The organism is Bradyrhizobium sp. AZCC 1693 (genome assembly GCF_036924745.1).
Classification (GTDB): Bacteria; Pseudomonadota; Alphaproteobacteria; order Rhizobiales; family Xanthobacteraceae; genus Bradyrhizobium.
Window position 1 is genome coordinate 4,145,852 of sequence record NZ_JAZHSD010000001.1, and the last position, 115,343, is coordinate 4,261,194.

Genomic DNA, 115,343 nt, shown 5'->3' on the forward strand with positions numbered 1-115,343 from the left:
AGGCGTTCGGCGAAGTGTGTCACCGTATGAGGAGGCCAAAGAGGACCGGGACCGCGCCATATTATCGACTTTCGCTGAATGCGGAAGGAGGAGGTGCCAATGGCCACGCAGGATTCGCCCAACCTTTACGAGCGGCTCGGCGGTGTCTACAGCATCGCGACCGTCGTGGACGACCTCATCGACCGCGTGATGACCGATCCGCGGCTCAATGCCAATCCCTTGGTCGACGACGCGCACCACAAGGTACCGCCGGCAGGCTTCAAATACCTGGTTACCGAGATGCTGTGCTGGGCCGCCGGAGGTCCGCAGAACTACACCGGCAAGGACATGGAGAGCTCCCACCGCGACCTGCGTATCACGCCGGGCGAGTGGGACGCGTTCATGGACGACGTGGCGCAGACGCTTGACAAGTTCGCAGTCCCGGCGGCCGAGCGGGCAGAGGTCGTGGCCATCGTCGAGAGCACCCGGCGCTCGATCGTCGCCGCCTAATAAGAGGCGGCTCGCCGGGCGTCATGCGAGGATAGACATGGAACAGATCGGCACCGTCGAGACTATCTGTCGCTACCCGTCAAGAGCATGGCGGGCGAGGACGTGGCGCAGGCCTTCGTCGGCTTTGTTGGGCTGATGGGCGACCGCGCTTTTGCTTTCGTCCGCACGCCGGGGCCGAAGGGCTTCCCCTGGCACACTGGGCGCGAGCAGGAGGATCTGGTCCTGTTCCGCCCGCATTTCCGTGAGGCCGAAGCCGCGACCTTGCCCCTGGATATCGAGAAAACCTTCAAGATGGCGCCCGGCGTCAATCCGATATTTCCCGCCGAGGACGCCTTCGAGATCGACGTCGCGACGCCGGATGGCCGGACCCTGCCGCTGCGCTCGGCCGAGCTCAAGGCTGTGATCGAGCGGCGCGCGGGGTATGCCGTGACGCTCCGGTTCAGCGAGCGCAGCCTCTACGACTGCCGGCCGGTCTCGTTGTTCGGCAACGCCACGGCCAGAGGGCTCGAGGACGAACTCGCCATGCCGATCGACCGTCGCCGTTTCCGGGCCAACCTTTATGCCAACTGGGCGGAGGACAGGCCGTACCGGGAGGACGAACTGGTCGGGCGGACGCTGCAGATCGGGGAGCGGCTGCGCCTCGCCGTCCTCGAGCGTGACCCGCGCTGCAAGATGATCACGATCGACCCTGAGACCGGCCAGACGGAGCCGCGCGTCCTGCTCCACGTGGCAAAGGCGCATGACGGAATGGCTGGGGTCTATGCCGCTGTGCTTGTCGAAGGCGTGGTCGGCCAGGGCGATCCGATCCATTTGATTTAGTGGTTTGAGCCCAGGCCGAGCCGGCGGAGAAAGGCCATAGTCGCCGGCACACGGGCTGACATCGTCTAAAGGTACCGCCGAGCGCGCTTTGCGTTCGGTTGTGGCACGTTTGAGACATCCCGAGCGGCTGCGAATTTGTCCGCTTGTCGGAGTAGACCGGACGTCACTGGCCCATCCACAGAACGACGTGAATGACCCACATAAGACTCAGGGCAGCCTGTGTGCTCAATGGCAACCCATCGGCGGTCTACATTGCGCGCGGATGGCGCCTCGTCGAGCACGCCATCCGCACCAGCAATTGGTCTCTTAGGAAGAAACGAGCCTTAAGCCTTCAGGTCCGTGATCCGCATGATTGCGACCACGTTCCCATCGTTGTACGCCTGCTCCTTCGTGTCCTTGTTGCAGGTCCAGACAAAATTTTTCTTGGCCGTAAAGGTCTTTCCCTCCTGCTCGATCCGCATCTCCCCTTCAGTGATATGGCAGACCATGGCATTCTCCATTGGGGGACCCATCGTCTTCGATCCTGGTTGCATAATGAGATCGCGCATCGAGACGGTCTTAAAACCGGGGATGATGGATGGTGTCTCGCCATCATAAGCACGCACCACGACACCTGGCCACGGCGTCGCATCCTTGTAGCCCGTGGTTTGAGCAGCGGCGGGCTTCATCATCGCCGCCGAAGCCGCTGCCAACCCGATTCCCAATGCTGACCTTCGATCGATCTTGTTCATTGCTTTTCTCCAGAGGTTACGAGCCGCCGCAGAAGCGGCGCGCGCATTTCGTGGAATGTGAATGGTGGTGCGAAACCGGAAAAAGGGTCGGTTCTTAAGAGAGCGCGCCTGCCGATGGCACCAGTGCTGCTTGTCCGCCCCGAACGATGATTTCGGCACGTCCCGCTTCAAGGGCAATTACATTCTGCGCGACTTAACGCGCCTGAGAAACAGGTGGTTCCGCCCGGAGATCCGATTGCCATCCCGTGACTGCGGCTCCGAGGAATGTCGGGAGTTGTGCAGGTTTGAGACATGCCGACTGGCAACTAGAACGTCCGGTGATAGAGGAATAGCGGAAGTGACTGGGCCGCGTTCAAAATGGCGCTCATGACCCCTATCGGACATTCGGCGTGACGCTCTCGTGCATCCACAGTCCGCGCCTGGGGGAGACTACGTGAACAAGCGGTCGGTCGCTTTATCGAGCCGCTTGTCCGAACCGCTCGCGTCATTTAGATGACCAATCAACTCTCTGGACAGCCGGTAGATGTTGATCCCTTTGAGGTCATACAGCTTCGTACCACTACGGTCGAAAATTTCTCGACCCACTATAACGCCGACGTGAATACCCTTGCTGTTTGAAATTATTGCCTTTCACAAGAGCCTCCTTGCTTCAGGTCGAGCCGTGCGAATCGCTGCGCTCTTTCGCCGTTGTGTCAGAGCCGCCTATGGGGCGGCTTCGGTCACCGCCGCGCGGCCTCTGCCGAGCACAAGGCTGGCATGGCTCATTGAGCTGGCTTCGTTGAGCCCACGCCGGGGGTCAGCAATCGTCACCCAGTTGTTGCCGCAAGCGGAACACCGCCATTCGTTGACAACCCCCGTGGGCAAATAGGTTGAACTGACCGGGGCAGTGACAAGTTGTCCGCAGCTGCAGGTATGGTCCCTCGTGATGGAGAGCGGCGCGGCTCGCTGACCATTCTAGAAGCCCAGCGGCGCTCGAACCTCCGCTGAAAATGCAATGGATAAATGATCGAACTCATGGGCTCCCTCCTGTTGGGCGGCGGGAGCACGGTACGGTCTCTCAGTCACTGAAACCTTTTCACGATCAGTGATACTAGTAAGATAGGGCTTGAGCCACCCTATGGCTAGTCCGAAGCTCTTAGAAACTTTCGCGTCCGTTGTGGGAAACGATGTAATGAACCGCGTCAAGCGGATCTGCCAGCGGGCGTTCGTTTGCGTGCTGCCGAGCACATAGGACGGTCGCTAACCCCGACAGCAGCACTTCCCGTGTGGCGCGGCGAGCCGCGCGCGGTCTTATCGCAGCTTTCGGAAATCGATGCTGCGCAGGACAATTCCGGGCGGCGTGCCCTCGAACTCGGTCGCCTGATATTTGCCGGCGGCGCACGCCTCGATGCGCTCGCGCAACCGCATGAATTGCTCCTCACGCTGGCCCGCTCTCGCGCGCACCACACCATCCAGCTCATCCATGGCGGAGGTGGAGACCGCGCAAGGGATCTCCTTGTTGCCGTCGAGCATCGAGAACAGGACCACCATCCTGTCGTACTCGTAACTGATGAAGCGTCCGTGCGTGAGCGTCATGTGACTCCTTAGACGCGGCGCCGCGATCGCAGCCCTCGTTTGCCTCAGCCCTGCTCAGTGAGCCGGGCAAAGTCATCGAGGATGAGGAAGAACTCGAGCTGCTAGGACGGTGCTGGGATCGCGCGCGGACGGGCACCGGCCAGGTAGTGCTGCTTGCCGGCGAAGCGGGGATCGGTAAGTCACGCCTTGTCGCGGCTCTCCAGGAGCATATCGAGGGCGAACCGCACACTCGCTTGCGCTATTTCTGCTCGCCACGTCATCAGGACAGCGCGCTCTATCCCTTCATTGCGCAGCTCCAGCGAACCGCTGGTTTCGAGCGTGAGGACACACCGGGGATCAGGCTCGACAAGCTGCGGGCGACGCTGTCCCCTGCATCGCCGCCCGACGAGGACGTGGCAACGTCATCTCGTCAGGCGTCAAGGTCATGGTGCTCGCCGTAATCGTTGGCATCGGCTCGACGCTATTTTCGCAGTTTACCGCCGGCTCGAGCAGTGCACAGATCGGCATTGAAGATGCCATGGCTCTGGTGCTCGCGGCATTGACGCTGCTGGCCCTGGGGATCTTTGGGCCCGGCATCGCCAATGGCATTGTGTCCGGCGGCCCGCAGCTTGGCGCCGGAGCCGCCGTCGGCACGGCGTTCGCTGCCGGCGGGGTCGTGGTGGCCGGAGCGGGTCTTGCTACAGGCGGCGCCGGTGCACTCGCGGGAGCCGCACGGGGAACTGCGGCGCTAGCAGGTAGTGCGAGCGGTGCGTTTCGGGCGGGTGGTTTGTCCGGCGTCGCGGATGCCCGCGTGTCCGCCGCGAGGAGTCCTGGAAGCGGATTGGCATCGACTGGCGGTGCTGCCGAGGCAACAGGAGCTTCCACGTCTTCGGACGCACAACCCGGTTGGACCAGACGCATGAAACGCATGCAGGCCATGAGCCACGGGACATCCACTGCCAGGATAGCGAGCAAACCTGTGCCAGCCGAAGGTTCGAGAACTACATCAGTAGGCGTGAGCTCAGCCGCTCGGCTTGCGACGAAAGCCAGCCCGATCGGCGTGGAGAATTGTTGGAGGGATTCACTTTCCAGGGATCGGCGTGTCTGAGTCGGAAGGAGACTGGTGATCCTCATCAGCATCGGCAGCATGGCGGCCGGCGACGTCGCTTTGGCGCGCATGGCGGCGCCATACCGCCTTAGGAACAGGACGGTTGCCGCCTCGCAGGCGTCGTAGGCTGTCTTCCAGTTCCAGGCGCCGGTCGCATCGGAGGCGCCGAAGGCAGCCCCCATGGCGCCGCGCAGGACAGCGGCATCGATCCGACGGCTGCGCTCGAGATCGGTCAAAAGCTGTCGCGCAGCCCTAACGACGGCAGAAGCGACAACAGCGGTGGCACGCATGGAGAGCGGCGTGCTGGCGGCGCCGCCGGCGAGAGATTCGGTCATGGCAGGATTTCTCGGGAGAGCGGGAACGGGTCGAACCGCCCGGCGCTCTCCTTCAGACCGCGGCGATTCAAACCCTTCCCGGCCCGCCTCTACCTCTCATCCGTCGCCAATAAAAAAGGGACCGGCGCTCTGCACCGGTCCCCAAAACTGCGGAACGGCCGGAGCCATCCCGCTCCGTGACGTCACTCAGCCGCGTCGAGCTGTTGCGGATCATCGTCGCTGGCGTTCTCCCGATCCTCGTCGTCGGCAAGAAATTCGGGCAATGGGCCCGCTTCACCTGCCTCTTCCGCTGGCGCCGCGGCGGCATCGACGAGACGTAGTGGCTCCGGCAACCAGCCCGAACCATCGAGAAGGCGCTCGGCCTCCTTGGCCATGTCGGCCTTCTTCAGGTGATCGATCAGTTGCGCGGAGGACTCGCCCTTGGCTTCCCGAACCGCCTCCAGGATGCGGGGCTTGGTGACCCGCCCGAGATAATTGTCGACCGTGGGTCTCCAGCCAGCCTGGACCATGTCGAGGCCGACAGCGCGGGCCAGCACGTCGCCCTGGTCGAGCCGCGTGCGGACGCCATGGGCGGACACGCGGCCCTGATTGTAGCGGTTGGCCGGCTCATAGAGGGCGTTGACCGCAAATGACGCACAGTGAGCGAATAGGGACGCCTGCGCACCGCCATCGAGCGAGGTAAGCACATCCCAGAGATCGTTCTCGCCCTTCGGCAATCGCGCTTTCCAGGATTCATGCCGCGCCTCGACGGCCTTCGCGGACGCGCTTTCCCTCAGCCCCGGAGCTTGAGCGGGAAAGGTCGGCGTGTGAAGTCCGATCTCAAGACAACTGCCAGACGACGCGAACCGGTAAAAGGCGGTCAGCACGAAGTTGTGCAACACCGCCTGGAACGCGATCGCAGGATTTTCAGCCAGCGCATCCCGCAATGCCAGCGTGCGATGCGCCGTCAACTCTGTGATGAGCCGATCCGGCAAAGGCTTGGCCGCGTCTTCGTCATCTTCTTCGGCTTCAACAGCGCTGCCTGCGACCGCGATCACCGTTCGCTGAACGGAGGCACCAGCCTGAACCCCTTCGATCGACGACGGATCGGCGCCTTGCCCGACATCAGGATCGGTTGCCGGCACGTTGTCCTCTGCCCGGACGTATCCCCGGTCCACCGAAAGGCGTCCCTCGGAATCGATGCTGACGAAGACACCAGCTCGAGCGATCTCCGTCGGATCGTAGAGCACCGGCCGGTCTTCGAACGCCGTCAATGCAACCTCGATTTCGCCGAGACGCTGATCGACCTCATCGGGCAATTCGTCGGCATCCTGGTAATCGGATTCAAGCTTGGCCTGCTCGGCGTTGAGGGCATCGATGGTGGCCTGTTCCTCAGGGGAGAGATCGACAGGTTTGCCCTCGATTTCTCGCAGGCCCCTGGTGTGATCGAAGGGGAAGTCTACGGCTACCGAGATCCATTTCCATCCCTCGCTAGCGATCGCCTCGGCTTCGGCCCTGAGCTTTTCCGTGACGAGACGATCAAGCAACGGCACATCCTGCAACCATCCGCCATCGTCGTGCGCGAACAGATCCCGCATCACGGCGCCGCCGGCCTGCTCGTAGGCATCCAGTCCGATGAACTGGGCGCGACGGTCGGAAGCGCGCACGGTGTTCTCCGTCAGCATCCTCCGGATCTGATATGGCTCGTCGTTGCCGGATCTGTTGACGTCCCAGACCTGCTCCTGACGTGCCTGGTCCGCCGTGACCGAGAAGGCCATCAACTGTTCGAGTGTCATACCATCGTCGGCATAGACGTCGTGCAACTTCGGCGACACTGACGCCAGACGAAGGCGCTGCTTGACGATCGCCGGCGAGACGAAGTGCCGCGCGGCGATATCCTCTTCGCTCATGCCACCGTCATGTAGCAGCTTGAACGCGCGGAACTGATCGAGCGGATGCAGTCCGACCCGCTCATCATTCTCGGCAAGCGAATCGTCCTCGGCGATACCTCCCTCGCGCACGACGCAGGGAACGGGCTGCGTCTTCGCCATGCGCTTTTGCTTCACGAGAAGTTCCAGCGCGCGATAGCGCCTGCCGCCCGCCGGGACCTCGAACATGCCGGTTTCGTTGCCTTCTCCATCGATGACGGCCCGAACATTCAGGCTCTGCAACAGGGTACGTTGGACGATGCTTTCGGCGAGTTGCTCGATCGAAACGCCGGCCTTGATGCGCCGGACGTTGGATTGGCTCAGCACCAGCTTATTGAAGGGAATATCGCGGGAGGGACTGAGTTTGATCTTCTGGACGGCGCTTGCCATGTCGGACTCTCCTTGACGGGCGGCCGTGAGACTCTCTCTCGGCCTCCAACCCGTCATGAAAATCCAGGCTCTCCTCGTGCTCTTGACGGCTCCGCAGGCAGCGTACCGCGCGTTTACACGACAGCTCCCCGAGAAATCCTTCGGCCGAAGCGCAGCGGAGGCAAGAGAGAAGGCAGCCGACGAAGGGGCAGTGATAGCGACGCGGGCATGATATGCCCGCAGGCACCGAGGCGACTGCAGTCGCGAGACCGGTTAACAAGGCACCCGCGTTCGGGGCAGTGATAGCGGCGCCGGCATGCAATGCCGGCGGCCCCTAACGCGAGTGCCTCCGGCGAGCGACACCATATCGCGCAAGGGATCGAAGCCGGACGGCCGAGACGCGTCAGCGGCTCGGTTCACGAGAGCCCGGTGCGGCGGAAGCCGCATGCGCACAAGCAGAAGAGTAGTTCGCCGCAACCTTGGACATCGTTCAGCGTCATTGCTCAATTGCGGAGGTTGAGGATCGCGGCTTGGTTCGTGGTGACGCTATAGAGATTGCACATGGTGATTGGTCAGGGCGCCCCTCCGAGGCCAACCTACTTATTCCACCCAGTCTAGCGTGGGGCGGGCATGCCGTGCGAGTGCGGTCTGCGCTGACGGGCTTGAGTACCCTGACATCAGCCAAATCCCGCCGCGGTTCAGGTGAGGACCCAGTAGGATACTCGCCATATACGTCGGAGCCATCGAATGGAGTGACGGTTGGCAACGCGCGTCTGTGTGGACGCCCGCAGCGGAGGAAGTGGCCCTTACCCTTCTTACGAGGTGAGGCCGCTTCTGGGAACCGAAACCATTTTAGCAGAGGTGAATTTACCGATGGGGTTGGCAACCGATGAGGCGCGCTATGACCCCGCTCCCGAAGGGCGACGTGTTCGTGACAGTCGCCATTATGAGCATCACGTTCCTGACCGAAGTCGGTGCTTTCATTCTGATTGGACTGCTCTGAATCAAAAACAAATTTCCGACGCAGACCAACGCTACTATTTTACCCAGTGCTCGGCCTTGGGAATGATTCAAGGTGAGCGCTCCTCTAATTCGCGGAGCCGGTCTAATTGCCTTCCAAGTCTCGCTGGTACTTCCGGCTATGGTTTCAGCGACGCCCGCAACCTCTCGCCGATCTCTTCAACAATGGCGCGGCTGTGCTTGTGATCTATCTCAACGCGGTTGAGCATACGGAACGCTCCGCTTGCGAGCGCGGCTAATAATTGCGGATGGAACCGAAGACCGCAACTTTGGCTATCGGTGCGAGCGCTGTCTCGATAACAGCGGGTCTTGGGTGACCTTTGGCTATCCGCGACCTGCGCCGTTTACCTGCCGGCGAGCGGCGGTCTCATGGAGTGTTAAACCAGTTCGTTGGAGCTTTCGTTGCCGACCCACTCGCGAACCCCCATGCACCCCAATTCGCCGAGGGGCGCAGTTCCTTTGCGATACATCAAGAATGCGCTTGCCTATCGCGCTAAACAAGCGCTGTAGCCGAACAGCCGCGTCGGCTGTTGAGACTATGGGGCTCGTGCTCCCAGACATCGCCGAGCCCGCCGCTTCGCGAAAGGGACGGTCCACCGACTAACTGCAATGCCTGTTGCAACGGATATGACGGAGCCCGCCGGTTCACTCTGGCGGGCCCCGAAGGCTCAGGTAACGTAGACGGAAAACGATACGCCGCCTTCATGCCAATTGCTGTCGCTGCGTGATGCGCCTTGGTGGGTCGCGCGCGAAACGGTTTGCGTTAGTGGTATTGTCAGCCACGCTGTTCGCTCCTTCTGCTCTTGTATATGGTGCAAAACTAAGCGTCGGCTTGCGCACGTCGTGGCTCTAAACACGCGGCCAAAGCTTGATCTGCCGCGAGTCTCGCGCCTCGGTCGTCATGCAATTCGTCCAGTTTCTTCAAGTAAGCGACTGCCGCGATTTGCAAGAGATTGAAATCGTATTCGCCGCTGTCACGAAGATTGGCGACGTAGCGATAGAGGGCGGAACGCCTGCTATCGTTCTCACTGATACTGCTGTGTCGCAGCAAGTAGTTCCGCCAAGCGAACGCACATGCACCTTCTATGGCCTGAGCAGTCATGGGCACCTCCCAAAGGCCGAGAAAGACTGACGAGCCGTTTCGTTCCGGTTTTTCTCACGGTGTAATGCTGTTCCCTAGCTGCGCCGCAAGGAGCTTGCGCGCGGGCGATGTCGGTGCTGCGGTCGGCGACGTCCATGACGCAATCGGTCACGCAGTGGCTGTTCCCTTAGGGAGCAGCGCCGTGCCGCGAACGGGGGCCAGTCGCCTTGAGACGCGGGCTTGCTCGAATGACCCTGCGTGTGTTCCCTTGGAAAATGAGACTGCAGAAAGTGCGCGGCTTCCGGTTCTGAAGTCCTCAACGGACCTCCTGAGCGGCCCGATCGATGTCCTTTGCTGGGGGACAAGGCGAAGTAGCCCGGTTGCCACCTGAGATCGCGTTGCTACCCAAAGGGGAAGTGGCTGTCACGCAGTGCGACGTCCACTGTTGAGGCAAAAGCGGAGTCTTAGTCGTCGTTTCGGCCATTGGCCTGCTTATGCCATAACATTTGACTTGCGAAATCCTTCGATCACGGCAGTGTCTAGACGCTTCGCGATGTCGGTAGTGACCCACATCGGACATTCGCCTTGGTGCGCATCCTGCAATACCTCCTTCTACAGGTGGTAACGCGGGGTGCCGGTCCAGCTCCAGCCCAATCGAGGCGCGGAACGTATTCTCTTCAGTTTGATCGGCATTGTTGTCGCGCGGAGTTCATTTATTCGTGCATCCCACTGGACCCGTCGATCGTGCCGAACGACGACGATCAGACGACTTACCTGGTGGCCGATGATTTCGGCAGAATAGGTCGCGCCTGCGCGAAGTCGACTACGAAGGGACCGACCGAGAAACGGCGATCCGAGACCTTCTGGGGGCAATACGGTAATCCAGTCCGTGTGGTCGCATCAACACCGCTGAACGTTGGTCGGAAATACGTTGCTCGCGAGCTGCGCCGACGATGCGATTTACAGATGTGCGAGGTACCGCCTTCGCTCTCTGATTTCGTCGAATGCCTTTCGGTTGGAAGGGGAAGCAATCGGAGCGCCAAAACTGCACCGGCAGCTTATCGCTCGGTCCCTGGTGAGTATGACCGCGGCATAGTGCTTGCTGCGGTGAGGAGTTCAACGGCCGCGATTGCAGACGAGATCAGATGCGCCCTGGAACCATTTCAGAGAGTGTCCGGTTAGTCCGCGGGGCCGATGGAGGACCATCGCCATGAGGATCAAATATCTTGCTGCAATTGCGATAGTTGCCGCTAGTGCTGCACTGGCGGTCCATTCTGTCGGCTCGCTGCCGTCCGAAAAGCAGTCCACGCCTGCGGTCGCCCAATTGACGACCCTGTTAGCTGGGTCCGTGGATCCATTCTTGCCTCGGTCCGGTGGCTAACACCCGCTGGAGGGTTCCCATCCCCTGTGCGCTCCGCAACCATTCGGGGACCAAACTTCAACAGCGCCACGCCGCGCGAGCGGAGCGGAGTGGCAGGACGGCAATGCGATATCCCAAGTTGGTAATCCTAGTTTTGGCATACGCGCTGATATCATCGCCGGCGTTTGCGCAAACCTGTTGTCCCGCCGGCTGCAGGTCAGAGGCCAATCGGTGCGTGACCACGGGTCCGCTGTGGACCAGATGCATTCCCATCGCCTGCCCGGAGGGTTCTCGAAGGCCATCGGCCGGTTCCCCTAGCTTTACGCGCGAGCATCGAAAAAGCGCGGTGCTCGCCCGCCCGCCGCACACATCGCGTACCTACGTGGCCCCACATCAGATGCCTCCGCATTGCCCATTGATGAATCCAACCCAAGCGCAGGTCGACGAGGCGACCAATCAATGCGTGAATGCGTTGACCCGAAGTGCGCAGTTGCGGGATTGCTTGTTTGAAGACGATGCCGGCAGGGCCGAAGACCAAAGAACTGGCCTGAGCTGCACGGACCGTCAAGCTGCGCTGGCTAAGCAGTGTCTAAAACGCTGCGCCAACTACGCATCAGATACAACTCACTTGGTGTGCACTGGAAGCTATCCGAATACCGTCTGGCATATCTCTTTTGGAGACATCTCGGCTGAAACTGGCAATTCCGCGCGTGTGGACCTCTGCGGGCCTCCACTAAGAAGCATCTTCGCGAAGAAGCCGCCACCGGGTTGATTTGAAAGGCGCAGGGGTAACGACCCAGTCTATGCCGGCAAGGTCCATCACGCTTCGACAAGAAGTCCGCCGCCGTTGCTGGGGAAAAAGCGGAAGTAGCCCGGTCGCCGCGCGAAGTCGCCTTTGGACCCAAAGCAAACGTTCTCTCTCTACAGAGATGAAGCGGCCTCATCGATATGTCAAAATAAAATTATGGGTGTGAGTGATCTCACACACGTAGGGTGATTTACCGATTAATTTTTCGAAACTCAACTTGAGTGGCTCGCCCAAACGTCTACTAGTCGGGACGAGCGGAACTGGTCGGCCCCCGGTCGAAACGCCGCGATTGACCCCTAACGGAATCCGGAACCGCGCTACGGACCGGATGACCGTCGGCACCTCGTCGGGTAGACTGGTTGCCTAAGCTCCCGAACGGGAACGGGTGTGCGCATGGCCCGGAAGCTCGCCGCCATCATCGCCGCCGACGTTGTCAGCTATAGCCGGCTGATGGGTGTCGACGAGGCCGAGACCTTGGCGGCGCTCAAGACGCATCGACGAGATTTGATTGACCCGAACATTGCCGAGCACGAGGGCCGCATCGTCAAGACAACTGGCGATGGCCTTCTGATCGAATTCCCGAGCGTGATCGAAGCCGTCCAATGTGCGGTCGAGGTCCAGCGCGCGATGCAGGAGCGTAATTCGGACGTGCCGGCGGACCATCGCATCGAGTTCCGCGTCGGCATCAACCTCGGTGACATCATTATTGACGGCGACGATATTTATGGCGATGGCGTTAACGTTGCGGCACGGCTCGAAGGCCTCGCCGAAGCCAATGGGATCTGCGTAAGCAGAGTCGTACACGATCAGGTGCGCGACAAGCTGGGTCTGGGTTTCGAGGATCTGGGCGAGCGGCAGCTCAAAAACATCGCCCGGCCGGTCCGCGTCTTCCGGATTGCAACACCGGATATCGGACTGCGGACGCAATCGGCAAACCCCGCACCCGCGATACCGGACAAACCGTCGATTGCCGTATTGCCTTTCACCAACATGAGCGGGGATCCAGAACAGGACTACTTTGCCGATGGAATGGTCGAGGACATCATCACGGCGCTATCTCAATTCAAGGCGCTGTTTGTCATCGCCCGCAACTCCAGCTTCACATACAAGGGGCGCGCCGTCGACGTGAAGCTAGTCGGGCGTGAGCTTGGAGTGCGCTATGTGTTGGAAGGAAGCATTCGGAAGGCCGCAAACCGGGTGCGCATCACGGGACAGCTTGTCGATACCGCTACCGGCGCGCATCTTTGGGCGAACCGGTTTGATGGTGGGCTCGGCGACATTTTCGATCTGCAGGACCAAGTGACGGAGAGCATTGTCGGAGCGATCGCGCCGGCGGTTGAAAAAGCCGAGATCGAGCGCGCCAGACGCAAGCCGACCGAGCGTCTCGACGCCTATGATCACTACTTGCGCGGTTTAGCTAAGTCTTATCAAGATGCTAGTCAGCAAGCGTGCAGCGAGGCACTGCACCTATTCAACTGCGCCATCAAGCTCGACCCAGACTTTGCGACAGCCTACGCTCGTGCCGCCTTTTGCTATGCCAATGCCAAGGCCTTTGGCTGGATTTCACTCACACCGGAAGAGGTTGCCGAGGTATCGAGGCTCGCTCAGCGAGCGGTTGAGCTAGGTAGGGATGATGCGATCGCGCTCTCTGATAGCGGATGGGCATTGGCATATGTTGTTCGCGATCTCGATCGAGGCGCCGCTTTAATCGATCGCGCGCTTGCGCTCAATTCCAATGTGGCCGAGGCGTGGGATTGCGGTGGCTGGGTAAAGAATTGGCTCGGCGAGTACGAGCTAGCGATCAAGCGCTTCACGCGTGCCATACGCCTGAGCCCACTTGACCCGTGGGTCGCACCGATGCGAGCTGGGACTGCGCATGCACATTTCTTCCTAAGTCGCTATGACGAAGCGGCGTCGTGGGCGGCAATGGCGTTGCAGGACAATCCAAACTCTCAACCTCTACTTCGTATTGGCGCTGCGAGCAATGCGATGGCGGGACGGCTGGATCAAGCGCAGAAGGCGGTCGTGCGCCTGCGCCAACTCAATCCTACACTGCGGGTTTCCAACCTCAAAAACGTGCTGGGACCTTATCGGCGTGCCGAAGACATCTCGCGATACGAAGAAGGATTGCGGCGAGCCGGGCTCCCCGAATGATACCGCTAGAGGAAGGAAGCGTTACCTTGGCCGATTCTTTCGAGACTTCGGTTATTCGGAGGTCGCGATGAGATGTTTGCACATCTACGCCACACCGAACGGAGAATCTCATTTCGGATGATGTCCATATCCCAATAAACCACATACCGCTTTTCCCCAAACGAAGCGCCGTTCGAGCTTTCGTCCCACTATCCGGCGTCACGTATCCACTTCGTGCACGTTCCGGCCGGCATGGGCGAAATCGGTTGGCACACTCCACCGGGAAGGGTACTCACGGTGTGGCTCGACGGGATCGTGAAGTTCGAAACGAGCGATGGAGAGGTGCGGCACGTTTCGGCCGGTGGCTCTATGTTGGTGGAGGATACGCATGGAAAGGGCCACATCTCGCGTCACCCCAAAGAGGGACAGCGCTTGATTCTGTCACGCTGCCAGAAGGTCTCGACAGCCCGCCCATTACAACTCTAGGAGTTGCCGTCGAGTTCGTCGGATGAGCGACCGGATGTCGCCAAGGAGCCGACTAACGCGCAAATCGTTACCACGTCGGCTGTTTGGGGTAGACCGGACATTGGCTCGCACTTGTCTTGACCGCGGCCGGAGCGAACCGAGCCTTAGCCAGTCGGGAATGACACCTTTTGACCCAGGGCTGCCAACTTTGACGGTGCAGCAAGTCGGCAGCTATCTGGGGTACGGCGGCCGTGGCGTTAACGCATTCGGGAAGGCAGCGCGTGACCACCAGCGGACATGAGAGGATTTCGGTGACGAAACCTGCCAAGGACCTTGATCTGCACGCCGTCATCCCGCCCCTGGATTTGTTTTGTTCGGACAAGGTCGGCTACAAACAAAGGCAGGGATGACTTGGGAGGGGATATGTCTAACACGGGCTACGCACTGACAGGCTTCGTCTCGTGGGCGCTCTTTCTGCTGATAGTGATGGAAACCATTCGAACGTATCTCGTCGTGACTGGAAAGGTCGCGGCCAACGCCTTTACGCCAGATAATTTTGGACTATCGCCTTTTATGCAGCGCCTCGCCCGCGCTCATGCCAACTGCATCGAAGGTCTACCGATTTTCGGCGGCTTATTGGCGATTGCGATCATGACATCAAGAACGGGAATTACGGACGCTTTGGCGTCTTGGCTCCTTGGCGCACGGATCGTGCAGTCGATCATTCATCTCGTTTCGACCAGTCCGATAGCAGTAAGTCTCCGCTTCAGCGCTTTCGCCGTCCAGATCGCGATAGGCGTCTATTGGTCGTGGAAGCTGATGACCTAAGGACCGACGCGAGGAGTCAACAGTGATAGACGGTTAGGCAGCGGGTCGCTGTGATGCATAAGTCAAAAATCGGCCTAAGCCGCCATTGATCGTTGTCACGCCGATGACGGTGGACACCAGACATCGATCACGCTCTCCGCCTTCGCCGCTTTTGGCCCTTCGCGTCATTTGCTGCCGTTGCACAAAAGCGGTCGGTATCGGAGCGAAGCGGACATGGACGAAGATTCATGAGTACGCGCCCTAGTCGATGGCAACCGTGGGGCTTGGACGTGCTGGTAGCAGTACCCCTCCCGCGTCGCCATTAGCCGCACCTGCGCAAGGGCCTTAATCGGCGGATTGTCGGCTTTCTCGTCGAACAAACCGAAATTATCGGCGACCAGGTAAACCGTTTGATCGCAGGCCCTCGCTTAATGTCTTAAGATACAAATGCCTGCGCGCCCGATCATCGTCAGACACCCAATCATCGGGTCCTTTTTCATGTTGCCGATCGGTCCCGTTTTCGGACTACTCATGATGCATCCTCGTTAATTAATGCGCGCAGCCGCACACTCTTGGTCGCGTCATATTTAGCAACCAGTCCGTTCGAACTGGTGGTGGCAAGAGGATAAGCACTGACTTGTAGCGGCAACTCGAAATATTCGATTGCCTCTTGATCGCACAATGCGTCGTCGAAGACCACGATAATGGCCCGGAAGGCTAACCGCGTGATCCCCAAATAGTTCCATTCTGAGGCACGGACAGCACTCAGGAACCAATCCGGCATATCCAGCATTCATACGTAAGTCTCTGTGATGCCGCGTCCCCATCATGCCATGAGCGCTCCTGTAAAGCAGGCTTTTCATATCGAGGAGATCTTCCCCTCCATTGACTGTGGCCGCTTTGCGGTCAAACGGATCGTGGGCGAGACCGTCGAGGTCTGGGCAGATATCTATCGCCACGGCCACGATGTGGTTGCCGCTGACTTGATATGGCGCCGCGAGCCCGAATCCGATTGGCAGCGGACCGCCATGATTCACCACGGCAATGACCGCTGGGTGGGATTCTTCGTGCCTGAGAAGACCGGCCTCTACAGCTACGCGATTGAGGCGTGGACTGACGAATTCGCGACGTGGCGACATGGCTTTGAGCAAAAACGCAAAGCCAATGTGGCGACCGAGCTTGACGCTATGGAGGGAGCTTCCCTGCTTACCCGCGCCCTTAGCGACGGCCAAGAAGCCACCGTAAAGATCGCGCGTGCATGCGAAACCTTCTTACAGTCGGGCCAGTGCGAGAGCCTGCTCGCCGATGACCTTAAAAAGGCGATGGCCGAAGGGCAAGAGCGGACGGACCTCACCCGATCGAAGCCACTGACACTCGTCGTGGATAGGCCCAAGGCCCGCTGCAGCTCCTGGTACGAAATGGTGCCACGCAGCCAAAGTTCTCAGCCAGGACAACATGGCACGTGGAACGATTGCATCAATCGTCTTCCCGACATCCAGGCGATGGGCTTCGATGTCATCTATTTGACGCCTATTCACCCGATCGGACGCACGAATCGCAAGGGACGCAACAATTCTCTCAAAGCTGGCGATGGTGACCCAGGCAGCTTTTACGCAATTGGCTCACATGAGGGGGGACACGATGCCATCCATCCGCAGCTCGGAAGCCTGAATGAATTTCGGCGATTTGTTGCGGCATGCGACGCCGCCGGCATGGAGGTCGCGCTCGACTTCGCTATTCAATGTTCACCGGATCACCCCTGGCTCAAGCAGCATCCGGAATGGTTCAAACGCCGTCCCGACGGCTCGATGAAATACGCGGAGAACCCCCCAAAGAAATACGAAGACATCGTCAATGTTGATTTCGAGTCGGACGATGCTGAAGGGTTATACCGAGCGTTGCGCGATGTCGTCCTGTTCTGGGTCTCGCAAGGCGTCAAAATCTTTCGTGTCGACAACCCACACACCAAGCCGTTTCGCTTTTGGCAATGGCTGATCAAGGAGGTACAAGCGCGCGATCCTGACGTGCTTTTCCTCTCGGAGGCATTCACCAGACCCAAAGTCATGAAGGGGCTTGCCAAGCTCGGCTTCACGCAGTCTTACACGTACTTCACGTGGCGCACGGAAAGATGGGAGATCGAGCAATATGTGAACGAGCTCGCGGGCTACCCCGAGCGCGAATTTTATCGTCCCAATTTCTTTGTCAGCACGCCCGATATCCTGCCGTTCCATCTTCAACACGGCGAGCCATGGATCTTCAAGACAAGGCTTGCGCTGGCTGCAACGTTATCGAGCAACTACGGCATCTATAACGGTTTTGAACTTCTCGAGCATGAGCCGATACCCGGCCGCGAGGAGTATCTCAATTCCGAAAAATACGAACTCAAATCCCGCGATTGGGACAAGCCCGGAAACATTAAATCTTATATCGCCCAGATCAATCGTATCCGGCGCGCAAACACGGCACTGCAACAGACCTCTGCGATCCGCTTTCTGCCCGTGGAGGACAGTTCGGTCATTGCCTACGTCAAACATTCCGCCGATCAGACAAACGTAGTTGTGACTGTCATCGCATTAACGGGTGGTTTCCGGGAATTCTGGCTTCCGCTCGGTGATGTGCAGGTGCGGCAAGGCCACGGCGACTTGAAGCCCGTGACGGCGCTCGAAAACCTCAAATCCGGTCCGACCTCGCCCGTCGCCTATGGCGGTATGCGGCTTTGGATTGATCCCATACACGATCCCGTGCTTATTTTCCGGTGCTTGGGTTAACGAACATGAGTGCCGCAGGTGAACGCCTCGCATTCTTGGAAATACCGGAAGGTTCTTCATGGGTTGCGAACAGCGAGGTAACCGCAGCTCTCGAAAGACATTTTCTTCCAGTGTATCTCGCCAAAGCCAGGTGGTTCCCTGGCAACTCTGAAACGCGGATTAAGCCAAAGATCATTGCAAGCCTTCCTTTCGCCGCGGACTCAACCACCTTCGTCGTTATCGAGACCAACCATCGCGCGCGCTATCTCCTGCCCTTACGGGTCGACTGGCCCGGTGATGCGCGTCCCGAACTGGATAAATCCATCGTGGCTCGTTTGCACCAGGGCGAGCGTGAAGGACTGCTGTGCGACGTCGCCGCCGATCCGGCTTTCATCCGACGGCTCCTCGATCACCTTCGGCGGGAGGCTTCCATTGCTGGCTCGGGTTGGCGGCTGGACTTCAAGCCCACGAGCAAACTCGGAAGTCAACCTCCGAATACTCCATCCCGGATCCGCGCCATTCAAGGCGAGCAATCCAACAGTACGGCGCTGGTTGACCAGGACTATGTCGTCAAGCTTTACCGCCAAATCGAGCCCGGCCAAAACCCGGAGGTCGAGATGGGACACTTTCTGACCGAGGCGGCGAATTTTGCGCATACGCCTGCGCTGCTTGGCCACCTCGAGGCTGCTCATACTTCCGCGAGTTATGCCCTCGGTATTGTTCACGCATTTGTGCCGAACAGCGGTGATGCCTGGACCTGGTCGGCCGAGCGCCTCAGCATTTACCTTGACGCTATGGGGAAAGGCTCTGAAGAACGCGACCAAGCGATCACCGCACGGCGAGATTATCTCCATTGGGTGCGGCGACTGGGTTGCCGCGTCGCGGAGATGCATCGCGCTTTGGCGAGCCGCGACGAAGTGGCGGCGTTCAAGCCTGAGCCGATCGACGAAGGCGATCTCGATTTCTGGATCGGCGACGTTATGGAGCGCGCTGCTCGCATCTTCAAGAGGTTGGAGGAATCGTCGCTGGATGTGGACGACCGCCCCCTCATGGAGCGCCTGCTTCGGGTCAAACCTCGACTATATGATTACGCAGCTAACCTCATCCGTCCTTCGCTGGGCCGCTGCAAGATACGCCATCACGGCGATTTGCACTTGGGCCAGGTGCTTGTAGCCAATGGGGACGCAGTCATCATAGACTTCGAGGGCGAGCCCAGCCGACCTTTGGCAGATCGGAGGCGCAAGGCTCCTGCTGCGCGCGATGTCGCAGGTGTGTTGCGCTCCCTGGACTACGCCGCTATGGCCTCGAGACAGCAGAGGCGGATGTCAGAAAAGCTCAACACTCCGGAGTCGCGAGCCTTGTTCGCGTGGCGCGAGCAGACGACAGATGCCTTTCTGACCGCTTATCAGGAGGCGATAGGCGCCTCGGTTCTGTGGCCCGACCGCGCCGAGGACATGAAGGCGATGTTGAATTTCTTTTTGCTCGAAAAAGCGCTCTATGAGATCGAATACGAGCTTTCCTACCGGCCGTCTTGGATTTCCGTGCCATTGCAAGGCGTGCTGCGGGTTCTCGAAGAAGGAGGCGTGGCCTAGACCGAGAGTGGGAATTCAGCGACATCCATGATGGCACCAAGCGCCTGGCGGAGCCGTCGCGTCATGGTCTCTTCCGTCGCCAGGCCGAGCACCAGCATCGATCGACCAGCGGCCTTTAAGCGGTGGCCAAACGGATAAACCGTCAACGTCACATCCGGTGCATGCGTATCAATGAGCTCGGCCCAGGCGCGGCCCTGCGGCACTTCCGGCAAGACGAATTCGACCAAATCATGATGCGCGTTATAAACAAGCAGCAGCGTCGCATCCGAACCTTGCCGTTTGACACCAGTTTCCTGGGCTCTTCCGTCAAGCAGCATACCGAAACATCGCGTGGTCGGATTGTCCCAATCCGCCGTTCTCATCTCCCGGCCGTTCGGAGCGAGCCAGCTCACGTCCTTCACGTCTAGTTCTTCATTGACGTTGCCGATGACAAACCTAGAGCGATGCAGGATGGGAAAGGCCTGCCGTGTCGCGATTAGCTTGCGGACGAATTCCCGCAAGGCGCGGCCTTCGCCGGAGATACTGAGCCAATTGAGCCATGTCGTGTCATTGTCCTGAGCATAGGCGTTGTTGTTGCCACGCTGAGAATGGCCAAACTCGTCACCCGCGAGGATCATAGGTGTCCCGTGCGACAGCAGCGTCGTCGCTAGAAGATTGCGCTTTTGCTGCTCGCGAAGCTTGATGATCTCTGGATCATCAGTGGGCCCTTCAGCGCCGTGATTCCACGAATGATTGTCCGGGTGTCCGTCGCGGTTGCCTTCGCCGTTGGCATCGTTGTGTTTATCATTATAGGAAACGACGTCGTTCAGTGTGAAGCCGTCATGCGCCGTAACGAAATTGACGGACGACCATTGCCTGCGGCCGCGCTTGTTGAAGAGGTCGCCCGATGCGGTGATGCGCCGCGCAAATTCGGGCGTCATGCCTTCATCCCCTTTCCAAAACCGACGCACCGCATCCCTGAATTTATCATTCCATTCCGCCCATCCAGGGGGGAATTGGCCGACCTGATAGCCGCCCGGGCCTATATCCCATGGCTCGGCGATCAGCTTGACTGACGAAAGGATCGGATCCTGCCGGCAGGCATCCAGAAAGCCGCCGCCTTCATCGAAGCCGTAGGGCTCCCTCGCGAGAATGGTCGCAAGGTCGAAGCGGAAACCATCCACACGCATTTCGGTCGCCCAGTAGCGCAAGCTGTCTGCGACCATCTGCAACACGCGCGGGTGCGAAAGGTTTACCGTATTGCCGGTACCTGTATCATTGATGTAGTAGCGCTTCTGGTCCGGAAGCAGGCGATAATAGCTCGCGTTATCGATGCCCTTGAAAGAAAGCGTTGGCCCGAGTTCGTTCCCTTCGGCGGTGTGATTATAGACGACGTCAAGGATCACCTCGATGCCATGGGCATGAAACTGATTGACGGCCTCCTTGAACTCATTCGCAAAGGGCGCCTTGAGATAGCGCGGCTCGGGCGCGAAGAACGCAAGCGAGTTATAGCCCCAATAGTTGCGAAGGCCCTTCTCCACAAGGTAACTATCGTCCACAAATGCATGGATCGGCAAGAATTCAGCGCTAGTGATCCCAAGCGCGCGAAGATAAGCAGGGATATGTGGATGGCAAAGTCCGGCGAAGGTGCCTCGGTCGCCTTCCTGGACAAGCGGATGGCTCCGGGTAAAGCCTCTAACGTGCATCTCGTAAAAAATGGTACGGTCCCAAGGCACCTCGGGCTTTGCCGCACTGCCCCAAGTGAAGGCGGGGTCTATCACGCGGCATTTTTGCATGAGATGCGCGCTATCGCGCGTATCGAAGGACTTGTCCATGTCTGAGTGACCGAGCTCATAACCAAATAACTCGGGTCCCCAATGCAGCGCGCCCACGAGCTGCTTAGCATAAGGATCGATCACGAGCTTATTGGGATTGAAACGGTGTCCCGCATCTGGCTCGTAAGGGCCATGGACCCGATAGGCGTACACTGTGCCTGGACGTGCGGTCGGGATATAACCGTGCCAGACTTCATCGGTGTATTCGGGCAGCTCGATCCGTTCGATCTCTTTCTCGCCCCTGTCATCGAAGAGGCAGAGCTCGACCTTGGTGGCATAAGCCGAAAACAGCGCGAAATTGACGCCAAGGCCATCCCAGGTCGCGCCAAGCGGAAAGGGCTTACCTTCCAGCACTGGCGCATGCCGCAGCCTTGCCGCCGCCAGGGCCAGTCTTTCATCCTTGAGCTTGTTCATGAACAATCCCGGACGCACCCCCAGCGCGCGAGAGCAGCCATGCGCTAGCGAGTAAAAGCGCTGTCCATGCTTTGGTTCCTTTCACCCACCAGGCGTAAAAAGCAGCCGCCCGGTTCGGAGTGGCTCCTTGAACGCAGCGTTAGCGACCCAGCAAAGGACTCTACCGGCCATCCGCTACGTTCAATAGCTGACATTACGGACGGCGTGCCGATGAGTTAGTGCAGCGCGAGCTTTTGCAACTCGCCGCTCAATCGCTCAAGCATTGGGCTTGCGCAGGATTGGATACTGCGAAGCAACTTAACTTCGCCATGCTTCGCCCGACTGGTTTGGATGGAGCTTGGCTTTGTCTTCCTCGTATGCCCTGATGAGGGCAGCGACAGCTTCGCGCGTTAGCTCGTCGTTGCTTGAATTTTCTAATCTCCGACACTCTTCGATCTTGTAGTCCAGTTCGCGGCACAAATCGCACATGCGCACCTCCTGTACCAGGCGGAAGCAACACGCTGTCTCACTCGCTCTTTTGGCTGACCATTGCCGCTGATGTGCTACAATGCTCGCAGATCCGGCTTACCAGCGATCGTCTTGGCGATCATCGCGCATGCAGCAATGTTTATTCCAGAGCGACGCCAGTTGAGCCTTCGTGACGCTCGTCAGTCGTTGACCAGGGTGCCGATCAATTTGAGCAGAGCCTGGTGCTCGGGACCGTTGGCGCCAGCCCGAAGGAATTGTCCGATTTCAATCAGGGCCGTACGTCCCCCGGAGCTAACGTTCGGCTTGTGCTCCACCATGGCGACGCCTGACTGCGGATCGCGAGTCAGCCGCCAGACGTCACCGTTGGCGCTTTCGTAGAGAACTCTTGCCATGCCTTTCAACCAAGTGATCTTCGAGGGGTTCCAAGAGGAGAGATAGGAAGAACCAAAATCCGGGGTGGACGTTGAGTCCGTATATCGGACGCTTTTCACTATTTCCGGGCCCATGCCGTCCGAGCCGTGTGCAAGGCTCGGGCGATGCCCCTCGCAAGGATTAGGCATCTCCAGATCGCAATAGGAAGGATCTAGGTCCTTGCGTCCGCGTCATATGCCCCGTGGCCCAGGCATTGCACCCTATCCAGCGACTGGGATTTCAGAGCCCAGTCTGAAACAGGGCGCCGCCGGGACACCACATTTCGAGCCCGGCGGCATCTCTTTTTTAGACGAATAATCGGCTTTCAATCGTTGAGGCCTTGAATTTACTGACTGGCTTGTTGAGCCCGCGGTTGTCGGTTGGCTGGTCCTGACCGGTCGGCTGATTACGCCTATTGCCGAAATCGTCGACGCAAGGAAACTGCCGATGGTCTTCGCGACCGGCTATCGCTGCGCCGGCCTTCCGGGGGCATTCCGGCAGCGCCCGTGCATTTAAAGCCCTTCATGACCGAAAAGCTTGGGCAGGCCATCGACCGTGCCATTGCCAAGCACTAAGCGGAGGATTCCCATCGACTCAAGCAGCATTCGCCCGCCGCTTGCTAGCCTTGAGATTGGCGCGGTCCTGCTGCGCCGCCTGTTTAGCGAGCCGGCCGCGCAGTAACGCGAGCACGGCGGCTTCCTCCGGTTTCATATTTTCGACAGCGCTCCGAAGCTCGCTCTCGACTTGTGACTTGATCTCGAGGACCAAGTTTCCATCCATGTAAGAGTTAAGTACCTCCGGATGGATGTAGCACTTCCTGCAGATCGTAGGTGTGTTGCCGAGCCGCGCGGAGACTTTTTCGATTGCGCTGCGAAGATTGCGCTTGGCCTGAACGGCGCCGTCGAAGCTCCGACGTTCGCTCTGGGTCTAGGCGGCCAGCACTGTTCCTGCCCAGGTTCGGAAATCCTTTGCGGTAATGTCTTTACCAGTTATTGCCTTGAGATACTCATTCACATCGGTCGATGTGACGTCTTGGCAATTGCCTTGTTCATCGATGTATTGAAGCAGTTCCTGTCCGGGGAGCTCCTGACAGGCCCCGATGATCTTGGCGATGCGTCGGTCTCGTACGCGCAGCGACCATTGTTTGCCCCCTTTGCCCGTGAAGCGAAAACGAACCTCGTTTCCCTCGACCGCCACGTGCCGGTTCTTTAACGTGGTCAGGCCATAGCTGTTGTTCTGCCTGGCGTAATCGTCGTTACCTACGCGGATCAACGTCGTCTCGAGGAGATGCACGACGGTTGCCAGAACTTTTTCGCGCGGCAGGCAGCGCAATGCCATGTGCTCGCGCACTGTTTCCCTAATGGAAGGAAGCGCGTCTGCAAATGCGACCACATGCTCATACTTTGTGCTTTCACGCACTTCGCGGAAGCGGGCATGGTAGCGATATTGCTTACGCCCCTTTGCGTCACGGCCGCTTGCTTGGATGTGGCCATCCGGAAACGGGCAGATCCACACGTCGGTCCATGCTGGCGGGATCGCGAGTGCTCTGATCCGCTTCAACGCGTCAGCTATCTGAAGCTGTCCTTCGTCTCATGTCCTATCGCGCTCTATCCCGCAATCTCGGCGGCTGAGCGGATCTCCTTTGTGACGCGGGCGTACACCTGCTCGATGGCCAGGCAGCCGAAGTTAATGGCGTGGCATTTATTGGTGTGAAGGGCTTTGCCGGCGGATTTGGTCCACGAATGCTGAGCTCTTTCGGCGAGCCGGCGATCAAGACGTTTGTTGCCGAAGCGATGAATGAAGCGATGCGGCTAGAGAACATCATGCGCACAGTGAACAGCCGGCGCGCCGTCGTTGTCCTTCACTATGCCCCGATTGTCGACACGGTAGAGGGTGAACCTCTCGAAATTTATCCCTTCCTCGGGTGCTCGCGCCTTGCAGAGACCATTGACCGCTTCAAAGTATGCGCCGTCGTGCATGGTCATGCGCATCGCGGGAAGTATGAGGGCCGCACGCCCGCCGGAGCGCGAGTGTACAACGTCGCCATGGGCGTGCAGAAGCCTTCAGGGTTACCCTATGCGCTCATTTCCGTCTGACGGTGGGAGAGGAAGCGGTTTGCATCATTCTCGACATCAGGCACTTCCGAGTCTGTGCAGGTTTTCGGATGCCGGCATGCCGAGACCATCTCCACGCTCGGACAGCCGGCGTCCGAAAAGCGCCAAGGCACGAAATCGCGGGAGGTGGGGCGCTGACGGTGCAGCGGGCGCTATGGGGATTTTGCGGCGGGCTCGGGCCTGAGAAGACTGGACCGGAGCGGTTGCGATGATCGGGCTTCTGCCACGCGTAGGGGTGTGCGTCGGTATGAACGAGCGATCTGCGCGTCGCGCGACAAGATTGGTCGCGCGACTGCTGGTGAATCCAGCACAGCGATGCGAGCGTGGGCGCTGCCGGCTGAGAGCCGGCCAGAATGGCGCTTGTCACTGCGGTCGTTGATCGGCGGCGATGGTCTCATGATGTGTCGATCCTGATCGGCGCCGGCGCCGGTGTGGGGCGGTGCTTCGGCTCGCAGCCGCGCTCAAAAGTCTCGATGACGATCATGCGGGCGCCGCAGCACGGGCATGGACGCGGCAGCACGCGGGGTTCGTTGATCGCGGCTTCGGGCGTCTCGGGTTCTTTAGGGCGCGCCGGCTGAGCGAGCAGCTGGCGCGCGTGCGCAATGTTTGCGGCTCGGGCGCCGTTGGCGAGCAGGCCATAGTGTCGGATGCGATGGAAGCCCTTCGGCAGCACGTGGATCAGGAAGCGCCGGATGAACTCGTCGGTCGCCAGCGTCATCGCCTTGTAGCGGGCGGGCCCCTCGATCCGATAGTCCTTGTACTTGAAGGTGACACCGTTCTCGTCGGCGGACAGCAGCCGGCGATTGGAGATCGCGATGCGGTGGGTGTAGCGCGACAGATAGCGCAACACCTGCCTGGGCCCGGCGAACGGCTCTTTGGCGTAGACCACCCAATTGATCTCGCGCAGTGGCGTCAGATAGGCAGCGAATGCAGCCTTATCGGCGAGCCGCGCATGCTCGCCGAAGAACTGCAGGCGGCCGGCGTGGTGAGCCGCGACCAGCATCTCCAGAAACAGCCTGCGGAACAACGCCGAGAGAACCTGCACGGTCAAAAAATAGCGTGGTCGGCACGCGATCCACTTCGATCCGTCCGGCGACAGGCCACCACCCGGCACGACCATGTGGACATGCGGGTGATGCGTCAGCGCGGAACCCCATGTGTGCAGCACCGACATGAAGCCGATGCGAGCGCCGAGATGCTTGGGATCGGCCGCGATCGTGAGCGTGGTCTCCGCCGAGGCTTTGAACAGCAGGTCGTAGATCACCGCCTTGTTCTGATAGGCGATGTCGGCGATCTGCGCCGGCAGCGTGTACACCACATGAAAGTACGGCACCGGCAGGAGATCGGCCTCGCGCTCGGCCAGCCACTCGCGGGCCGCAGCGCCCTGGCACTTGGGGCAGTGCCGGTTGCGGCAGCTGTTGTAGGCGATGACGGTGTGGGCGCAGGTCTCGTTCTCGCAGCGCGCCACATGGCCGCCGAGCGCCGCCGTGCGGCAGCGCTCGATCGCACTCATGACTTTCAGCTGGCCGAGACTGACGTGGCCCGCATTGGCGCGCCGCCACGCCGCCCCGTGGTCGCGCAAGATATCCGCGACCTCCAGCGCTGGACGCGACACAGCTCCCGGCCGTTACGCCGGCGGCGGGTTCTTCCTGCTCTTCCTGGGTCTCTTGCGAGGCTGCGACAGCCGGTCGAGCGGGCTTTCGATCGCCGCGATCATGCCGGTGGCGACACGGGTATAGCGCGCCGTCGTGTCCAGTTTGTCGTGACCCAGCAGCGCCTGGATGAATCTGATATCGGTGCCGTCCTCCAGCAGGTGGGTCGCGAAGCTGTGGCGCAGCGCGTGCAGCGTCACGCCCTTCCTGATCCCGGCCGCATCGGCCGCCTCATGAAACAGGCGGTTGAGCTGGCGGGTGGTCATGGGCTTGCCGGCCCTGGTGCCGGGAAACAGCCAGCGTTCCGGCACGGGCGTTTGCGCATCGTGACGCGATGGGCGCGCCTTCCACCATTGCCGCAACAGATCGAGCGTCTTTGACGACAGCATGACATTACGGTCCTTGCGCCCCTTGGACTGCTCGATGCGAATGATCTTCTGCGCGCTGTCGATATGCTTGACCTTGAGCCGCACCACCTCGCCGGCGCGCAACCCGCAGCCATAGCCGAGGCTGAGCAGGAGGCGGGCCTTGAGGCTGCCGGCGACGGCCAGCAGGCGCCGCGTCTCATCCTGGCTCATCACCAGCGGGATCTTCTGAGGCTCGCGGAGATGATAGATCTCGGCCGCAAGGTCCAATCGGCGCAGCGTCACGCGGAACAAGAACCGCAACCCGGTCATGATGCGGTTGCGGTTGCAGATGCTCGCGCCCGTCTCGGCCAGGTGCAGCTGGAAGCGGCGGATGTCCTCAAGTGTGGCCGTGTCGGGGGACTGCTTCACAAACGCCGCGAACCGCTTGCAACTGCTGATATGGCCTCTCTGCGTGCCCGCACAGAGCTTGCGCGCATTCATGTCCTCGATCATGCGCTGGCGCAGCGGGCTGACAGCATCCGTACTCATAGGAAACTCCTGTCTTGAATGAGGTTGACGACACCTCGATCTTCAAGACAGGGCGACCCGCGCGCTATCGACGATCTTGACCCCGGCTACCGTGCTCGCGGTCGGGCTCCCCGCGCAGCGGGCTATCGCGCAGCGATTTAGTGCGTTGGCACATTTCGGACCTGACCGACTACGCTGACGATGTCCGTTCTTGGGGGCAAACCCTTCGTTCCATTAGATGGAACCACCGGCATCCTTCAAAAGAACGCGAAACACTTTCCCACCCTGTAACTTAAGTTAATCGTGGGGCCTAATCGAGATGTCGCGATATGGAACCCTCCGGCCGAATATCGGACCACATCGACCATAGGACTGCCCGGTCGATCTGTGACGAGGTGGGTGACCGGTTGCAGCAGCAGGATTCAGCTCTCGAAGCTTCGCCTCTAGCGCCCTACCTCGAACGTCTAGTCGATGAATTGCGCAAACGGGAACGTCATCTAGTTGATGGCGTCGAAAGCTGGCGCGCCCGCTGACTGTTTCTTCACGCCATGCGGCGATAGTCGCGGCCGTGTGGGCGCGTAAAGAAAAGCCGTCGCCGCTCTCAGCCCAACGGCAGCTTTTTTCTGCAGATCTTGTCGCTGAATGCGCTGCTTCATGTTGCGACGGCAAGTCCGCTCATAGAGTCTGATTATTGAGTCTGATTATTTGCTGCGATGCATAAGTCACTTCTTTTGAGACATGCCCACCCGCACTGAAAGTGTCTGCTTTCAGGGGTAGGCCGGAAGTGACTGCCGTATGGTCAGAATGACGAGGTTGACCCGCAACGACATCCGGCGGAACCCAACCCACGGATTGCGGCAGCTCTCACCTTTTACGCTTAGGGGAACCCGCTCTCAGGAGCAGGGCTTCTAAATGTGCTACCTCCGCGCGCTTGATAATCTCCCACTCCAAGCTGGGTAATACGGGAGCCGAGCGGGCAACATCAGGCCGCCACGGCTGTTCTGGGGCGCTTGGCCGAAGGTGACGCCTTTCCAATCGGTCGAGGCGCGTCGTCCGGGATGGCAAAGACACATGTGGCATAAGGCCGAAAGACTGTCTCGAACAGGCTTCGCATCGGACCGACGGTTTCGTCACGCGCGCGAGATGGCCGAGCTGTATCCCTCCATCAGCAAGCACTCGACACCAGGGGCTCAGGGAAGGGAAATAGCTCAGCGAGCGCGCGCATCCGCACGCGAGTTTTAAAATGGGTTTTCGGTATACCCGGAAGATGAGGCATGCGGGCGTGTATTGAGACCAACAGAACGACGGCAGTCGGCGGCGCTGGCCAGAGGTCACGAGAAATCCTGCCTCAAAGTGGCTGCGATCTGTTCCAGCGCCCAGTCGACCTGATCGCTGGAGATAACTAGCGGCGGGGCGATGCGAATCGTGTGCCCATGTGTGTCCTTGGCGAGGATGCCCCGGGCCTGCAGGGCCTGACAGTAGCGACCTGCACCGCCTGCTTCCGGGTGAAGCTCGACGGCCAGCATCAGCCCGCGTCCGCGCACTTCCCGGATCGCGTTGCTGCGGATGCTGCTCAGGCCATCGAGAAAGCGGGTGCCCTGGGCGGCTGCGTTCTCGATCATCCCTTCCTCGACCAGCACGCGCAGCGCGGCCCGAGCCACCGCACAGGCCAGCGGATTGCCGCCGAAGGTCGAACCGTGCTGGCCAGGTTTCAGGGTGCCGAGCACCGCGTTGTTCGAAAGCACGGCCGACACTGGGTAAAAGCCGCCGGACAACGCCTTGCCGAGCAGAGTGACATCCGCCTCGATGCCCTCAACCACGAGGCCCGTCCATTCGATACTGGCTGGCTGTTTTCTTGAGGTGTCCCATGGGGAAAGCGAAAACGCCCGATGACGATGCGCCCCCCGTTTCCAGGCAAGTCGTCCTCAGCGAGCAAACCGTCGGGCACGGAAGAGCGTCGGCGGATCATCGAAAAATATATCAATTCGCTCAAAGAATTGCTCAAGCGTCTGCGTAACGCGCTCAACACCGGGGCTGTTCTCTAGGGTTTGCGAAGCTCATGTAGGTTAGCAATCCGCCGACACCATTAAATTGAATTTTAGATTTCGGTGCCCCGGCGCCGTGCACGAAGGTAAGGTCGGCGACCAGGCCACGAACGTGCTTGTCATCTACGTCGTGGAATAGACAAACCGCTGGCAACGGCGTGGCCGCCAAAATTCGTACTGAGACAATTTCAAAAATTGGGTCCAATGTCCGTTTTGGGTTGCCAACTGAGAAACACTCAGAACGAGCAGATGTCTTCCGCTCATCTCCTAAGAACGGACGTTGGTTTAGCCGCCCCAAACAAGCATTACGCGGATCGAACGTTATGGAAAATTCGACGAACGACCGGTTTGCGCCAAAAGCGGTCGTTCCGACAAGGACGCGATTGACCCCAAGCGAAAGTCGACGCAGAACGCGGGCGACTGACACAGATGATGGTTGGGCAAGCCTGAGCGTTCCTTCGTTCCTTCGAAACGAAAGAACGCTCCGACAAGATCCTTGGACACGCTCGAACCGCGGCCGACGTGATCGTCTACGAGTTGAGCGGCCTGATGTTCTGGTTCATGCAGAAGAAGTTTGTCGGGTCGTACTTGGTTTTCAGGGCGACGAGGCGGTCGTAGTTGTCGCCGTAGGTGGCCTTGAGCCTGCTGTCGTCCCCATCATCCATCATGAAATTCACATAGCCGCCGTCAGCCGAGTAACGATGCACGGCTTGCCAGTAGCCCTTGGTCCAGCGCGTGATTTCGCCCGCCTTTTGCGGATTGGGATCGATGCCGGCGATGACCATCGACCAAGTCGCGTCGCGCGTGTTCCAGGCGGTGTCGCTCTTGCCGACGCGACGGACAGCGCTGTCGATCGGATAAAGATGCATGAGCGAAAGCGCGCTGGGCAGTTTCTGTGCCTGGGCGATATGGACGTCAATTGCTTCGTCGGTCAGTTCTTTCACGAAATCGCCGCGCCAGTACCATTGCAGGCCCTTCGGGAAGAACGGATCGAACATGGACTGGAGGGCCGGATAGGGCATTTCGCCCATCCAGTTAAAGAGCGGCGGGGGCAGTTCACCGAGCAACTTGGCCGTGACCGCCTGGCCGTCTTCTGTCGGGCCCGTGTAGCAGGCGATGATGGCGCAGGCGCGGCTTGCCTTGATGCTCTGCCGGGAAAGGGTCCACCGGTGGAACAGTCTTCAAGCCGACAAAGGCCCCGAGTTCCTCGGGCGCGCCAGGCAAGAAATCCCGATACTTCTGCATGACGGTCCGGGCATTTTCGAGACTCCAGAAGACTGGACCGGCATAGACCATGTTCACCGGATGAACCTGGAACAGGAAGCTCGTGACGATGCCGAAATTGCCGCCGCCGCCGCGCAGCCCCAGTAGAAGTCAGCGTTCTCTGATTTGTTGGCGGTGACAACGCGACCGTCGGCGAGCACGACGTCCGCCTCGAGAAGATTGTCGCTGGTGAGGCCATGCTTGCGGGTGAGGTATCCGGTGCCGCCGCCAAGGGTGAGGCCGGCGATTCCGGTCGTCGAGACAATGCCGGCCGGCACGGCAAGCCCGTAGATATGCGTGGCATGGTCGACATCGCCCTGTGTGCAGCCGGGGCCGACGCGAATGGTGCAGGCGGTGGAATCGACCCGCACGCCTTTCATCATCGACATGTCGATCATCAGCCCGTCGTCGACACTACCAAGGCCCGGCCCGTTGTGCCCGCCTCCGCGGATTGCGACCTGGAGATCGTTCTGCCTTGCAAAATTGACCGCAGTGACAACGTCAGCGACGTCGGTGCATCGCGCAATCATCACGGGACTCTTATCGATCATCCCGTTGTAGAGACTCCGCACAGCGTCATAATCGGCATCCGTTTGCCTGATGACCGGGCCGCGCATGTTGTCGATAAAGCTTTCAGTAGCCATGGCTTGCATGATCTCCTCCTCTTTCACACAATGATCGGCCAGTGGGGCCTACCGGTAAAAGCGTTCGACACCTGCGATCCGGAATGGGTGCTGGAAAACCGCCGTTTCACGTCATGATCATTCTCGCACGTTGGCGAGAGGCGCCGCCGCAGCGGATAGCCGTTGGCATGCGAGGCGATATCGCTGCGCGCTGAAACGCTCCTCATTGACCAGTCGCTATTCAGCACTTGGGGCGAAAGCGTTTCCAATGCAAAACGAGCGCTGCGCGTCCGGGTTAATACTTACCGAATATACGCTACCGTTCTGGCAGCTAATGCTCCAGTTATCGACCCCGGATTCAGTGCTGCCTTGATACATGGTCCGAACAACAACATCACAAGCCTGCTTTTTATTTTTCAGAATGAAGGTCCAGAATGCGAGATGCTTCGCCCGATCCAATGCAAGTATCCTCGTCGTCGTTTGGTTAGCGGCGTGGGGCGTTTTGAAGAGCTCGGGAGCTACAGCGTTGGATGGCACGGCGGTCGATGTAGCGGCATCAGCCTTTTTCAAATGCACATCAGCATCCAGAACAAACCAGACAACCAGCGATGTGACAACGAAGCCCGCGGCAGCCGCCGAAAAATTAAGTGAACGCTTGCGCATGTCTTTCCCTCCCGGAGATCGAGACAGTGGCGGCCATCGCACGGTCGCGAGGCCGCAGAAACCCGAGGAACTAAAGTACTTCGCGAGCAAACGCCGATAGCTGCAATCTACCGCGTGTTGGGCCCGATAACCTCGATGAGCAGCTAGTGGATTCAGGCAGCGGCGCTGACGTGTCGCGGAAAAACATCAAAGTGGGGGCTGACGATAACTTTTGGAACCGTGTCAGCTCGGCTCGAACCGTTGCGTGTCGGCGTGTACCGTAGCCGAGATGCGTAACCGGGCATCCATCAACCGGATGTCAACTCGGCATCCGGCTGCGGCATGGTGATCGTCGCGTTGTTCACGACCGACGCCGGAGCGCCGGTCTTCACCTTGGCGATGTACTCGTTGTACATATCCAAGCGTGCATGCCCCATGATCCTGAGCTGCGCAAAGAAGCTCAAAAGAGATAGAGCCTTTGCTCTGATCCAATCGGAATGAAGGTTTACCGCGCGATGGCTGATCGGATGTCAGCCACCGCGCGAACAACACGCTACCGTGCTGGCTGGGTAACAAGCGGTGAGAGCTGGGCCAACGCTGCACCCGCTCGCCCCGCTGCTGGCAATCTGCCCATCAATTACCGCTTGGCGCGGCATCAGGACCGCGGCAGGCTTGCCAACCGTGGGCAACCCCTGTTCAGCGTTGGCCGGTCCCAGCGTCACAAGCTGATGCGGCGTGATCGGAAAGCCCATGACTTCATAGGATGGCAGCTCTGCAGCGGTAGCTCCGAATCCGCTCATCATGAGAGCTGCGGCGGCTGTGATCGGCAATCGATACCTCATCGTGATCTCCATTCGCTGATAATGGCCAAGCCTGACCCCGCAAGCGAACCTACAGCCCCCCTGCAATGGACCTGTAAGCGTAAGCGTGATAAATTCGCAAAATCGTCGGACCGGGCGCATTTTTGCACCCCTGAGCATAGGGGCCGGCGGATATGACGAAGGTAAATCTCGCACTTCTCGGCGGTTTCCGGCTCCAGATGGACACCGGAGAGCCCATCCCCTTATCGACCAAAAAGGCGACAGCCCTGCTGGCCTATCTGGCACTGCATCCGGGCGAGGCTCAGGGGCGATCAAAACTTGCGGCTCTGCTGTGGGGCGACCGGAGCGAGGCGCAGGCGCGCGACAGTCTGCGACAGGCGCTAAGCCTTTTACGCAAGGCGCTGACACCCGCCCACCCGCGCCCATTGATTTCGCGCGAGGACACAATTGGCCTTGAGCCAACGGCTTTGAAGACCGATACGCGCGTGTTCGAGGGTCTGATCGCGCAACCTGGAGTGGAGAGTCTGGAGCAGGCCATCGGGCTCTATCGCGGTGAATTTCTCGAGGGCTTCCAGCTATCCGCGCCCGAGTTTGACAGTTGGGCAACCGCGGAACGTCACAGGTTCCGCGAACTGGCATTGGAAGCCATGGCAAAGCTGCTGGATCATCACCTGTCGGCGGGTGCCATCGAACGTGGCGTTCGCATGGCAGCACGTCTGCTGGCCGTAGATCCCTTGCAAGAGCGTGTTCATCGTACCCTGATGGAGCTTTATTGCCGACAGGGCCGACATGGCGCGGCGCTCCGCCAATACCGCACTTGCGCCGAACTCCTCTCAAGGGAGTTGGGAATCGAGCCGGACGCGCAGACGAAAACATTGCACCGCAATCTACTGCGCGGGTGGCACCGAACGCAGCCCGGAACATCAATGGCCAATCGCTCGGTTCCAACGGATGCTGTCGGGCAGATCGACCCTAAACTGCGGGTAATACAACGCTCCCCGGCTCCGTTGACCGTTCGGGACGATGAATTCGAATTGCTGTTAGCGGCGGGATTGAAGAGAACGGTTCCGCCGTTGAACGCCCCGAATACCGCATTGGGTAATTTACCTGTCCAAGCAACAAGCTTTCTTGGTCGCGAAAGAGATCTTGCCAAAGTTGGTGCGATGCTTTCCACCGCGCGGCTGGTAACGCTTACCGGCACCGGCGGGATTGGCAAGACGCGTCTCGCGATACAGCTCGCAGCCGAGATGCATCACAACTACCCAGATGGTACGTGGCTGGTGGAGCTTGCCGCGATCAATGATCCTGATGCGGTAGGTCACGCGGTCGCTGACGTATTCGGCATCGCGCACCAAGGCGGCAGGACAATCGAGCAAAGTGTCGCCAATTCGCTTGCTGGGCGCCGTCTTCTTCTAATTCTCGACAATTGTGAACACTTGATCGATGCGGCAGCCAGTCTTGCACGGCAGATCCTGTCAACATGCCCGCATGTCAGCCTGTTGGCGACCAGTCGAGAAGCGCTGATGGTCGATGGCGAACGGACCTTCCAGGTGCCTCCACTTGAGCTCGGCGATGGAAGTAGTTCTCCAGCCGTGGAGTTGTTTGTGGAGCGTGCTCGCTTCGTAGAACCACACTTCGAACTCGGTATTGACGGCGAGACCGTGTGTGAAATATGCCGCCGCCTCGATGGTATTCCCCTGGCAATTGAGCTTGCAGCTGCCCGAACGCGTGCAATGAGTCCCGCGCAGATCCGTGATCGGCTGCATGAACGCTTCCGCTTGCTGACTGGCGGATCGCGACGAGCATTGAACAGACATCAGACGCTCCGTCACGCAGTTGAATGGTCGTATGCCCTGTTGTCGCCAATGGAGCAGGTCGTGCTTTCGCGAGCATCGGTATTTGCTGGAGGTTTTGTGCTGGAGGCTGCCGAGCGCGTTTGTAGCGGCGGCAGCATCGCGACCGCTGATGTTCTCTACATTCTGGATTCTCTGGTACGGAAATCTTTAATTATCGTCGAACGACTCAGGAATGCAGTCCGTTACCGTCAGCTCGAAACGATTAGGCAGTTTGCTGAGGAGCGACTCGCGACAATGGGCGAAAGCGAAGTCGTTCGCGGTCGCCACGCGCAGTTTTTCGCAGAGGACGCGGAGACGCATCATAAAGCTTGGCGAAGCCCGCACCAACTCATGGCTTATCTATGGTTCGATCAAGAGATGGACAATCTGCGAGCGGCGTTTCGATGGGCGAGAGATCTAGATGATGTCGATATTGCTGTCCGGATCGCTTCCAGGATTCCTGGCATGGCAGTCCTCCGGGTGCGCAATGAACCTCTCAATTGGCCTTCGGAGATTGTGGATGCGGCAAGGCGGGTTGGTCACCGGCGGCTCGGAGCATTGCTTACTTATGCAGCAATCAGGGCCTGGAACTTGGGGCGCGTTCACGAGGCGAGGCTCTATGCGAAGGAAGCGATATCGCTGACGAGCAATGCCAACTTTGACGCGCCGGTCTGGGCTTTCGCTCTTCTGGCAATGATCGAGTCCCGGCAGGGCAATGCCGAAAGCGTCATTAAATTTGCGCGCGCCGGCGCCGAGCACCCAGCCGATCGGCGTGATCGGCAATGTTTGGCAACGCTTCCTTTCTACTTGGCAATGGGCGGCGCGAATGACGAGGCGATGAGGATTGCCGACGGAATTGTGGCCGAAGTCGCGTCCGCACGAATCCCAAGTGCGCTCGTTGCTGCCCTTTTTTCCAAGGGAAGGGCCTTTAGTGCAGCCGATCCGGCGCGTGCTTTAGATGCGTTCGAGAAGGCCTTAGCGCTCGCAAGGACATCTGGTAATCGTTATTGGGAGATCGCAATCATCCCCGCGGTCGCAGAGTTACAAGTGCGGAGCGGCGATCCGATCAAAACGCTGCAAAACCTGCCACGAATGCTCGAATTGTGGGGCCAATCAACCGATATAGGTCTCGCAACTCTCACGATAGCCACTCTGATTCTCCTATTTGAGCGGCTAGGATACTTGTCGGTAGCGGCCACGCTCAACGGCGCGCTCTCTCAAATGATCCCATCTACTCGCCTCTTTCAAGAGCTGCCTGACACTCTCGCCCGCGTTCGTCATGTGCTGGGCAATGCTTCATTCGAGGAGGCTAAAAGGCGCGGGGCGGCGATGACACATCGCGAGATGGTCGACTACGCGGCCGATCAGGTCCAACACGCGCTATCTGTGCTGGGCGCGTTCAATGCTGAAAGTCAGTAAGTCTAGCAAACGGATCGTGCAGAAACGCATGACCGCTTCTGGCACTTTTGGGGTATGCCGACTCGCTGACGATGTCTGTTCATAGGGGAAGACCGGAAGCCGCCAACCCACAGTCTAACGCGCTCTTGACCCATTTCGGAAGTCGACCCTAGCCGCTGCGCGCCTTCATCGATTGGGGAGGAGTGAAGCGTGTGGAGGCGGCAGCATCGGCCACTTCGCTTATCTCGCGTCCGAGACGAAGACGGACACGAGCGAGCTGCCGGAAAGGCCAGCGTCGCTCATCTAGCTGATTCTGGCTTTGCGCCCACGCGAGGCAGCCCGCTTCCGCGGCACGCTTCTTCCATACTCGTTCCATCAGGCCGTGAGCGCTTCCATTGTCGGCCCGAGCCCGCGAGCCTTTGGCGTGATCTCATATTCGACACGGAGCGGCACTTCCGCGAACACCATGCGCGACACCAAGCCGTCCGCTTCCAACTCGCGCAGTTGTGCCGTCAGCATGTGCTGGGTGATGCCGGGGATCGCTTTTCGCAGCTCTCCGAACCTGTAGACCCGCTGATTGAGCAGCCACATGATCTCGAGCTTCCACTTGCCTGAGAGCAGCGCGAACGAATGGGTTCGTCAGGCCCTCGCCGAGTTTGGTTACCCGAACTATCTCGTGCCGATCCTCACCGCGGCGAAGATCCTTGGCGTGGCTGCCATCCTGTCGCGCGTCAGCGTGGCGCTCAGCGATCTCGCCTATGCCGGCATGTTCTATCACCTGCTGCTGTCCGCCTTGGCGCACCTCGCTGTCCGTAAGTCGAGCGGCGCTCTGCCGGCGGCGGTGGGCCTCGCGCTGTAGATCGCCTCTTTCCTGACGCAGAACGCCGCGCGCGAAATCCCGTCGCCCTACGTCCAGGCTGCGGCGGAGCGCCAAATCACCCTTATCGAATGGAGATGAATATGGGTCGACTCAACGGAAAAGTAGCCATCGTAACGGGCGCTGGTCGCGGCATCGGCCGCGCCACTGCGAAGCTGCTCGCGGCGGAAGGTGCGAAGGTGGCCGTTCTTTCCCTCACACCTGAGAATGTGGATAGCGTCGTGGCGGACATCCAGGCAGCAGGTGGCACCGCGCTCGGCGTCGTCTGCGACGTCAGCGATGCCGATCAGATCAATGCCGCGGTTGATAAGGTGGTCGCAACCTACGAACGAATCGACATTCTGGTGAACGTCGCCTTCGATCCATCCTCAGTCTCGTCGTCGGTCGCCGATCTCTCGGTCGAACAGTTGCAGCGCAATTTCGAGACGGGCCCGGTCGCTATCTGCGGACGATGCAGGCCTGCTATTCCCACCTCAAGGCCAGCGGAGAGGGCCGCATCATCAACTTCGCCTCATTGGCCGGTGTCCTCGGCATGGTGGGCTATGGTCCCTATGACATGGCGAAGGAGGCGGTACGCGCCCTGACGCCGGTCGCCGCGCGTGAGTGGGGCGCCGACAAGATCACCGTGAACAACGTCCTTCCGGTCGCGAATACATGGGGCACGGACGACGTCCCTCCGGCGACCAACGCGCTCGCGCGGCATGGGTCGCCGGAAGAGGACATTGCGCCGGTCGTCCTGTTCCTCGCGAGCAAGGATGCGCAGTTCCTGACGGTCTACAGCCTGACCCCGGATGGCGGCTGGATCATCGACAGCGCGCGCTAAGGTGCAACGGTGCGCGAGACGGCCGACCGCATCATCGGCGGCAAGCAACATCGGCGGTTGCAGGACGCCCCGGCGGCTGTGCAATCGTGACGGCTTTGCTCCGCAGGCATTTGGTGGCCGCACGTGCGATTCCGCCTGGTAATTGTCGCTCTGACATCACGGCTTCAGGCGGTGTCTGGCTTCTGGCTGCGTGGCCGCCTCGGGAGTCCGCTCATGACACTTAGCTGACGTCACCCACCTGCCGAACGTCCGCTTGGCGCCATTTAAGCGGACATCAGCGAACTTCCCGAAAGCGGACGCATTGTCGATTGCGGGCGACGTGAACCTGGCTTTGCCAAAGGGACATAGCGCCCCGACAGTTGGTGTCACGGTTGCGCGCAGACGCATTCAATCTTGCCGGAAGGAGGATAGCGAGATGACAGAACGAATTTCGTTGGAGGGAAAGGTCGCGGTTGTGACTGGCGCAGGTCGCGGGCTTGGGCGGGCATACGTCGAACTTCTCGCCGAACGCGGCGCCCGGGTCGTTGTGAACGACCTGGGGACCGAGGTATCGGGGTTCGGGAAGGATTCCACGATCGCGGAACAGGTGGCCGATTGCATTCGATCCCGTGGAGGCGAGGCAATCGCGAATGACAGCAATGTTTCCACCCCTGAAGGTGGCAGTGACCTGATCGCGACGACCATCGAGCATTTCGGGAGAATAGACCTCCTCGTGAACAACGCCGGTATCTGCGGAAGCCAGCTATTCGAGGACGCCACCCTTGACGATTTCGATCACTATTGGCGGGTGCACCTCGGCGGGCCGGTTAACACGGTGAAAGCTGCCTGGCCGTATATGGTCGCACAGCGCTACGGGAAGATCATCCTCACGACGTCAGTCAGCGGCCTGTTTGGGTTACGTGGCCAAGCCACCTACGCTGCGGCCAAGTGCGCAGTAGTTGGATTGATGCGCATTCTTGCAATTGAAGGTGCTGAGCATGGGATTCTCGTGAACACGATTTCGCCAGCCGGGTACACGAGGATGCACCCGGCGGCCGTTGCGGATCCCGCTTGGCTGAAGCAGAGCGAAGCCACACTGCCGGTTGAGGCTGTTGCGCCAGCGATCGTCTGGCTGGCAAGCGATAGTTGTTCGGAGACGAACAGGATCTACAACGTGGAAGCCGGAGTAATCCAACGTATCGCTATCGTCATGGGACCTGGCTTCAATGATCCACATCTGACACCCGAGAGCATCGCCGAGAACTACGCAAAGGTCGAATCGATCGAGGGCTTCTTCGAGCCGGGTCCGTTCGAGCCCGGTCAGATACCCGCAACGGCGAAGTCTTGAGGAACGAGGTTAGGTCATGGCGACGTTCGACTCTGGCAGACAGCGTTACTCTATGAACTTCTACGCAAGTCATCAGCGGCCACTCCAGCGGCGGAGCTACACTGGCCGCCCAAGCGGACCTGCTGAAGGTCAGCTAAGGGTCAATGGACTAAACCGCTCGCGCGGTAGGACACTGCGGCGGGCGCTGCGGCCAATGGGATAGCGCGGCGGGGCGTCCTGTCTTGAGATGAGGGGTTCGCAACCTCCATCAAGACAGGAGCATCCCTCATGACCGATAAGGCCATAAGCCCGCTGCGGCAGCGCATGATCGAAGACATGACGATCCGCAAGTTGGCGCCGAAGACCCAACATGACTACGTGCAAAGGGTCAAGAACTTCGCGGCGTTTCTCGGGCGATCACCGGATACGGCGACGTTCGAGGACGTGCGCCGCTACCAGCTGCATCTGGCGGCGAGCGGTGTTGGTGTGCCGACCATCAATCAGACCGTATCGACGCTGCGGTTCTTCTTTAAGGTCACACTCAAGCGCCACGAGATCGTCGAGCACACCCATGTCATTCACGAGCCGCGCAAGCTGCCGGTGGTTCTCAATCCCGGGGAAGTGGCGCGGCTGCTCTATGCCGCACCCGGGCTCAAGTACAAGGCAGCGCTGAGCGTGGCCTACGGCGCCGGCCTGCGCGCCGCCGAGGTGGTCTCGCTCAAGATATCCGACATCGACAGCAAGCGAATGATCATCCGCGTGGAGCAGGGCAAAGGCGGCAAGGACCGTAACGTCATGCTCTCGCCGAGCCTGCTCGACCTGCTGCGGACCTGGTGGCGGGCGGCGCAGCCTCGGGGTTGGCTGTTTCCAGGCCGCGATCCAGCGCAGCCGATGACCACGCGCCAGCTCAATCGCGCCTGTCATGCCGCCGCCCAGATGGCGGAGATCAACAAGCCCGTCTCGCTGCACACCTTGCGGCACAGCTTCGCCACCCACCTGCTCGAGCAGAACATCGATGTCCGCGTGATCCAGGTGCTGCTCGGTCACGCCAAGCTCGACACCACGGCGCTCTATACGCGGGTCGCCACCAAGACAATCAGCGAGGTCATGAGCCCGCTGGAGCATATCGCGGTCAAGCTCAAGGAGATCCGGCCACCCGGCTGAGGCAAGAGCGCGCGTGTCGCGCCCGGCTTTGGAGGTTGCGGATATCTTCCGCTGCCATGGCCCGGCATGGCGTCAAGCCAATGCCGGCCATGTCAGCCCCGAACAACTGAAGGTGATGTCGGCAATCGAGAGCTGCCGCACGGTAGCCCTCGGCGGCCATGTCGCGCGCTGCGAGGACTGCGCCTATACGACCATCGCGTACAACTCCTGCCGCAACCGGCACTGCCCGAAGTGCCAGGGAGCCGCCGCGAAGGAATGGCTCGCCGAGCGCGAGGCCGACCTGTTGCCGGTGCCGTACATCACGTGGTGTTCACGCTGCCTGCGCCGATCGCCGACATCGCCTACCAGAACAAGGCGGTGATCTACGACATCCTGTTCAAGGTTTCGGCCGAGACGATGCTGACGATCGCCGCCGACCCCAAGCATCTCGGTGCTCGCATCGGCATCACCTCCGTGCTGCACACCTGGGGCTCGGCGATGACCCACCACCCGCATGTACACATGATCGTGCCGGGCGGCGGCATCTCACCCGATGGCTCGCGCTGGGTGGCGTGCCGACCCGGTTTCTTCCTCCCCGTCCGCGTGCTCTCGCGCCTGTTCCGCCGGCTGTTCCTGGAGAGGCTCATCGCCACGCACGCGGCAGGCCGCCTGAAGTTCTTCGGCAATCATGCCGCTCTCGCCGACGCGCAGGCGTTCGCGGCGTATCTGGCACCGCTACGCCGAACCGAATGGGTCGTCTATGCCAAGCGTCCGTTCGGCGGGCCACAGGCCGTGCTGGCCTATCTGTCGCGCTATACCCACCGCGTCGCCATCGCCAACAGCCGGCTGATCGCCTGGGACCGCTCCTGCGTGACCTTCCGATGGAAGGACTATCGCGCCGATGGTCGCGACCGCCAGAAGGTCATGACACTCTCAACCGGCGAGTTCATCCGCCGCTTCCTGATCCACGTCCTGCCGCAAGGCTTCCATCGCATCCGCTACTACGGCCTGTTCGCCAGCGGCACCCGCGCCGACAACATCGCCCGCGCGCGCGAGTTTCTCACCGTTGCAAGACCTGAAGGCGAGCCCGCCGCCGATCCCGGTAAGCCGGTTTGTCCATGCTGCGGCGGTCGCATGATCATCATCGAGGTCTTCGCGCGCGGTGCAACGCCACGGCATCAGCCGACACCTCCACCGATCGTAATCAGGGTCGACACCTCATGACCGCACCACAATCCCGCAACTCTGCTCGTCTCGCTCGCCGACTCTCGACCGGCCATGGCAGAGCGCGCTCAGACATCCGGCTGTCGTCCCAAATCGTCCGACAAATCACAGCGTTCGACGCCACCCGCCGCTCAATCATGAGCCGATCCAACGACGGCCAACTTGCTCAATCGGCCCAACCCCAATCACACACCTCATCCGCGGCACTCAAATCCCCATAGCGCACGCCGCACCACCCACGTATCCCTTCCCGCGGTTTCCTCCCTTGGAGGTTTGCGGACGCCGGCCCCGTGCGCGCCGCGCCACCTTCATGGGGCCGGCATCCGAAAACCTTCACATCAGCGGATTTGGCGGCGCGACTGTTTGATGTCGGCTTTTCCCTCAACAGGGGACACTGCTGCATCCGCTCGTGACGTCCGACTGGCGTCCGTCAGCTAACGGCCGCTCCTGGAAGCCTGAACTTTAATTTTGCGCTTGGGGAGCTGACCTGTTCCGCCAAATGAGACTCCGCGTCGTACTGGCAAGTGAAACCATTCGAACTCTCGGGGGTTTAAATTTGCCAGGAGAATTGGCAGTGAAGCGAATCTTGAAACCGGTCACTTATGTCATCGCCGCCCTGTATTTCCTGGTGGACGCGGCTTTCATGGCCATCGCCAAGCCGATCTCGGACTGGCTTGCCAGGCATGTCGTGCTGAGGCGATTGCGCGCCTGGATCAGATCGTTGCGGCCCTACCCGTCGCTGGCGCTGTTTTCGGTACCGGTGATCATACTGGAACCGTTCAAACCGGTGGCGGCTTATCTGGCTGCTACCGATCAGATGGTGAGCAGCGTTGTGACATTGATCGTCGGCGAGCTTCTGAAGCTCGTGCTGGTCGAGCGCCTGTTCAGCCTTACCCGGGACAAGCTGATGAAAATTCCAGCCTTTCTCTGGGCGTACACAAAATTCCGCCAAGCAAAAGCATGGCTGGAAGCCACCGAGGCTTGGCAAGCTCTTCGCGCAATAAGCAAGGCCGCCCGCCAGTATGTAACCGAGATGAAAAAATCTGCTCCGGTGGCGTTTCGGCAGTCTTGAAGAATTCGGTTGGCGCCAATCCGAGGGAGGTCTGTCACTGAGCCGGACAGGTCTGAGCGAGTCGGGTTTGCAACTTCGTTATCTAGTTCCCAGTTTCTTTCCCGGCGAGAACGGCGCAGCCTGTCAAAACTGCTGCCCTAAATTTAAGTGTTTATTCCAATTGACTCCGATTCGTTGCGGCATAGCCTCATCATCGGATCGCGACCAAGGCTTCCCACGCCAGCAGAGCGGGTCGCTCCCGCCAGCGCCAGTCGAAGTGGGCCGATTCCACGCGTGTGGTGCACCAAAACGGCGCTGACAACAGCGCCGTTTCTGCATCTTGGTGATAATCCAAGTCTCAGCTTCATCGGAATTAATGCCTCCGTTGTCCTTGTGCCATCGCCAATGTCCAGGCTGGCACCCGCTTTCGAATGCTCTCTCCTCCGCGGTGCTATCTCCTCCGCGGTGGCGGAATGACAAAGTCGACTACTGTACGGGCTGGGGGTCAAACCGAGTCGTGATCGTTCTCCACGGGAATGGCACACTCATCTGGAGCAGGTGGTCGGTCCCGGATGTCGCGCGCATATCTGGTTTGGATAGCCCAAACGATTTAACGTTTGTTAGTTCAGCTCCCTGCTCGCCGTGAACACCGTCATGGAAAATTAAGACACGCAGGGGACGATGAACGATTATCAAAACCATCTGGAGAAGCTGCGTAAAGACGCGGCCGAATGTTCGCTTGTCCGCGACCGACAAAGCGAAGCGTGAAATGTTCGACCGGCTTACGGGCATCTGGATCAACTAGCCGACAAGGTTGAGCGGGCCATAAATGCTCGAAAGACCGGCTAAAGGTAGCGGTGCGAGTATGCGGGTAAAATCGCTACTCATTCTGCTGAGTGTCACGGCGCTAGGGGCTTACACGGTAGGCCGCCACAGCAGTCCCGTTAACAACGCGCCAGTCGCGCAGCCGCAGCCTTCCGTGGCCAAACCCCTTGCCTTCGCGGCCCCTGTATCACCTCCTATTGCAGCGGCTACGACCTCAAACGCTACTTTCAATCTGGTCCACGCCACCACCAAGGCGGCACCCGAGAAGCCTACGGCCACCCGCGCCCCGAAAAGCCTGCAGCGCCTGAGATACAGCGCAAGGCTGAGACCGCACTGACGGCCGCGGCAATCGCTGCGATCCTAATCAAGGCAAGTTGAGACCAGTATCACGCATCCGGCAGGCCATGCGCCTGCCCAGATGGTGCAATGCGCAACGGCAGAGCGTGTGGCTCTCGTAGCGCGTATTCTCGACCGGGTGGGGCAGCGCCGCTTTGCTATCCTACCGACGTGACGCCTGCGATGATCGAGAGCTATAGGCAAAGGCAGGCGTCACGATGATCAGCCGCCGCTTCGCAACAGATTGCGATAACCTTGCTCGGTCATCCATCTGGCACGCGAGAGGTGGCTTTCGAACGCCAGCCGCGCGCGGTCGGCCTCGGTGTCTGGGTCGATGCGCAGCACGATCCGAGAGACATCACGCCAGTGAGAACCTTGTTGATCAGCATCGAGCATGCGCATGTACGTGATTACGTGCTCCTCGTCATACTCAGTGAGGGCTGGTCCCGCTGGCGCTACATCAGCGATATGTGGATCGAGTGGCGGCGTTTTCATGGCGTTCTCGATGAGAGTGCGGCGCGGGCCCCCGCGGATAGCACACTCGATGAGACGCGCGCAATTTCGCGAGAAAACGGCGCAGCCCTGAATTGCTTCTCCCAATAGCAGTAACGACGGGATTTACAACCCAACATTTGTTATTGTGGTCAACCGAATCACGGACCGCCCAAAGATGAGAATGCCCAAACCTAAGGAGTGGACGGACTCGGAACTGCAGAAGCTGCTCAAACTGGTCAAGCAAGGAGCGGGCACATCAAAGATAGCAGCCGAGCTTGGAAGGCATGCTGGGTCGGTGAAGCGAATGGCTCGCTCCATTGGCCTGCTTCTAAAGAAATAGGCTGTCTGGAATTTTAGAGAAAGGTCCTAGCGGTGGCGCTGAGAGCCTGCTTGGGCTGAAGGATCGCATCATGGGAGATGCGCATCGCTTTAACCATCATGCATTGCGTTCTGCGTAGCTTTTTATCTCCACTGATTATACTTCACTGCACGGGACGATGCCCATGCCATTTATGGTAAGAGGCTTCTACAACAATAATCCTCTGACGCTTACCAGCGGAACGGCTAAGGAGGCTTTCGCAAAAGCGATCGAGTGGCACGTCGTCGAAAAATTTAGCAACATCTCTATTAGCGACGGCATCAAGAACTACACAATTGCCGAGTTTTCATTGGTAATGGCGCTCAAGGACATTGCCAACACGATTCGATTCGGGACGAACCGCCTTTAGGACGCCCGTGCCGCTAAGATAGAGCGCAATTATCGCTCCTCATCAGGATGCACCCACTTGTACGGCGTAATCTCCCGCTGCTCAGTCAACCTGATCATGCGAACCGGCGGCTTGTAGCGGCGCGTGCCACAGGACCGGCATCGGAATGATGCCTCCAGCTTCCAAATAGGCGTGTCACGCGCCCTGCGGATGGCATCCAACGGCAAGCTCGCCCTCGTCTTGCATCGACAGCATTCGATTTCCAGCCAGCCGTAACCGCCATTGAGGCATTGGCCTATTGTTGGCGACGGCTGGGCCGGACCGCCATAGCCTTCCATGCGGACGGACCAAGCTTCCGCTTCTGCCCGGTCGGCAGCACGGGCGGCTTTCCTAGCGTCTTCGCGGGCCGTCTCTGCGCGCATCTTCGCGCCCATTATCCGGCCGCCCCAGATCACTTCACGTTTCTTGGTGCTCATGGCTGGGCATTACAGCGGTGTTGGCAGAGCCAAGCAACTTTACTAGGTTTTGAGGCTCGGAGCGGGCGGGCGGCGCTATAGGTACGGGTTGTGTGTAACCTCTACTATGCCGACCTCTGGATTATGCCGACCATTGGCCCAGAACTGTCTCTGGCTGCGGTGATCGCTGCGTCGGAGTCGGCATAATCCGATTGGTCCCACAGGTGTGTAGTCTCCCTCTTGCCAATTGAAGGGAGGCTTTCATGTTGATTGATCTGTCACGAGTTAGGGTTTCGGGTCCGCTTTCGGCATTCGCGACCGGGTTTGCCGACCACATGACAAGACAAGGCTATAGCCAACAGCAGGCCCGCATTCAGTTATTGCTGCTAAACCGCCTGAGCAATTGGCTTGTGAGCAAGGGGCTCGATGTAGGGGAACTACGAGCAAAGGAAGTAGAGCAGTTTCAGCTCAGCCGTCATGAAGCGGGTGACAAAATTCTTCGCTCTATCAGAGCGATGCAGCCGATCCTCGGATACCTGCGCGGTCTTGGGATCGCACCGGCGGCTTTGTCGCCTCCGGTCAGCGGAGTGCTTGAAGCGGCCCTGGCGCGATACCGAGGTTACTTGATACTTGAACGTGGCATCAGGAATGCGTCAGCGTGCCGGTATATTGAACTGATGCGCCCCTTCCTTCAAACCAAGGTCTTGCCGGACGGCCTTACTCTAGACCTTCGAAGCCTGACGGCGGCTGACGTCATTTCTTTTGTGGTGACAAACTGCCCTCGCCTGAGCCCTGGGACGGCCGGGCTGACGGTGTCGGCCCTTCGATCACTACTCGGTTTTCTTTACGTCGACGGCGCTATCGATCGGTCACTGGTGTCTGCGGTACCGACCGTTCCCGGTCGGCGATTAACCGGATTGCCGAAGGGATTGGCCGCTGACCAAGTGCAGCGCCTTCTTGCGTCCTGCGACACCAGCACCCGAAGTGGCTGTCGTGACTTCGCGGTCCTGACCATGCTTGTTCGCCTGGGCTTGCGGGCAGGCGAAGTCGCCAAACTGCAACTTGAGCATATCGATTGGCGAGGCGGCGAGATCGTGATTGCCCACAGCAAAGGCGATCGCTCCGAACGACTGCCATTACCTGCAGATGTCGGCGAAGCAATCGCGGCTTACTTGCATCACGGCCGTCCCGCAAGCGCGCAAGGCCGCACTGTGTTTGCACGGATCACGGCTCCGCATCACGCTCTCACCACTGGCGCGGTAACGCAGATTGTTCGCCACGCTGGCGAACGGTGCGGCTTTGAACGGATCCATGCTCACCGGCTGCGTCACACCGCAGCGACTCTGATGCTACGCGGCGGTGCATCGCTGCCCGAGATCGGACAACTCCTGCGCCACCGCAACGCCATTACGACATCGATCTATGCCAAGGTCGATCGCGATGCTCTGCGGTCGATCGCTCGCCCCTGGCCGGGTGTCGTCGCATGAACGCTCTCCGCAAGGCTCTCGCAGACTACTTTGTGGTTCGCCGCGCCCTCGGCTTTAAGCTCTATCGAGCCGAGAAGCTCCTCGGTCAGTTTCTCACCTTCGTCGAGGATCGCGGCGAAGATCATCTGACAACCGAGGCGGCGCTCGCTTGGGCGACATTCCCTAAGCGCGGTCGAACCTGGGCGTTTGCCCGGCTTTCCGTTGTTCGCCGCTTCGCTAAACACCTGCGCGGGATCGACCCCGCGACCGAGGTGCCCCCGACACACTTGCTGGTGCAGCAAAAAAGCCGAGCCACCCCCTACCTATATTCGGAGTCGGATATCGCGGCCCTCATCGCCGCAGCCGGGACGCTGCGGACACCGCACCGAGTGGCGACATTTCGGACATTGATCGCTTTGCTTGCAGTGACCGGAATGCGGGTTGGGGAAGCGATCGGCCTCGACCGCGACGATTTTGACTCCGTCATTGGACTACTCACCATTCGGAACGCAAAGTTCGGCAAGTCTCGCCAATTGCCGCTGCATCCGAGCACCGTGGCTGCACTGGTTGATTATCTGCGTCGAGACGACCGTCCGAAAAACTCGTCGAATACGCCGGCACTGCTGGTCACTACGGTTGGCACCAGGTTCCGCTACATGGGCGTCCAGCCCGTCTTTCGTCAAATGGTGGATGTCGCCGGCCTCAAGCCGCGCTCTGCCTCATGCCGTCCGAGGCTGCATGACCTGCGGCATGGATTTGCCGTCAATACCATCCTTGACGGATATCGAGATGGCCGGGAGCCGGGGAACCGGATCGCGTTGTTGTCGACCTACCTCGGCCACGTCGATCCTGTCAGCACATACTGGTATCTCTCAGCTGCGCCGGAGTTGCTGACGCTGGTTGGTGATCGTTTGGAGTGGCACCTCGGAGGTGCCGCATGACCGCACTTGCCCCAACCCTGCAAGCGTTCTTCACGGAACGCCTCATCCGCCAGCGCCAAGCTAGTCCCCATACACTTGCGGCCTACCGGGACACGCTGCGGCTGCTGCTGGTCTTCGCGTCCGCGAGGAAAGACGTCGAACCATCGAAGCTAGACATCGACGATCTTGATGCGCCGCTCATCGGCGCCTTCCTCGACCATCTTGAGAAGCAGCGGGAGAATAGCGCGCGCACTCGCAACGCTCGACTTGCCGCCGTCCGTTCGCTGTTCCGGTACGCAGCGCTTCGACATCCCGAGCATGCCGCCATAATCGAACGCGTGCTTGCCATTCCACGCAAGCGTTTCGACCGGAGGATCGTCACTTTCCTGATCGAACCGGAACTCGATGCGCTGTTCCGCGCACCCGACCGATCGACCAGGACCGGGCGGCGCGACCATACCTTGCTTACGCTCGCGGCCCAAACGGGCCTGCGTGCGTCAGAATTGATCGGCCTTCGCATCAGCGATGTTCATCTCGGCACTGGCGCCCATGTCAGTTGCATGGGGAAAGGACGGAAGTTGCGGATCACACCGATTACCTCGGGTATGGTCGCCCTCCTGCGTGTTTGGCTCGCCGAGCGCGCTGGTCAGCTGACGGAGCCACTTTTCGTCACCCAGTCGGGGACGTCACTCAGCCGTGACGCCGTCGAACATCGGCTCGCCAAATACGTTCAGATCGCCACCCGCGCCTGTCCGTCGTTGGGACAGAAAACCATCAGCATGCATGTGTTGCGTCATAGCGCCGCGATGCGACTGCTGCGGGCAGGAATTGAAACCTCGGTGATAGCACTTTGGCTCGGCCATGAGCAGGTCGAAACCACCCACATCTACCTACACGCTGATATGGGAATCAAGGAACGCGCACTGGCCGCGACAGCTCCAACGGTCGCCACTCCCGGTCGTTTTCGACCGAACGACAAGCTTCTCGCATTTTTGGAGGCACTGTGATTATGCCGACTCCAACGCAGCGATCGCCGCCGCCAGAGCCCGTTTTGAGCCAATGGTCGGCATAATCCAGAAGTCGGCATAGTAGAGATTATGCCGACGTCGGCATAACCTTTATTCCATCACCACAAATCAAGAGGCCATCCGCGCGCTTTTCCGCGTGATGAACCGCTATGTCGGCAACCTTGCGCCGATGCTGGGCGTGTTTCCAGATTATCCCGCGCCAGTCGTGCGCAACGCCGGTGACGATCGCGAACTCGTCCTGATGCGCTGGGGCATGCCGCCACCGCCGCGAACCGGCGGGCCGCCGGTGACCAATATCCGCAACACTTCCTCGCCGCACTGGCGCGGCTGGTTGAAGCCTGAAAACCGTTGCCTAGTGCCGTTCAACAGCTTCGCTGAGTATGCGCCGGGGCCGAACCCGGAGACCAAGAAAAAGGACGTCGTCTGGTTCGCAATCAATGATGATCGGCCGCTGATCTGCTTCGCGGGCATCTGGACCGAGTTCAAGGGCGATCGTGGCACCAAGTCGAAGCCGGTACCCGGTCCGCACAATGTCTACGGCTTTCTTACGACGTCGCCGAACGCGATCGTCGAACCGATCCATCCCAAAGCGATGCCAGTAATCCTAATGACCGATGAAGAACGCGATGTTTGGATGCGGGCGCCGTGGGATGAGGCGAAGGCGCTGCAACGGCCATTGGCGGAAAATGCGCTGAGGATCGTCGCTCGCGGCGCGGACAAAGAAGACAGTAGTTCAGCTAGACGATAGGTCTGACTCGGCGTTTCATGCCGCGACGATTGTCCGCCATCAGGACACCCGTCAAGCAGCACGTACATCCGCTACCGCATGTGGCCTGTCCCTGCTTATGCGATCAACTGCGGCTGACGCATCCTGAAAGGAAAAGCCGCCATGGCGGCGGCTATCCGGAATTCAAAGCTGAAATCTGATCAGCCCGCAACGCCATCTTTTGCTTCCGTTGATACGTCAAGAAGCCGACTGCAACGAAACCAAGCATCATCATTGCCCATGTTGACGGCTCAGGAACGCTCGATGCGAGCGCGACGGAATTGATATTGACTGTGAGTTGCTTCTGATCGCTAAACCAATTCTGGAAATCGGGAATATAGAACATTGTGGCGCTGTTAAAACTCGTCGGATCGATACCGGATGTCCAAGAAGTTGACAGAAAATCGGTCACTGCATTGCGTGGTGCCGAGCCTGTGTCGTCGAACTGGAAATAAAAGATAGGGACGTGTGCGATGGTAGATGCGTCCCTCGCAAAAACGATCTGATCATACGTCGGGCTGTTCACCACCTGAATTATGTTGCGATCAGTCGAAGGTGTTGCCGTGAAGCCCGCAATCTGCATGTCCGTGATTGCACCAAGGTACCGGATGTAATTGCTTCCCGTCGATGTCGTGGCCGATCCAAGGTCGAAAGTAACCCATGTCGCCTTTGGCTTCTTGATGGCTTTGGTTAGCTTCGACTTCGGGCTAACCACCGTGTCGAGCTGCTTCCTGATCTGGGTTGAGACGGTGCGCGACCATCCAGTTCCTACCTTGCCCATATAGACCAGCTCCTTGCCTTCCTGCTTGCCGAGATAAAGCGCCGCGACGCCGCTAGGGTCTTTGACGAACCCCGGAAACTTGCCCTTATGAACGGCCTTGATCTTGAGCCAGTTCTCATTTCGCTCTGAACGATACGGGGCGTCCGCCCGCTTAGAGATGATGCCCTCCCAATGCAGCTTGGCGGCATGCTCAAACATCTTCTGACCGTCGCCGATGAGATGTTCGGAAAACAGTACCGACAGTTCGATGCCGTTTTCGCCGAGCAGATCTAACAAGAGTTGCTTGCGTTCGATCTGCGGCAGCCTGCGAAGGTCTCCGTTGCGCCAGAGAAGGTCGAATGCGTAATAGACCATTCGGTCCTGTCTGCCCGCGGCAAGCTCGGCCTGAAGTTCGGAAAAATTGGTGCGGCCTTCATGGACCACGACTACCTCACCATCGATGATGGCTTGGCCGGGAATATCGAGGACGCCCGCAATGGCAGAGAACCGTTTGGTCCAGTCCAGCCCGTTGCGGGTGTAGACCTTCTTCCGTCCGCTATTCACGTGAACCTGCACGCGATAGCCGTCAAACTTGATTTCATGAAGCCACTGATCGCCCATAGGCGCCTTGGTCTTCAGGGTAGCAAGCTGGGGTTTAATGAACCCCAGCATCTCAATACGCTTCGGCAAAACGCAACTCACAAAAAGCCCGCCGCACCTTGGAGGGCAACGGCGGGCATTTTACTTCCTTCGTGAAAATCTCGAACAATCAGGGGACGTGGTCGCCCGTGCCACCACCGATGCTATATGGCTTGGTGAGGAAATAGTCGCGGGTTGCCAGAGCCCTTCCAGCGTATTGGTCAATCGCCACTGTGATCGCTTGGACGTGCAAGTAGCACCACCTCTCTCGTACGGCCAGTTGCCAAGAAGAGGAAGCCCCCAAACTAAGACATCGCTAAACGCTGGGTTTCAAACACTGTTTCAAACATTCACTTTCATCAAACTACATCTGAGAGTCTAAAAGCGAACCGACACCTTTAAAGCCCATTGGTAGCTTGATGGCACGCAACTGGGGATGGCGGGGCGCGGCCGTGTTGGAAGTGTTGGTTACCGAGCGAAGCTCGACCAGATGGGAATGGCGGGTCTGTGACCGCCACGGGGCGGCGATTATGGGTGGGTTTGAGAACACCCGACCAGCGGCCAAGTACCGGGGTAATCGGGCGCTATTTCTTTTGTTGTCTACGCGCTGGATACGATGATGCGCGAAGTCGCGCGCCAGAGTGCGAACAGCGGTCGCTGGCCGTGTAACTAGCGGCAGTTCTAGGGCTCCCAGAGCGATCCAGGGCCCCATTTGGTCCCGTGAAATCGGCATAAGCTATCTTCATAAAGCATTGCGTCTCCCCCGTGCCGGGTTTGATCGTTCGCCATGAAGACGGCTTGAACGCCATCCCGTAAAACTACGGTGAATGGCCCCGACGATATCGCACGTCGCGGCCATTCGAGATCATCAGGCCGGTTACGTCCGCCGCGCCTTCCGATCACAAGCGTCGATAATTAACGGTACTTGACCAAGGCTGGATGTGGCAACTGCGCCATCGAGGCAATCACATTCCGCGCGAAAGCGGCGCGCCGCCAGTTCGCTCTTACGCCAGTCCGCCCGGCGCTGATGCTCCATCGGCTCCCATGATCTTGCCGCCCCAGATGGCCTGTCGCGTTTTGATGCTCATGGCCAGCAATTACAGTGCTACGGCGCCGGACGTGCAATCCACGACCCCTACGGATGACGTCGGCTCCGTGGCACTTCCACTTGGTCATGCCAGCCGCCGCAGCGCCGGGGAAAAGTTGCAAGATAAGGTTGGAACCGTGGAAACGGAGACGCGTCGAGTCACGTCAGAGTTACCACCACCGTTGAGGGTGAAATGGCCCTGCACTTCAGCCGCGTTGGTCCTGCGACAGAGGACTTGGAGATATGGAGCGCCAGCGAACGCGGCTTTTCGTTCGTAATCAGTAACGAGAGTAGAGATGGGCCCGGACTTCACGGCAAGCCGGGCTTTGTAGCTTCTTGGCGCCCTATCCATATCAACAAGCCTGCGATCAGGGTGGGCGGATCACCCTTCAAGGCGTACGCCGAAGCCGAGACGGCCTGTGAGGCCATGCTGGCGCACCTGACCAGATAGCTTCGGCTTTGGCGCAGCCGCCGCAATTTAAAGAGGGAGCAATGACTGTTTTCGTTTACGTCAACGAGCAAGCAGATCGGAGACAAAGACCACGTCAAGGTCTTCGCAAATGTGGATGCCGCAGAAAAGTGGTTCGAGAACGATCCTGAAGGCGTCGCGTTCGAGTGCGAGGTATTAGAATAGTCGTTGATCCGCGCGCCTCTGTCGTGCGCACGTGCTGGGTGGTAAATCGCGAGCGCACAATGGGGCTCGGTGTTGCACTTTGGTAACCCATTATTTTGCTCGCAAGCGATAAGTTCATCGCTTTGGGAGAGACGCATATGGATGTGTATTTGAACACCAAACGTGATCTGCTCGTTGTGAAGAAGGGATATCCGATGCCGCCCGCTGCGGCGCAGGGAAAATGGCGTAAAAGCAAAAAGAGGGTCATCAAAGTCAGCGACGAGATCAGCTCCGCGCTCCAGAGGCAGGGCTACTACATGCGCAAGCTAGGGGAGCTGCATGGTAATAGAGATTAGGCTAAGAAAGATCCTTCGCGGCAGACCTTCGATGTTCAATCTCTATAGCATCACCACAAATCAAGAAGCGATCCGCGCGCTCTTCCGCGTGATGAACCGCTACGTCGGCAACCTTGCGCCGATGCCGGGCGTGTTTCCTGATTATCCCGCGCCCGTCATCCGCAATGCAGGCACAGAGCGCGAGTTAGTCATGATGCGCTGGGGCATGCCGCCACCGCCGCGCACTGACGGCCCACCGGTCACGAACATCCGCAACACGTCGTCGCCGCACTGGCGCGGCTGGCTGAAGCCGGAGAGCCGGTGCCTCGTGCCGTTCAACAGCTTTGCCGAATACGCTCCGGAGCCGAACCAGGAGACTAAGAAGAAGGACGTCGTTTGGTTCGCTATCAATGATGATCGGGCGCTAACCTGCTTCGCGGGCATCTGGACCGAGTTCAGGGGTGACCGAGGCACCAAGTCGAAGCCGATTCCGGGACCGCATCTTGTCTATGGCTTTCTCACCACGACGCCGAACGCTGTCGTCGAACCGATCCACCCGAAGGCCATGCCCGTCATCCTGCAGACAAACGAGGAGCGCGATGTTTGGATGCGAGCACCGTGGGATGAGGCTAAGGCGCTGCAGCGGCCGTTGCCCGACGATGCGCTCAAGATTGTGATGCGAGGAGCCGACAAGGAAGATATGGTCGCGGCTTAGCTGTCGTGTCGGGTGCTGGGACCGGTTCCCCGATCTTGCGAAATCATTTGGCGGCGCGGCGAAGTTTAAGGAAGGTTGCGCAGGGAACCTCGCGGAGCCTCGCGCCGTTGCCAAGTATGAAGATCCGATCACATTCCGAAAGTCATCTTGTCGTACTCGACGACGGCTCGAAATGGCAAATCTTTCCCGGCGACCTTGACGTGACGCTGAACTGGCAGCCGGACACAGAACTTAAGCTCGTCCGCATTGACGATCCGGCGAGTTCGCATGCGTTGGTTAGCGGTAATGACAACAGTAGTGTCCGAGTATTGCCGGTGGCAGAGAACTGGCCGGTCGATCAGGTGCGTACCGCCTTAAAAGACAGTCAGTAAGCGCTGATCGCGTCGCAAGATTCCATCGCCTAATGACGGTCTGACATCGCCTGCATGCGACGGCTGACAACGTCCTCACCTGCCCGCCGCAACCTTATCCGCCGGGCAGGCAACGTCAGAATCGCTAGGAACAACCCCGTCTGAGAACCAGTTTCGTTTGCGGGCCACTCAGTACGCGTATCGGTGGCCCCGCGGCCCCCGCCTCAACCCCATGCCCCCGAGAAGGCGCGGGGCCGTGTCCGTCAATACCGTGGGGTGGCGGTGCCAGCCCGGATGAAAAAACGGTGCGACCGCAAACGCTGAGCCGCGCGGCGTCGCAGCCCAAGTCCGCTAGCCCCTCAAAAACGGACATCCGCCAGTGCGATTGGCTAGCCCGCGTTGTGCCAAAGCACTAAATCGCTGCGCGATAGCCCGCTGCGCGGGGAGCCCGACCGCGAGCACGGTAGCCGGGGTCAAGATCGTCGATAGCGCGCGGGTCGCCCTGTCTTGAAGATCGAGGTGTCGTCAACCTCATTCAAGACAGGAGTTTCCTATGAGTACGGATGCTGTCAGCCCGCTGCGCCAGCGCATGATCGAGGACATGAATGCGCGCAAGCTCTGTGCGGGCACGCAGAGAGGCCATATCAGCAGTTGCAAGCGGTTCGCGGCGTTTGTGAAGCAGTCCCCCGACACGGCCACACTTGAGGACATCCGCCGCTTCCAGCTGCACCTGGCCGAGACGGGCGCGAGCATCTGCAACCGCAACCGCATCATGACCGGGTTGCGGTTCTTGTTCCGCGTGACGCTGCGCCGATTGGACCTTGCGGCCGAGATCTATCATCTCCGCGAGCCTCAGAAGATCCCGCTGGTGATGAGCCAGGATGAGACGCGGCGCCTGCTGGCCGTCGCCGGCAGCCTCAAGGCCCGCCTCCTGCTCAGCCTCGGCTATGGCTGCGGGTTGCGCGCCGGCGAGGTGGTGCGGCTCAAGGTCAAGCATATCGACAGCGCGCAGAAGATCATTCGCATCGAGCAGTCCAAGGGGCGCAAGGACCGTAATGTCATGCTGTCGTCAAAGACGCTCGATCTGTTGCGGCAATGGTGGAAGGCGCGCCCATCGCGTCACGATGCGCAAACGCCCGTGCCGGAACGCTGGCTGTTTCCCGGCACCAGGGCCGGCAAGCCCATGACCACCCGCCAGCTCAACCGCCTGTTTCATGAGGCGGCCGATGCGGCCGGGATCAGGAAGGGCGTGACGCTGCACGCGCTGCGCCACAGCTTCGCGACCCACCTGCTGGAGGACGGCACCGATATCAGATTCATCCAGGCGCTGCTGGGTCACGACAAACTGGACACGACGGCGCGCTATACCCGTGTCGCCACCGGCATGATCGCGGCGATCGAAAGCCCGCTCGACCGGCTGTCGCAGCCTCGCAAGAGACCCAGGAAGAGCAGGAAGAACCCGCCGCCGGCGTAACGGCCGGGAGCTGTGTCGCGTCCAGCGCTGGAGGTCGCGGATATCTTGCGCGACCACGGGGCGGCGTGGCGGCGCGCCAATGCGGGCCACGTCAGTCTCGGCCAGCTGAAAGTCATGAGTGCGATCGAGCGCTGCCGCACGGCGGCGCTCGGCGGCCATGTGGCGCGCTGCGAGAACGAGACCTGCGCCCACACCGTCATCGCCTACAACAGCTGCCGCAACCGGCACTGCCCCAAGTGCCAGGGCGCTGCGGCCCGCGAGTGGCTGGCCGAGCGCGAGGCCGATCTCCTGCCGGTGCCGTACTTTCATGTGGTGTACACGCTGCCGGCGCAGATCGCCGACATCGCCTATCAGAACAAGGCGGTGATCTACGACCTGCTGTTCAAAGCCTCGGCGGAGACCACGCTCACGATCGCGGCCGATCCCAAGCATCTCGGCGCTCGCATCGGCTTCATGTCGGTGCTGCACACATGGGGTTCCGCGCTGACGCATCACCCGCATGTCCACATGGTCGTGCCGGGTGGTGGCCTGTCGCCGGACGGATCGAAGTGGATCGCGTGCCGACCACGCTATTTTTTGACCGTGCAGGTTCTCTCGGCGTTGTTCCGCAGGCTGTTTCTGGAGATGCTGGTCGCGGCTCACCACGCCGGCCGCCTGCAGTTCTTCGGCGAGCATGCGCGGCTCGCCGATAAGGCTGCATTCGCTGCCTATCTGACGCCACTGCGCGAGATCAATTGGGTGGTCTACGCCAAAGAGCCGTTCGCCGGGCCCAGGCAGGTGTTGCGCTATCTGTCGCGCTACACCCACCGCATCGCGATCTCCAATCGCCGGCTGCTGTCCGCCGACGAGAACGGTGTCACCTTCAAGTACAAGGACTATCGGATCGAGGGGCCCGCCCGCTACAAGGCGATGACGCTGGCGACCGACGAGTTCATCCGGCGCTTCCTGATCCACGTGCTGCCGAAGGGCTTCCATCGCATCCGACACTATGGCCTGCTCGCCAACGGCGCCCGAGCCGCAAACATTGCGCACGCGCGCCAGCTGCTCGCTCAGCCGGCGCGCCCTAAAGAACCCGAGACGCCCGAAGCCGCGATCAACGAACCCCGCGTGCTGCCGCGTCCATGCCCGTGCTGCGGCGCCCGCATGATCGTCATCGAGACTTTTGAGCGCGGCTGCGAGCCGAAGCACCGCCCCACACCGGCGCCGGCGCCGATCAGGATCGACACATCATGAGACCATCGCCGCCGATCAACGACCGCAGTGACAAGCGCCATTCTGGCCGGCTCTCAGCCGGCAGCGCCCACGCTCGCATCGCTGTGCTGGATTCACCAGCAGTCGCGCGACCAATCTTGTCGCGCGACGCGCAGATCGCTCGTTCATACCGACGCACACCCCTACGCGTGGCAGAAGCCCGATCATCGCAACCGCTCCGGTCCAGTCTTCTCAGGCCCGAGCCCGCCGCAAAATCCCCATAGCGCCCGCTGCACCGTCAGCGCCCCACCTCCCGCGATTTCGTGCCTTGGCGCTTTTCGGACGCCGGCTGTCCGAGCGTGGAGATGGTCTCGGCATGCCGGCATCCGAAAACCTGCACAGTTGGCGACATAAGGGGTTGGCGTTTAAAGAAAGAGGCCGCCAACTGAGGCGGCCTTACTGCACTCCAAGCTCCTTGATCGCCAGAGCAGAAATATCCGCAGGATCGCGCACGCCAGTTTGCCCGATCTCGATTATCTTCTTGGCGACCATCTCGGCTATCGGGTCATTCCGGTCAACAAGACCGATGGTCCGCAATGCCTGCTCATACGCCGTCGTCAAACGGCTGATTTCCTCAGGCCCCATCGGCATGTTTTGCAGTAAGCAATAAATCGGCATGGGCTCAGCCCCTGATAACGGAAGCAAGATCGTACCACAGGGGAACCTAAGAGGAGCGGGAATAAGTAAAAGTCGCGCGCTTCCCAAGACACCCGCTCACGCCGAGAATAAAGCGAAACAACCAAGACCAGACCAAAACTGGCCACTCCGTATTTCCACTACGGGTCATTCGCTTCGGTTTGATGCTCCGCCGGTTACTTCCAGTCTTCCCCGATAAGCGGACATCACGCACCGAGACCAGCACGGCCGAAAAGGGCTAAATCCAGACTCGTGCGCTGCAGAAAAAGGGGTACTATCCGATCACCTCATCAGCACGAGCGGCGCGGGCTTATTCGGGCAACCCCGCTTTCCGAAGGCCCTCCGTCAGCAGCTTCGCGCTTCTTGGCCAGCCCCGAGCGATCCACCCGGATATTGTAAAGGCGGGATCGACCTCAAGCAGCCGCGCCACCGCCTCACTCGCCTCGGCCTCACGTCCGAGATGGGCGAACGCTGACGCGTTGACGGAAAGGACAGGTTCTGACGCAGGGCTTTCTTCCCTGCGACGATGGCCTCGTCAAAGCGACGAAGCTCGATGAAGGCAGAGCCTATCCCAACAAGCACTCGATACAGCAGCGGGTCTCTCGGGCTCATGCGAATGGCGCGCTCAAAGACCGGCGTTCACCTCCACGTCTTTCTATCGTTGTGTTGCCGTTCGCCAACCTCAGCGGTGATGCCGAGCAGGACTATTTCGTCGATGGCGTGACCGAAAGTCTAACCATTGACTTGTCACGCATCGGCGGCTCGTTCGTAATCGCCCGGAACAGCGCGTTCTCATATAAGGAAAGAGCTATCGATGTACGGCAAGTCGGCCGCGAATTGAACGTTCGCTATGTGCTCGAGGGCTCAGTGCAACGCAGCGGCAAGCGGCTTAGGATAAACGTGCAGTTGATCGATGCCCACAGCGGCCAACATCTTTGGGCGGAGCGTTTCGAGAAGCCCGTCGTCGATTTGTTCGACATGCAAGACGAAATCGTGTCCTTGCTTGCCAACGCATTGAACGCCCAGCTTATCGAAGCCGAGGCGCGACGCGCGCAGCAATCAATGCATCCCGATGCAACAGACTTGGCCTTCCAAGGGTTTTCATGGCAATACAAGGGACCGACCCCTGAATATGTCGCTCAGGCGTGCGTCCTTTTTGAACGCGCTTTGGAAATCGATCCCCGAAGTGTCAAAGCGCTGGTCGGCATGGCACGCGTCCACCTGGCGATGGGGGCCGCGATGTTAGCTGACGACCGGGCCACGCATTTCTCGGCGGCCGAAGCGAATGCGATCAAGGCCCTTTCGCTCGCTCCAGAATACCCGTGGGCCCATTTGGCCCTGGGTGGCGCACAAATTTTTACAAACCGCGCAGCACGGGGGATTGCGGAATTTGAACAGGTATTGGGTCTTGATCGCAATTCGGCCGAGGCACACGCCTACACTGGTTTGGCAAAAGTGTTCTTGGGCCGCGCGGCCGAGACCGAAGCTCATGTAGTCGAAGCGCTCCGCCTCTCCCCACGCGACATCTCCGCCTATCAGTGGATGCACATCGTGGGGACAGCCAAATTGCAGCTCGGCGCTGAGGCTGAAGCTGTCGCTTGGTTACAGAGAAGTATTGGCGCAAATCGAAACTTTCCTCTGACCCATTTTATCCTATCCGCTGCCTTGGGCTTACTTGGCGCGTTGCATGAAGCGCGAGCTGCTGCAAACACCGGACTTGCGCTTCATCCAGATTTCGATCCGTCGTCTGCGCGCCGTCGTATACAGCGACAATGCGACGTATCTCGCTGGGCGAGAGCGCGTGTGTGAGGGTCTGCGCTTGGCTGGAGTGCCGCAGGAGTGATCTCCGCGCCCGTCGCGCATTCGTTGTGTTCGCTTCGAAGCCTCTGTTGCCGGGATTCGTAGGAGTATTCTACGCGGTATCAAGCAGCGGCGGCGGCTGCGGACTCGTTGAGGAGACCTCCAAGCCCCAACGAGTCCGCTCGCGCGCGTCTAATCAACACCAAGGGCGAGGAAGGGTCGGACAGCTAGTCGCACCGCAAACGAAGCGAACGGCCAAGCCTTCGTTGATCAAGGTTGATCCTACATCGACACTATTGACTCGCAGGGTGCCGCAGCGGCGTCCGAAGTTGCAACCGTTCGTGCCTTCCGTACCAGGCGGGCACGAACACGCAATTTGCTGAAAGTCAGACCGGCCATTGCTGACAAGTTCGCGAAGCCGTTGTTTCGCGGCTTCGCCTTTTTGACGTTCCGCTTCGCATCTGGCCCGGCTTCCGGTTTCGGGCGCGTTGAAGCCAAGAAGACGAACGTTCGGTTTGCCGTCCCCTAGACTGATGGTGTCGCCATCTATCACACCCACTGATAACGAATTGGCGACGGACGCCGACTTGGCAGTTTCAGGCTTCAGCTTCGGCCATGCCTGAACGGCTACAAAACCAATAAGCACGAAAAGGACAATAAAGCCCGAAAGATAACGCGAGCCGGGCCACCGAGGCTCGCTGTCAGCGATCAGTTTGAACCGCTTCGGATCGGCCCATTTTGTTCGTCGAAATTTGTAAATGTTATCGGGCATTCGCTAAAACTAGCTGCGCAACATTGGTCCCGAGTATTGAGTCGCTACCAGGAAAAGGCCCCAGCTCGGGGGCTTAGCAGAGCTGAGGCCAACGCGTGCTGGGCCAGCGTGGACGCGTGAAAGTCCAGCCGCGAGAGTATAGGTTTGCGCCGCGCCCTCGCCAATCATCCGATTGATTTACTTCTTATTTTCTAGGGAGACCCTCTACACACGGGGATCGGCGGCTGGCTGCGGAGGGGAATTGAGGCCAATCCCAATTTTCCGCCTTCCCATTTTGCATTGGCAGCTGCCTTGGGGTTGCTCGGCGCTATAGATGAGGCACGAACCGTTGCAAAGGCCGCACTCGTGCTCAATCCAGGCTATACCATCCGTCGCGCGCGCGCCCGAGGAGTAACTTCTTCATTTCAATTCTCGCAGCACAAAAAGTAGGAAAAGGTCTCATCACGGCACCGTTCCTGTTACTTAACGGCTTGGGCAGCAAACCTTAGTCAGCCATAATGCCAACGAACGAGCCGTTACCAACAACAGTGCCTCGTATCTCAATGCGGCATCCACGACTGCGGTTGTCGCAGTTGCCGATGGTTGCGCTTCGGGTCTCGCGAGAAGCATCTCTCAGCGAAACGACCACGGGATTTTCGTCCCTCTCATCCTTCAACAGGATTGCTGAATCGTTGTTAAGGACAAAAAGGAGGCCCGAGACAGCTACCTTTTTTCCGTGCAAGGAACGTGCGTCTATTTTTAGCTCACTGAGCGCGACGGGCGAGTACCCAGCCTTTGTCAATTCGGCGGCATGCGCATCACGCCTCTCGGTTTCCAACTTGGCTTGGCCTACCATGCGACGGTTCTGAACAAACTCAGACAATGCTCTCTCACGATCAGCCAAGTAAGTCGCGACCAAACGGTCAGAGGCGAAATGGATAGCCACCGCATCAGGAATGCCCGTTTCGCGTTCAAAGGCGCACCTAATCGTGCGTCTTAGGATTGACCCCAAGTCCCCGTCTGTAAGGTCCATAGCGGACTTAAACTGGTAAACCTTGCTACGAGATTCGTCGGCCATGGTATGTATGCTGCCGCAAGGGCCGAGTACCTCATTCAGTTTTTGGAAGAATGGTTCGTTGTCTTTTGCTTTCGCTCCCCTGAACGCGATCATGCAGAACCTATCGGCTGCGATTGACCTCACCTGCGTTTGATCTGCCCCCTGTGCAATTCGAGGAGGGCAGATGCCTCGAATCTCGGCTTCGAGCTCGGGGTTACCTGATGAAATCGCCGGTTTGGACGCGAGCGTTACCGGAACCTCGCTTTGGCGTCCGCCCCTGAGAATTTTCATCCTGACGGTCGTGCCGATTGCATGACCGGCGACTATCCGAGCCAATGCCGCTGGTTCGCCGCCTACTTCGAGTTCCTTGTCGTCAACAGCTAAAATCAGATCACCCCGCTGCAACTGGGAATTTGCAGCAGGACTGCCGGGAACAACGGTTACGATGAGCGCACCCTTCGTTGTTTGGGACGTGCCACCCATGCTAACGGAACTTAGCCCGAGCCAAGATGATCGGGTTTCGTCCCGGACTTGCTCCGGGACGATGTTGGTCGTTCTTGGTGGTTGCTGTGAGATTTGAGGGCTGTTCCCGTGCCGGATGATTCCGTCGGGGAGCCTTGGCAACGGTTGACCGGGCTTAGCGTTTAACAGGTCGAGCGCCGACTGACCAAAGGCATGACTGCTACCGAGTAGTAAGATAGCGATTGGGGTTAGTCGTCCCGCGATGCGGGTGGGAGTTCTCAACATTCTGCTCTCGATGCAACGGGCCGGAGGAAGTGCGATTGATTCGCCCGTTGTTATCGCTGCTATTACACAAATCGACTTTACGACTTCAACTCGTCCTTAGGCGAAGTATCAGACGAACAGGCTCCAAGGCTATTGTCGAGCTACCGGACCAGCAGCGAATCGTCCAAGGCACTGTTGGCTATCGCGAACGGTGGTCTGGTCACTCGTTCTCGCTGTGGTCCTGTTTGATGGCGACCTTGGCCGTGCACCGACTAAATGACCGGACAGCAAAAAGGCCGCATTCGCGCGGCCTTCCGCCAGCCCAAATTGGTTCGGGATGAAAACACCACGCTGGCTGTATCAAGCTACAACTGTTCAGCGTGAGCGAGGATTCCGTAATACTACGGAATGGGATGTGCTCGGGCGTCATCAATTGCGGCAGAAGCGCCTGGCGAGTGTTCTGGAAGGAAAGTGTACTGCAAGTGACGTTCTTCGTTGTCATTGTTGTCATTGTTGTTGTGTTGATTGTCGTTGGCGCAGTCGCAGAACGCTTCACCAAGCCAGCAACTGACGCTACCCCAAAACCGGATACAGATAAGGTCCCATATGGAGCGATTGCAGCCTCTCCCGGCTCCGCCGCCCCGGTTGGCTTGTCAAAATACGGAAGTTCCCAAGCGCGACCGGCGAAAAAGCGAGATGTAAATCAAAGGCAGACGTTGTCTCCCGATCTTGACGCTTTTTCACAAAGACACGGCATCCCTCTCGATAGATTTTTCAATGCTGCTGGCATGACCAAAGCCGAGTACGCTCGCCGAATGGAATCTATCGGCGCGATCATCGCCTACAACGTCACACCGTGCTCCAAAGCAGGCCATGCAATTCGAAACCGATACGGAAAGTGCGTAGCTTGCGATCCTAAGCAGATCGCCTTCAACCAAAGGGCTCTTGAAGCCGGTTCTGTGTATGCGGCATTCAGCCCATCGAAGGGCCTAATCAAGGTAGGTTTCACCAAGGATGTCCGCCGCAGGCACAACGCCCTCGTTCGTCAGCGCTATGCAGGCGCGGGCGATTGGGAATTGTACTATCAGAAGGAAGCCGAAGACGGAGGACGCCGCGAGATTGAGGCTCACAAGGAATTGGCCCGATACGCAGTGAAGGGTCTGACTTACTTTCGGGATGGTAGAACGCAGGAAGCGGACGAGGTTTACGAATGCTCTAAAGAAAGAGCTATTAGAGCGCTTGAAGGCCGTTAGCCCCTCCAAAAGTCCCTGAACCTTGTCGGCGACAACTCGGTGTATCGCACGGTGTGCTGAATATTCTTGTGGCCGAGATAGGCTTGCAGGGCGCGGGTGTCGTGGTCCTTGTTGGCCAGTGCAAATCCGCAAGCACTACCGCTTACGATTACAGGCTTGGCAATCACTCGATGTCGCTCGGGTCGCTCTCAATCATGTTCTTGCACCAAGCGTCGAAGTCTTCCAGGCTCATAGCCCTGAACTGCTCGTAGCTGATCTGAATCGTCCTGCCATCAGGCAGCAGTATCGTAAGCGGGGGAGCCTGCGCGCCTGGACGCAGCACAATGATGTCCTCGGGCTCGATGCGCTCGTTGGCTCTCGGATCGGTCACCAGGTGCTCTCCTCTTTTGTGCAAAATGAGTCTCGCCGCGCAGCATGTCCGGGCTCAGGGCGCCGCCTGGCTACCGGCACAAATCGATACGCTCCTTCGTCGGCTGCTGGGCGACGCTAGCCTAGGCCCGGGTCCCCGCGTTCTGAAAAAAGAAAGACCAGACCCGTGAAGCGGTCCGCAGCGCAGGTTGTGCGCCGCTCGTCAGAGTGGTTCGCCATTCCAACTTACAAGCTCGAATTGCCGCGGCTTCGCCGTCCAGAAGGTTCATATCCAGTTAGTTACCCGGGCAGTTACCCAGCGGCTATTTGAGGCTCTTTTCCACGTGACATGTGCGCAGATAAGTCATTGTCATCACTGGCGATCCCGGGAAGACTCGAACTTCCGACCTACGGTTTAGGAAATCGCCGTGCCCGCACTTTGGCACCGGCGGCGAGGTGGCCCGTTCGTCGTGCGCCGCACACCGTTCGATGACAAAGCTGTCCGTCACCGGTGCTGTCCGTCACTCTATGTCGCTAGGGTCGCTGGCCATCATGTTGTCGAACCAAGCTGTTTGTTCTTCTTCGCTCATGTCGTCGGGAAAACTTGAGTCGATGATCTCGCCGTTGGCCAGCAAGATTCTGAACGGGGGTGCAGTCTGGCCTGGCTCCAGAATGATAATCTGCTCTGGCTTGATGACGTCGTTCTTTGCGCGCGGATCGGGAATCAAAGTTCCTCTATCTAGATTTCTCACTTTTAGTGCGGCGTCCTCCTGGTCCTCGATCTTCACGAGCTCCCTCGCGACGGTGAGCGGGCTTAGGTCGCGCGATATCCGTTGCGCACATGCGTTAACCCAGGGGAGTCAAAGGCGGCATGCGGATGTGCTGGTCAGGCCACAGCTAGGAATACAATCCGAAACCGTGTTGGGGTTGCGGCCGCCAGCAAGAGGCGTTGGGGGATGCGGGGCGGCGGCCCGCGCCCATAGCGGCTTTGCGCGCGACTTTAGGCTGGCTAACCTCTTAACGACAGCTCCAACAGGGGTCGGGACTGGGGGTCGATCCGGGGGTCTCATCCGCAATATTGAAAATACGCCAATCAATTCAAATGTATATGGCGGAGAGGGAGTCCGCCAAAAAATGAGAGAAACGCCCATTTTATCGGGATCGATAGCAAACACCTTTTGGCTACATACACTTATACATACACCATACGCGCCCACATCCTGCGTGCGGACGGATGCTTGATTCCCGCGAACTATAGACGCCTAACGGGCGAGGCTGGCGCTGAGGCGTAGCCATGCATCACCGCGACGCCCTGAGTCCGGACCGCCCCGGAGAACACCCCGCCGCGCGGGCTCCTGTAAGGGCGTCGGCTCATTCGTAAATACGCAGCGGCGACTATCGCGCCGGCGGGCGTGGGTAAGACGGCTCTGGGTGTTGCTGAAGTCTTGTCGACGGTGGCTGGCAGCCCGCTGCTCGGCGGTGTGCCTACTTTCCAGATCCGGGTTTGGCTGTGGAGGCCTGGAGGACCCGCGTCAGGAAACGATCCAACCACTGACCTCACCGAACCTCATCAAACTCGCGTTTCGGACGCCATCCGACTGGATCTGCAATCCAGCGGTTAAGGTCCGATTCATGCCAGCCGGTACCATTGACGCTGATCTTAATTTGGGTCGGGAACGTGCCCTCGGCGATCTTACGGTAGATGGTGGACCGGGACAGCCCGGTCCGGGCAAGAACGGTTTTCAAACGGACGATACGGTCTGGTTCGCGCATGGCCGCGCTGCCTCCTGCTCGCTGTTTCTGACGGCATCTGAGACCAGACAGGACAGCCGTTGCAGGCGAACAAGAGCATTTTACACATCGAGTACCATGGCGTTCAGACGGCGGAAAACAGGATGGGTCAAATTCCGATGCCCCGGCCTCTGCCGAGGTCGATGCCATGGCTGAAGGCCAGTTCGATGCCGAGCCGGCGACCTGATTCGAACGCGATGCCGAGCTCTCTCCTGCGGCCCGCGAGGATGGATTCCAGTTGCGGATCGCGTTCGAGGCTTTTCGCCATGTCGCCCATCGCCGAGCGCGTCGCCTTATAGCCCGACATGTCGCCCACCTGATATTGGCGCCGGCTAGTGTGGCCGAGCTCCTGCCAACGTTCCACAAAACGGTCAGCGCGGCGGTTCGGATCGATGCGCAGCTCGGTTTCGAGCTGGAGGGCGCGGACGGCGCGGTTGACCCGGCCTGACCCAGCCTCACGGGCAAGATCCGGGTTCTTTTTGTAGGCGGCCTCTGCATCGTGCGAGCCATAGGGCCTCACGTCCTCGAAAACCCCTCGGGCCCCCTGCAGTTCTTTCACTTGCTCGGGACTTGCCTGGCCACCCTTTTCCTGGGCCTCGAAGATCGCATCCACAGCGCGGGCATGGCGCACCAGCGCCCGCGTGCGCACCCGACGTGCTTCCGCTTCCGGATCATCCGCCACCTCTTGCGCTGGCGCAGCGGGTTCGCGCCTCGCGGCGTCCGCGCCCGCATTTCCTATTTCCGGCGGCTGCACGGCGTTCCCGCCAGGCGCGCTGTCGCCGGGCGAGCGCAATCCGTCGAGCAGGCCGTCGATTCTGTCGCGCAGCTTCTCCGGCACGACCTTGCGCAAGATTTCGGCAACGCGCTCGCGGAAGCTGATCCCGCGCCGCTCGGCATAGCCTTGCGCCGGATCGCGCTGCTCGTAATCCGAGGCCATGTCCTTGGCCCGGTCACGCGATAAGGTTCGGGTGAGCCGGTCCGGATTGGCAAAATCGTCGCGGCCATAATGCAGGTCCATGCCGTCGCGGTGCCGCGACAGGGCGACATAGCTGCTATGGGCGTCCATCCCCGGCGTCGCCAGCACATGGGTGCGATCCACCGTCATGCCCTGCGCCTTGTGGATGGTCGCGGCATAGCCATGGTCGATACGGTTATGATCCTTGAGGTCAAAGGTGACGCTGCGCCCGTCGTCGGTGCGCACCGACATGGCTTGCGGGCTGACCTGTTCGATGGTGCCGAGCGTTCCGTTCTTCACGCCGAGGCCGCGCTCATTTTGCAGGAACATGACGCGATCCCCGCTGGCAAAGTTGCGCGCGCCGCGCTCGACCGCCACACGCACCTCATTGCCGAGATCACCGGCCAGCCGCATCCGTTCGCGTGCAGCCTCGTTGAGGGCGCGCACCTCGTCATTGGTATGAGTTAGGATGATGCGGCTCCGATCCGGTGATGCCTGCCGGTCGCGGTCCCAGCGCTCGATCAGATCGCGGCGCGCCTGCCCGCGGGTTTGCGCGTCGTGCACCATGCCATGGGAGCGGTAGGCTTCAAGCGCATCGCCGGTCCTGCCGGTCGCCAGATCGCGCGTGGCCTCGCGCTGCCAGTCCTCGCGCTGGCGCCGCACCTCGCTGATTTCCGCGCCGCCATGACGCTCGTGAATCGAGCGAAAGGCCGCGCCCGCCTCGATGGATTGCAACTGCTTGATATCGCCGACCAGCACAATCTTCGCACCGGCCTCGGCCGCATGGGACAGCACACGCTCCAACTGGCGCGTGCCGACCATGCCGGCCTCGTCGATCACCAGAACATCGCGCGCGGTGAGCAGGTCGCGGCCCTGTCCCCAACCATGCTCCATGCTGGCAATGGTGCGCGACGCGATGCCCGACCCGCTTTCGAGGTTTTCCGCCGCGATGCCGGACAGCGCCACGCCCCGGACCTCGTAGCCCGCCGTTTCCCAGGCCTCCCGCGCCACCCCCAGCATCGCGCTTTTTCCCGTTCCGGCATAGCCGACCACGATCCCAAGATCGCGCCCGTCCGTAATGTGCGCTAGCGCGTCGGCCTGCTCGGTCGAAAGGACAAGATCGCGCGCTTCCGCACGCGCCAGCGCCGCCTCGCGATCCCTATCACGCACCTCATGGCGCTCCCGTTCCGCCATCAGTTCGGCGGTGCGGTGCAAGCGCTGTTCCGCCTCGATCATCTCGCGGGTGGTGAAGCGATCCTCGCCGCGAGCGCCCTTGCCGAGTTCGACAAGATCTGGGGCGCTACGCATCGCGCCCATCACCTCGTTGAACTGGTCGATCCCGTCGCTGTGCCGGTGCGCGAACTTCGCCATGTCGCGTCGCGTGAAGGTCGATTGCTGATGTGTGATCGCGTCCAATGCAAGCGACGGATTGGCGATGATCCGCATCCCATTGCCGCGCGCGATCTCGCGGTGCATCTCGGCGCGGTCGGCCTCGGTCCCTCCGCCCTCGATGCCCCGGTCCTCGATACGTTTGGCGGGTGCACCGATCTGGCTTTGCGGCTCCAGTGCGAGGCCCTGTGCCTCCAGGCTGCGATGGTCGATGCGCGCGTCGATGTCGAGCTCGGCCAGGCGCTCATTGGCAAGCTCGGCCCAGCGTTCGCGCCAGCGCTCGACCATCTCCGTGCGGTTCCAGTCCCTTGCCTTCCGGCCAAAGCCGTTCTCGTCCACCGCGCGCATCGTCAGCATGACATGGGCATGGGGTTTTGCCATGCCGTCCTCGGCCATGTCCCAATGCACATTGAGATCGGCGATCATGCCCCGACCCACGAACTCGGCCTGCACGAAGTCGCGGGCCAGCTCGATGCCCTGTGCCTCACTCATCTCGCGCGGAAGGGCGAATTCGACCTCGCGGGCAAGCTGGGCATCCTTGCGTACCTCGAACGCCTCGACCTCGTTCCACAGCCGTCCGCGGTCGCTCCATGCCTCCGGCGCCTTCTCCGGCAGCATCACCTCGGAATGGACGACGCCGCGTTTGGCGGAAAAATCATGGCTGCGGTCGAGGCGCTCGTCGCGCAACCGCGAGGCCGAGCGGTAGGCGGCCGACGCCACCGCGCTGGAGCCGGACTTGCGGCCAATGATCTTGACGTGAAGATGATAGATCGCCATCGCGATCAGATCAGTGGCACGGCCGAGCGCACGTCGGAACGACGTATAAGCGCGCCCTCCCTCGAAAAAATCTCGGGAGGGACTACCCCGTCTCAGCCAGTCCCGATGACGCTACAGCATTACGCGGGATGCCGGACTATCATTTCTCCATCAACGCTTCTGGAGATGATGATGCGCAAGCCACGCGATTTCGATGCCGAACTGAAGGCACTTGGGGACAAGGCGCGTGACCTCAAGAGCCGTAAGGTGCAGCAGCTTGGCGAACTGGTCATCGCAACTGGGGCCGATGCGCTTAGCGCCGATGAACTGGCGGGCGCGCTGATCGTGCTGGCTGAGACAAAAGAGGCCGGAAAGAGGGAGGCATGGGCCAGGCGCGGGGCCGCGTTTTTTTAAAGCCGGTCGCGGCGAAATGCACCAACAACTGACCGCAACACGGACAGCGCTCCTGCGCAACCGAGCGGCGCGCAACCGGCATCAGGCCGCAAGGGCGCGACATGACATGCGCACATGGCAGGTCGAGCGCCGCAAGCGCACGCGGCACCTCATCGAACTCGGCGGTCTCGTCGTCAAAGCCGGTATCGTGGACCTAACCGGTGACGACCGCGCCACCATCCTTGGCGCGCTGCTTTGGATGGCCGACAAGCTCAAGAGCGATCAAGGCGAACGGGCACGAGCGCTATGGGCCGCAAAGGGGAAGCAGGCGCTCGAGGCGGACCCGGCAACACACAAGGGGACAGATCGAACTGTTTCAGCAGTTCGTCGTTGATGCACGACAATGGCATGTCAGTCGAGCGACTGAGTGCGCGAAGCGTCGTTCGAGCATGCGATGGGCGCTGGAAGCGGGGCGACGGAAGTCGCGATCCGCCGAAAGGATAGCTTGCTTCGCGCGCTCGAAGACAGCACCCCAACAGCCAATGCGAAAACTTCGGTCATGTCTCTCCTGAGGCCGCGGTGGGTCTCGACTGAGCAGCCGATCCGGCCTGCCACTCGATGTCCGCTTTGCAGCAACGGACTCCGGCACCCCCGCAAGTTGCATCTGTATTCGAACCTCGCGTTTGGTAGCGGCGAGCGCGAGATCAAACATCTTTGCGATGTTAACGTGCGCCAAAGGGCCGCGTCCGCTGCTGCTCCCGGAGTGATAGCTTCGCTGGAAAGCGAGTATGGAGGACGGCAAGCGCCAGGGTCGGTGGTGGTCAAGGATTAGGCGATGGCTGGACAATGGCAGGTAGCTGCAAATGCCGCTGAGACATACGAACATGCACTTGTTCCGGCTGTCTTCGCACCCTGGTCAGCGAGGTAGGTGACGCGCTGATGTCTTATGTTGCCGACGACGGACTGAAGTTTCCGATTAAAGCGCACCTCGCCAGCGCGAGAAAGCGAGCATAGTCTTAGGGGATAGCGGCTTTCCAAGAGAAACTTTCGGGACACTCGCAGGTCTGGGGTCGATGTCCGAGATGGGTCACGCTCGGGCCTCAGGCATCGTACGCGGCAGGACAGCTCTACCTCGAACACCCGACGTTGGCCCCCGAGGTGCTGAACAGCCGCCTCGGGCCAGACTCGGACTCATGCAATGCGCCAAAACACCCTAATCGGATCACCTTGTCGGCGTGCGCTGGAATTGCTGCGCATCGGCTATTTGGATGAGCCGCTAGCTGCGGAACTGCTCCACGCCGGCGTCGAGGAGCTTGCACGCATCAGCGTCGAACCCGCTGATCGCAGCTCGCGGCATAAAGCGCAGCCTCAATGAAATCGCGCGAAACAAGCTCCACGAAGGCGCCGCCGACCGCCGTCATCACGAGAGCCTGCATCGTGATGAAGTGCGGGAAGTCAGTGCCGCCTTTGCAGAGATGCGACCGCCGCGTTTTGCCGGGCCACTTCCGCCATCGCAGCAGGCTTGCCACGTGCCGGAAATTGGAACTCTCGTGGCGCACCCTACGGTGTTACCCATACGAATTTTGCAATTGTGCCTCGTCGCCCACTCGCGTCTAAGTCCCAGTGATGGTGCAAGAGGAAGATCCGCTTCATCGCTGCGAGCGTTTTTAGCTTAATTGTTGAGAGCGAAAACCTCTGGAAGTGAACTGGATCTCCTCAGTGCGCATAGAGAAGGCAGATCCGAAGAGATGTTGAGGCCACTGGTCCGCGCCGCTCGGAATGGAGAAAGCGACCCATGCCTCACAGCAACTCATCGGCAGTGACGCGTCCCGGCGGAACTAGTAACGGCCTTCTGGCCGCACTGCCGCGAGCGGATTTCGATCTGCTGGCGAGCGACATTCAGACGGTCGCGCTCGATCAGAACGCGGTCCTGGCGCGAGCAGGTGACGAGGTCGACTATGTCTTCCTCCCTCATAACGGCGCCATTTCTCTGATGATCGACATGGCGAACGGGCAGACGGTTGCCACCGCCACGATCGGGCGAGAGGGAGCTATCAGCTTTCTCTCCGCGATAGGGCCCGCACCTTCGGCCATGACCGCCATCGTGCATGTGGCAGGGACAGCCTCGCGGATCCCCAGCTTCCGGTTTCGCGACGCTTTCAACCGCAGCCGCGCGATCCGGCACGCGCTCCAGGCTCATGTCAGCGCGATGCTGACACAGTTCCAACTCGGCACGGCCTGCAATGCGCTGCATCCAGTCGAAGCCCGAATGGCACGCTGGCTATTGCATCTTCGCGACCGCACCGGCCACGACGTCCTGCCGCTCACCCAGGAAGTACTTTCGCAAATACTCGGTGTGCGACGAACGACGGTGACGCTCCTGATGTGCAATTTGCGCGCGTCGGGCGCAATCAGATCTGATCGGCGAGGCGAGATTGAGATCGACCGATCGCGGCTCACCGCCGTGGCGTGCGAATGCCAGCACACCATGCGTCTCGAAGCTTGCCGCCCGATCTCGCTTTCTCGAGATGAGCACATCGCATTAGGTGAATCGGCAGATGCTATGTGAGCCTTTGCCGCGCGTTGCGATTAAGTCAAATGAGATTCATGCACGCTGACACAAATAGCTTGGTGCGTTGGTTGCTCGTTCCGGGAAGGACTCCGTGACCGCGCAGCCGACCGGCGTTGGGAATAGGCTCTTGGCGGCGTTGCCGCCAGGGGATCTCGGCCTGCTCACGCCCCACTTCCAGAAAATCTCGTTCGAACCTGACGCTGTGTTGGTGCGGTCGGGCGATGAGCTTGACCAGGTTTGTTTTCCCCATAGCGGTGCCGTCGTTTTCATGGTCGATATGCCCGACGGCCAAACAGTCGCAACCACGCTGATGGGGTGGGAAGGCGCATTGGCCTCGCTCTCCGTGCTCGGCCCCTCGCGGTCGTCGGTGACCGCGATTGCTCGCGTGGCCGGCACTGCATCGCGGATTTCCGCCGCGAAATTCCGGCTCGCCTATGCGCGAAGCCCAGCCATCAGGCACGTCGTGCAAGTCCACGCCCGCACGCTATTTTTGCAGCTCCAGCACGTGGCCGCCTGCAACGCGCTACATCGGGTGGAGGGCCGCATGGCGCGGTGGCTTTTGCAGCTGCACGACCGTGTTTCCGACGACGTGCTTTCATTGACGCAGGATGCACTTGCCCAGTTGCTCGGGGTGCGGCGGACGACGGTGACGCTGATGATGAGCAAGTTTCGCGCAGCGGGGGCCATCCGATCCGACCGACGCGGCATCGTCGAGGTCGACCGGACGCGGCTCGACAGCATGGCGTGTGAATGCTACGCGCTGATGCAGCACAGGATCGATCGCATGCACTGCCAGGAATTATCGGCGCCGCGACTTGCCCTTGCGCTGTTCCAGGAAAGCTCTGTCATCGCCTCCGACGAAGCGACGAAGCCGGCGAAGACGGTGCTGAAATGAAGAGTGCTTCGCCAGACGGCAATTAACGGGTCTTTTCGCTCTGATCACGCTCCGTCCGGCTGCCGTTGAAAGCTCTCGCGGTGATCTCGATGCCGGTGGTGATCACGCGCCCGCGTTGCGGGCATTTGAACATCACCATACTTATTTCAGCCTACTTGAATTTGGTTTTGTTATTTTTCCAGCAATAAGCCAGCCGGTTGGATTCGCCTCTTGTCGGTGCGGCGACTTGGGCCGTTGTTTGGTCGAGCATGGGGGGATGCTCGTGGCGAGCCAGTTCCAACCGGCCGGGTCTCCCTCTTGAACCAATTCCAACCGCCGCGCTTTAGTTGGCTTGGTGGAGAACCTTGGCGGCGTGCTTCCTGATCGGCTCGCCCGTTTCTGCCGCGAGCTTCTGGGCAAGCTCCCACAATTCCTTGTTCTGGGCGGATGTGGTGTCGAAGGTCTTGCGCGCTTGCGCCGCGGACAACGTGAGGGCATCAGTCACTGACTTGCTGCCCAACAGATGGGCGAAGAAATCGATCGCGGAGACGGTATTGGCGTTCGCGATCTCGATGACTTTGAGTCCGTAGTCGTTCGCGCTCCTCGCATTGCTCGAATAGGTCTCACGCAGCGCTTCCGCCATGTTCTCCGACGCGGCCTTGATCTTCTCGCAGCCTTCCTGAGCGCGGGCGACGCCCTGCTCAGCAAGCTCGCTGAACACGCCGGCCAGCGCGATCTTCGGGAATCCGAACAACGGCATTGCGGGACCGTTGGATGCGTTCAGTGTGGTTTTCGTTTCGCTTTCACTCACAGCATTTCCCTTCTCTAGTGAAATCATTTCCCAGGACGCTGGCTCGCGTCATGGAGTTCGTGGAGGCGGCAGTCGCCCCGCTTCCGTGTTCGATCGAATTTAGATCAGCTTCAATCCAGCGTGCTGTCCGTTCGGTTTCCGACGCTCACGCAAAATGTTTTTGAGGATGTCAATACAACTCGTCAAATAGTCATACGAATGGTGCTAGCGGGGATATCGCGAGGACGGCAAGGTGCGCTGCGCGCGCGATCTCGCTCCTTTCATAGAGAATGCTTTCGACCGGTTTGGGTTAATCGCGTCGGTTTGACCGGACCACCTCGACTTCCGGTCTACCCCGATGAACGGACATTCTCAGCATAGGCGGGCATGTCTCAAAGGTGCCGATATTGTTGCAAAACTCCCAAAATGCCGGGCGACCAATTTTCCGCGGAAAGACGAAACAAGCGACAATCGCCGATCAATGCAGCCTCAAACCCAATACCGGAATCGCCTGTGAGTTTGGTGCACGGCGGCATGGTCCCCCACATAATTATTCGATCGTCGCGCCTACGGCTCGGAGAATTTGAGTCCCATGCCGCAAAAAGACTTTTGCAACAATATCTGCCAGAAGCGGACATCAGGGAACTTCCCGGAAGCGGACGCAATGTCGATTGCGGGGGACGTGAATCTGGCTTTGCCAAAGGGACATAGCGCCCCGACAGTTGGCGTCACGGTTGCGCACAGACGCATTCAATCTTTGCCGGAAAAGGATAGCGAGATGACGGAACGAATTTCGTTGGAGGGGAAGGTCGCGGTCGTGACTGGGGCAGGCCGCGGGCTGGGGCGGGCATACGTCGAACTCCTCGGCGAACGAGGGGCCCGGGTCGTGGTGAACGACCTGGGGACCGACGTATCGGGGTTCGGGAAGGACTCCACGATAGCGGAACAGGTCGCCGACCTCATTCGGTCGCGTGGAGGCGAGGCCATCGCGAATGACAGCGATGTCTCCAGTCCTGAAGGTGGCAGCGACTTGATCGCGACGACCATCAAGCATTTCGGGAGAGTAGACCTTCTCGTGAACAACGCTGGTATCTGCGGAAGCCAGCTATTCGAGGACGCCACCCTTGATGATTTCGATCACTATTGGCGCGTGCACCTCGGCGGGCCGGTCAACACGGTGAAGGCTGCCTGGCCGTACATGGTCGCACAGCACTATGGGAAGATCATCCTCACGACTTCGGTCGCCGGGCTGCTCGGAATACGGGGCCAGGCCACCTATGCGGCGGCGAAGTGCGCAGTCGTCGGATTGATGCGCATTCTTGCAATTGAAGGTGCCGAGCATGGGATTCTCGTGAACACCATTTCGCCAGCCGGGTATACGAGGATGCACCCGGCGGCGGTTGCGGATCCCGCCTGGCTGAAGCAGAGCGAAGCCACCATGCCGGTTGAGGCTGTTGCGCCAGCGATCGTTTGGCTGGCAAGCGATGGTTGTTCAGAGACGAACCGCATCTACAACGTGGAAGCTGGAGCAATCCAACGTATCGCTATCGTCATGGGACCTGGCTTCAATGATCCACATCTGACACCCGAGAGCATCGCCGAGAACTACGCAAAGGTCGAATCGATCGAGGGCTTCTTCGAGCCGGGTCCGTTCGAGCCCGGTCAGATACCCGCAACGGCGAAGTCTTGAGGAACGAGGTTAGGTCATGGCGACGTTCGACTCTGGCAGACAGCGTTACTCTATGAACTTCTACGCAATTCATCAGCGGCCGCTCCAGCGGCGGAGCTACACTGGCCGCCCAAGCAGACCTGCTGAAGGTCAGCTAAGGGTCAATCGCGTCGATTTGACTGCGTACCGCCGACTTCCGCTCTGCCCCCGTCAACTGACATCGTCAGGTCGGCCCGGCAGGTCCGTTTCGTCACATGAACGGACGATGCCTTAATTGCCGCACTAGCGCCGTGGCTGACCGCCACCACAGGGAACAACAATTACTTGCCTTGCACACTTGCCTGGAAGCGCCTGGAGCTGATGTTCGGGTCGTGGTGCTGCGCGAAGGCGCTATCGTGCTAGAGTGTAGCAATGCAGGCCAAGGCCTGAAGCTACATCGCGAGCAAGTCGAGGCGTTGTGGCCGGTGGATAATGCGTTCGGGCAATTGGACCCGAGCAGTAGCAGGCATTGAACTTGGTCTCCAAGCACCGGGATCGGCCTTATCGGGCTGGCTGATCACCGCGTTGGATCAAGGTGAAGCCCGAAGTCGCCGGCCATGCACCGCGCCAAAGATGCGTTCTCATGATCGGTGCGGCCACGTATGGGATCGTTGGTTCCAGGAATTCCTGACCAAGATGGCATATCATCCGCCGAAGTTTCCAACCGAGCACCAGACCGAGCAGCTGTTGGAGTGGGCCGAGCGTATCGGCAGCCCGACTCAAATTAGGAAAGGAGCCCTCGCAGAGGGTATCCGCTGATTTCAGCTGACATTCGCAGCATGGTGTCCGGTTTGTCGTGTACTAGGTCCGCTTGCGCACGCCAGTGGAAGCGGTCTCGTGTGCACGCACCGGGGCGCAGGTCGTGACTACGAGCGCAAACCGGCTGCACTGCCAGTCCGCGCCGAGCGCGGCGCTGGTGGGTGATGTCAGGTTGACCGACAGTAACGCCGCTAGGCCGGCAAACATTACGTATGTCGCGATCAGCACCGCTCCCTTGTGGGTCCTTGGGTGGGAAATCATGGCCTTGGCTCCTGTATGATGGCCGGAAGAGGAAAGGGCAGGCTCCACAGTCCCTTGTGATCTAATTCACATCCTGGCCCACATTTTCCGCTAGTGGCCCGAAGGCGTGCCCGATGGCGGGCACTGGACCAGCGCGGCAGCCGGACTCGCGCACCGTAGCAAAAAGCATCTTTATTCGATCAACCTCGTCGGCACGGGCGAGCAGCATGGACGGAATGTCAACGCCGAGCGCCTTGGCTGTCTTGAGATTGATGACCAGCTCAAACTTGGTTGGCTCCTCGACGGGCAGGTCGGCGGGCTTCGCGTGCTGCCTGGGTTTGATCTTGATCAAGTTGCGCAGCGTCGCCACCACGATCATGACCAGGACGCCACCAACACTGAGCGCGATCTGCATCATGAGCCCCTCCGAGATGTTGAGCAGCGCCAGGTGGCTGGCGAGCGTCAACAGAACGCCGAGGCAGTAGATTGGCAGCGAGTTCTGGCCGCAGAGTATGGCGCCGCGCATCACCGCCGTCGTCAGCCCCCGCCAATCGCGAGGCACGAACCATACGACCAAAACCACAAGTGCCAAAAAATGCAGCAGTCGCAGTGGATCGAGATTCGATTTGTCCATCGGGTAAAGCAGCGTCAGCAGCGCCTGCGGGACCAGCGCTTCCAGCGGTTTGATGCTCCAGCTCAATGCAATGATGAGGCTGAACACCAGATAGAGAACGGCAGCCACAAGCGCCGTGCGTGAGGTCACCGACGGCCGGAATCTCCTGCCCTCGATGATCCACCACGCGCCAAGCACAAACGGCAGCTGCCAGGCCAGCGGATTGAAGAACCAGTGGTTGTTCGGCCATGCCGGGATGGTCCAGCCGAAAGCGTGCACCAGTGCGTAAAGCAACAGCGACGCACCGAGCGTTGCGTTCGGCACTCGCAGCAGCAGCCACAGCAGCGGCGCGAACAAAAGGTGATAAAGCACGAAGAGCGGCAAGACGTCGGTGTTGACGGGGCGGTATTGCAGGATCGCCGCATGCGCGAGCGTCACGCCCGGCTGTTCCAACAGAATGCGCGTATTGCTCTTGTCGGCAAGATGGCCGCCGCCTGCGAGGTGCACCATGACGGCGCAGGCGAGCGTGAGCAGCAGAAATGCGACATAAATATCCCAGCTTCGCCACAGCGTTCGGCCGATCACGCTGGTCCAGCCCCCGCACCGCCATGCCTTGCCGTAGGCCAGCGCGCAGGTCACACCCGAGACGAACATAAACACTTCCGCGGCATCGCTGAAGCCGTAGTTACGCAGCGTCAGCCAGCTCCCGATGTTGTTGGGGACATGGTCAAGAAAGATGCACCAGAGCGCGATGCCGCGGCAGGCATCAATGCGCAGATCGCGGCCGTAGCCGTTCAGCTCCGGCAGCGCGCCTGCCAATGGCTTCGGGGTGGCAGTTCGATCATGCATGTGGTTGCCCGTCCGGCGTGCGAGCACGCTTCGAGGGACCGAATTTGACAAAAAACATCGCCGCCGCACTGCCGGATCGTACCAACGCCGCAGTCTAGAGCTGCTTCACGCCGAACCCGGCGACGAAAGCTGCGATAACGATCATATGGCGGCGCTTGGTAGAAGATCCTAGCGCGTGAGGCTATCCGTTGACGATCATCGTCAAACGGCACAGCCCGTCAATCAGCCGGAGGTCCACACAGAGAGGTTCTTAGGTCCTATGATCAAGGTACCGTACAGATCTCGGCATCAATTGACATCCGTTAGACGCATCATGGACGTTCACCATTGCGCATGGGCGAAGGAGACTCTGAGTCCGCGAGTCTCGTCGTCCGCACTCGCTTTTTCGGTGTCCTACCGTGAGGTGATTACAATTGTAGCACACAACGGCATTCGGCTCCTACCTTGAGTGGCTGACGGCGAACCGCTGATCGGGCCACGGATGGAGGATGGACGGTTTCGGGAACCAGTCTTCCGCCAGCCTCTTGCTCGCCAAAGACCTGAAGGTGGGTGTATGATTTTCTTTTAATTGGATCTCCGTGCAATGGGATGACGGAGAGCTTTCAATGAAAGTTCTTATTGTCGACGATCATGCATTGATTCGCGAGGCGTTGCGCGCGGTCCTGAAACAGCTGAAGCGAGAAGCCGTCATATTTGAAGCTTCGAACAGCGGTCAGGCAATGCACATAGTCGAAGAACATCCCGACATCAGCCTCATTTTGCTGGATATCAATTTGCCTGATCGAGATGGTTTCTCTGTCCTCCGCGAACTGCGAGACCGCTATCCGACCATTGCTATCATCATTCTTTCGTCCTCGGATGATCAAGACACAGTCAAGCGCGCTTTCAAACTTGGCGCTCTGGGTTTCATCCCGAAAACTACCGAACGAGAGGTGATGCTCAACGCCATTAAGTTAGTGTTCTCCGGCGGTATTTACATTCCCTCGGAAATTCTGGAGGAAACAACGCCTCCGCGGCTTACAAATAAGCTAGAGACGCGCGACTCTCTTGAGGGTCTCGGGTTGACCGATCGGCAGATTGAAGTGCTTGCGCTCCTGATGAAGGGAAAAAGCAACAAGGTCATTGCCAAAACCCTCAATATGGCGGTGCCGACAGTGAAGAACCACATCACGGTCGTTCTCAAGGCGCTCAACGTAACGAGCCGCACCGAGGCAGTAATAAAAGTAGGAAAAATGGGCTGGGAATTGTCGCCGAAATCTCAGTCATAAAGCCGTTCCGGTATCTCTCCTATCGTCACGATCCATAAATAGCTCGTGCATGACAGCGCGGAGCCGCATTGGGTCGACAGGCTTGTGCAGCAAAACGTATCCTCTATCCTTAGCGTCATGTAATGGTTCAGGTGCCGTATCGCCGCTGATGAGAATAGCTGGAATTGATGAACCAAACGCCGCATTAACTTGTTCAATTGCTCGGATCCCGGTCTTTCCGCTCGCAAGATGATAATCCGAGATTATAAGATCGGGGCGTTGTTGACGCTCAGCAAGTCGGATAAGTGCAGCTTCGTCGGATCCGGCGGTAAGGACGGAGTATCCCCATTTGCCAAGCAATCCGCCCATTCCCTCCTGCACAATTGGAGCATCGGCAATAACAAGAATTACCTTGCCTGCAAAAGCTGCGGGGTGAGGTGAGTCGACCGGCTCGGTGGACGTGACGCATTCATCGGCTATCGGAACCAGGATTGCGAATCGCGAACCTCGGCCCACAGTCGAAGCTAAGTCGATTTGATGGTTGAGAAGTAGGCGAAGCCTGTCGACAATAGCCAAGCCGAGCCCCAGGCCGCCGTACCGGTTCCGTTCTGGGGTAGCAAGTTGAAAAAACTCGCCAAAGATATTCTGCTTCTGATCCTCAGGAATGCCGGGACCACTATCCCATACTTCGATGCGCAACATTTCACCGCGCCGACGACATCCGACAATGATCCCGCCCCGCAATGTATAGCGCACAGCATTGGATACCAAATTGAGCAGTATGCGTTCGAGCAGCATGGCGTCGCTCCACACCCAGGCGTCACTTCGCCTAACGCGTAGACGCAAGCCCTTTTTTCGCGTTGCCTGATCAAACGTCGTCTCAATTTTTTGCAACAGGCGCGCGATCGGGAATTCGGTAACTTCGGGTGTAAGGATCCCAGCATCGAGCTTGGAAATATCCAGGAGCGAATTGATCATTTCATCCATTTCTTTGCGCGTTGCATCGATCAGCTCGATCGTCTTTGTCCTTTCCCCCGATTTGAGCGGTGTGCGCAGCTGTGCAACGAACAGGCCTAGTGCATGTAATGGCTGCCGCAAATCATGGCTTGCCATGGCAAGAAAGCGCGATTTTGCTGCATTGGCGAGCTCCAGCTCTTGCGTACGCTCTGCGACCTTCCGTTCGAGTTCGATCTGGGCGCGGCGCAGACTTTCCTCTCCTTTCTTGCGCACCTCGACGTCGGCGCTCAGTAACAAACTTGGAACGGTAATACTGATCAAGAACATCAACACCAACAGGAATGAAGCGTTGAGATCAGTGGTCGTGAAGGGGCCGCCGCCCGTGAGCGTCCCCCAAATGGTGATGCCTGCAAGCACCAGCGCGACCGTTGCGGTGTCACGTGGACCGCGGCGCAGCGCCGCCCACAACAATGGCAGGATCACAAGAAAACCCAATGGATCTCGACTCGGCGTTTGCTCGATCAGGGGGCTGAAAGCAATGAGTCCAACAGCCGTCGCTGTTGCAAGGACGCCCATCGTCTCCAAAAATTCATTGCGGTTGAAAGCATGGTAGTGGCTTGATGCCCAGAGCACAATAACGGGGGCAATGACCAGCGCGCCGGTCACATCTCCCAGCCACCATGTGACCCAGGCGTTCGCGAAATTCGTCCGTTCGATATACCCGGCGGTTGCCAGGCTGGTCAGTCCAATGCTGGCGCTGATCGGTGTCGCGATCACGAAGCAAATCAGAGCAAACTTCGCGACAGAATTTGGCGTCGAAAAAGCATTACATCCGCTCGACCATCGATTGATCAGGTAAGCGCCAACAACCGCTTCAAGAGAGTTACCGGTCGCAATCGCAATTGCGGTGGCAACCGAGCCGGCGGTCGTCGCATTGGCGATCACCGCTGCCGTGAAAATTGCGGGCCAAGCCCGATATCCCCACAACAGCACCGCCGCCAGCGCGACACCCGTCGGTGGCCAAATTGGCGTTGCACTGGGATGAATAGAGGCGAGAGCAAGGCCGCCTTTTGCCAGGGCGAAATAGATCACTCCAATTGCGACCAGACCGCCGGCATAGCTAATGCCTAGGCGGAAATTTATCTCCGGCGTTAGTGATCGTGGATCGGACATCGTCGACGCCTAGACTAGGCAGTTGGATCGTCCACCATGACTGACTCTTTGATCTCCTTGATAAGGATCAAAGATCGCTACTTTCCCGTTTACCAAGCGGTTGATCGACACTCCTACATCCGACCGGTGCGACAATGCAAAACTCGGCAAGATGCGCTTTGATCGAATTGATCACCGCGGTCTGCTGACGGACGAAAGAGATGGCGCGTGCGATGGAGCATCTCAACGCCGCCCCCACAACCCCGGCGGCCACCGCAATCGCCCTGCATAATCGCAATTCGGGTTCGTTGAGGAAACTACCCATTTCGAGTTAGCAGAACGCGCAGCTGGTAGTAAGCTTTTATCCCCGCGAAGTCTGAAAAGGGGTCATTCGCGATCGATCCCGGCGGCGTCCCAGCACGTCCCGCCGCCAACGGACATCAACCCATGAAACGGTCGGCAAACGGCCCAAAGCAATTGCTTGACCATTATCAAGCGGCCGGCCAGGAACTCACCTCCCCGATCCAGTTACTTGAACGCGACCGCACCGCTCGACAGGGCCGTCAGTGAGAGGGATCTTGAAGTCTCGGAACTCGGCCTGCGGGACGCATAATGCGTTGCACGATCACCGATCATGGTTGGGGACCCATTCCTCCGCGGTTGAGTCCCAATGATGGGTGTCGTCGAAGCGTTTCCAGAGTGGCCGCCTTGGTTTGCTTTCACCCTTCTGTCGCTTTGCATTCAGTGCGCTGAGTTGGACGACGAGCGCCCCAGCCATCATCACCCATTCGCGAGCGTTATATCGGGAGTTCCATTTGATTGTCGCGAGCATCGGATGCCTCCTTCAAAGTAAGAAGGCAGCCATCTTAGCCCGGACCAAGAACACAGGGATGTAAAGTACTTCACAGTCAGCCAACATCTTCGACATAGCCGCGGGCGATCCTATCAGGGCATGCGTCTGGCGGGGCTGCCGGAGGGCTGAGTGTCCCAGATCATGTCCTCTCTATCACAATGACCGGACATCATCGGGCGAGGTCGGGCAGGTCCGAAAACCTGCACAACAGCGGAAGTGGCCACCTCATTGCTAACGCGGACGATGCGCTTTTCGAGCCGACCCAATGCCACGGGAATACCAAGTCGTCGATAGTGTACACGCGTGGTTCAGCGTCGGCGGACCGTCTCCAAAAAATTCGAGCAGGGAGGCGGGCGCCCGCCCGTTGCCCAGACCTGGCCGTCAAGGTTGGTATCATTGTCGAATTGAGCACCGTACCACTGGCATCACCGTTTCCGTTCGATGGCGACCGAAGCCCGACCGTTTCGCACAGGGATTACTACGCGCGATCTAGCGAGATTTTGGGATTATTGGTATTGGCTGGGCACCCGGCTGGCTGGGGGAGCCGCACTCAGCGTCGGCCGTTCAATGCTAGCAAATGTTGCACACATGCGGGGATATCTTTCCCCTCGACCCAGCGCTGCTTCAGCTCAGCGGCAATCTCGATTGTGATATCTCGCGACCATCCCTCGGCGGTATTGAACGCAACGATGCGCACCGGATAGCTGTACACGCCGTCCAAGAGGTCGCGGATTACCGTCTCGCGGTAGATATCTTCGGTCTCGCCCCAGGCGCGGCCTACCCAAGCCCCAGAGGCGTCCAGTATGATGTACATGTCATGGTCCGCATCTTGCGGCACGATCGACGGCGAGCGGGGCATAACGACAACGCTCCGAGGTGCGCTTAACCAAGGAGGCTCCAGCTACGGGAGCCATAAGGACCGCACAAAAGAGCTAGAGCGTCTGGTGACGGTGCTGGCTATGCTCGATGCGGCGAGTCGTTCCTAATGGAATTGTGGCAAGCGCTCGGGGCCCCGCGGCGAGCCGAACGAATAGCCCGGGCAATCTACGCCTAGTTCCCGGAAAGAACGACTGCTCAAAAGAGGCAATCCCTTTTTGTCGCCGGTTAGCAAATGCGCGGTCGCGGGAACGTGCCGATTACTTGCGGCAAAGTGGCATCTTCACAGTGCTTGCGGTACGTATGATCCTGCGGATCCCGGCAAAAAAGTGGCAACAAGCTTTGCCGGTGCGCTTTTGATACTTCGTTTAGTTCCTCGAGGTGACCGATGCCGCTTGCGCTTATTGAAACCGGCCGTTCAAACGTGGATCTCATGCCGTCGCCGATTGAGCCATCCTGGATCATTGAAGGCAATCCGGAAGCCCGCTCTCGCGTACTATCGACCAGTGCGGACCGCGCTGCCACGACCCTGATCTGGTCCTGCACCGCGGGCAAGTTCAACTGGGACTACGATGTCGACGAGACGATCATGATCCTCGAAGGATCGATCGTACTCGAGAGCGACGGCTTGCCGCCGAAGCGCTATGGCGTCGGTGACGTGATCTTTTTCCGCAGCGGTGCGCACGCCAAATGGCATGTCGAGGGCTATGTGAAGAAGGTCGCCTTCTTCCGCCAGACCAATCCCTTGGGGCTCGGTTTGGCCGTCCGCGCCGTTAACAAGCTCAAGCGGACATTCTCTGCCTCCCGTCCCTCGGCTTCCTGATTGCTCTTCGGTCATTCGGAGCATTCGAATGTTGCTCGGCCGCGACGTGCGAGCGCCTAGTGGCGGCGGCGCAGGCCGAGACTTCACGCCAACTCGCGATCGTCAATAAGGCCGCACATGACGATAACTAAGGGACAGGCTATGGCAGATTAGACCTGGATCCACGAAGGTGCTCGATCGAGATACATGATAGGGCGATCGGTGAAGATGGCGGCGGCGGTCTGAGTAAGCAGGCTGCAGAACTCCAAGCAACGCGGCGCTGCCAAGTACGTTGGTGGCAGTTGCTCTACATGGGCTTGAATTGCTCTCCGCTCGAGCGCTGGGAATGGGCGCACTATTGCTTACCCCATGCTCCCAACAATATTTGCCTTCACCGTTTGGACCATTTCGGGATTTGCATCCTAGGGAGCCATCGGGAATTGCCGCTATGGGTCAATAGGCGACACAGGGCTTGGGATAAGCCGTCCCCTGAGGCGCGCCTTACTCTTTGAGGGAGGTCGTTTCGACGACTGCCAAGACCCTGAGGACAGGTCCGTCGCCGTCGCGGACCTCAATCACAACGCGTCCATCTGCGTGGCGATAGGTTAAGTCCTTGACGGCTTGACCGACGGTTTTGAGCGCGTCGTTCCGCGCGATGGTGGCGCTGGGCAGTTCCTCGCCCGCTTCGTCTCTAAGGATGCCACTGGCATCGTGGAAATCAAAATAGAACCTTGCCATTAGCCGATCCGCAGTCGTTTCAATGCGCGGTCTTCTAGACAGAGAATTATGAAGCCTCTTTGACGCTTCCGTCTGTCCGGTGGCCGACCGAGAATTGATGTCGCTTTGCGTGGACAAGGACATCTCCGACGTCCCCTTCGGTAGGGTTCTCTTTGGCTGAGCGACCGACTTTCGGCCCACTGGCGCTGCGAGATTTCGTTCGACCAATCGCCGCAGGAACGGCTTTCATCGTGTAGCACCTGGCGCACTCGAAGACGCGGTTCTCGAATCCTCTCATGCCGGGGTCTACACGCTGCAAATCCATGCATTCCCGACACGTCGGGCAGCGAGGACGTTCGGTCGGCAACAGTTGAGGTAATCCATTTCCGCGCATGGACACTCTCCCAGTGAGCTATCCCTGCCTCCCAGTGAGCTATCCCTGCGTTAAAAATATATCAAAAACATGTTGGCGTCTGTACGGTATCCGACAGGAGCTCCTCCAATTCAGGACATAGGACATTTGAGGATCGCAGGTTACCCATGCAGGCCGGATGTCCGTTGTGGGTCATTAGCGTTGTTTTGAAGGTCGGCTTGTCATTTCCGGTCTACCGTCAACTTCAGACATGTCGCTGCGCTGGCCGACGTTATGTGCCAACAACTGACCTTCGTTTTGATTTGCGTTAGCTTACGCAAGTCCCGCGATGATCTTGTCAACGTCCGCTTCCGGGAACACCTTGACCGAAGTCGTCCGTACGTTCCCGATGGCGGCCAGCGACAAGAGAAACTTGGCCATGGCCTCATCGTCGGTGGCCTCGGTGTGGATGATGAGGTCATATGTTCCCATGGCGAGATAGCCGGCCTTGATGTCAACGCCAAACTTTTTGCCCAACTCCCTGGCGGCCGCTCGACGCTGCGGTATTTCCTTGATGGTCCGAACACCTTGCTCGGTGAAATTGCAGAGAAGCATGTACGTGGACATGGCGATTCTCCTTTGACAAAGAAGCAATGGACTTAACGGGTCCACGTCGTGGATTATGCCACACTGCCTGACCCCGCCCAACCACCGAGATCCCTCAGGACGGCTCGAAGCGGCTAGGGGTCACGAGCGTCGTCCGCTGCGATAGACGGCGGCCTGACGATTTCCGCTGTGCCCCGTCAGCGACCAGGGTCGTATGGCGGTGCAATATGTCGCGAAGGGCACATAAGCGGAAGAACTGTTCAGTAGCACAGTGCGGCTTCCTGTCCGTGAGCAGACGCCTTAACGTCAAGGCACCTAGCCTTGCTTGCACCGTGAGGATAGAGCAGTGGTTCGTAGTGTCAGTCGCACCAGGCTTTGCATCCTTACTGGAGACCTGCGCCGGAAGCGGGTAGATGGGTAATGCCATACTTCGCGTAGATCTGCGCTGGTATCCGCTGCTCGACCACTCGTGATACCGCAGCATCCACGGCTGCAAGCAGCGCATCGTCCGCTCGGCGAAGCCCGACTGAAACACTCCAGCGCAGTGCCGGTTCTGGCTCGTATCCGTCGGGTATCCTTACTGCCGTGCTGGGGTGTTCGTGCCGATACCAGCCGACAATCACGGGGTTTGTGGCGCCGACTTCGATTTCGCCTGCCTCGATCGCGGCAATTATGTCTTCTTGAGAGGCGAAGACCGAAACGCGGAAGCCGCGTTTGGCTAGCCACTCGTGCTCGACGGTGCCAACCATGACGCCAATCTTCTGACCGTGCAAATCCTCAAGCCGACGAACCGAAGATCGAGATGAAATGACGAGGACAACACCGCTGTCTGCGTAAGGTCTCGAATAGCGAAGAGGTAGATGGGTTGTCAGCGGCCCGGTAAGTCCCTCCCGATCGTAGCTTGCGGCGGAGGCGACGACGTCCATCAAGAAATCGCAATCCGAGTTCTTAATATCACGGGCGTTTCGAACCCAGGTCACACCGAGCTCAAATCCCATCTCGTGCGCCAAAACTTCCGCGAGTTCGACTTCGAACCCGGCAAGACCGCCTCTATCGGTGAGGTTCGAATAAGGGAGTGCGGATGGGTTGGCGCAGAGGCGTAGGATACCATTCTGCCGCACCTCTGCCAGTGATGCAGCGTCCGCACGGTGTGTTGTGCCTTGGGCGATGAGCGTCGCGAGTATGGCGATAGCAGCACTGCCAGGGATCAGACCATGGGGCATCAACGAGGCTCCAGATTCCAAAGTCGCGCGCCGAGGCAAGTATTCACCCACCTTAAATGGTAGCGGTGTCGTCAGGCGACAACCCGAGTACCGCCGCCTGCCGTCAACACGATCAGTTGCCCCGCTCCTCACATCTGAGGTTCGCATCTAGGCGCGATCGGAAGCGGGCTGCCTAGGTCGCCTTAGGGTCAAAAGGCGAAATCCAGTCTGGCCTGCGTCACTTCCGCTTTGCCCACGAGAACCGACATCGCTCATCGTGCTCGGCACGTCTGAAGTGGGCCAACGCACTAAATCGCTGCGCGATAGCCCGCTGCGCGGGGAGCCCGACCGCGAGCACGGTAGCCGGGGTCAAGATCGTCGATAGCGCGCGGGTCGCCCTGTCTTGAAGATCGAGGTGTCGTCAACCTCATTCAAGACAGGAGTTTCCTATGAGTACGGATGCTGTCAGCCCGCTGCGCCAGCGCATGATCGAGGACATGAATGCGCGCAAGCTCTGTGCGGGCACGCAGAGAGGCCATATCAGCAGTTGCAAGCGGTTCGCGGCGTTTGTGAAGCAGTCCCCCGACACGGCCACACTTGAGGACATCCGCCGCTTCCAGCTGCACCTGGCCGAGACGGGCGCGAGCATCTGCAACCGCAACCGCATCATGACCGGGTTGCGGTTCTTGTTCCGCGTGACGCTGCGCCGATTGGACCTTGCGGCCGAGATCTATCATCTCCGCGAGCCTCAGAAGATCCCGCTGGTGATGAGCCAGGATGAGACGCGGCGCCTGCTGGCCGTCGCCGGCAGCCTCAAGGCCCGCCTCCTGCTCAGCCTCGGCTATGGCTGCGGGTTGCGCGCCGGCGAGGTGGTGCGGCTCAAGGTCAAGCATATCGACAGCGCGCAGAAGATCATTCGCATCGAGCAGTCCAAGGGGCGCAAGGACCGTAATGTCATGCTGTCGTCAAAGACGCTCGATCTGTTGCGGCAATGGTGGAAGGCGCGCCCATCGCGTCACGATGCGCAAACGCCCGTGCCGGAACGCTGGCTGTTTCCCGGCACCAGGGCCGGCAAGCCCATGACCACCCGCCAGCTCAACCGCCTGTTTCATGAGGCGGCCGATGCGGCCGGGATCAGGAAGGGCGTGACGCTGCACGCGCTGCGCCACAGCTTCGCGACCCACCTGCTGGAGGACGGCACCGATATCAGATTCATCCAGGCGCTGCTGGGTCACGACAAACTGGACACGACGGCGCGCTATACCCGTGTCGCCACCGGCATGATCGCGGCGATCGAAAGCCCGCTCGACCGGCTGTCGCAGCCTCGCAAGAGACCCAGGAAGAGCAGGAAGAACCCGCCGCCGGCGTAACGGCCGGGAGCTGTGTCGCGTCCAGCGCTGGAGGTCGCGGATATCTTGCGCGACCACGGGGCGGCGTGGCGGCGCGCCAATGCGGGCCACGTCAGTCTCGGCCAGCTGAAAGTCATGAGTGCGATCGAGCGCTGCCGCACGGCGGCGCTCGGCGGCCATGTGGCGCGCTGCGAGAACGAGACCTGCGCCCACACCGTCATCGCCTACAACAGCTGCCGCAACCGGCACTGCCCCAAGTGCCAGGGCGCTGCGGCCCGCGAGTGGCTGGCCGAGCGCGAGGCCGATCTCCTGCCGGTGCCGTACTTTCATGTGGTGTACACGCTGCCGGCGCAGATCGCCGACATCGCCTATCAGAACAAGGCGGTGATCTACGACCTGCTGTTCAAAGCCTCGGCGGAGACCACGCTCACGATCGCGGCCGATCCCAAGCATCTCGGCGCTCGCATCGGCTTCATGTCGGTGCTGCACACATGGGGTTCCGCGCTGACGCATCACCCGCATGTCCACATGGTCGTGCCGGGTGGTGGCCTGTCGCCGGACGGATCGAAGTGGATCGCGTGCCGACCACGCTATTTTTTGACCGTGCAGGTTCTCTCGGCGTTGTTCCGCAGGCTGTTTCTGGAGATGCTGGTCGCGGCTCACCACGCCGGCCGCCTGCAGTTCTTCGGCGAGCATGCGCGGCTCGCCGATAAGGCTGCATTCGCTGCCTATCTGACGCCACTGCGCGAGATCAATTGGGTGGTCTACGCCAAAGAGCCGTTCGCCGGGCCCAGGCAGGTGTTGCGCTATCTGTCGCGCTACACCCACCGCATCGCGATCTCCAATCGCCGGCTGCTGTCCGCCGACGAGAACGGTGTCACCTTCAAGTACAAGGACTATCGGATCGAGGGGCCCGCCCGCTACAAGGCGATGACGCTGGCGACCGACGAGTTCATCCGGCGCTTCCTGATCCACGTGCTGCCGAAGGGCTTCCATCGCATCCGACACTATGGCCTGCTCGCCAACGGCGCCCGAGCCGCAAACATTGCGCACGCGCGCCAGCTGCTCGCTCAGCCGGCGCGCCCTAAAGAACCCGAGACGCCCGAAGCCGCGATCAACGAACCCCGCGTGCTGCCGCGTCCATGCCCGTGCTGCGGCGCCCGCATGATCGTCATCGAGACTTTTGAGCGCGGCTGCGAGCCGAAGCACCGCCCCACACCGGCGCCGGCGCCGATCAGGATCGACACATCATGAGACCATCGCCGCCGATCAACGACCGCAGTGACAAGCGCCATTCTGGCCGGCTCTCAGCCGGCAGCGCCCACGCTCGCATCGCTGTGCTGGATTCACCAGCAGTCGCGCGACCAATCTTGTCGCGCGACGCGCAGATCGCTCGTTCATACCGACGCACACCCCTACGCGTGGCAGAAACCCGATCATCGCAACCGCTCCGGTCCAGTCTTCTCAGGCCCGAGCCCGCCGCAAAATCCCCATAGCGCCCGCTGCACCGTCAGCGCCCCACCTCCCGCGATTTCGTGCCTTGGCGCTTTTCGGACGCCGGCTGTCCGAGCGTGGAGATGGTCTCGGCATGCCGGCATCCGAAAACCTGCACAACAACGGAAGTCGCGCTTATTCGATCATCTCGTCCCAACGGGCGAGCATCTTTCTGCGATGGTCATTCGGGCAGCCCGGCTTGCCGCAATCCTTCTTCGTATCGCAAAAGGTCTTCGGCCCGCCTAAAAGGGCCCAGCACGGCTTTGAGATTGGAAACACGCAGCACGGGGTTCAGTCGCCGCAGCCGAGCCATGGCCTTATGTGCTTGCTCGGGCCGTCCGGCCATTGCGTTGCTCGCGGCATCGATCCGTAATCCAGGTTGATGGTCCGGATTGTCCTGAAATGCCATTGCCGCCCACGATGGCGCTTCGTCATAGCGGCCCAAGAGGAAATGGGCATACGCGGTACCGTTTCGGATAACCATCACTCGCGGATCAAGTGGGCTCAGGCGCATCGCACGTGCGAAGCGCTCGATCGCCAGTTTCGGTTCCCCGAGGTAGTTTTTCACCCAGCCGCCGCAAAACCACGCCTCGGCCAAATTGGAATTGAGCACAAGCGCGCGATCGATTAAAGTCGCGCCTCCCCCGAGATCGAGAACACCAAACGCCAACGCCCATCCGCTCGCGGCGAGCGCCATCGCATCATCTTTGCCCAGTTCAACCGCCCGCTGAGCGAGCCTCGTCATTTCGGCAATCTCGTTCCCTGTGACGAAATCCAGCCATTGCCCTTGGCATGGGCGTCGCAAGAGGCGGCGCGAGCGTAGGCCGACGCAAAATCTGGGTCGAGCTCGATCGCGCTGTTGAACAGGCGCAATGCCTCGTCGTTCGCTTGCCGACCAGCATACTGATAAAACCTGGCCAAACCGCGCAAATAGAGGGCATAGGCGTCGAGGCTCTCGGTCGGCTTGCGCTTGGCACGCTCGATCTCGGCTTTTTCCACCGCTGGCGCGATCGCCCCGACAACGCTCTCAGTCACCTGGTCCTGCAGATCGAAGACGTCGCTGAGACCACCATCAAACCGTTCCGCCCAAAGATGTGCCCCAGTGGTGGTATCGACGAGCTGTCCCGTGATGCGCACTCGATTTGCCGACTTACGAACGCTCCCTTCCAACACGTAACGCACCCCCAGCTCGCGCCCGATCTGCTTTACGTCGACGGCGCGCCCCTTGTAGGTGAAGCTCGAGTTGCGGGCGATGACGAACAGCGCCTTGAAATGAGATAGCGCCGTGATGATGTCATCGACCATTCCGTCGGCAAAATATTCCTGCTCCGGGTCGCCGCTCATGTTGATAAACGGCAGAACAGCGATGGAGGGCTTCTCGGGGAGCGGAAGGGCGTCATCAACACGCAGGCGGGTCGGCGCGGCTGGCACGGCGCGACCGTATGGGACGCGCCAGACCCGCATCGGTTCGGCGATATTCTTCAAGGATTGCGAACCCAAATCCTCAAACGTTACAACTACCTTGCCACGAATTTGCCGACGTGCGTCGTCCGAAATGCTGATACCGCCGGGCTCAGCGATCCCTTCGAGACGCACCGCAATATTGACCCCGTCACCAAAGATATCGTTCTCTTCGATAATGATATCACCGACGTGAATGCCGATGCGGAGCTCGATCCGCTTGTCCTGCGGGCACGTCGATATTTTGTTCGGCCATGCCGCGTTGAATTTCGTCGGCACATCGTACCGCGTCGACCACGCTGGCGAACTCAGCAATAGCGCCGTCCCCGGTATTCTTAACAACACGTCCGTGATGCTCAGCGATTTTGGGATCGAAAATCGTTCTTCTAAGCGCTTTCAGTCGCGCCAGCGTGCCTTCTTCGTCGATCCCTATCAAGCGGCAAGAGCCCGCGACATCCGCCGCCAGAATAGCCGCCAGTCGCCGCTCATGTGTTTCGGCCGCTCCTCGTAGCCTACCATTTCGCCCTCCTTGGCCGGCGCAAATGGGTGAACTGGCAAAAAAACTGAAGCCTGAGACGTCAATTCCGCGCGGCGATTGGCAGGGCCTCCAGCGGGCTTGCCTGTCTCGTCCAGCGGTGCCGGCTCAACCGGCTTGCTTGTGTCTGCACTGTGTCTGCAAAGCAGTTGCGCGGCCAAATGGGGTCATCATGGATTGGCTGAATTGGTGGATTATCGCCGTGGTGAGCCTTGTCACCCTCTACGTCGCGGCGCGGCTGGTGCTGCGGCACTACTCTCCCCCCGATACCGTGATCTCGCTAAACAGCCCCGCCATGACTCTGGGAAGCCCGCTGATGAGTCCAGCCGCGGCACGCTGTCATGGCCAGGCGATCGGCGCCAGCGCATGGGCGAGTCTGTGCCGCTGCCAGCTCGAGGCCGCCAACTGAGGCGGCCTTAGACGCCTACCCAATACGTATCTTCCGCGCCCTTTCGGGTGATCACCACGCAGGTATTGCCCCTCAAGTTTGGGCGCGCGGCAGCCAGCTCTCTGGCTAGTCGGTTAGCGGCTTGAAAGGCCTCTAGGTCATTTTCAAATGCTAGGCCGCCAGAGTCTTTAGCGTTCTGTGCACCCTGGAGGTCGAAATAATACCGCCCCATCGCGTGCGTCCTAGGTTGAGCTTCAACCATCGGGATATCATGCCTCGAGTATGAAATCCGTTCCGGCACAAAAGTGGAACAATGAATCTTGGTTTATGAGTAGTATTACGGGGAGCGCCCCCGAGGTGGCCTTTCTCTATCTGTTCACGGCGGAATAATTTCCTTGCGTAACTCAAAGGTTTGGTCGCCCCTCGCCACCGAACGAGAACAAACAAAGAAGAGAACGGCCCCGGCGCGGGGCTTAGGGCTAAGGGCGCCAGAGCCGTCCCTACCCCAATACGTACTCTTCCGAGCGCCGAATCACCCTACCGGGATAAAGCGGCAAAACCGTGCGCCGCTCCAGCGCTCACGATAAGCGCCTCCCGCTGAACAGGAATGTATATATATATATATATATTCACAATCTGTTCTCAAAATGCACTCGTCGCAATTCACGATCGCCGGCCCCGCGTTAGCGAGCGGCATCTTTTACCTTCGGTCGGGCAGCTTCCTTCGCTCGCTCGGCTTGCCACGCATCGTAGGCCGCTGTCCCGGGTCTCGGAGGCGCGTCGGCTGGCAGGCCACCCATCCAGCTCGGCATGTCCGCAACCGGATTGCTGCCCGTGCTTGCGCAGCCTGCGATCAGGTTGGTAATGGCGAGCAGAAGTATGAGGCTGGGCTTCATCATTTCAGCTCCAATCCAAGCGCCCTCATTCGGTCGTAATCGGCGCCAGCGGCTGGAGCAGTGGCGTGCGGATCTCCGACCTAGAGCCGATGTTCACCTGCCAAGCTTGCGGCCCGCCATAGCCTCTCCATCCGAACATGACTTAGAACCAACCCTTATACAGACAGAATCCGACCCAGCCGACGAGGGCCGCGATGGCTGCGATGTTCAAGTCTCGTTGTGACATTCACTATCGCGCCGCACGTATCTAAGCACCCATGATGCGATCGCCCCAAATGACCTGACGGCTCCTCGTTCTCATGTCGACCTTTTGCATGCGCCCCGCAGTCCGCTACCGTTAGGCGCCGCAGGCTCTTCCGGTCACCAATTATTCGTCAAGCGGCCCAGCGCCTGATAAACGCTCGCTATCGTTTTCGACCTTGCGTGAGCCCGATCACGCCCGACACCACGAGAGCAAAAGCAACGACAATGGCAAGCGCTTCAAGCGACCATGTGCTCAAAACCTCTAACATCGGCTGAGTCTCCATCAGGCCAGCCGCCTCGTTCATATTAGCTCATCGAAAAGGCGGTCCTCTGCGACAAATCGCATCGCGAAGGCGTTCGCGAATGTAGATGCTCCAGAAAAATGGTTTGAGGAGATCCCGAAGGCGTGTCGTTCGAGTATGAGGTACTGGAATGACCGCGTTGGAGGTACCCTTGAAGGGCTTACGCTTGGCTGGATTTAAATTGTTGTGTGTTCGGCGTCCAGCATTGGGACGCCTTGCCACTTTTTCCCAATGATTTAGTAACCAAAAAAGCTGTCAATTGCTGAACGAGCATGAAGTACGCGAAGAATCTTGCTCATATGTCCATCAGTTCACAGACGACAATTCCGATAGTGACCATGATGCTGGTGGTCCTGGCGCAGCAGCAAGCTGGGGCCGTTTTCTCCTTCCAAAACGAGAATAGGAAAGAAGTTCATTTCCCCGTTGGGGTCCGCACATTAAAGGCGTGTACCATGAACACTCCGGATGAGGACACCGTATTGAAGGCAATTGAGGATGCCAGGCGCATCCTTGGCGAATACATCGCACCAGGGCCGCGCGACGCTACTCAAACAGTGCACCGGCTATTGGCCGTTCTCGATAGAGAGGTAGTTGTCCGCGCCCTTGATCGCATGAAACGGCGCCGGACTATGCGGCTCGTGGAATAGACCCGCCAGCGTGAACAGGCGGGCAAGCAACCCGGCTTTAACTAAATATTTAGACATATCAGTTGGCATTGCTTTGAACTGAACGACTGAGCGATTCTGGAAAGCAGCCTCACGGATCAAGCACTATTGCCTGATCCCATGCAGTCTGGATTGGCACCATGACGTCAGATTTTTCGATTGGCGATCGTGTTCAACTAAGCGCACTCGGCGCATCGCGCTGTCCGCGACTTGCTGACAAGACGGGCACTATCGTCGGGCAGAGCAGCGTCTACGTAAATTGCGCCCGCGTCCTGCTCGACGGAAACAAGTCACCAACCACCGTTCATCGCGACTATCTCGAAGCAATTCTTTCGGTCATTGCAGAGTGAGTGCCTGTAACAATCTATGGCATCGCCGGACATGAATGCGGGGGGACCGCAATGCCATTGTTGGAATTGCTCGCCTGGCTAATGATTGCAGGAGGCCTGTTGGTGCTGATGGCATCCATTGCGCTCGCATTCAGCATAAAGAACGAGGTCGAAACCGACCCAGTTCTGCTTCCTGGAGAGCTGACCTCATGGAGATCACAGCAGCTCCCCACGTCATCGGAGCCGATTTCCAAGACGAAAAAGCCGGACCTCGATTTGTGAAAGGGGGCCCGCCGGCGTGAACCGGTGAGCGCGGGACCGATACCCGCGACCCGGAAACTTTAAAGCGGCAGGGATCCTCCCTCAGCCCAATCGATGACCTCGAACAGCATGCCCCGTCTAAGCATTTCGAATTCCAAGGCCGCTGCGTGTTTCTTCCATTCTGGCGTATCGCGGACCTTGAACGTAGGCTCGCTACCCTGGCGTTCGGCCGCGTCATCGGCAGCCAAAGTACCACGTACGGCGGCGTACATCATCGTGAGGCTGTCATTCGTGAAAGCCTGATAATCCATCTACTCTCCTGCGAAAAAGCCGTCGCTGGTATTCCCGGCGACGGCTCTACTCGATACGCGTGACCACCAGAAGGTCGCGATCACAGTGCGCCTGAAGGGTTAACGCGGCATTTCAAAAGTGCCATAACCGGAAATCCCGTCGACGTCCGGCCAACAATGAAGTACGTCACAGACCGGGTTGTTGAACTGGGCGTGGGCGTGATCCCTTTGGGGAATTACCTTTGTGTTGCGCGCGACGGTCACAGCCGGTCGCCTAGTCTTATCCTCGGTGTAAAGTTTGCCGATGGATCAGCCCGCTGCTGTCTGGTTCTTTCCGTCACCAAGATTCGGCGAGCTTTTCCATAATATGAAAATTACATCTGACCTGTTTCGCGCCTACTTAAAGTGCTCTACCAAGTGCTGGTTGAGAGCCACGAGAGAACTCGCCACTGAAAACAAAGATCCAGAATCGGTAGAGGCGCAAAATCACTCATACCGCGCGACCGAAGTAGCGCGGCTAGGCGGTCTGCCGACCTCACCTTTTCGAACCATCATTGTAGGCAAGCGCCATAGTGACAGGCGCAGTCGGCACGTCCGAAGTGGGTCACGGGCTGCCTTCCCGAATGGGTTGGCGCCACGGCCGGTGTACCCCAGATAGCTGCCGACTTACTGCAGCACCACATTTCTCAGTCGGGCCATTTCCGGACTCATGCATCGCAGCAAAGCAAACCCTATTCGATCACTTCGTCCGCGCGGGCGAGCACCGATGCCGGCAGATCGCGGCCGAGCGCCTTGGCGGTTTTCAGATTGACCACCAGCTCGTACTTGGTCGGCGTCTGCACCGGCAGATCAGCCGGCTTCGCTCCGGCCCTTATCAGCGCAATCATGGGCCATGCGGGAGCGGCCCCAACGTCACCGCCCTCTTCGTCCAAAGCTCCGACGAAGTTGCCGGGCGGTCCTCGCCGGGGCCTCGGGCTCAGTCAAATCGGACGCCAAATGCCCGCGCTGCTTAGCTTTACATTTCTGGATCTGAAATGCGGGTCAGCATCTTCACGTGCGGTCCCGCCCGTTTGAAGATCGGCTCCCAAAAGGCATAGGCCTTCTCGGCGAAACTCGCGCTTACGGTGAACTTCGTGAGCGCCCCCCGATAGGCGGCCTGTCGCCGGCAGCCCTGCCCCTCGACAAGGTGCCAGATGAATTGAGCGACCTGGCGCGCGTACGTGCTCGGACGACCTCGGTGGTTGGGTACGATCTCAAGCCGCATGGTCCCGGTGTCGCGCGTCTCCGGTTCGGTGATATTGGCAAGCCAGATGAAGATTGATGGATCAATGCTCGCGGCATAGCCGTCGCGCTTGAGCTGCTGATTGATCATAGAGAACGCGCTGGCGGCTTCTCTGAAGCATTCGCTCAGGATGAAGTTCGCCTGATTCTCCAGCTTGCCGCTCCGAAGATCGTCCAGCAATCTGACCGCCTCGTCAGTGAGCCGCCGCATGTATCGCAGTTGCGGCTGCCCTGCGCTGTCGGCTGGTTCCTTCTGCACAATCAATTCGACAGCATCCGCGCGGAACTCCGTTGCGGCTTCTTTGAGAACGGCCAAAAAATTGCTTTCAAGACTGGAACCGCCGATGTCTTTCGATGCCGCTTCGCCTCCCACCCGTGTCTCTACGAGGTCCTTTGCATGGTCCAACGCAGCATTCAGGCTGGCTTTGATGTTTTCAAAAGCTCTGTTTTGATAGTCCTTGGCAATCTTCACCATCATCTCGGTGGTAGTGTCGGAATCTAGGAGTTCGTCCTTGCGCGGCGCCGCCGCATTCCGAGGTTCAAGCACCGCAACGGGACTCGGAGCCGTCGCTTGCCTTGCAAGGATTGTTTGATCAGACGTCTTCTCGCCTGTGTGCTCCGATCGCGGATTGGAAGCAGCAATCCCGCTGGACAACACAAACAGGCCATCGTCAACGGCTCGGCTCGCCGCCGCGGTAAGCTCCACCAGCGAGCGTCGCGCACAGCGCGTATGGCTAGCACGCCGCCTTTTTTGCGTGTGGCTCATGATCTAACGACCCCTCGACAAGCTTTTTCAAGACCCAGCGCCACAGCTCACGAACTTCCTCCGAGGCTCTTCCCTCTTGTGCAAACTCGGTCACGCCCAATCCCGTCCCCAGCGCGTCCTGGTGGTCGTTGCGCTGTCCGACGTAGGGAAGCGCTAGCACGCCGAGCGAATTGAGCGAAGTTGCAGCTTCGCTCAAACGGCAGCCCCGCGGTGGCGTCTGATTGAGGACGAACGCAAATCGGCGCTTGAACCTACGAATAGCAATCAGCGTCGGTATTGCAGCTTCGATGTCGGCGGGACTCGGACGCGTCGGGATCAGGCAAAGATCGGCCTTCGTGATGGCGTGCGTGGCCAGCGCATTGTTCGTGGCGGCGGTATCGATGATCGCAAGCCAGATCCCCTCAGCTTCGAGGCGGACCAGCGCCCTTTCTATCTCGGCAGGATCGGCGACCCGAACGACCCGCGGAAAGGGATTGCTGCGCCGCTCCTTCCATTTTGAAATCGTGCCTTGTGGATCAGCCTCGACAAATGCGACGCGCTCCCCGTTCTCCATTGCCGCGACTGCAAGTCCGACGGCCAGCGTGCTCTTGCCGCTTCCGCCTTTTTGGGTGACCAGAGCAAGGACGTACATCTCCTGCGCATCCCCGATAAACAACTACATGAAACGCACGTGTCGTCGAAAAAATTGGGCCTACCAATCGGTAGGCCTACCACTCCCCATCGTGAATCGCATCAAGAGCGAGCGTGGAACTCACAACCAAATCAAGGCCGAGCCACACTAACCATATACTGCGCTATACGTCGCCCAACGCCGGCCGGTCCATACATTTGGGCCACTCGCGGACATCCCACGGCCAAGCCCGAGCGTTTAAAGATGGCGCAAGGTCCGCTCGAGGTTGAGGGACCACCGGATGGAGATCGGAGAACTCTTCGCGGAAAAGGGCGAGCCTCCTCGATAAAATCGATCGGCGTCGGATAACAAGGGATCGCGGATCTCCCCGCGGCTCGTGCCTCGTCCGTGTTCCCTAAGAGCCGCCTTGCGATCAACGGCTGAGGCAACTGCGAGGCATTCTGATCGGTCCCTCCAACAAGGAGATCACGGCAGCGAAGCCATCCCATCCAGCAGTCCACCGCACCGTCAGCCCTGGAACAAGGGCAAGCTGATCGGTGCCAAGCCGCCTTTGCGAGTAAGCCACGTCTGGTCGATCCGGATAAAGCTGCAGCTTGAGGGGCGCACCCGGGACCTCGCGTTGTTCAACCTCGCCATCGACAGCAAGCTGCGCGGCTGCGACGTCGTGGCTGTGCGAGTCGCTGACGTTGCCCCCAACGGCTACTCGCTCGATCGAGCAACGGTCCGCCAGAAAAAGACCGGTCGCCCGGTCCGGTTCGAGCTCACTGAACAGACACGGCAAGCCATCGACGAGTATCTGAGAATGACTCGAAGGAAGCCCGGCGAGTTCCTGTTCGCCGGCCGCGGCACCGGTGCTGGCCTGACGACACGTCAATACGCCTGTCTCGTCGGCCAGTGGATCGCCAGCGTCGGCCTCGACCCGCTCAAGTTCGGCACACACTCGCTGCGCCGAACCAAGGCGACGTTGATCTACCGGCGAACTGGCAACCTGCGCGCGGTACAACTGTTGTTGGGCCACACGAAGATCGAGAGCACGGTTCGATATCTTGGTATCGAAATCGATGATGCCATTGAGATCGCCGAGAAAATCGAGGTCTGAAGTACCTGGGCAGAGCTGCCGTGCTCTGCCCGGCCCCGAAACGGTGAAGATCTGGTCAACAGCGATCATGAGCCAGTCGCCGCCGCTGCGCGCCGCGCTGCCATGCCCAACACTTTCGTTTCTAACGTTGGTCGAGAAGCAGAACTCCTACAACAGAATGACCTTGAAGTTTGTCGAGTATCTGTACTTCAGCGCGCTCGAATGCGGCTTCGCGTAACCCTGCAGAAAGATTGCCGGTCTTTTGTCCCTGAATGCGACGTTCTGCGATCAACGAACTGATACCAACCGCTCCTGCTGCGGCCGCGCTTGCGTCGAAGTACCGTGCATCCAATGCCAGAGCCGCAGGCATGAGATCGAGCGGAGCTAGAGTGCCATCCGATCCGATTTCTCTAACCATGAATCCGGAGCTTTCCGTCCATCCAACGACTGCATCTCCCTCAACGACCGCGCAGAGAACTGCGCTGATGACCGCCCCGCCCGGGGCACAACGGACGTTGGGGCCGAGCTGTCTGTTTACGCTTACGGGCATCCACCGGGTTCCCCGCAGCAAGAGGTGACAAATGGCAATTCGTTGGGTCTGATCGGTCATTGACACGGCACCGCCTGATGTCCGCCCGAGGTCTTCCAGGCAATCCCGGGAGCCTACTGACCCAACTCCAATTTCTCTAGGGGCCTTCATCCGACGGCGGGCTGCAAGATTCGAGGCCGGGATGGCTCCCGCGCGGTGCGCACTAGCGATCAAGTGGCATGACCAATCTGGGCCAATCACGTTATTTTCGGTGCCATCGCCCTCGTCCGCTCATCCCCGGAATAGCGGCGGTCGCAGCAGACGTTCCTCCGGTTCTCTTTCGGGCCAAAACCTAACGTGCCGAATAGGAATGCTCTCAGCGCAAAGCAGACTTGATGTTCCTTATAAGCGCAGCCTCACTGCCGCAGAGGCAAGCCGATCGCAATAAACAGAAGAGCATTCATCTTCGGTCCTTACATCTTCATGCGGGAATGATCGGGCATCTTTTTCATGTCCATCTTGCCGCCCATGCCGGCCCCACCCGGTCCTTGCGCGCCGGCGCTCCCGACATCGAGCGAGACCGTGACCTTGCCGGCCTTCTCGAATTCGAGGGTGACCGGCACCCTGTCGCCCTGTTTCAAGGGCTTCTTCAAATCCGTCATCATCAGATGATAGCCGCCGGGCGCGAGCTTGACCGTCTTGCCGGGTTCGATGGTGAGGCCCTGGTCAAGCGGGCGCATCTTCATCACGCCTTTGTCCATCGACATCTCGTGGACCTGGACGCTTCCCGCCACATCGGCCGATCCGCCCACCAGCCGGTCCGGCGCGCTCCCCTTGTTCTCGATGGTCAGATAGCCGCCGCCGGTTTTCGCACCGCTCGGAGTCGCTCTGCTCCAGGCCTGGCCGATGACGAGATCACCGGCCTTGACGTCTTCCGCGCGCGCGGGCGCGGATGAGAGATACGCCGCCAGGACGCAGGCGAGCGACATCTGGATCAGCTTTCGGATTTGCATCTGGGTTCTCCCTTTATTTGCTTTTTTGAGTTGGTTCATTTCACGAGGTGGATGGCGGGATGCATTGTGCCGAGCACCCCGACGATGGCAAAGATCACAAGCCCCAGCGCAATCTCGATCAGCGTGTTGCGCGTCAGCGCAGCGAGCGCGCGGCGATCCATTTCACCCTTTGCGGCGAGCGCGAGCCGCGGCGTCAGGAGGAGCCGATTGACGGTAGCAAAGGCGACCATGATCGCGAAGACCGCGATCTTGAGCAGCAACATCTGCCCATAGTCGGTCACAAGCAGGCCGCGGAACGAACCGACGAGGATCCACGCGTTCACGATTCCCGACGCGATCAACGTGGCCACGCTGATGATGCCAAGGGTTGAAAACCTGCGCACGGCGTGAAGTTGCAGCGGCTCCCATTCCAAGGCCGGCCGGCGTCGGCCAATCGCGAATAAAATCGAAAGCCCGACCAGACCTCCGATCCAGGCAGACGCTGCGCAAAGATGCAGAACGTCGGCGGCAAGGTGCAGATTTCCCAACTCGCCCAGCGTCGATCCGGCATGCCCGGTCCAGGCGATCGCCGCAATCAGGCCCAAGGCGATCACCACCGCGAGCCAGCGCAACTGGACAAAACGGTTGAAAAGCAGACAAGCGGCCAGTACGGCGGTCAGCGTGGCGCGAACTTCCGAGACCATGCCAAACTGTGTCTCATTGGCGACGGTCAGCATCGCGCCTGATCGCATCGCCTCACCGCCGCCAAGGCCCGTCATGGACATGGTCTCGAGCACAAACCAGACCGCGCCCGTTGCTGCAGCAACCACAAGTCCCGCCCAGGTGAGTTCGGCGATGCGCGGCTGGATGACGGCATAGGCCTCAGGCGAAGGCTGCAAGGCGGGCTCGGCGACGAAGCCGCGGAAAATCAGGCCGCCGGCAAGCGTGGCCGACGCCGCGACATGGATCGCGCGCGTCAGCACGAGCGGGCCGTCGATGTCCGCGGCGAACCAGCTCATCCGGCCCTTCCCTTAGGGCTCACTGCCCGACCTGGAAGGTGAAATTGCCCTCGGTGGTGTGAGTGTCCACCGAAAGCACGTGCCAGTTCACGTGATAAGTGCCCATGCCGCCAGCGCGCAGCGGCACCGACATCTGATTGCCGCTGACGCGCGCCCTGCCGCTGTCGACCCGCTGGCCGGCCGCGTTGGTCACGGTGACCGAACTGAAAGCGGGCTCCAGCTTCTGGGTGAACCACAGCGTTACCTCGCGCGGTGGGCTTGCGACCTTGTTGCCGACGCGGGGCTCAGCGTGGTCGAGGAAGGCGTGAGCGGCCGTTTCGCCCGTCGCAAGCAACAGCAAAAGCAGACTCAGAGTTGGGCGTCGCATGGATCAATTCCTTGGAAAGGGACTGGCGGGTTGGACCGCCGGACCGAAGATTGGTCTTCCAATTCCACGAGGATCGATGTCGTCGAGATAGAGATGCAGTTAGGCGATCACGCCGACATTGGTGCCGCTTTGCCGGTTGATCGGGATCAGGGCTTCGATACCGACCTGAAATTTGTTCCCGACCCAAAGGACGCCGGGGTTGATGGTCCCGGTCGTCTTCGTGCCCGAGGTCAACGTGTTCGATACCGGCGTCTGCAACGTCGCTTCGACCAGCGGGATCAGGTGATTGACGAATTCCGGCAGTCCAAGGTCGATCACCGCGGACTTCAGATAGGGCATGCTGTATTGGATGGTTGCGCCCCAGTTCAGCACCCGCGGATTAAACTCCGTGTCGGCCGTTATCTCGCCGGTGTCTGGGTCGATCCCGAATGTCGTCGTGGAGCGGCTGCCCGGTATGGCGTAGCCGACCTGTCCGGTAACCGCGACCGGTCGCAGCCATGACAGGGTGTCGGGCAGATCGCCAAAGCCTTTGCCGAACCAGATGGTCGGCGTGTAGGTGTTGAACGGTTCGGCGCCGATACTGTCGGCGCCGGTGCCGCCCCATTCAATGCTCAATCCCACCGACATGACGAATTCATGCGCGGGGTCCTTGAAGACGCGGTACTTGAACGTGGTTTCGAGATTTTGAAATCCGTGCGCGCCGATTCCGGTAGGCCCGCCGGGTGGGCTAAAGACGCTGTAGGTTGAACCAATCGAGATCGCAAAGGCCTCGGTGATCCGCTTGGAATATTCACCAGAAAAATCGCGCTGCCGGAACGGGGGATCATCGCCGGTCTTGAAGCTCGACACCGTGGGTAACGAAAGCTCGTCGTTCACGCCGGGATCGTCGATGGTGAGCGTTGCGGGAAAGAAGCGATTACCGACGATTTCGTGGGCAAGGCTCCCGGAATAAGGGATGAGCGCGATGGCGAGCCCCGACAGGCCCGCGCGCGCATGAGAGATGGACATGGAAGGTCTCCGCAAGTTGACGTGCAAATGCAACGGCCGCTAGCCGCTTTGTTTACGCCGATGGCGGAGGTGCACGCGCTTGGGAATTTGAGCCGATGCGGGATGATGAGAGCGTTTGCGCGGCGTCGGGCCAAGGAACGGGGCGGAACCGACGGGCCAAATGGATGAGGCCGACAGGCTTTGGAGCATCAGCGGCCGCCGCCGCATGGGTCGCGCAGATCGCGCAAAGGCCATCATGGGCGTATTGCTCGCGACCTTGATCGCCTGAGCCGGTGCTCGCGTCACTATGGCAAATGCCGGCTGATTGTAGCGGATCGGCAGCCGCGATGCCGGCGGCCCAGCACGCGGCAACCGGCGCCAGGATCTGCATCACCAGCGCGAGCAGGACGATCGGAAGAAATTTCTGTTGCCGATGCATTTCTTGGCCCACCCGCAACAAAGGCTACCACCACGCGACCTCGAGGTCGAGCCATCCGGATGTGGGTACGGGCACAATGCAACTTAGTGATTGGTACGAACAGGACGATCTTCATAGGCTCAAGGGCCGCTTGAGAATTGCCGCTCGTGGCGCACGGCGGACCTACTACGGGACGCCGAGGTCGCCTTTGGGTCTTGGTTGTGTGCAAACGGATAGGTCGGCAGGCGGCCGTGGTGGCCAATCATTGCAGGCGGCCGATGTTATCGCGTCGGATCGTCGAATGACCGGCCAAAAGTGGGTATCGCGACGCGGTATTTCGCTTTTGGACGCACTTTCCGGCCTTCAGGCGGCGCGGATGGCTGCAATCAGGCGTGGTTTGCCGACGATGTTCATCACCCGTGTGAGGTTATAGGCGAGAACATGCAGCGCCATCTCGGCGGCGACATTCGGTAGGCGCTTCATCAGGAAGTGGGTCGCACCCATACGGGCTTTGATCGTGCCGAAGGGATGCTCAACTGTCTCGCGTCGCGTCCGCATGGCCTCGGGATTGGAATCGAGCCGTCTCTGGACCTCCTCGACCACATGCTCATGCTCCCAGCGCGTGATGCGGCGCTCTTTGGACGGCGTACATTGGCTCTTGATCCCGCAGCCTTGGCAAGCTGCCGTCGACCAGTAACGGCGCAGCGTCATCCCATGTCGACGTTGGTGTAATGATAGGGCAGCAGCTGGCCCGACGGGCAGCGGTAGACGTCCTCTTCAGGCAGATAGGCGAAGTCCTGTTTGCCGAACCGGCCCTCCGCCTTCGCGCCCGACGTCATCGGCTTGGGCAAGGTGACTGACACGCCAGCCTCTTCGCAGGCCAGTATCTCCTGTCCGTCGAAGTAGCCACGGTCGGCGACTGCATCGAGCTTGTCCACGTCGAGCGTCTCTTTGGCCTGCTTCGACATCCGAGCAAGCTGTCCACGGTCGTTGCCGACGTTGATGACCTCGTGCGTAACGATCAGATGGTGTTCGGTGTCCACGGCGACCTGGACATTGTAGCCGACGACGCCCGATCCGCGTCCGCTGGTGGCCATCGAACGGGCATCCGGATCGGTGAGCGATATCTGTTGATCCGGCGTGTTGCGCATCTGCGCGTCGAGCGCTTCCAGGCGGCTCATCTCCTGCTTCAGCCGAGCGATCTTTTCTTTGATCCTCGTCGTCTTGATGCTGATCGCTTCCGATGGCTCCTGCCGATCGGCGCTATCGAGTTGACGAAGATATCGACCGACGCTTTCCTCGATCTGCGCCATCCGCCTCGCCATCTTGGCGTGTGTGAAGTTGCGGTCGCGGTTGTTCACCGCCTTAAACTTGCTGCCGTCGATTGCGACGCTTGGGGTCTGCAACAGGCCCATTTGCCGGCATAGCGCAACGAACTTCGCGCAAACCTTCCGGATCGCCGCGCCATTGTCCTTCCGGAAATCGGCGATCGTCTTGTGATCGGGAGCCAGGCGCCCGATCAGCCACATTACCTCGACATTGCGGCACGACTCACGTTCCAGGCGGCGACTGGATTGCACCCGATTGAGATAACCGTAGATGTAAAGCTTCAGAAGGACTGCCGGATGATAGCAGGGCCGGCCCGTCTCCTTGGCGATCACACGCTCAAACCCCATTCCATGCAGGTCGAGCGCCTCGACGAACACATCGATCACATGGACCGCGTTGTCCTCGCCTACCCAATCCTCCAAACATTCCGGCAAGAGCGTCAGCTGGGATCTGTCCGCGCCTTCAACGAAGCGTCCCATCCGTATCCCCCAATCAGGAAACGGAGGAATCGTAGCCGACTCGCGGCTTTTCACACAGCCAGGGTCAATACCAGTCTCGGCCAGCATGCAGGATTTAGGGCAAGATCCGGCCGACTTACTGCGCGGCAACCGTAATCTACCCTCGCTCGATATGCGGGCCTTCGAAAGGTAGCGCGGCCCCGTGATACCGCTACGCCATAGGTCATGTTGCCGCGCGATCAAAACGCACGCGACGAAACGTAGCATTGTATTCTTGTGCGTGAAGGCACGTTCTTTCGACAGAGTGTATTTTATCGCTGGTGGGCGCGTTCGATAGAGGCCAGCGCATGCTTGAGCTTTGGAACAACTGGTACGACACCCTAGCGTCGGCGGAGGCGCTTGCCACTGTCATCGTCATTGTCCTGGTGGCTGCCGGCGCTATTACGCTGGCGGAGAGTCGGCGGCGATAAACGCGTCCGACAAAAAGGTTGATTTGGGGGAGACGTCGGCAAACCGGTCATTTAGACCAGCCTAGCTAGGGAGAAGTTTGCTCAGCAAATCAACGAGGCGCTACTTCCGTTTTGGTCAAACGCGTCATTTTGACCGTAGGCCAGCCACTTCCGGTCTACCTCGATAAACGGACATCTTCAGAGCCGGTTGGCATGTCTCAAACGGGCCAGAGGACTAAACCGCTCGCGCGGTAGGGCGCTTGCGGCAGCGGCGCAGCCAAACCGATAGCGCGACGGGGCGTCCTGTCTTGAGATCGAGGGGTTTCGACAACCTCCATCAAGACAGGAGCATCCCTCATGACCGATAAGGCCATAAGCCCGCTGCGGCAGCGCATGATCGAAGACATGACGATCCGCAAGTTGGCGCCGAAGACCCAACATGACTACGTGCAAAGGGTCAAGAACTTCGCTGCGTTCCTCGGGCGCTCACCGGATACGGCGAGCTTCGAGGACGTGCGTCGCTACCAGCTGCATCTGGCGGCGAGCGGCGTTGGCGTGCCGACCATCAACCAGACCGTATCGACGCTGCGGTTCTTTTTCAGGGTCACGCTCAGGCGCTACGATATCGTCGAGCACACCCATTTCATTCATGAGGCGCGCAAGCTGCCGGTGGTTCTCAGCCCCGAGGAGGTGGCGCGGCTGCTCGATGCCGCACTGCCGCACCCGGGCTCAAATACAAGGCGGCGCTGAGCGTGGCTTCCATTTTTCAAAGGCATCCGCGAGGATGACCTGTGAACTAGGTGTTTTTCGAAGCGTTCGTATACCTACCGCCCACAGTCCGTGCAAACGGCGAACTCTACTGCGGACCTTTAGGGACGGCATCATCCCGTCGCGACTCGGGGTCCGCCCCTTCGCGGTTAGTTGTCGTTTTCAGTTCGGATAAGGTGCAATCGCCTGCCCATAGCTTTGTACCCTTGACGGTCCCAACGAGTTTGCAGCCCATTGGCGGGCTCGGCTTCGCTTGAACAATCGGCTTTCCTCCGACCGTTGGCTTCTTTGCCGGGGGGCACTTGAGCGACGGCAGCACCACCAACCGAGATTAGCAAAGCAGCTCTTGCGGCAGCACTTCTGCTAATCGTCATTGATCTTCTCCATCTAAATCCTGCTTGAAGCGTTGCTTCTGGATAGCGCGTTCGATGGCTTTTTTCGCGTTACCAATCGCCTCGTCCCGCGTGCTGCCATACCCGGACATCTTGGTCCCGGAGACGGTCGCGGCCCACTTCCAAAGGTGGCGTTCAATGCCCTGCACAACGGAGTATTCGATCCCGCGATATAGCATCGCGATTGCCTTTGTGTGTCGTCGCCGTTGTAGACATGTTGGCGAGCGGGATTGAACACGGCCCCACGCCCTCTCGGGGGCATTGGGGTTGAGGCGGGGGCCGCGGGGCCACGTGTACTGAGTGGCCCGCTAACGAAACGACCCTATGGATACAGTTGTTCCTAAACACTGGCAGCATTGCCGACGACTAGCAAATGGCGTCCCTGCTGGGCTGAGGTTAGCCGTCGTCTTTGCGAACTAGCGACGGCTCTCCATCAAGCCAATCCTGTTCGTCGGCCAATGCTCTCCAAGCCGCTTCCATTCGCTTGTACCGCTGCCGGGTTGGCTCATTGGGAGCAGCTTCCGCGAGGTAGGCGCAGTTCTCCGCATTTTGCCGGTATGTTTCAGACTGCTTCATGGTTGCCTCAACCGAAGGTCTGACCTGCGACCCCGAAACCATGACCCTACGCGCCAAGGCCAATGATCTTAGCTGGTTTCCTTCGGTTTGGGGCGGGTGGCGATCACGGTCTCAATGTCGCGGGCCATGCCCCGCAAATCAACGGCCAGCTTTAAGAACAGTGCGCGCTTGTGCGCGTCGGTCGCCAGCATGCCGATGATTTCGCAATCCTCGGCCTCGGCCAGTAGCTTTTTAACTTGGCTTTAAGGTCCTGCACGAGTCCGCTCAAATCCCCGTCTTGCTTCCCGGCACCGTGAGCCGCCGAAACTTAAATCAGGCCTCTGCATTTTACCACTCTGAGACCAGAGCAGCACAAATAAGGCGGCGACTACGACAGCTAACCAGACCAGCGATGAGAACGGTGTCACGGCTCATCGCTATAGTTTAGGCCGATGGCTGTGGGAATGTTATTGCCCTCAGGGGACGGGTCGTAACGGCCTCTGCGCGTGGGAGTGATATCCGCAATCTTACGGGGCCAAATTCCGGCTCCTTGTTACGAAGCGAACAGACGCTTGTGTCTTTCTAATCTAAGATATTCGCGTTTTATCACGTTCCGAATATTTTCGAATCGCCCGGCCAAAAGCCGGGCTTTCGTTTTCGGAGTAAAACCGCCCCAGCTGGGGGATGGGCTGGGCCGTCATTCCAACGCGCCAGACACGGCGGTGCCCGGCGCATGCCGTGCTCCACTGTAGCCCGTTCCCATTCTTTTACTGGTTCGGTGGGCCTGCCGCGTTCGACATCGACAAGCGGGTTAAAGCCCTGCGGGACGGGCTGTGATTGCGCCTGATCCGGCTCTATGCGGCACGGGCTTGCTTCCGAGTGAGCACTTGGCTTGCGAGCCTAGGAAAACGGCTCGTCGGTTTTTGAAACGGAAACGGCCGCAGCCTCTCCCCAAGGCTGGGGCCACACCCCAAGCCTTACTGCCCAGGCCTAAATTTCGCGATCTTGCGGGGGCGGCTCAATGTCCGGTACGAGGGGCTTCGAGTTGGGCGGCGCGCCTGGTTCGTCCACTTGCAATTTAAGATCGGCCGCTTTGTCCAAAAGAGCTGCGGAAATCTTTGGGTCCGTTGTTGCTTTAGCCAACCCAAAAAGGATCGCCGCTTGACGCACGAAATACTCTTTTCCGATCACGTTTGCTGCCCCCGTGGTATCCCAGCGCCGGACGCCATTGCGCGCCAGCCGGGGATTCGTTCCGGGGAACTGTGTTACAAAGTGAACTTTATTTTTAGTTCCATCAAAGTAGAAATAGTCCTTGAAGGTGACGAGCCAACTGCTCGTGTGTCCACTCCGTGATCGGCCCTTAACCCGGCAACTCGCGCCTTCAGGATGTCATCCTGTCTACGCGCTCATCTGCGCGAGCGCCCGGTCCTCGCGCGGCAGGTCGAGCCGCTTCCAGACATCGATCAGCGCCTTGGCGAGCGCGTCGATCATGCCGTCGTCGTGATAGGGCGACGGTGTGATGCGCAGCCGCTCCATACCGCGGGGCACGGTCGGGTAGTTGATCGGCTGGATGTAGATTCCACGTTCAGTGAGAAGGAGGTCGCTTGCCGCCTTGCAGCTCTCCGGATCGCCAACGAGGACCGGTATGCGTCTCGCTCGGCATTACCGGGAGCCGTGCCGCCCTAAGCACTGCCTTGGTGCGCGCCACGCGGTGCTGATGCTGCTCGCGCTCCCAGTTGGAGCTTTTGAGGTGGCGGATCGCCGCGGTTGCGGCAGCACAAATCGGCGGCGGAAGAGCTGTGGTGAAAATGAAGCCAGGCGCGCATGATCGCACCGCATCGATCAGCGCGGCATCGCCCGCAATGTATCCGCCAAGACAGCCGAACGCCTTGGCGAGCGTCCCTTCGATGACGTCGACGCGGTGTGCTGCGCCCTCGCGTTCTGTGATGCCGCCGCCGCGCGGGCCATACAGGCCGACCGCATGCACCTCGTCACAATAGGTCATCGCCTCGTAACACTGGGCAAGATCGCAAATGCCATTAATGGGAGCGACATCACCATCCATGGAATAGAGGCTCTCGAACACAATCAGCTTCGGCCGTTGCGGCTCGGCCCTTTTAAGCAGCTCTTCGAGGTGGCCGAGATCGTTATGGCGCCAGATTTGCTTCTCCGTCCCGGACAGGCGCACGCCCTCGATCATCGAGTTGTGGTTGAGTGCGTCGGACAGAATCACGCACCCGGACATTAGCCGGGCAATCGTTGCAATGCCGGTCTGGTTCGAGACGTAGCCGGAAGTGAACACGAGCGCCGCCTCCTTGCCGTGAAGGTCGGCCAGTTCGTGCTCAAGCTCGACCAGCGGATGACTGGTGCCGGCGATGTTGCGCGTGCCGCCCGCGCCGGTGCCCCATGCGGATCGCGGTTTTTACCATGGCGCCGATCACCTTCGGGTGCTGCCCCATGGCGAGGTAGTCGTTGGAACACCAAATCACGACGCTGCGCGGGCCGGTAGGCGAGTGCCAGATGGCGCAGGGATAGCGCCCGGCGATGCGCTCAAGATCGGCAAAGACGCGGTAGCGCCGCTCGTCCCGTAACTGCGCGAGGGCGTGAAGGAAATAGCCATCGTAATTCATTGGACAGCCTCTCCAGCTGCCACCGTCTCAAACGCCTGTGGAATCCCTTAGGTCAGCCTCTCATGGCAGATCGTCCCCGACCACTTGCATTCTAGCGAGCCTTTGCCATGGCGCCGCGCACCACCTCGGCGATGCGCTCGCCTGGCGTGTCCGCGTCAAGACCGCGCACGAATTTGCCCTCAGCGTCCATCAGGTAGAGATAGGTGCTGTGGTCCATGACGTAATCCCCGGCGCCCGGTCCGCTCTTACGAGGTTCGTAATAGACTCCGTATTCCTGAGCAGCGGCAGCGATCTGCTGTGGCGTGCCGGTGAGTCCGACGATCCTCGAATCAATTGACTGGGTGTAGTTCGCCATAACTGCTGGCGTGTCGCGCTGCGGATCGATTGTGATGAACAACGGTTGGAGCTTGTCGGTGTCGGGACCGAGCTTCTCGAGCGCAGTGGAAATCTCAAGGAGCGCCGTCGGGCAGCTATCGGGACACGAAGTGAAGCCGAAATAAACCAGAAGCCATTTCCCACGGTAGGTCTGATCCGTGACCGTCGCGCCGTCAGGTGAGGTGAGTGTGAACGGGCCGCCGATCGTCGCCGGCGCGTTGGCCGCGCGTACGAGCGGTTGGCTCAGCGCCAAGGCGGTCGCGACAGCAATGCCGAAAGGCATTACCCGCCCAAGATCCGAGAATATGGGACGGCGACGCATCAAATGCCTCCCGCGGCTGCGGTCCTTATCCGCCACAAACCTCCCTCTCGCTTCAGCAGGTGTTTCTTAGACGATTTTTGCCCTCAGGCTTCATAAGCTTTGCTTAAGGTTTCGAAAAGGAGTTCTGATTTTCCTAACCCCTGTAAATGGCGGTTAGCTCTCGACGAAATTTCCTGCGAACGTCAAAGATCAAGAGAGTGTGCGATGACTGGCTTAGCCATTAAGTGGCTGATCGGGGTGTCGTCGATGGTCGCGGCAGTGACAACGCCGCTCCCAGCGTCAGCCTACGAAGCGAGCACGGTCGCGGGCGGCGGATCGATCACCGGCAAAGTCGTGTTCAACGGACCCCCCGGTACCCGCAAGGTCATTCCGACCAAGGACATCGAGGTGTGCGGCGGTCCCTACGAGGAGACGCTCATTCAGGTCGGGCCGGACAAGAGCGTACAGAACGCCGTCGTGTATCTGGCCGATATCGCGAAAGGAAAAGCTTGGCCGGCGGAAGCCAAGAAGCCGGAGATCAACAACAACAAGTGCAAATTCGAACCCAACATTCAGGTGATACGCGTGGGTGGGCTGGACGTCGTCAACAGCGATCCGATGCTCCACAACACGCACGGCTATTACGGCAAGCGCACCGTGTTCAACCTCGCTCTCCCCAACCAAGGTCAGCGAATTCCCGTCGAGTTGCCGCGGCCAGGCGAGGTGCGCATCGATTGTGACGCACATGGCTGGATGGAAGCGTTTATCTATGTCGCCGACAATCCCTACTACGCCGTCACTGGCGCCGACGGCAAATTCACCATCCCTGACGTTCCGGCCGGAACCTACAAGCTGGTGGCGTACCAACCCTTCACCGGCCCGAATGAGCAGACGGTGACCGTAGCGGCGGGGAAGCCGAGCGATCTGAATATCGAACTGAAGAAGGGCGCCTCTTCGGCGCAAGGCGGCTCCGGCGCGAAGTAAAGGGCTTCTGCGGCTCGACCCGAGCCGAAGGAACACGAAAATCTGGCGACGTGGTGAACAGCCGGAGTCGTCTCGCGGAGAGGAGCGACGCCTTGTAACCAAGGGAGGAAACGCATGTCCGAGCTTGAGCGCGACCGGCGTGAAATAGCTGCGGTGCTCGAACAGCCCGGGGTGCGTCCTGACCCCTCGCTGCGGATTACCCGACGCACCTTCCTGCACAGATCATGTCTGGTCGGGGCGGCGACCGTAGCCGAGACCTTCGCTTGGTGGCCGCTGCTCAACACACTCGACGTAGCTTATGCGGCCGAGGCGCCATTCAAGTTCGCCTGGATTTCCGACACCCATCTCTATCCGAAGTCCCTTAATACGCGCTTCGTCGAGAAAACGGTGCGTGCTGCCAAGGAGGTGCAGGCGATGAGTCCGCCGGCCGACTTCCTGATTTTCGGTGGCGACCTGGCCCAGCTTGGCAAGGTCGAAGAACTTGAGCTCGGTGTGGAGATCTTGAAAGAAATCAACATCCGCAAGGTCTACATTCCGGGCGAGCACGATTGGTACCTCGACATGGGTAAGAAGTGGGGCGAACTGTTCGGTCAGCCCAACTGGACATTCGACCACAAGGGCGTGCGCTTTGTCGGGCTCGACACCGTCAGTCGCGGTCCGGACTATTGGACGGCGAAGAAGATGAGTCCCGAGGAGCGCATGGGTCACATGGCCACGCTCGACGGCACCGTCGCTGGCCCGTGGGCGGGCGTCGGCCGCGATCAGCTCGACTGGCTGCAGAAGACGCTTGCCAATTGGGATCGGGACCGGCCGGTCGTGATCTTCAGCCACAATCCGCTCTACGAATACTATCCGCCGTGGAACTTCTGGGTGCGCGACTGGCGCGAGGTGAACGAGGTGCTCAAGCCCTACACCAAAGTCACCAACATCCACGGTCACACGCATCAGGTGCTCTACAACGAAATCGGCACCATGCGCTCGATCGGCATGCTGGCAACCTCATGGCCTTGGCCTTACGCGCCGGAAGGGGTGCCGAAGCTTACAAAGCCTATGATCCGGGTCGACCCTGGTGATCACTTTGACGGGGTCGGTTGGGCCAAGATCGACGTCAGCGCGCAGGACAAAGTCGACGCCGAATACGTAATGTGGCGCAAGCAGGTGTATGCGCAGTCTCCAGATGACTATGCGAAGAGCATTCCCGAGGTTTTGCGGCCCCGGGTCGCTGACAGTATGTGGCCATATTAGGAGGAATGGGCATGACCGCGCCGATAACAAGCCGTTTCATTCTGTTCCGCGCTGCCCCGGCGGTAGCGCTGGCCGTCTTGGTCGGCCCTGCCGGTGCGCACAAGGATCCGGTGACGCCGCAGCTGCTGAACTCCTACCAGCAAGTGTTCATGGAGCAGGTCCGCAAAGGCGACCTGCTGTTCCATGGCGATGCCGCAACCGAGGAGGCGATGGGGGTCGTGTTGTCTAAGACGGGAATGGCCTGTGCCATGTGCCATCCCATGACGGCCGATACCCACCCCGCCACGTTCCCGAAGTTCCAGGCGCAGATGGCCAAGTTCGCGACGCTGCGCGACATGATCAATTGGTGCATCGAGAAACCCAACCAGGGAGAAAAGATCGCCGATGACTCGGAAGCGATGAAGGCTTTGGAAGCGTACATCTACTGGTCGCAGAGCGGCTCGGTGTTGAACCCGGGCAAGTTCTGATTTCGATGCTGCGAAGCGGAGGCTTCTAGCGCGGGTCATTGCTGTCGAAGCTGCGTCTACCCGAGAACAGGAGAGAACGTACTAACAGAAAAGCAAGGGGGAATGCTCCATGGCGGAAGTGTTTCCGGCAGAGAGACTGCGCGGCAGGTTCAGCGGGATCAATTTGGATGATCTGGTCGATTGGCGCGTAGTCCGAACCTGGCTTTATTGGGGCATGTTCTGGCTCCTCGTCATGCCATCGGTCGGCGTGGCGATCTCGGGTCTCTTCAATTATCCGGATTACCTTGGGACCAATAATCTCGGGCTGACCTTCGGCCGGCTTCGGCCCGTCCATGTCAACGGCGTCATCTTCGGCGCCTTTTCCGCCCTCTTCATCGGCGAATGTCATTATCTGGTCCCGCGCCTCTGCGGGGTGCGGGTGCCATGGGCGCAATGGGGCGTACCGCTGGCATGGCTGTATAACATCAGCCTGGCGGCGGGGCTGATCTCGCTGCCTTTTGCGCAGAACCATGGTCTGGAGGCGGGCGAGCTCCCGCTCTTCGCCGAGATTCCCATCTTCATCGTCATCGCGGCGACAACGGCACAGTTCCTCCTCACCATCGCACAACGCCTCGAGGCGCCGCTTTATGTGGCCCTCTGGTATCTCATCGGGGCCTTCGTGTGGACGACGATGAATCTCATGCTGGGCAGCTTTATTCTCCCCTACACGATTCCAGGCATTAACAGCGCCGCGTTCCACGGCCTCTACATCCACTACATCGTCGGACTATGGCTCACGCCCGCAGGCTACGTGCTCATCTACTATTTCCTACCGGTCACTGTGCGCAATCCGCTCTACGCACACCAGCTGTCGCTGGTGGGCTTCTGGTCGCTCGCGCTGTTCTATCCCTTCGTTGGCATCCACCATTATCTGTATAGCCCGATCGCCGATTGGACCGAGACTCTCGCGATCGTTACCTCCATGTTGCTGATCATTCCCGTGTGGACGGTGCTGGTGAACTTCTTCGGTACCGTGAAGGGGCGTTGGGATGGTTTCGGGAAGAATCTCCCGGCGAAGTTCCTGATCATGGGCTCGCTGATGTACTTGGCCGGTTGCTTCCAGGGTTCGACCGAGGCGTTGCGCTCGATCCAGCAGCCCACCCATTTCACCGACTTTGTCATCTCACACTCGCACCTCACCGTCTTCGGCACATTCGTGGTCTGGGCGATGGGCGGTCTGATTTACGTGTGGCCGCGCGCGTTCAAACGCGAGCTTTGGTCATGGACGCTTGGCAACTGGTCGTTCTGGCTGATCACCGTCGGTATTTCCACCATGGGTCTGGTGCTTACCGCTGGCGGCCTGCAGCAAGGCTTCGAATGGATGAATGGCACCGAGTGGCTCGACACGGTGGTCCGAATGAAAGCCTATTGGCTGGTACGTACCCTCAGCGGCATCACGATGGACATCGGGATGTCCCTGCTCGTCTTCAATCTTATGATGACCGCGCTTAGTCGCCCGGCCGAGGGAAGAGAGCCCGTTCCAGTCCCAGGCGCTGCCCCAGTTCCCGCCGGAGGGCCAGCTGAATGAGTGCGCGCTTTGTCGCTCTGGTGGCCGGGGTCTTCTTCTTCTTCCTTGCCGTGGTCACGCAGGGAATCCTACCCTTTATTGAGCCGTCGGCGCGGACGACCAACGTGACCGCCGTGGTCCGGACCGATTTTGCTCAGCTCAAATGGGTAGTGACCGAGGCCACTGACTATACGCCCCTGCAGAAGCTCGGCCGCCAAGTGTATCTGCGCGAGGGGTGTTGGTACTGCCATTCGCAATACGTGCGTCCGGTGACCGGCGAGACGCGCCGTTGGGGCCCGGTCTCCGAGGCAGGCGAATACGCCTTCGATGTGCCGCACCTGTGGGGCACCCGGCGTATCGGGCCGGATCTGACGCGGGTCGGGCTCAAGTACAGCGACGAATGGCATCTCGCGCATTTCTGGAATCCCCGGATGCTCTCGCCGGATTCGAATATGGCGCCTTTTCGGGGACTGTTCGAGATGCCCGCGGAATCCGTCAAGATTGTCGATGACGGAGCCGGTAATCGTAGCCTGGAACGAACGCCCGTTACTGAGAAGCTCTTCGCATTCGCGAGCAAGGAGCAGATTAAGCTCACGCCGAACGCCGATGGACTTCTCTTTGTGCCCATGCAGGCGCGCGGCAAGGCTCCGATCATCTGGACACCGAACAAGGAATATACCGGCGACACCGTCAACATCGCCGCCGAGACAGAAGCGCTTCAGGGTCTCATCGCGTATCTCCAAAAACTTGGCATGAATCGCGGAAAGTGGCGGGATCTGTTTGAGCCGCAAAAGCTCGAAGTTACCGATGCGACGATGCCGCGATCGGGCGAATGGATCGCCTACGGCAAGGAGGTCTACCAGCGGCGATGCGTCGGCTGTCACGGGGCGAACGGCGACGGCAATGGACCGGCTGCGACCTTTCTGAACAAGCAGCGCCCGAGGAGCTTTGCGGCGGCCGTTTTCAAGTTCAGGCTAACCAAGGAGCCGTTGCCAACTGACGGCGACCTCCTGCGCACAATTACGCGAGGTGTTCGGGGCACGGCGATGCCGGCCTGGCACGAGCTGCCTTTGACAGACCGCCTCGCTGTCATTCAGTACATCAAGTACGAGCTGGCGGTCGACCGCTCCGATCCGGCAAAGCCCTATGCCTATTTCAAGGAAGAACCGCCGGGTCCGCCCCTGTACATCGGGCGGCCGCCTGTTCCGTCTGAGCAGATGCTCACTCGCGCCAAGGATGTATGGCAGAATGCAAAGTGTTGGGAGTGCCATGGCCGAACCGGGAAGGGTGATGGCGAAAAGGCTCCCGGGCTGAAGGACGATCTAGGCTTTCCAAGCCCGCCCGCGGACCTTACCGCCGGCCAATTCAAGTCAGGTCCTACAGTTGAGGACATCTTCCGCACTATGACGACCGGGTTGAGCGGCACGCCCATGCCATCCTACCGGGATCCGTTGTCGGAAGAGGACCGCTGGGCGCTCTCCTACTACGTGCTTGCGCTATCGGCCTACAAGGATCCGCTGACGGGCGAACCGCTGCCAATCGCCCCCAGTGATCGCAGGGCACTCAACGATCCTGCGCTCGAGGCCGATACGCCGGACAAAGCCTACGTCCCAAGCGGCCGCGCCGCAGCGAGCCGCGGCGGCGCTCACGTCTTGGCCGGCCGCAACGGGAATAGCGTGGCCGTGCAACGGGCCGCCGAGGAGTAATGAGCGATGACCATCTATTTCGAGATCGTCGGCCCCTACATTGCAGCCTTGATGATGAGTCTCGGTGCACTCTGCGTCTTCATTTGGGGCGTGCTCTCGGGCGCCTTCCGCGGCGCCGACGATGCATCCATACAGTTCCTGCAGAGGGAGATCGGCGATGACGGATCCGACGCGCACGCCAAGCACGACGGCGAATAACAGCTCACCCGCCGAGACGGAGGAGATGGAGGAGTATGCCGGTGGCACTATTCAATCTCGCCACGGCTACATTCCGGTGTGGCTGTTGGCTGTCTATGTCGTCCTCTTCATCTGGGCGCTGTACTATCTCGTCGTCTATTGGGGTGGGCTGGGACCGGGACGTGTCTAGCGATCCCGACCCACCTGCAAGCTGGTGACTGATTCCGATTCGAAATAAAGGAGCAGGAATTGCCGGTTCAGAAGGAGCAGAAGGTGCTGGTAGCCAGGATCATTCTCGCCCTCGTGGCCT

The 115,343-nt window shown here is 59.7% G+C and carries 95 protein-coding genes, 1 tRNA gene and 15 pseudogenes (1 of these 111 cut by a window edge); 54 read left to right on the forward strand and 57 right to left on the reverse strand.

The features are described 5' to 3' along the window. Positions 1 to 99: 99 nt before the first annotated feature. Positions 100 to 489 carry a group I truncated hemoglobin gene (locus V1293_RS19845; protein ID WP_334511538.1) on the forward strand — a complete coding sequence of 130 codons (390 nt, stop codon included), beginning with the start codon at positions 100 to 102 and terminating at the stop codon, positions 487 to 489. An 87-nt stretch (positions 490 to 576) separates the two neighbouring features. After that, complete coding sequence (locus V1293_RS19850) at positions 577 to 1,308, forward strand: MOSC domain-containing protein (RefSeq protein ID WP_334511539.1); 732 nt, start codon at positions 577 to 579, stop codon at positions 1,306 to 1,308. A gap of 323 nt (positions 1,309 to 1,631) precedes the next feature. Here V1293_RS19850 and V1293_RS19855 read toward each other — a convergent pair whose 3' ends face one another. Together V1293_RS19855 and V1293_RS19860 are read right to left on the reverse strand one after the other, a co-directional pair. Beyond that, positions 1,632 to 2,039 (reverse strand): hypothetical protein, encoded by a 408-nt coding sequence (locus tag V1293_RS19855; RefSeq protein WP_334511542.1) that lies wholly within the window; start codon positions 2,037 to 2,039, stop codon positions 1,632 to 1,634. A gap of 1,290 nt (positions 2,040 to 3,329) precedes the next feature. Further along, on the reverse strand, positions 3,330 to 3,614 hold the full coding sequence (locus V1293_RS19860; RefSeq protein WP_334360837.1) for a DUF1488 domain-containing protein: 285 nt from the start codon (positions 3,612 to 3,614) through the stop codon (positions 3,330 to 3,332). Positions 3,615 to 3,688: 74 nt separating this feature from the next. Between V1293_RS19860 and V1293_RS36180 the strand changes: the two genes are divergently transcribed. Further along, positions 3,689 to 4,054: an AAA family ATPase gene (locus tag V1293_RS36180; RefSeq protein WP_442894361.1), complete on the forward strand. Its 366-nt coding sequence runs from the start codon at positions 3,689 to 3,691 to the stop codon at positions 4,052 to 4,054. Next, positions 3,991 to 4,554: pseudogene (locus V1293_RS19865) on the forward strand (type IV secretion system protein); the annotation flags it as partial. The gene V1293_RS36180 and the pseudogene V1293_RS19865, both read left to right, overlap by 64 nt. Here the strand turns inward: V1293_RS19865 and V1293_RS19870 are convergent. From V1293_RS19870 to V1293_RS19880, 3 genes and pseudogenes are all read right to left on the reverse strand, one after another. After that, positions 4,551 to 5,036 (reverse strand): annotated as a pseudogene (locus V1293_RS19870) (methylase); the annotation flags it as partial. The pseudogenes V1293_RS19865 and V1293_RS19870 sit on opposite strands and share 4 nt — an antisense overlap. A 182-nt stretch (positions 5,037 to 5,218) precedes the next feature. Beyond that, entirely contained in the window at positions 5,219 to 7,333 is a 2,115-nt protein-coding gene (locus tag V1293_RS19875; RefSeq protein WP_334511543.1) for a ParB/RepB/Spo0J family partition protein, read from the reverse strand. A gap of 1,819 nt (positions 7,334 to 9,152) precedes the next feature. Next, entirely contained in the window at positions 9,153 to 9,434 is a 282-nt protein-coding gene (locus V1293_RS19880; RefSeq protein ID WP_334511544.1) for a hypothetical protein, read from the reverse strand. A 2,540-nt stretch (positions 9,435 to 11,974) separates the two neighbouring features. Here V1293_RS19880 and V1293_RS19885 point away from each other — a divergent pair. Together V1293_RS19885 and V1293_RS19890 are read left to right on the forward strand one after the other, a co-directional pair. Next, on the forward strand, positions 11,975 to 13,735 hold the full coding sequence (locus V1293_RS19885; RefSeq protein WP_334511546.1) for an adenylate/guanylate cyclase domain-containing protein: 1,761 nt from the start codon (positions 11,975 to 11,977) through the stop codon (positions 13,733 to 13,735). Positions 13,736 to 14,602: 867 nt separating this feature from the next. Continuing rightward, a complete protein-coding gene (locus V1293_RS19890) occupies positions 14,603 to 15,007 on the forward strand; it encodes an MAPEG family protein (protein WP_334511547.1) in 405 nt (134 codons plus the stop codon). A 508-nt stretch (positions 15,008 to 15,515) separates the two neighbouring features. Here the strand turns inward: V1293_RS19890 and V1293_RS19895 are convergent. Then, positions 15,516 to 15,779, reverse strand: a complete 264-nt coding sequence (locus V1293_RS19895) for a hypothetical protein (RefSeq protein WP_334511548.1) — start codon at positions 15,777 to 15,779, stop codon at positions 15,516 to 15,518. A gap of 40 nt (positions 15,780 to 15,819) precedes the next feature. On the opposite strand from V1293_RS19895, the gene V1293_RS19900 reads away from it, so the two are divergent. Further along, positions 15,820 to 17,754, forward strand: coding sequence for an alpha-1,4-glucan--maltose-1-phosphate maltosyltransferase (locus V1293_RS19900; RefSeq protein ID WP_334511550.1), 1,935 nt, complete (start codon positions 15,820 to 15,822; stop codon positions 17,752 to 17,754). A 5-nt stretch (positions 17,755 to 17,759) separates the two neighbouring features. After that, positions 17,760 to 19,325, forward strand: a complete 1,566-nt coding sequence (locus tag V1293_RS19905; RefSeq protein ID WP_334511552.1) for a putative maltokinase — start codon at positions 17,760 to 17,762, stop codon at positions 19,323 to 19,325. On the opposite strand, the gene glgX is transcribed toward V1293_RS19905, so the two are convergent. The 3 genes and pseudogenes from glgX to V1293_RS19920 form a co-directional block, all read right to left on the reverse strand. Next, positions 19,322 to 21,553 carry a glycogen debranching protein GlgX gene (glgX, locus tag V1293_RS19910; protein WP_334511554.1) on the reverse strand — a complete coding sequence of 744 codons (2,232 nt, stop codon included), beginning with the start codon at positions 21,551 to 21,553 and terminating at the stop codon, positions 19,322 to 19,324. The genes V1293_RS19905 and glgX overlap by 4 nt on opposite strands. 647 nt (positions 21,554 to 22,200) lie before the next feature. After that, a complete protein-coding gene (locus V1293_RS19915) occupies positions 22,201 to 22,413 on the reverse strand; it encodes a hypothetical protein (RefSeq protein WP_334511555.1) in 213 nt (70 codons plus the stop codon). 613 nt (positions 22,414 to 23,026) lie between these two features. Beyond that, positions 23,027 to 24,001, reverse strand: a pseudogene (locus V1293_RS19920) (DNA topoisomerase IB); the annotation flags it as partial. 68 nt (positions 24,002 to 24,069) lie between these two features. Here V1293_RS19920 and V1293_RS19925 point away from each other — a divergent pair. Continuing rightward, positions 24,070 to 24,528: pseudogene (locus V1293_RS19925) on the forward strand (metallophosphoesterase family protein); the annotation flags it as partial. 412 nt (positions 24,529 to 24,940) lie between these two features. Here V1293_RS19925 and V1293_RS19930 read toward each other — a convergent pair. The 3 genes and pseudogenes from V1293_RS19930 to V1293_RS19940 all read right to left on the reverse strand — a co-directional run. Beyond that, positions 24,941 to 26,161, reverse strand: coding sequence for an IS91 family transposase (locus V1293_RS19930; RefSeq protein ID WP_334508880.1), 1,221 nt, complete (start codon positions 26,159 to 26,161; stop codon positions 24,941 to 24,943). Positions 26,162 to 26,173: 12 nt separating this feature from the next. Next, positions 26,174 to 27,094: a tyrosine-type recombinase/integrase gene (locus V1293_RS19935; protein WP_334508877.1), complete on the reverse strand. Its 921-nt coding sequence runs from the start codon at positions 27,092 to 27,094 to the stop codon at positions 26,174 to 26,176. Positions 27,095 to 28,404: 1,310 nt separating this feature from the next. Then, a pseudogene (locus V1293_RS19940) lies at positions 28,405 to 28,887 on the reverse strand (aminotransferase class III-fold pyridoxal phosphate-dependent enzyme); the annotation flags it as partial. A gap of 75 nt (positions 28,888 to 28,962) precedes the next feature. On the opposite strand from V1293_RS19940, the gene V1293_RS19945 reads away from it, so the two are divergent. Next, positions 28,963 to 29,118: a hypothetical protein gene (locus V1293_RS19945; RefSeq protein ID WP_334511557.1), complete on the forward strand. Its 156-nt coding sequence runs from the start codon at positions 28,963 to 28,965 to the stop codon at positions 29,116 to 29,118. A gap of 530 nt (positions 29,119 to 29,648) precedes the next feature. Here V1293_RS19945 and V1293_RS19950 read toward each other — a convergent pair. From V1293_RS19950 to V1293_RS19960, 3 genes are all read right to left on the reverse strand, one after another. Further along, entirely contained in the window at positions 29,649 to 30,185 is a 537-nt protein-coding gene (locus V1293_RS19950) for a BBE domain-containing protein (protein ID WP_334511559.1), read from the reverse strand. Positions 30,186 to 30,416: 231 nt separating this feature from the next. Then, positions 30,417 to 31,034 carry an FAD-binding oxidoreductase gene (locus V1293_RS19955; protein WP_334511560.1) on the reverse strand — a complete coding sequence of 206 codons (618 nt, stop codon included), beginning with the start codon at positions 31,032 to 31,034 and terminating at the stop codon, positions 30,417 to 30,419. A 207-nt stretch (positions 31,035 to 31,241) separates the two neighbouring features. Beyond that, a complete protein-coding gene (locus V1293_RS19960) occupies positions 31,242 to 31,667 on the reverse strand; it encodes a hypothetical protein (RefSeq protein ID WP_334511562.1) in 426 nt (141 codons plus the stop codon). 973 nt (positions 31,668 to 32,640) lie between these two features. Here V1293_RS19960 and V1293_RS19965 point away from each other — a divergent pair. Further along, positions 32,641 to 35,721: an AfsR/SARP family transcriptional regulator gene (locus V1293_RS19965; protein WP_334511564.1), complete on the forward strand. Its 3,081-nt coding sequence runs from the start codon at positions 32,641 to 32,643 to the stop codon at positions 35,719 to 35,721. Between the two features lie 282 nt (positions 35,722 to 36,003). Here V1293_RS19965 and V1293_RS19970 read toward each other — a convergent pair. Next, positions 36,004 to 36,291: pseudogene (locus tag V1293_RS19970) on the reverse strand (winged helix-turn-helix transcriptional regulator). Here V1293_RS19970 and V1293_RS19975 point away from each other — a divergent pair. From V1293_RS19975 to V1293_RS20000, 6 genes and pseudogenes are all read left to right on the forward strand, one after another. Continuing rightward, a pseudogene (locus V1293_RS19975) lies at positions 36,290 to 36,658 on the forward strand (DoxX family protein). The pseudogenes V1293_RS19970 and V1293_RS19975 sit on opposite strands and share 2 nt — an antisense overlap. 2 nt (positions 36,659 to 36,660) lie before the next feature. Then, positions 36,661 to 37,400 (forward strand): annotated as a pseudogene (locus V1293_RS19980) (SDR family NAD(P)-dependent oxidoreductase). Between the two features lie 415 nt (positions 37,401 to 37,815). Continuing rightward, entirely contained in the window at positions 37,816 to 38,727 is a 912-nt protein-coding gene (locus tag V1293_RS19985) for an SDR family NAD(P)-dependent oxidoreductase (RefSeq protein ID WP_334511565.1), read from the forward strand. 267 nt (positions 38,728 to 38,994) lie between these two features. Continuing rightward, on the forward strand, positions 38,995 to 39,870 hold the full coding sequence (locus V1293_RS19990) for a tyrosine-type recombinase/integrase (RefSeq protein WP_334511567.1): 876 nt from the start codon (positions 38,995 to 38,997) through the stop codon (positions 39,868 to 39,870). Between the two features lie 13 nt (positions 39,871 to 39,883). Beyond that, positions 39,884 to 41,073: pseudogene (locus V1293_RS19995) on the forward strand (IS91 family transposase). Positions 41,074 to 41,647: 574 nt separating this feature from the next. Then, complete coding sequence (locus V1293_RS20000; RefSeq protein WP_334511569.1) at positions 41,648 to 42,145, forward strand: hypothetical protein; 498 nt, start codon at positions 41,648 to 41,650, stop codon at positions 42,143 to 42,145. Between the two features lie 1,362 nt (positions 42,146 to 43,507). Here the strand turns inward: V1293_RS20000 and V1293_RS20005 are convergent. Next, on the reverse strand, positions 43,508 to 43,780 hold the full coding sequence (locus V1293_RS20005; RefSeq protein WP_334511571.1) for a DNA -binding domain-containing protein: 273 nt from the start codon (positions 43,778 to 43,780) through the stop codon (positions 43,508 to 43,510). A gap of 503 nt (positions 43,781 to 44,283) precedes the next feature. Here V1293_RS20005 and V1293_RS20010 point away from each other — a divergent pair. Then, positions 44,284 to 44,508, forward strand: coding sequence for a hypothetical protein (locus V1293_RS20010; RefSeq protein ID WP_334511573.1), 225 nt, complete (start codon positions 44,284 to 44,286; stop codon positions 44,506 to 44,508). A 29-nt stretch (positions 44,509 to 44,537) separates the two neighbouring features. Here V1293_RS20010 and V1293_RS20015 read toward each other — a convergent pair whose 3' ends face one another. Beyond that, complete coding sequence (locus V1293_RS20015) at positions 44,538 to 44,963, reverse strand: hypothetical protein (RefSeq protein ID WP_334511575.1); 426 nt, start codon at positions 44,961 to 44,963, stop codon at positions 44,538 to 44,540. Positions 44,964 to 45,205: 242 nt separating this feature from the next. Here V1293_RS20015 and V1293_RS20020 point away from each other — a divergent pair, with 242 nt between their 5' ends. From V1293_RS20020 to V1293_RS20035, 4 genes are all read left to right on the forward strand, one after another. Continuing rightward, positions 45,206 to 46,429, forward strand: a complete 1,224-nt coding sequence (locus V1293_RS20020) for a site-specific integrase (RefSeq protein ID WP_334511577.1) — start codon at positions 45,206 to 45,208, stop codon at positions 46,427 to 46,429. Then, positions 46,426 to 47,349, forward strand: a complete 924-nt coding sequence (locus V1293_RS20025; protein ID WP_334511579.1) for a tyrosine-type recombinase/integrase — start codon at positions 46,426 to 46,428, stop codon at positions 47,347 to 47,349. Before V1293_RS20020 ends, V1293_RS20025 begins: the two co-directional genes overlap by 4 nt. Beyond that, positions 47,346 to 48,335, forward strand: a complete 990-nt coding sequence (locus V1293_RS20030; protein ID WP_334511582.1) for a tyrosine-type recombinase/integrase — start codon at positions 47,346 to 47,348, stop codon at positions 48,333 to 48,335. The genes V1293_RS20025 and V1293_RS20030 overlap by 4 nt, the downstream gene beginning before the upstream one ends. Positions 48,336 to 48,453: 118 nt before the next feature. Next, positions 48,454 to 49,104: an SOS response-associated peptidase gene (locus tag V1293_RS20035; protein ID WP_334516806.1), complete on the forward strand. Its 651-nt coding sequence runs from the start codon at positions 48,454 to 48,456 to the stop codon at positions 49,102 to 49,104. A 151-nt stretch (positions 49,105 to 49,255) separates the two neighbouring features. On the opposite strand, the gene ligD is transcribed toward V1293_RS20035, so the two are convergent. Next, on the reverse strand, positions 49,256 to 50,572 hold the full coding sequence (gene ligD / locus V1293_RS20040; RefSeq protein ID WP_334511584.1) for a non-homologous end-joining DNA ligase: 1,317 nt from the start codon (positions 50,570 to 50,572) through the stop codon (positions 49,256 to 49,258). A 1,807-nt stretch (positions 50,573 to 52,379) separates the two neighbouring features. Between ligD and V1293_RS20045 the strand changes: the two genes are divergently transcribed. The 5 genes from V1293_RS20045 to V1293_RS20065 all read left to right on the forward strand — a co-directional run bounded on the left by V1293_RS20045 (position 52,380) and on the right by V1293_RS20065 (position 56,328). Further along, the gene (locus V1293_RS20045) at positions 52,380 to 52,577 is read left to right on the forward strand and encodes a hypothetical protein (RefSeq protein WP_334511586.1); all 198 of its coding nucleotides are present in this window, start codon (positions 52,380 to 52,382) and stop codon (positions 52,575 to 52,577) included. 31 nt (positions 52,578 to 52,608) lie between these two features. Continuing rightward, positions 52,609 to 53,271: an SOS response-associated peptidase gene (locus V1293_RS20050; protein WP_334511588.1), complete on the forward strand. Its 663-nt coding sequence runs from the start codon at positions 52,609 to 52,611 to the stop codon at positions 53,269 to 53,271. Positions 53,272 to 53,387: 116 nt separating this feature from the next. Continuing rightward, positions 53,388 to 53,642 carry a hypothetical protein gene (locus V1293_RS20055; protein ID WP_334511589.1) on the forward strand — a complete coding sequence of 85 codons (255 nt, stop codon included), beginning with the start codon at positions 53,388 to 53,390 and terminating at the stop codon, positions 53,640 to 53,642. A gap of 532 nt (positions 53,643 to 54,174) precedes the next feature. Further along, positions 54,175 to 55,095, forward strand: coding sequence for a tyrosine-type recombinase/integrase (locus V1293_RS20060; RefSeq protein ID WP_334508877.1), 921 nt, complete (start codon positions 54,175 to 54,177; stop codon positions 55,093 to 55,095). Positions 55,096 to 55,107: 12 nt separating this feature from the next. Continuing rightward, positions 55,108 to 56,328, forward strand: coding sequence for an IS91 family transposase (locus tag V1293_RS20065; protein ID WP_334508880.1), 1,221 nt, complete (start codon positions 55,108 to 55,110; stop codon positions 56,326 to 56,328). Positions 56,329 to 56,742: 414 nt separating this feature from the next. Here V1293_RS20065 and V1293_RS20070 read toward each other — a convergent pair whose 3' ends face one another. Further along, positions 56,743 to 56,964, reverse strand: a complete 222-nt coding sequence (locus V1293_RS20070) for a hypothetical protein (RefSeq protein ID WP_334511590.1) — start codon at positions 56,962 to 56,964, stop codon at positions 56,743 to 56,745. Positions 56,965 to 57,621: 657 nt separating this feature from the next. On the opposite strand from V1293_RS20070, the pseudogene V1293_RS20075 reads away from it, so the two are divergent. Next, positions 57,622 to 58,825, forward strand: a pseudogene (locus tag V1293_RS20075) (tetratricopeptide repeat protein); the annotation flags it as partial. A 153-nt stretch (positions 58,826 to 58,978) separates the two neighbouring features. On the opposite strand, the gene V1293_RS20080 reads toward V1293_RS20075, so the two are convergent. After that, positions 58,979 to 59,554 carry a thermonuclease family protein gene (locus V1293_RS20080; RefSeq protein ID WP_334511591.1) on the reverse strand — a complete coding sequence of 192 codons (576 nt, stop codon included), beginning with the start codon at positions 59,552 to 59,554 and terminating at the stop codon, positions 58,979 to 58,981. 484 nt (positions 59,555 to 60,038) lie between these two features. Continuing rightward, positions 60,039 to 61,337: a PDZ domain-containing protein gene (locus V1293_RS20085; RefSeq protein WP_334511592.1), complete on the reverse strand. Its 1,299-nt coding sequence runs from the start codon at positions 61,335 to 61,337 to the stop codon at positions 60,039 to 60,041. Between the two features lie 461 nt (positions 61,338 to 61,798). Here V1293_RS20085 and V1293_RS20090 point away from each other — a divergent pair, with 461 nt between their 5' ends. Next, positions 61,799 to 62,569, forward strand: a complete 771-nt coding sequence (locus V1293_RS20090; RefSeq protein ID WP_334511593.1) for a GIY-YIG nuclease family protein — start codon at positions 61,799 to 61,801, stop codon at positions 62,567 to 62,569. Here V1293_RS20090 and V1293_RS36185 read toward each other — a convergent pair. The 6 genes from V1293_RS36185 to traA all read right to left on the reverse strand — a co-directional run bounded on the left by V1293_RS36185 (position 62,566) and on the right by traA (position 67,829). Then, positions 62,566 to 62,736 carry a tyrosine-type recombinase/integrase gene (locus V1293_RS36185; RefSeq protein ID WP_442894255.1) on the reverse strand — a complete coding sequence of 57 codons (171 nt, stop codon included), beginning with the start codon at positions 62,734 to 62,736 and terminating at the stop codon, positions 62,566 to 62,568. The two genes, V1293_RS20090 and V1293_RS36185, sit on opposite strands and share 4 nt — an antisense overlap. After that, positions 62,733 to 62,939 carry a hypothetical protein gene (locus V1293_RS20095; protein ID WP_334511595.1) on the reverse strand — a complete coding sequence of 69 codons (207 nt, stop codon included), beginning with the start codon at positions 62,937 to 62,939 and terminating at the stop codon, positions 62,733 to 62,735. Before V1293_RS20095 ends, V1293_RS36185 begins: the two co-directional genes overlap by 4 nt. A 355-nt stretch (positions 62,940 to 63,294) precedes the next feature. After that, positions 63,295 to 63,364, reverse strand: a tRNA-Arg gene (locus tag V1293_RS20100). 74 nt (positions 63,365 to 63,438) lie between these two features. After that, complete coding sequence (locus V1293_RS20105; RefSeq protein WP_334511597.1) at positions 63,439 to 63,705, reverse strand: hypothetical protein; 267 nt, start codon at positions 63,703 to 63,705, stop codon at positions 63,439 to 63,441. A gap of 769 nt (positions 63,706 to 64,474) precedes the next feature. Continuing rightward, positions 64,475 to 64,690, reverse strand: a complete 216-nt coding sequence (locus tag V1293_RS20110) for a helix-turn-helix transcriptional regulator (RefSeq protein WP_334511598.1) — start codon at positions 64,688 to 64,690, stop codon at positions 64,475 to 64,477. Between the two features lie 127 nt (positions 64,691 to 64,817). After that, positions 64,818 to 67,829, reverse strand: coding sequence for a Ti-type conjugative transfer relaxase TraA (traA, locus tag V1293_RS20115; RefSeq protein WP_334511601.1), 3,012 nt, complete (start codon positions 67,827 to 67,829; stop codon positions 64,818 to 64,820). Between the two features lie 171 nt (positions 67,830 to 68,000). On the opposite strand from traA, the pseudogene V1293_RS20120 reads away from it, so the two are divergent. From V1293_RS20120 to V1293_RS20140, 5 genes and pseudogenes are all read left to right on the forward strand, one after another. Continuing rightward, positions 68,001 to 68,327, forward strand: a pseudogene (locus V1293_RS20120) (conjugal transfer protein TraD). Between the two features lies 1 nt (position 68,328). After that, positions 68,329 to 68,595 (forward strand): conjugal transfer protein TraD, encoded by a 267-nt coding sequence (locus V1293_RS20125; RefSeq protein WP_334511603.1) that lies wholly within the window; start codon positions 68,329 to 68,331, stop codon positions 68,593 to 68,595. An 804-nt stretch (positions 68,596 to 69,399) separates the two neighbouring features. Beyond that, the gene (locus V1293_RS20130) at positions 69,400 to 69,576 is read left to right on the forward strand and encodes a hypothetical protein (protein WP_334511606.1); all 177 of its coding nucleotides are present in this window, start codon (positions 69,400 to 69,402) and stop codon (positions 69,574 to 69,576) included. Between the two features lie 420 nt (positions 69,577 to 69,996). Then, positions 69,997 to 70,770: a Crp/Fnr family transcriptional regulator gene (locus tag V1293_RS20135; protein WP_334511607.1), complete on the forward strand. Its 774-nt coding sequence runs from the start codon at positions 69,997 to 69,999 to the stop codon at positions 70,768 to 70,770. Between the two features lie 94 nt (positions 70,771 to 70,864). Then, positions 70,865 to 71,668, forward strand: a complete 804-nt coding sequence (locus tag V1293_RS20140; protein WP_334511609.1) for a Crp/Fnr family transcriptional regulator — start codon at positions 70,865 to 70,867, stop codon at positions 71,666 to 71,668. A 322-nt stretch (positions 71,669 to 71,990) separates the two neighbouring features. Here the strand turns inward: V1293_RS20140 and V1293_RS20145 are convergent, their stop codons facing one another. Next, positions 71,991 to 72,458 (reverse strand): phasin family protein, encoded by a 468-nt coding sequence (locus tag V1293_RS20145; RefSeq protein WP_334511610.1) that lies wholly within the window; start codon positions 72,456 to 72,458, stop codon positions 71,991 to 71,993. Between the two features lie 571 nt (positions 72,459 to 73,029). Between V1293_RS20145 and V1293_RS20150 the strand changes: the two genes are divergently transcribed. Next, positions 73,030 to 74,127 (forward strand): SDR family NAD(P)-dependent oxidoreductase, encoded by a 1,098-nt coding sequence (locus V1293_RS20150; protein ID WP_334511612.1) that lies wholly within the window; start codon positions 73,030 to 73,032, stop codon positions 74,125 to 74,127. A gap of 819 nt (positions 74,128 to 74,946) precedes the next feature. On the opposite strand, the gene V1293_RS20155 is transcribed toward V1293_RS20150, so the two are convergent. Next, the gene (locus tag V1293_RS20155) at positions 74,947 to 75,165 is read right to left on the reverse strand and encodes a hypothetical protein (protein WP_334511614.1); all 219 of its coding nucleotides are present in this window, start codon (positions 75,163 to 75,165) and stop codon (positions 74,947 to 74,949) included. A gap of 61 nt (positions 75,166 to 75,226) precedes the next feature. Then, positions 75,227 to 76,657 (reverse strand): OpgC domain-containing protein, encoded by a 1,431-nt coding sequence (gene opgC, locus V1293_RS20160; protein ID WP_334511616.1) that lies wholly within the window; start codon positions 76,655 to 76,657, stop codon positions 75,227 to 75,229. Between the two features lie 554 nt (positions 76,658 to 77,211). On the opposite strand from opgC, the gene V1293_RS20165 reads away from it, so the two are divergent. After that, positions 77,212 to 77,874 (forward strand): response regulator transcription factor, encoded by a 663-nt coding sequence (locus tag V1293_RS20165; protein WP_334511617.1) that lies wholly within the window; start codon positions 77,212 to 77,214, stop codon positions 77,872 to 77,874. Here V1293_RS20165 and V1293_RS20170 read toward each other — a convergent pair. Both V1293_RS20170 and V1293_RS20175 read right to left on the reverse strand, forming a co-directional pair. Continuing rightward, entirely contained in the window at positions 77,869 to 79,983 is a 2,115-nt protein-coding gene (locus tag V1293_RS20170) for an MASE1 domain-containing protein (RefSeq protein WP_334511619.1), read from the reverse strand. The genes V1293_RS20165 and V1293_RS20170 overlap by 6 nt on opposite strands. Before the next feature lie 1,382 nt (positions 79,984 to 81,365). Next, complete coding sequence (locus V1293_RS20175; RefSeq protein ID WP_334511621.1) at positions 81,366 to 81,629, reverse strand: hypothetical protein; 264 nt, start codon at positions 81,627 to 81,629, stop codon at positions 81,366 to 81,368. 450 nt (positions 81,630 to 82,079) lie between these two features. On the opposite strand from V1293_RS20175, the gene V1293_RS20180 reads away from it, so the two are divergent. After that, positions 82,080 to 82,514, forward strand: coding sequence for a cupin domain-containing protein (locus V1293_RS20180; RefSeq protein ID WP_334511622.1), 435 nt, complete (start codon positions 82,080 to 82,082; stop codon positions 82,512 to 82,514). Between the two features lie 480 nt (positions 82,515 to 82,994). On the opposite strand, the gene V1293_RS20185 is transcribed toward V1293_RS20180, so the two are convergent. The 3 genes from V1293_RS20185 to V1293_RS20195 all read right to left on the reverse strand — a co-directional run bounded on the left by V1293_RS20185 (position 82,995) and on the right by V1293_RS20195 (position 85,391). Continuing rightward, positions 82,995 to 83,231 (reverse strand): DUF6894 family protein, encoded by a 237-nt coding sequence (locus V1293_RS20185; protein ID WP_334511624.1) that lies wholly within the window; start codon positions 83,229 to 83,231, stop codon positions 82,995 to 82,997. A 664-nt stretch (positions 83,232 to 83,895) separates the two neighbouring features. Beyond that, positions 83,896 to 84,189, reverse strand: coding sequence for a GYD domain-containing protein (locus V1293_RS20190; protein ID WP_334511626.1), 294 nt, complete (start codon positions 84,187 to 84,189; stop codon positions 83,896 to 83,898). A gap of 362 nt (positions 84,190 to 84,551) precedes the next feature. Then, positions 84,552 to 85,391, reverse strand: coding sequence for a substrate-binding periplasmic protein (locus tag V1293_RS20195; protein WP_334511627.1), 840 nt, complete (start codon positions 85,389 to 85,391; stop codon positions 84,552 to 84,554). Between the two features lie 428 nt (positions 85,392 to 85,819). Here V1293_RS20195 and V1293_RS20200 point away from each other — a divergent pair, with 428 nt between their 5' ends. Continuing rightward, positions 85,820 to 86,740 carry a tyrosine-type recombinase/integrase gene (locus V1293_RS20200; protein WP_334508877.1) on the forward strand — a complete coding sequence of 307 codons (921 nt, stop codon included), beginning with the start codon at positions 85,820 to 85,822 and terminating at the stop codon, positions 86,738 to 86,740. A 12-nt stretch (positions 86,741 to 86,752) separates the two neighbouring features. Further along, the gene (locus V1293_RS20205) at positions 86,753 to 87,973 is read left to right on the forward strand and encodes an IS91 family transposase (protein WP_334508880.1); all 1,221 of its coding nucleotides are present in this window, start codon (positions 86,753 to 86,755) and stop codon (positions 87,971 to 87,973) included. Positions 87,974 to 88,394: 421 nt separating this feature from the next. Here the strand turns inward: V1293_RS20205 and V1293_RS20210 are convergent. Further along, positions 88,395 to 89,653, reverse strand: a pseudogene (locus tag V1293_RS20210) (winged helix-turn-helix domain-containing tetratricopeptide repeat protein); the annotation flags it as partial. A 99-nt stretch (positions 89,654 to 89,752) separates the two neighbouring features. Then, positions 89,753 to 90,019: pseudogene (locus V1293_RS36190) on the reverse strand (adenylate/guanylate cyclase domain-containing protein); the annotation flags it as partial. Between V1293_RS36190 and V1293_RS20215 the strand changes: the two are divergent. Next, positions 89,937 to 90,185, forward strand: coding sequence for a hypothetical protein (locus V1293_RS20215; RefSeq protein WP_334517082.1), 249 nt, complete (start codon positions 89,937 to 89,939; stop codon positions 90,183 to 90,185). The pseudogene V1293_RS36190 and the gene V1293_RS20215 sit on opposite strands and share 83 nt — an antisense overlap. A gap of 196 nt (positions 90,186 to 90,381) precedes the next feature. Continuing rightward, positions 90,382 to 90,618, forward strand: a complete 237-nt coding sequence (locus V1293_RS20220) for a hypothetical protein (RefSeq protein ID WP_334511628.1) — start codon at positions 90,382 to 90,384, stop codon at positions 90,616 to 90,618. 7 nt (positions 90,619 to 90,625) lie between these two features. Here the strand turns inward: V1293_RS20220 and V1293_RS36195 are convergent, their stop codons facing one another. The 3 genes from V1293_RS36195 to V1293_RS20230 all read right to left on the reverse strand — a co-directional run bounded on the left by V1293_RS36195 (position 90,626) and on the right by V1293_RS20230 (position 92,805). Continuing rightward, entirely contained in the window at positions 90,626 to 90,859 is a 234-nt protein-coding gene (locus V1293_RS36195; protein ID WP_442894256.1) for a DUF6894 family protein, read from the reverse strand. A 1,038-nt stretch (positions 90,860 to 91,897) separates the two neighbouring features. After that, entirely contained in the window at positions 91,898 to 92,041 is a 144-nt protein-coding gene (locus tag V1293_RS20225) for a hypothetical protein (protein ID WP_334511630.1), read from the reverse strand. Positions 92,042 to 92,601: 560 nt separating this feature from the next. After that, a complete protein-coding gene (locus V1293_RS20230; RefSeq protein ID WP_334511632.1) occupies positions 92,602 to 92,805 on the reverse strand; it encodes a hypothetical protein in 204 nt (67 codons plus the stop codon). A 38-nt stretch (positions 92,806 to 92,843) separates the two neighbouring features. Between V1293_RS20230 and V1293_RS20235 the strand changes: the two genes are divergently transcribed. Both V1293_RS20235 and V1293_RS20240 read left to right on the forward strand, forming a co-directional pair. Then, positions 92,844 to 93,053: a hypothetical protein gene (locus V1293_RS20235; protein WP_334511634.1), complete on the forward strand. Its 210-nt coding sequence runs from the start codon at positions 92,844 to 92,846 to the stop codon at positions 93,051 to 93,053. 51 nt (positions 93,054 to 93,104) lie between these two features. Continuing rightward, positions 93,105 to 93,314 (forward strand): hypothetical protein, encoded by a 210-nt coding sequence (locus tag V1293_RS20240; RefSeq protein ID WP_334511636.1) that lies wholly within the window; start codon positions 93,105 to 93,107, stop codon positions 93,312 to 93,314. 59 nt (positions 93,315 to 93,373) lie between these two features. Here V1293_RS20240 and V1293_RS20245 read toward each other — a convergent pair whose 3' ends face one another. From V1293_RS20245 to V1293_RS20260, 4 genes are all read right to left on the reverse strand, one after another. After that, on the reverse strand, positions 93,374 to 93,604 hold the full coding sequence (locus tag V1293_RS20245) for a hypothetical protein (protein WP_334511637.1): 231 nt from the start codon (positions 93,602 to 93,604) through the stop codon (positions 93,374 to 93,376). 710 nt (positions 93,605 to 94,314) lie between these two features. Continuing rightward, entirely contained in the window at positions 94,315 to 94,470 is a 156-nt protein-coding gene (locus V1293_RS20250; RefSeq protein ID WP_334511638.1) for an ABC transporter substrate binding protein, read from the reverse strand. 128 nt (positions 94,471 to 94,598) lie between these two features. Continuing rightward, positions 94,599 to 95,630, reverse strand: a complete 1,032-nt coding sequence (locus tag V1293_RS20255; protein WP_334511640.1) for a hypothetical protein — start codon at positions 95,628 to 95,630, stop codon at positions 94,599 to 94,601. Next, positions 95,599 to 96,261 carry a ParA family protein gene (locus V1293_RS20260; protein ID WP_334511642.1) on the reverse strand — a complete coding sequence of 221 codons (663 nt, stop codon included), beginning with the start codon at positions 96,259 to 96,261 and terminating at the stop codon, positions 95,599 to 95,601. Before V1293_RS20260 ends, V1293_RS20255 begins: the two co-directional genes overlap by 32 nt. 481 nt (positions 96,262 to 96,742) lie before the next feature. On the opposite strand from V1293_RS20260, the gene V1293_RS20265 reads away from it, so the two are divergent. Further along, entirely contained in the window at positions 96,743 to 97,360 is a 618-nt protein-coding gene (locus V1293_RS20265; protein ID WP_334516808.1) for a tyrosine-type recombinase/integrase, read from the forward strand. A 121-nt stretch (positions 97,361 to 97,481) separates the two neighbouring features. Here V1293_RS20265 and V1293_RS20270 read toward each other — a convergent pair whose 3' ends face one another. From V1293_RS20270 to V1293_RS20295, 7 genes and pseudogenes are all read right to left on the reverse strand, one after another. Further along, on the reverse strand, positions 97,482 to 97,757 hold the full coding sequence (locus V1293_RS20270; protein ID WP_334511643.1) for a hypothetical protein: 276 nt from the start codon (positions 97,755 to 97,757) through the stop codon (positions 97,482 to 97,484). Positions 97,758 to 98,341: 584 nt separating this feature from the next. Continuing rightward, complete coding sequence (locus V1293_RS20275; RefSeq protein WP_334511644.1) at positions 98,342 to 98,881, reverse strand: copper chaperone PCu(A)C; 540 nt, start codon at positions 98,879 to 98,881, stop codon at positions 98,342 to 98,344. Positions 98,882 to 98,916: 35 nt separating this feature from the next. Continuing rightward, entirely contained in the window at positions 98,917 to 99,879 is a 963-nt protein-coding gene (gene copD / locus V1293_RS20280; RefSeq protein WP_334511646.1) for a copper homeostasis membrane protein CopD, read from the reverse strand. A gap of 19 nt (positions 99,880 to 99,898) precedes the next feature. Continuing rightward, positions 99,899 to 100,246, reverse strand: coding sequence for a copper resistance CopC family protein (locus tag V1293_RS20285; protein WP_334511648.1), 348 nt, complete (start codon positions 100,244 to 100,246; stop codon positions 99,899 to 99,901). Positions 100,247 to 100,345: 99 nt separating this feature from the next. Then, on the reverse strand, positions 100,346 to 101,254 hold the full coding sequence (locus tag V1293_RS20290; protein ID WP_334511650.1) for a hypothetical protein: 909 nt from the start codon (positions 101,252 to 101,254) through the stop codon (positions 100,346 to 100,348). Positions 101,255 to 101,306: 52 nt separating this feature from the next. After that, positions 101,307 to 101,672, reverse strand: a complete 366-nt coding sequence (locus V1293_RS36200; RefSeq protein WP_442894257.1) for a DUF2946 family protein — start codon at positions 101,670 to 101,672, stop codon at positions 101,307 to 101,309. A gap of 342 nt (positions 101,673 to 102,014) precedes the next feature. Next, positions 102,015 to 103,459 (reverse strand): annotated as a pseudogene (locus tag V1293_RS20295) (IS1182 family transposase). 326 nt (positions 103,460 to 103,785) lie between these two features. Here V1293_RS20295 and V1293_RS20300 point away from each other — a divergent pair. Both V1293_RS20300 and V1293_RS20305 read left to right on the forward strand, forming a co-directional pair. Continuing rightward, on the forward strand, positions 103,786 to 103,908 hold the full coding sequence (locus V1293_RS20300) for a hypothetical protein (protein WP_334511652.1): 123 nt from the start codon (positions 103,786 to 103,788) through the stop codon (positions 103,906 to 103,908). A 336-nt stretch (positions 103,909 to 104,244) separates the two neighbouring features. Further along, complete coding sequence (locus V1293_RS20305) at positions 104,245 to 104,637, forward strand: site-specific integrase (protein ID WP_334511654.1); 393 nt, start codon at positions 104,245 to 104,247, stop codon at positions 104,635 to 104,637. Between the two features lie 388 nt (positions 104,638 to 105,025). On the opposite strand, the gene V1293_RS20310 is transcribed toward V1293_RS20305, so the two are convergent. The 5 genes and pseudogenes from V1293_RS20310 to V1293_RS20330 all read right to left on the reverse strand — a co-directional run bounded on the left by V1293_RS20310 (position 105,026) and on the right by V1293_RS20330 (position 108,929). Further along, on the reverse strand, positions 105,026 to 105,226 hold the full coding sequence (locus V1293_RS20310) for a hypothetical protein (protein WP_334511656.1): 201 nt from the start codon (positions 105,224 to 105,226) through the stop codon (positions 105,026 to 105,028). A gap of 465 nt (positions 105,227 to 105,691) precedes the next feature. Further along, positions 105,692 to 105,814 carry a hypothetical protein gene (locus tag V1293_RS20315; RefSeq protein ID WP_334511658.1) on the reverse strand — a complete coding sequence of 41 codons (123 nt, stop codon included), beginning with the start codon at positions 105,812 to 105,814 and terminating at the stop codon, positions 105,692 to 105,694. 778 nt (positions 105,815 to 106,592) lie between these two features. Further along, positions 106,593 to 106,793 (reverse strand): hypothetical protein, encoded by a 201-nt coding sequence (locus tag V1293_RS20320; RefSeq protein ID WP_334511660.1) that lies wholly within the window; start codon positions 106,791 to 106,793, stop codon positions 106,593 to 106,595. A 207-nt stretch (positions 106,794 to 107,000) separates the two neighbouring features. Continuing rightward, positions 107,001 to 108,232: pseudogene (gene hemA / locus V1293_RS20325) on the reverse strand (5-aminolevulinate synthase). Positions 108,233 to 108,323: 91 nt separating this feature from the next. Then, on the reverse strand, positions 108,324 to 108,929 hold the full coding sequence (locus V1293_RS20330) for an SCO family protein (RefSeq protein WP_334511662.1): 606 nt from the start codon (positions 108,927 to 108,929) through the stop codon (positions 108,324 to 108,326). A 204-nt stretch (positions 108,930 to 109,133) separates the two neighbouring features. On the opposite strand from V1293_RS20330, the gene V1293_RS20335 reads away from it, so the two are divergent. From V1293_RS20335 to V1293_RS20370, 8 genes are all read left to right on the forward strand, one after another. Further along, positions 109,134 to 109,892: a carboxypeptidase regulatory-like domain-containing protein gene (locus V1293_RS20335; protein ID WP_442894258.1), complete on the forward strand. Its 759-nt coding sequence runs from the start codon at positions 109,134 to 109,136 to the stop codon at positions 109,890 to 109,892. Between the two features lie 114 nt (positions 109,893 to 110,006). Then, complete coding sequence (locus V1293_RS20340; RefSeq protein ID WP_334511664.1) at positions 110,007 to 111,137, forward strand: metallophosphoesterase family protein; 1,131 nt, start codon at positions 110,007 to 110,009, stop codon at positions 111,135 to 111,137. 11 nt (positions 111,138 to 111,148) lie between these two features. Continuing rightward, entirely contained in the window at positions 111,149 to 111,604 is a 456-nt protein-coding gene (locus tag V1293_RS20345; protein ID WP_334511666.1) for a c-type cytochrome, read from the forward strand. A gap of 109 nt (positions 111,605 to 111,713) precedes the next feature. Beyond that, the gene (locus V1293_RS20350) at positions 111,714 to 113,171 is read left to right on the forward strand and encodes a cbb3-type cytochrome c oxidase subunit I (protein WP_334511668.1); all 1,458 of its coding nucleotides are present in this window, start codon (positions 111,714 to 111,716) and stop codon (positions 113,169 to 113,171) included. Then, positions 113,168 to 114,856: a cbb3-type cytochrome c oxidase subunit II gene (locus V1293_RS20355; protein ID WP_334511670.1), complete on the forward strand. Its 1,689-nt coding sequence runs from the start codon at positions 113,168 to 113,170 to the stop codon at positions 114,854 to 114,856. The genes V1293_RS20350 and V1293_RS20355 overlap by 4 nt, the downstream gene beginning before the upstream one ends. 6 nt (positions 114,857 to 114,862) lie before the next feature. Further along, a complete protein-coding gene (locus V1293_RS20360; RefSeq protein ID WP_334511673.1) occupies positions 114,863 to 115,054 on the forward strand; it encodes a hypothetical protein in 192 nt (63 codons plus the stop codon). After that, positions 115,014 to 115,223, forward strand: coding sequence for a hypothetical protein (locus V1293_RS20365; RefSeq protein WP_334511675.1), 210 nt, complete (start codon positions 115,014 to 115,016; stop codon positions 115,221 to 115,223). The genes V1293_RS20360 and V1293_RS20365 overlap by 41 nt, the downstream gene beginning before the upstream one ends. Positions 115,224 to 115,282: 59 nt before the next feature. Next, on the forward strand, positions 115,283 to 115,343 hold the beginning of the coding sequence (locus V1293_RS20370; RefSeq protein ID WP_334511676.1) for a hypothetical protein. The gene runs 62 nt beyond the window's last position; 61 of the gene's 123 nt are visible here — the first part of the coding sequence; it begins with the start codon at positions 115,283 to 115,285; its stop codon lies beyond the right edge, outside the window.

Bases quoted from the DNA above. Each gene is read 5' to 3' on its own strand.
- V1293_RS20335 (WP_442894258.1), top strand. From the start codon at position 109,134: ATGACTGGCTTAGCCATTAAGTGGCTGATCGGGGTGTCGTCGATGGTC.
- V1293_RS19990 (WP_334511567.1), top strand. From the start codon at position 38,995: ATGACCGATAAGGCCATAAGCCCGCTGCGGCAGCGCATGATCGAAGAC.
- V1293_RS20045 (WP_334511586.1), top strand. From the start codon at position 52,380: ATGGATGTGTATTTGAACACCAAACGTGATCTGCTCGTTGTGAAGAAG.
- V1293_RS19845 (WP_334511538.1), top strand. From the start codon at position 100: ATGGCCACGCAGGATTCGCCCAACCTTTACGAGCGGCTCGGCGGTGTC.
- V1293_RS19850 (WP_334511539.1), top strand. From the start codon at position 577: ATGGCGGGCGAGGACGTGGCGCAGGCCTTCGTCGGCTTTGTTGGGCTG.
- V1293_RS20315 (WP_334511658.1), bottom strand. From the start codon at position 105,814: ATGCTGGCGACCGACGCGCACAAGCGCGCACTGTTCTTAAAGCTGGCC.
- V1293_RS20165 (WP_334511617.1), top strand. From the start codon at position 77,212: ATGAAAGTTCTTATTGTCGACGATCATGCATTGATTCGCGAGGCGTTG.
- V1293_RS36195 (WP_442894256.1), bottom strand. From the start codon at position 90,859: ATGGTTGAAGCTCAACCTAGGACGCACGCGATGGGGCGGTATTATTTC.
- V1293_RS20135 (WP_334511607.1), top strand. From the start codon at position 69,997: ATGCCTCACAGCAACTCATCGGCAGTGACGCGTCCCGGCGGAACTAGT.
- V1293_RS20365 (WP_334511675.1), top strand. From the start codon at position 115,014: ATGACGGATCCGACGCGCACGCCAAGCACGACGGCGAATAACAGCTCA.
- V1293_RS20150 (WP_334511612.1), top strand. From the start codon at position 73,030: ATGCCGCAAAAAGACTTTTGCAACAATATCTGCCAGAAGCGGACATCA.
- V1293_RS19875 (WP_334511543.1), bottom strand. From the start codon at position 7,333: ATGGCAAGCGCCGTCCAGAAGATCAAACTCAGTCCCTCCCGCGATATT.
- V1293_RS20015 (WP_334511575.1), bottom strand. From the start codon at position 44,963: ATGAGCACCAAGAAACGTGAAGTGATCTGGGGCGGCCGGATAATGGGC.
- V1293_RS20345 (WP_334511666.1), top strand. From the start codon at position 111,149: ATGACCGCGCCGATAACAAGCCGTTTCATTCTGTTCCGCGCTGCCCCG.
- V1293_RS20020 (WP_334511577.1), top strand. From the start codon at position 45,206: ATGTTGATTGATCTGTCACGAGTTAGGGTTTCGGGTCCGCTTTCGGCA.
- V1293_RS20330 (WP_334511662.1), bottom strand. From the start codon at position 108,929: ATGCGTCGCCGTCCCATATTCTCGGATCTTGGGCGGGTAATGCCTTTC.
- V1293_RS20050 (WP_334511588.1), top strand. From the start codon at position 52,609: ATGTTCAATCTCTATAGCATCACCACAAATCAAGAAGCGATCCGCGCG.
- V1293_RS20220 (WP_334511628.1), top strand. From the start codon at position 90,382: ATGGATTGGCTGAATTGGTGGATTATCGCCGTGGTGAGCCTTGTCACC.
- V1293_RS19985 (WP_334511565.1), top strand. From the start codon at position 37,816: ATGACAGAACGAATTTCGTTGGAGGGAAAGGTCGCGGTTGTGACTGGC.
- V1293_RS20260 (WP_334511642.1), bottom strand. From the start codon at position 96,261: ATGTACGTCCTTGCTCTGGTCACCCAAAAAGGCGGAAGCGGCAAGAGC.
- V1293_RS20175 (WP_334511621.1), bottom strand. From the start codon at position 81,629: ATGTACATCATACTGGACGCCTCTGGGGCTTGGGTAGGCCGCGCCTGG.
- V1293_RS20355 (WP_334511670.1), top strand. From the start codon at position 113,168: ATGAGTGCGCGCTTTGTCGCTCTGGTGGCCGGGGTCTTCTTCTTCTTC.
- V1293_RS20170 (WP_334511619.1), bottom strand. From the start codon at position 79,983: ATGTCCGATCCACGATCACTAACGCCGGAGATAAATTTCCGCCTAGGC.
- V1293_RS19935 (WP_334508877.1), bottom strand. From the start codon at position 27,094: ATGAGTACGGATGCTGTCAGCCCGCTGCGCCAGCGCATGATCGAGGAC.
- V1293_RS20245 (WP_334511637.1), bottom strand. From the start codon at position 93,604: ATGGATTATCAGGCTTTCACGAATGACAGCCTCACGATGATGTACGCC.
- V1293_RS20250 (WP_334511638.1), bottom strand. From the start codon at position 94,470: ATGATTGCGCTGATAAGGGCCGGAGCGAAGCCGGCTGATCTGCCGGTG.
- V1293_RS19895 (WP_334511548.1), bottom strand. From the start codon at position 15,779: ATGCTGGATATGCCGGATTGGTTCCTGAGTGCTGTCCGTGCCTCAGAA.
- V1293_RS19860 (WP_334360837.1), bottom strand. From the start codon at position 3,614: ATGACGCTCACGCACGGACGCTTCATCAGTTACGAGTACGACAGGATG.
- V1293_RS20110 (WP_334511598.1), bottom strand. From the start codon at position 64,690: ATGCGCGAACCAGACCGTATCGTCCGTTTGAAAACCGTTCTTGCCCGG.
- V1293_RS20005 (WP_334511571.1), bottom strand. From the start codon at position 43,780: ATGAAAACGCCGCCACTCGATCCACATATCGCTGATGTAGCGCCAGCG.
- V1293_RS20285 (WP_334511648.1), bottom strand. From the start codon at position 100,246: ATGCGACGCCCAACTCTGAGTCTGCTTTTGCTGTTGCTTGCGACGGGC.
- V1293_RS19960 (WP_334511562.1), bottom strand. From the start codon at position 31,667: ATGCGCAAGCGTTCACTTAATTTTTCGGCGGCTGCCGCGGGCTTCGTT.
- V1293_RS20310 (WP_334511656.1), bottom strand. From the start codon at position 105,226: ATGCTATATCGCGGGATCGAATACTCCGTTGTGCAGGGCATTGAACGC.
- V1293_RS20010 (WP_334511573.1), top strand. From the start codon at position 44,284: ATGCCATTTATGGTAAGAGGCTTCTACAACAATAATCCTCTGACGCTT.
- V1293_RS20305 (WP_334511654.1), top strand. From the start codon at position 104,245: ATGACCGATAAGGCCATAAGCCCGCTGCGGCAGCGCATGATCGAAGAC.
- V1293_RS20360 (WP_334511673.1), top strand. From the start codon at position 114,863: ATGACCATCTATTTCGAGATCGTCGGCCCCTACATTGCAGCCTTGATG.
- V1293_RS20190 (WP_334511626.1), bottom strand. From the start codon at position 84,189: ATGTCCACGTACATGCTTCTCTGCAATTTCACCGAGCAAGGTGTTCGG.
- V1293_RS20270 (WP_334511643.1), bottom strand. From the start codon at position 97,757: ATGGTTAGAGAAATCGGATCGGATGGCACTCTAGCTCCGCTCGATCTC.
- V1293_RS20180 (WP_334511622.1), top strand. From the start codon at position 82,080: ATGCCGCTTGCGCTTATTGAAACCGGCCGTTCAAACGTGGATCTCATG.
- V1293_RS20300 (WP_334511652.1), top strand. From the start codon at position 103,786: ATGCTTGAGCTTTGGAACAACTGGTACGACACCCTAGCGTCGGCGGAG.
- V1293_RS19880 (WP_334511544.1), bottom strand. From the start codon at position 9,434: ATGACTGCTCAGGCCATAGAAGGTGCATGTGCGTTCGCTTGGCGGAAC.
- V1293_RS20080 (WP_334511591.1), bottom strand. From the start codon at position 59,554: ATGCCCGATAACATTTACAAATTTCGACGAACAAAATGGGCCGATCCG.
- V1293_RS20030 (WP_334511582.1), top strand. From the start codon at position 47,346: ATGACCGCACTTGCCCCAACCCTGCAAGCGTTCTTCACGGAACGCCTC.
- V1293_RS20350 (WP_334511668.1), top strand. From the start codon at position 111,714: ATGGCGGAAGTGTTTCCGGCAGAGAGACTGCGCGGCAGGTTCAGCGGG.
- V1293_RS36200 (WP_442894257.1), bottom strand. From the start codon at position 101,672: ATGCATCGGCAACAGAAATTTCTTCCGATCGTCCTGCTCGCGCTGGTG.
- glgX (WP_334511554.1), bottom strand. From the start codon at position 21,553: ATGAACAAGCTCAAGGATGAAAGACTGGCCCTGGCGGCGGCAAGGCTG.
- V1293_RS19905 (WP_334511552.1), top strand. From the start codon at position 17,760: ATGAGTGCCGCAGGTGAACGCCTCGCATTCTTGGAAATACCGGAAGGT.
- V1293_RS20225 (WP_334511630.1), bottom strand. From the start codon at position 92,041: ATGAACGAGGCGGCTGGCCTGATGGAGACTCAGCCGATGTTAGAGGTT.
- V1293_RS19945 (WP_334511557.1), top strand. From the start codon at position 28,963: ATGACGATGCGCCCCCCGTTTCCAGGCAAGTCGTCCTCAGCGAGCAAA.
- V1293_RS20255 (WP_334511640.1), bottom strand. From the start codon at position 95,630: ATGAGCCACACGCAAAAAAGGCGGCGTGCTAGCCATACGCGCTGTGCG.
- V1293_RS19900 (WP_334511550.1), top strand. From the start codon at position 15,820: ATGAGCGCTCCTGTAAAGCAGGCTTTTCATATCGAGGAGATCTTCCCC.
- V1293_RS20200 (WP_334508877.1), top strand. From the start codon at position 85,820: ATGAGTACGGATGCTGTCAGCCCGCTGCGCCAGCGCATGATCGAGGAC.
- V1293_RS20240 (WP_334511636.1), top strand. From the start codon at position 93,105: ATGCCATTGTTGGAATTGCTCGCCTGGCTAATGATTGCAGGAGGCCTG.
- V1293_RS20275 (WP_334511644.1), bottom strand. From the start codon at position 98,881: ATGCAAATCCGAAAGCTGATCCAGATGTCGCTCGCCTGCGTCCTGGCG.
- V1293_RS20060 (WP_334508877.1), top strand. From the start codon at position 54,175: ATGAGTACGGATGCTGTCAGCCCGCTGCGCCAGCGCATGATCGAGGAC.
- V1293_RS20070 (WP_334511590.1), bottom strand. From the start codon at position 56,964: ATGCCGATTTATTGCTTACTGCAAAACATGCCGATGGGGCCTGAGGAA.
- V1293_RS20055 (WP_334511589.1), top strand. From the start codon at position 53,388: ATGAAGATCCGATCACATTCCGAAAGTCATCTTGTCGTACTCGACGAC.
- V1293_RS19890 (WP_334511547.1), top strand. From the start codon at position 14,603: ATGTCTAACACGGGCTACGCACTGACAGGCTTCGTCTCGTGGGCGCTC.
- V1293_RS20340 (WP_334511664.1), top strand. From the start codon at position 110,007: ATGTCCGAGCTTGAGCGCGACCGGCGTGAAATAGCTGCGGTGCTCGAA.
- V1293_RS19955 (WP_334511560.1), bottom strand. From the start codon at position 31,034: ATGCAAGCCATGGCTACTGAAAGCTTTATCGACAACATGCGCGGCCCG.
- V1293_RS20185 (WP_334511624.1), bottom strand. From the start codon at position 83,231: ATGGCAAGGTTCTATTTTGATTTCCACGATGCCAGTGGCATCCTTAGA.
- V1293_RS19885 (WP_334511546.1), top strand. From the start codon at position 11,975: ATGGCCCGGAAGCTCGCCGCCATCATCGCCGCCGACGTTGTCAGCTAT.
- V1293_RS19965 (WP_334511564.1), top strand. From the start codon at position 32,641: ATGACGAAGGTAAATCTCGCACTTCTCGGCGGTTTCCGGCTCCAGATG.
- V1293_RS19915 (WP_334511555.1), bottom strand. From the start codon at position 22,413: ATGGCAAGAGTTCTCTACGAAAGCGCCAACGGTGACGTCTGGCGGCTG.
- V1293_RS19855 (WP_334511542.1), bottom strand. From the start codon at position 2,039: ATGAACAAGATCGATCGAAGGTCAGCATTGGGAATCGGGTTGGCAGCG.
- copD (WP_334511646.1), bottom strand. From the start codon at position 99,879: ATGAGCTGGTTCGCCGCGGACATCGACGGCCCGCTCGTGCTGACGCGC.
- V1293_RS20125 (WP_334511603.1), top strand. From the start codon at position 68,329: ATGCGCACATGGCAGGTCGAGCGCCGCAAGCGCACGCGGCACCTCATC.
- V1293_RS20085 (WP_334511592.1), bottom strand. From the start codon at position 61,337: ATGTTGAGAACTCCCACCCGCATCGCGGGACGACTAACCCCAATCGCT.
- V1293_RS20025 (WP_334511579.1), top strand. From the start codon at position 46,426: ATGAACGCTCTCCGCAAGGCTCTCGCAGACTACTTTGTGGTTCGCCGC.
- V1293_RS20235 (WP_334511634.1), top strand. From the start codon at position 92,844: ATGACGTCAGATTTTTCGATTGGCGATCGTGTTCAACTAAGCGCACTC.
- V1293_RS20130 (WP_334511606.1), top strand. From the start codon at position 69,400: ATGCGCCAAAACACCCTAATCGGATCACCTTGTCGGCGTGCGCTGGAA.
- V1293_RS20290 (WP_334511650.1), bottom strand. From the start codon at position 101,254: ATGTCCATCTCTCATGCGCGCGCGGGCCTGTCGGGGCTCGCCATCGCG.
- V1293_RS20155 (WP_334511614.1), bottom strand. From the start codon at position 75,165: ATGATTTCCCACCCAAGGACCCACAAGGGAGCGGTGCTGATCGCGACA.
- traA (WP_334511601.1), bottom strand. From the start codon at position 67,829: ATGGCGATCTATCATCTTCACGTCAAGATCATTGGCCGCAAGTCCGGC.
- V1293_RS20195 (WP_334511627.1), bottom strand. From the start codon at position 85,391: ATGCCCCATGGTCTGATCCCTGGCAGTGCTGCTATCGCCATACTCGCG.